General features: G+C 67.1%; 106 protein-coding genes, 3 tRNA genes and 1 pseudogene (2 of these 110 cut by a window edge). 40 read left to right on the forward strand and 70 right to left on the reverse strand.

The features are described 5' to 3' along the window. The 14 genes from rpsO to rlmE all read right to left on the reverse strand — a co-directional run. Nucleotides 1-84: the 5' end (the start) of a 30S ribosomal protein S15 gene (gene rpsO / locus LT948_RS07200; protein ID WP_003095184.1), read on the reverse strand. It extends 186 nt beyond the left edge of the window; 84 of the gene's 270 nt are visible here — the first part of the coding sequence; it begins with the start codon at nt 82-84; its stop codon lies beyond the left edge, outside the window. A gap of 95 nt (nt 85-179) precedes the next feature. After that, nucleotides 180-1,094, reverse strand: coding sequence for a tRNA pseudouridine(55) synthase TruB (gene truB / locus LT948_RS07205; protein ID WP_003100522.1), 915 nt, complete (start codon nt 1,092-1,094; stop codon nt 180-182). A 2-nt stretch (nt 1,095-1,096) separates the two neighbouring features. After that, a complete protein-coding gene (rbfA, locus tag LT948_RS07210; protein WP_003095188.1) occupies nt 1,097-1,486 on the reverse strand; it encodes a 30S ribosome-binding factor RbfA in 390 nt (129 codons plus the stop codon). 102 nt (nt 1,487-1,588) lie between these two features. Then, entirely contained in the window at nt 1,589-4,111 is a 2,523-nt protein-coding gene (gene infB, locus LT948_RS07215; protein ID WP_003100517.1) for a translation initiation factor IF-2, read from the reverse strand. Between the two features lie 27 nt (nt 4,112-4,138). Continuing rightward, on the reverse strand, nt 4,139-5,620 hold the full coding sequence (gene nusA, locus LT948_RS07220; RefSeq protein ID WP_003095192.1) for a transcription termination factor NusA: 1,482 nt from the start codon (nt 5,618-5,620) through the stop codon (nt 4,139-4,141). A gap of 44 nt (nt 5,621-5,664) precedes the next feature. Continuing rightward, a complete protein-coding gene (rimP, locus tag LT948_RS07225) occupies nt 5,665-6,123 on the reverse strand; it encodes a ribosome maturation factor RimP (protein ID WP_003095193.1) in 459 nt (152 codons plus the stop codon). 126 nt (nt 6,124-6,249) lie between these two features. After that, nucleotides 6,250-6,326, reverse strand: a tRNA-Met gene (locus tag LT948_RS07230). A gap of 90 nt (nt 6,327-6,416) precedes the next feature. After that, nucleotides 6,417-6,502 (reverse strand) — tRNA-Leu (locus LT948_RS07235). A 13-nt stretch (nt 6,503-6,515) separates the two neighbouring features. Further along, nucleotides 6,516-6,905, reverse strand: coding sequence for a preprotein translocase subunit SecG (gene secG / locus LT948_RS07240; RefSeq protein WP_003095194.1), 390 nt, complete (start codon nt 6,903-6,905; stop codon nt 6,516-6,518). 2 nt (nt 6,906-6,907) lie between these two features. Continuing rightward, nucleotides 6,908-7,663, reverse strand: coding sequence for a triose-phosphate isomerase (gene tpiA / locus LT948_RS07245; RefSeq protein ID WP_003100513.1), 756 nt, complete (start codon nt 7,661-7,663; stop codon nt 6,908-6,910). Between the two features lie 65 nt (nt 7,664-7,728). Then, a complete protein-coding gene (gene glmM, locus LT948_RS07250; RefSeq protein WP_003095196.1) occupies nt 7,729-9,066 on the reverse strand; it encodes a phosphoglucosamine mutase in 1,338 nt (445 codons plus the stop codon). Between the two features lie 16 nt (nt 9,067-9,082). Then, on the reverse strand, nt 9,083-9,934 hold the full coding sequence (gene folP / locus LT948_RS07255) for a dihydropteroate synthase (protein WP_003113907.1): 852 nt from the start codon (nt 9,932-9,934) through the stop codon (nt 9,083-9,085). A gap of 9 nt (nt 9,935-9,943) precedes the next feature. Then, complete coding sequence (gene ftsH, locus LT948_RS07260) at nt 9,944-11,863, reverse strand: ATP-dependent zinc metalloprotease FtsH (RefSeq protein WP_003095200.1); 1,920 nt, start codon at nt 11,861-11,863, stop codon at nt 9,944-9,946. Between the two features lie 198 nt (nt 11,864-12,061). Further along, nucleotides 12,062-12,685 (reverse strand): 23S rRNA (uridine(2552)-2'-O)-methyltransferase RlmE, encoded by a 624-nt coding sequence (rlmE, locus tag LT948_RS07265; RefSeq protein ID WP_003095202.1) that lies wholly within the window; start codon nt 12,683-12,685, stop codon nt 12,062-12,064. A 94-nt stretch (nt 12,686-12,779) separates the two neighbouring features. Here rlmE and yhbY point away from each other — a divergent pair, with 94 nt between their 5' ends. Then, nucleotides 12,780-13,094: a ribosome assembly RNA-binding protein YhbY gene (gene yhbY, locus LT948_RS07270; protein WP_003095204.1), complete on the forward strand. Its 315-nt coding sequence runs from the start codon at nt 12,780-12,782 to the stop codon at nt 13,092-13,094. A gap of 40 nt (nt 13,095-13,134) precedes the next feature. On the opposite strand, the gene LT948_RS07275 is transcribed toward yhbY, so the two are convergent. The 9 genes from LT948_RS07275 to grpE form a co-directional block, all read right to left on the reverse strand. After that, nucleotides 13,135-13,542 (reverse strand): DUF4149 domain-containing protein, encoded by a 408-nt coding sequence (locus tag LT948_RS07275; RefSeq protein ID WP_003109321.1) that lies wholly within the window; start codon nt 13,540-13,542, stop codon nt 13,135-13,137. A 10-nt stretch (nt 13,543-13,552) separates the two neighbouring features. Then, the gene (greA, locus tag LT948_RS07280; protein WP_003095206.1) at nt 13,553-14,029 is read right to left on the reverse strand and encodes a transcription elongation factor GreA; all 477 of its coding nucleotides are present in this window, start codon (nt 14,027-14,029) and stop codon (nt 13,553-13,555) included. Next, a complete protein-coding gene (gene carB / locus LT948_RS07285) occupies nt 14,026-17,247 on the reverse strand; it encodes a carbamoyl-phosphate synthase large subunit (protein ID WP_003095207.1) in 3,222 nt (1,073 codons plus the stop codon). The genes greA and carB overlap by 4 nt, the downstream gene beginning before the upstream one ends. Before the next feature lie 19 nt (nt 17,248-17,266). Then, a complete protein-coding gene (leuE, locus tag LT948_RS07290; protein WP_003095208.1) occupies nt 17,267-17,917 on the reverse strand; it encodes a leucine efflux protein LeuE in 651 nt (216 codons plus the stop codon). Between the two features lie 11 nt (nt 17,918-17,928). Then, nucleotides 17,929-19,065, reverse strand: a complete 1,137-nt coding sequence (gene carA / locus LT948_RS07295; RefSeq protein WP_073657200.1) for a glutamine-hydrolyzing carbamoyl-phosphate synthase small subunit — start codon at nt 19,063-19,065, stop codon at nt 17,929-17,931. A gap of 182 nt (nt 19,066-19,247) precedes the next feature. Then, nucleotides 19,248-20,054, reverse strand: coding sequence for a 4-hydroxy-tetrahydrodipicolinate reductase (gene dapB, locus LT948_RS07300; protein WP_003095210.1), 807 nt, complete (start codon nt 20,052-20,054; stop codon nt 19,248-19,250). Nucleotides 20,055-20,110: 56 nt separating this feature from the next. Continuing rightward, the gene (dnaJ, locus tag LT948_RS07305) at nt 20,111-21,244 is read right to left on the reverse strand and encodes a molecular chaperone DnaJ (protein WP_003095211.1); all 1,134 of its coding nucleotides are present in this window, start codon (nt 21,242-21,244) and stop codon (nt 20,111-20,113) included. Between the two features lie 115 nt (nt 21,245-21,359). Continuing rightward, complete coding sequence (gene dnaK, locus LT948_RS07310) at nt 21,360-23,273, reverse strand: molecular chaperone DnaK (protein WP_003095212.1); 1,914 nt, start codon at nt 23,271-23,273, stop codon at nt 21,360-21,362. Between the two features lie 89 nt (nt 23,274-23,362). Continuing rightward, the gene (grpE, locus tag LT948_RS07315) at nt 23,363-23,923 is read right to left on the reverse strand and encodes a nucleotide exchange factor GrpE (protein ID WP_003095213.1); all 561 of its coding nucleotides are present in this window, start codon (nt 23,921-23,923) and stop codon (nt 23,363-23,365) included. Nucleotides 23,924-24,090: 167 nt separating this feature from the next. Here grpE and recN point away from each other — a divergent pair, with 167 nt between their 5' ends. Continuing rightward, on the forward strand, nt 24,091-25,767 hold the full coding sequence (gene recN / locus LT948_RS07320) for a DNA repair protein RecN (RefSeq protein ID WP_004352627.1): 1,677 nt from the start codon (nt 24,091-24,093) through the stop codon (nt 25,765-25,767). A gap of 69 nt (nt 25,768-25,836) precedes the next feature. Here the strand turns inward: recN and fur are convergent, their stop codons facing one another. Beyond that, nucleotides 25,837-26,241: a ferric iron uptake transcriptional regulator gene (gene fur / locus LT948_RS07325; RefSeq protein WP_003095216.1), complete on the reverse strand. Its 405-nt coding sequence runs from the start codon at nt 26,239-26,241 to the stop codon at nt 25,837-25,839. 97 nt (nt 26,242-26,338) lie between these two features. Between fur and LT948_RS07330 the strand changes: the two genes are divergently transcribed. Then, complete coding sequence (locus tag LT948_RS07330) at nt 26,339-26,869, forward strand: outer membrane protein assembly factor BamE (RefSeq protein WP_003109323.1); 531 nt, start codon at nt 26,339-26,341, stop codon at nt 26,867-26,869. Between the two features lie 67 nt (nt 26,870-26,936). Here LT948_RS07330 and LT948_RS07335 read toward each other — a convergent pair whose 3' ends face one another. Together LT948_RS07335 and LT948_RS07340 are read right to left on the reverse strand one after the other, a co-directional pair. Beyond that, nucleotides 26,937-27,242, reverse strand: a complete 306-nt coding sequence (locus LT948_RS07335) for an RnfH family protein (protein WP_003095218.1) — start codon at nt 27,240-27,242, stop codon at nt 26,937-26,939. Beyond that, nucleotides 27,235-27,669 carry a type II toxin-antitoxin system RatA family toxin gene (locus LT948_RS07340; RefSeq protein ID WP_004365389.1) on the reverse strand — a complete coding sequence of 145 codons (435 nt, stop codon included), beginning with the start codon at nt 27,667-27,669 and terminating at the stop codon, nt 27,235-27,237. Before LT948_RS07340 ends, LT948_RS07335 begins: the two co-directional genes overlap by 8 nt. Nucleotides 27,670-27,943: 274 nt before the next feature. Here LT948_RS07340 and smpB point away from each other — a divergent pair, with 274 nt between their 5' ends. Continuing rightward, nucleotides 27,944-28,423, forward strand: coding sequence for an SsrA-binding protein SmpB (gene smpB, locus LT948_RS07345; protein ID WP_003100496.1), 480 nt, complete (start codon nt 27,944-27,946; stop codon nt 28,421-28,423). Between the two features lie 22 nt (nt 28,424-28,445). Here the strand turns inward: smpB and LT948_RS07350 are convergent, their stop codons facing one another. Further along, complete coding sequence (locus LT948_RS07350) at nt 28,446-29,219, reverse strand: FCD domain-containing protein (RefSeq protein ID WP_003095221.1); 774 nt, start codon at nt 29,217-29,219, stop codon at nt 28,446-28,448. 328 nt (nt 29,220-29,547) lie between these two features. Here LT948_RS07350 and LT948_RS07355 point away from each other — a divergent pair, with 328 nt between their 5' ends. From LT948_RS07355 to cueR, 9 genes are all read left to right on the forward strand, one after another. Continuing rightward, nucleotides 29,548-31,230 (forward strand): lactate permease LctP family transporter, encoded by a 1,683-nt coding sequence (locus LT948_RS07355; RefSeq protein ID WP_003100495.1) that lies wholly within the window; start codon nt 29,548-29,550, stop codon nt 31,228-31,230. 155 nt (nt 31,231-31,385) lie between these two features. Beyond that, nucleotides 31,386-32,531, forward strand: coding sequence for an FMN-dependent L-lactate dehydrogenase LldD (gene lldD / locus LT948_RS07360; protein ID WP_003095228.1), 1,146 nt, complete (start codon nt 31,386-31,388; stop codon nt 32,529-32,531). Nucleotides 32,532-32,597: 66 nt separating this feature from the next. Next, complete coding sequence (locus LT948_RS07365) at nt 32,598-35,414, forward strand: FAD-binding and (Fe-S)-binding domain-containing protein (RefSeq protein ID WP_033995258.1); 2,817 nt, start codon at nt 32,598-32,600, stop codon at nt 35,412-35,414. A gap of 227 nt (nt 35,415-35,641) precedes the next feature. Further along, on the forward strand, nt 35,642-36,124 hold the full coding sequence (speD, locus tag LT948_RS07370; RefSeq protein WP_003095236.1) for an adenosylmethionine decarboxylase: 483 nt from the start codon (nt 35,642-35,644) through the stop codon (nt 36,122-36,124). After that, nucleotides 36,124-37,251 (forward strand): fused MFS/spermidine synthase, encoded by a 1,128-nt coding sequence (locus LT948_RS07375; RefSeq protein WP_009314260.1) that lies wholly within the window; start codon nt 36,124-36,126, stop codon nt 37,249-37,251. Before speD ends, LT948_RS07375 begins: the two co-directional genes overlap by 1 nt. Nucleotides 37,252-37,253: 2 nt before the next feature. Continuing rightward, nucleotides 37,254-38,114 carry a hypothetical protein gene (locus LT948_RS07380; protein ID WP_009314262.1) on the forward strand — a complete coding sequence of 287 codons (861 nt, stop codon included), beginning with the start codon at nt 37,254-37,256 and terminating at the stop codon, nt 38,112-38,114. Nucleotides 38,115-38,126: 12 nt separating this feature from the next. Beyond that, nucleotides 38,127-38,792, forward strand: coding sequence for a two-component system response regulator PrmA (gene pmrA / locus LT948_RS07385; protein WP_003095244.1), 666 nt, complete (start codon nt 38,127-38,129; stop codon nt 38,790-38,792). A 23-nt stretch (nt 38,793-38,815) separates the two neighbouring features. Further along, nucleotides 38,816-40,249: a two-component system sensor histidine kinase PmrB gene (gene pmrB, locus LT948_RS07390; protein WP_003111296.1), complete on the forward strand. Its 1,434-nt coding sequence runs from the start codon at nt 38,816-38,818 to the stop codon at nt 40,247-40,249. A gap of 63 nt (nt 40,250-40,312) precedes the next feature. Continuing rightward, nucleotides 40,313-40,711 (forward strand): Cu(I)-responsive transcriptional regulator, encoded by a 399-nt coding sequence (gene cueR, locus LT948_RS07395; protein WP_003095248.1) that lies wholly within the window; start codon nt 40,313-40,315, stop codon nt 40,709-40,711. Here the strand turns inward: cueR and LT948_RS07400 are convergent. From LT948_RS07400 to yedA, 6 genes are all read right to left on the reverse strand, one after another. Beyond that, a complete protein-coding gene (locus tag LT948_RS07400) occupies nt 40,680-41,246 on the reverse strand; it encodes a nucleotidyltransferase family protein (protein ID WP_003111297.1) in 567 nt (188 codons plus the stop codon). The genes cueR and LT948_RS07400 overlap by 32 nt on opposite strands. Beyond that, on the reverse strand, nt 41,243-42,136 hold the full coding sequence (locus LT948_RS07405; RefSeq protein WP_003135252.1) for an EamA family transporter: 894 nt from the start codon (nt 42,134-42,136) through the stop codon (nt 41,243-41,245). Before LT948_RS07405 ends, LT948_RS07400 begins: the two co-directional genes overlap by 4 nt. Nucleotides 42,137-42,225: 89 nt before the next feature. Continuing rightward, nucleotides 42,226-43,119 carry a PA4780 family RIO1-like protein kinase gene (locus tag LT948_RS07410; protein WP_023087844.1) on the reverse strand — a complete coding sequence of 298 codons (894 nt, stop codon included), beginning with the start codon at nt 43,117-43,119 and terminating at the stop codon, nt 42,226-42,228. 123 nt (nt 43,120-43,242) lie between these two features. Beyond that, on the reverse strand, nt 43,243-44,424 hold the full coding sequence (locus LT948_RS07415) for a cyclic di-GMP phosphodiesterase (RefSeq protein ID WP_003095256.1): 1,182 nt from the start codon (nt 44,422-44,424) through the stop codon (nt 43,243-43,245). A 107-nt stretch (nt 44,425-44,531) separates the two neighbouring features. Further along, nucleotides 44,532-44,777: a hypothetical protein gene (locus tag LT948_RS07420; protein WP_003102243.1), complete on the reverse strand. Its 246-nt coding sequence runs from the start codon at nt 44,775-44,777 to the stop codon at nt 44,532-44,534. Nucleotides 44,778-44,809: 32 nt separating this feature from the next. Beyond that, nucleotides 44,810-45,700 (reverse strand): drug/metabolite exporter YedA, encoded by an 891-nt coding sequence (yedA, locus tag LT948_RS07425; RefSeq protein WP_033995261.1) that lies wholly within the window; start codon nt 45,698-45,700, stop codon nt 44,810-44,812. Between the two features lie 154 nt (nt 45,701-45,854). Here yedA and LT948_RS07430 point away from each other — a divergent pair, with 154 nt between their 5' ends. Further along, complete coding sequence (locus LT948_RS07430) at nt 45,855-46,322, forward strand: Lrp/AsnC family transcriptional regulator (protein WP_003095262.1); 468 nt, start codon at nt 45,855-45,857, stop codon at nt 46,320-46,322. A 286-nt stretch (nt 46,323-46,608) separates the two neighbouring features. Here LT948_RS07430 and LT948_RS07435 read toward each other — a convergent pair whose 3' ends face one another. Then, a complete protein-coding gene (locus LT948_RS07435) occupies nt 46,609-47,886 on the reverse strand; it encodes an acetyl-CoA C-acetyltransferase (RefSeq protein WP_023092644.1) in 1,278 nt (425 codons plus the stop codon). 254 nt (nt 47,887-48,140) lie between these two features. Between LT948_RS07435 and LT948_RS07440 the strand changes: the two genes are divergently transcribed. Then, entirely contained in the window at nt 48,141-49,496 is a 1,356-nt protein-coding gene (locus LT948_RS07440; RefSeq protein ID WP_003161349.1) for a 3-oxoacyl-ACP reductase, read from the forward strand. Nucleotides 49,497-49,606: 110 nt separating this feature from the next. Here LT948_RS07440 and LT948_RS07445 read toward each other — a convergent pair whose 3' ends face one another. Next, nucleotides 49,607-50,608 carry an AraC family transcriptional regulator gene (locus LT948_RS07445; RefSeq protein ID WP_003095270.1) on the reverse strand — a complete coding sequence of 334 codons (1,002 nt, stop codon included), beginning with the start codon at nt 50,606-50,608 and terminating at the stop codon, nt 49,607-49,609. 260 nt (nt 50,609-50,868) lie between these two features. Here LT948_RS07445 and LT948_RS07450 point away from each other — a divergent pair, with 260 nt between their 5' ends. The 4 genes from LT948_RS07450 to LT948_RS07465 all read left to right on the forward strand — a co-directional run bounded on the left by LT948_RS07450 (nt 50,869) and on the right by LT948_RS07465 (nt 53,545). Then, complete coding sequence (locus LT948_RS07450; RefSeq protein ID WP_004365398.1) at nt 50,869-51,726, forward strand: MaoC family dehydratase; 858 nt, start codon at nt 50,869-50,871, stop codon at nt 51,724-51,726. Between the two features lie 81 nt (nt 51,727-51,807). Beyond that, nucleotides 51,808-52,113, forward strand: a complete 306-nt coding sequence (locus LT948_RS07455; protein WP_003102255.1) for a nucleotide pyrophosphohydrolase — start codon at nt 51,808-51,810, stop codon at nt 52,111-52,113. Further along, nucleotides 52,110-52,859: a methyltransferase domain-containing protein gene (locus LT948_RS07460; RefSeq protein WP_003111303.1), complete on the forward strand. Its 750-nt coding sequence runs from the start codon at nt 52,110-52,112 to the stop codon at nt 52,857-52,859. Before LT948_RS07455 ends, LT948_RS07460 begins: the two co-directional genes overlap by 4 nt. Nucleotides 52,860-52,924: 65 nt before the next feature. Next, nucleotides 52,925-53,545 carry a DUF4136 domain-containing protein gene (locus LT948_RS07465; protein ID WP_004365399.1) on the forward strand — a complete coding sequence of 207 codons (621 nt, stop codon included), beginning with the start codon at nt 52,925-52,927 and terminating at the stop codon, nt 53,543-53,545. On the opposite strand, the gene LT948_RS07470 is transcribed toward LT948_RS07465, so the two are convergent. Continuing rightward, nucleotides 53,530-54,465 carry a glycerophosphodiester phosphodiesterase family protein gene (locus LT948_RS07470; protein WP_003102260.1) on the reverse strand — a complete coding sequence of 312 codons (936 nt, stop codon included), beginning with the start codon at nt 54,463-54,465 and terminating at the stop codon, nt 53,530-53,532. The two genes, LT948_RS07465 and LT948_RS07470, sit on opposite strands and share 16 nt — an antisense overlap. A 131-nt stretch (nt 54,466-54,596) precedes the next feature. On the opposite strand from LT948_RS07470, the gene LT948_RS07475 reads away from it, so the two are divergent. From LT948_RS07475 to LT948_RS07495, 5 genes are all read left to right on the forward strand, one after another. Beyond that, on the forward strand, nt 54,597-55,160 hold the full coding sequence (locus LT948_RS07475) for a DUF4136 domain-containing protein (protein WP_003095282.1): 564 nt from the start codon (nt 54,597-54,599) through the stop codon (nt 55,158-55,160). A gap of 1 nt (nt 55,161) precedes the next feature. Beyond that, complete coding sequence (locus LT948_RS07480) at nt 55,162-55,644, forward strand: GNAT family N-acetyltransferase (protein ID WP_003135262.1); 483 nt, start codon at nt 55,162-55,164, stop codon at nt 55,642-55,644. Beyond that, nucleotides 55,634-56,011: a DsrE family protein gene (locus tag LT948_RS07485; protein WP_003095286.1), complete on the forward strand. Its 378-nt coding sequence runs from the start codon at nt 55,634-55,636 to the stop codon at nt 56,009-56,011. Before LT948_RS07480 ends, LT948_RS07485 begins: the two co-directional genes overlap by 11 nt. Continuing rightward, on the forward strand, nt 56,008-56,475 hold the full coding sequence (locus tag LT948_RS07490) for a glycine cleavage system protein H (protein ID WP_003095288.1): 468 nt from the start codon (nt 56,008-56,010) through the stop codon (nt 56,473-56,475). The genes LT948_RS07485 and LT948_RS07490 overlap by 4 nt, the downstream gene beginning before the upstream one ends. A gap of 116 nt (nt 56,476-56,591) precedes the next feature. Next, nucleotides 56,592-57,320 carry a GrpB family protein gene (locus LT948_RS07495; RefSeq protein ID WP_004365400.1) on the forward strand — a complete coding sequence of 243 codons (729 nt, stop codon included), beginning with the start codon at nt 56,592-56,594 and terminating at the stop codon, nt 57,318-57,320. Between the two features lie 22 nt (nt 57,321-57,342). Here LT948_RS07495 and LT948_RS07500 read toward each other — a convergent pair whose 3' ends face one another. The 3 genes from LT948_RS07500 to LT948_RS07510 form a co-directional block, all read right to left on the reverse strand. Beyond that, nucleotides 57,343-57,921, reverse strand: coding sequence for an AAA family ATPase (locus LT948_RS07500; RefSeq protein WP_023108356.1), 579 nt, complete (start codon nt 57,919-57,921; stop codon nt 57,343-57,345). Continuing rightward, the gene (locus tag LT948_RS07505) at nt 57,918-58,718 is read right to left on the reverse strand and encodes a class I SAM-dependent methyltransferase (RefSeq protein WP_023435665.1); all 801 of its coding nucleotides are present in this window, start codon (nt 58,716-58,718) and stop codon (nt 57,918-57,920) included. The genes LT948_RS07500 and LT948_RS07505 overlap by 4 nt, the downstream gene beginning before the upstream one ends. A 295-nt stretch (nt 58,719-59,013) precedes the next feature. Beyond that, on the reverse strand, nt 59,014-59,382 hold the full coding sequence (locus LT948_RS07510; RefSeq protein ID WP_073657204.1) for a hypothetical protein: 369 nt from the start codon (nt 59,380-59,382) through the stop codon (nt 59,014-59,016). 168 nt (nt 59,383-59,550) lie between these two features. On the opposite strand from LT948_RS07510, the pseudogene LT948_RS07515 reads away from it, so the two are divergent. From LT948_RS07515 to LT948_RS07525, 3 genes and pseudogenes are all read left to right on the forward strand, one after another. After that, a pseudogene (locus LT948_RS07515) lies at nt 59,551-59,985 on the forward strand (tyrosine-type recombinase/integrase); the annotation flags it as partial. A 41-nt stretch (nt 59,986-60,026) separates the two neighbouring features. Continuing rightward, complete coding sequence (locus LT948_RS07520; RefSeq protein ID WP_016254381.1) at nt 60,027-60,263, forward strand: type II toxin-antitoxin system ParD family antitoxin; 237 nt, start codon at nt 60,027-60,029, stop codon at nt 60,261-60,263. After that, on the forward strand, nt 60,260-60,595 hold the full coding sequence (locus tag LT948_RS07525; protein WP_004365404.1) for a type II toxin-antitoxin system RelE/ParE family toxin: 336 nt from the start codon (nt 60,260-60,262) through the stop codon (nt 60,593-60,595). The genes LT948_RS07520 and LT948_RS07525 overlap by 4 nt, the downstream gene beginning before the upstream one ends. A gap of 92 nt (nt 60,596-60,687) precedes the next feature. Here the strand turns inward: LT948_RS07525 and LT948_RS07530 are convergent. The 4 genes from LT948_RS07530 to LT948_RS07545 all read right to left on the reverse strand — a co-directional run bounded on the left by LT948_RS07530 (nt 60,688) and on the right by LT948_RS07545 (nt 64,479). Further along, nucleotides 60,688-60,783, reverse strand: a tRNA-Sec gene (locus LT948_RS07530). Between the two features lie 131 nt (nt 60,784-60,914). Then, complete coding sequence (locus LT948_RS07535; RefSeq protein WP_003095305.1) at nt 60,915-61,532, reverse strand: class I SAM-dependent methyltransferase; 618 nt, start codon at nt 61,530-61,532, stop codon at nt 60,915-60,917. A 94-nt stretch (nt 61,533-61,626) separates the two neighbouring features. After that, a complete protein-coding gene (locus tag LT948_RS07540; RefSeq protein WP_003095306.1) occupies nt 61,627-63,024 on the reverse strand; it encodes an APC family permease in 1,398 nt (465 codons plus the stop codon). Nucleotides 63,025-63,072: 48 nt separating this feature from the next. Beyond that, nucleotides 63,073-64,479 (reverse strand): aminotransferase, encoded by a 1,407-nt coding sequence (locus LT948_RS07545; RefSeq protein ID WP_023092650.1) that lies wholly within the window; start codon nt 64,477-64,479, stop codon nt 63,073-63,075. 281 nt (nt 64,480-64,760) lie between these two features. Here LT948_RS07545 and LT948_RS07550 point away from each other — a divergent pair, with 281 nt between their 5' ends. Next, the gene (locus LT948_RS07550; protein ID WP_073650767.1) at nt 64,761-65,444 is read left to right on the forward strand and encodes a helix-turn-helix transcriptional regulator; all 684 of its coding nucleotides are present in this window, start codon (nt 64,761-64,763) and stop codon (nt 65,442-65,444) included. A gap of 3 nt (nt 65,445-65,447) precedes the next feature. On the opposite strand, the gene selB is transcribed toward LT948_RS07550, so the two are convergent. The 7 genes from selB to lipC all read right to left on the reverse strand — a co-directional run bounded on the left by selB (nt 65,448) and on the right by lipC (nt 75,870). Continuing rightward, nucleotides 65,448-67,373, reverse strand: a complete 1,926-nt coding sequence (gene selB, locus LT948_RS07555; RefSeq protein WP_023092651.1) for a selenocysteine-specific translation elongation factor — start codon at nt 67,371-67,373, stop codon at nt 65,448-65,450. Continuing rightward, nucleotides 67,370-68,776: an L-seryl-tRNA(Sec) selenium transferase gene (gene selA / locus LT948_RS07560; RefSeq protein ID WP_023092652.1), complete on the reverse strand. Its 1,407-nt coding sequence runs from the start codon at nt 68,774-68,776 to the stop codon at nt 67,370-67,372. The genes selB and selA overlap by 4 nt, the downstream gene beginning before the upstream one ends. A 78-nt stretch (nt 68,777-68,854) precedes the next feature. Continuing rightward, nucleotides 68,855-69,784 carry a formate dehydrogenase accessory protein FdhE gene (fdhE, locus tag LT948_RS07565; protein ID WP_023092653.1) on the reverse strand — a complete coding sequence of 310 codons (930 nt, stop codon included), beginning with the start codon at nt 69,782-69,784 and terminating at the stop codon, nt 68,855-68,857. A gap of 132 nt (nt 69,785-69,916) precedes the next feature. After that, nucleotides 69,917-70,543, reverse strand: a complete 627-nt coding sequence (locus LT948_RS07570) for a formate dehydrogenase subunit gamma (protein WP_003095316.1) — start codon at nt 70,541-70,543, stop codon at nt 69,917-69,919. Between the two features lie 71 nt (nt 70,544-70,614). Continuing rightward, a complete protein-coding gene (fdxH, locus tag LT948_RS07575) occupies nt 70,615-71,544 on the reverse strand; it encodes a formate dehydrogenase subunit beta (RefSeq protein WP_003106793.1) in 930 nt (309 codons plus the stop codon). A gap of 8 nt (nt 71,545-71,552) precedes the next feature. Then, nucleotides 71,553-74,633, reverse strand: coding sequence for a formate dehydrogenase-N subunit alpha (gene fdnG, locus LT948_RS07580; protein ID WP_023518136.1), 3,081 nt, complete (start codon nt 74,631-74,633; stop codon nt 71,553-71,555). A gap of 307 nt (nt 74,634-74,940) precedes the next feature. Continuing rightward, on the reverse strand, nt 74,941-75,870 hold the full coding sequence (gene lipC, locus LT948_RS07585) for a lipase LipC (protein WP_003095318.1): 930 nt from the start codon (nt 75,868-75,870) through the stop codon (nt 74,941-74,943). A gap of 359 nt (nt 75,871-76,229) precedes the next feature. Between lipC and LT948_RS07590 the strand changes: the two genes are divergently transcribed. The 4 genes from LT948_RS07590 (at nt 76,230) to LT948_RS07605 (ending at nt 80,795) form a co-directional block, all read left to right on the forward strand. After that, nucleotides 76,230-78,275: an NADPH-dependent 2,4-dienoyl-CoA reductase gene (locus tag LT948_RS07590; protein ID WP_023092654.1), complete on the forward strand. Its 2,046-nt coding sequence runs from the start codon at nt 76,230-76,232 to the stop codon at nt 78,273-78,275. Between the two features lie 208 nt (nt 78,276-78,483). After that, a complete protein-coding gene (locus LT948_RS07595) occupies nt 78,484-78,933 on the forward strand; it encodes a DMT family transporter (RefSeq protein WP_003095321.1) in 450 nt (149 codons plus the stop codon). 156 nt (nt 78,934-79,089) lie between these two features. After that, nucleotides 79,090-80,325 carry a DUF1835 domain-containing protein gene (locus tag LT948_RS07600; RefSeq protein ID WP_019485921.1) on the forward strand — a complete coding sequence of 412 codons (1,236 nt, stop codon included), beginning with the start codon at nt 79,090-79,092 and terminating at the stop codon, nt 80,323-80,325. After that, nucleotides 80,301-80,795 carry a YkgJ family cysteine cluster protein gene (locus tag LT948_RS07605; RefSeq protein WP_003135287.1) on the forward strand — a complete coding sequence of 165 codons (495 nt, stop codon included), beginning with the start codon at nt 80,301-80,303 and terminating at the stop codon, nt 80,793-80,795. Before LT948_RS07600 ends, LT948_RS07605 begins: the two co-directional genes overlap by 25 nt. 2 nt (nt 80,796-80,797) lie before the next feature. On the opposite strand, the gene LT948_RS07610 is transcribed toward LT948_RS07605, so the two are convergent. The 3 genes from LT948_RS07610 to LT948_RS07620 are packed head-to-tail and all read right to left on the reverse strand — an operon-like array spanning nt 80,798 to nt 83,564. Further along, nucleotides 80,798-82,234, reverse strand: a complete 1,437-nt coding sequence (locus tag LT948_RS07610) for an ArnT family glycosyltransferase (protein ID WP_004365413.1) — start codon at nt 82,232-82,234, stop codon at nt 80,798-80,800. Continuing rightward, nucleotides 82,231-83,205, reverse strand: coding sequence for a glycosyltransferase family 2 protein (locus tag LT948_RS07615; RefSeq protein WP_023092655.1), 975 nt, complete (start codon nt 83,203-83,205; stop codon nt 82,231-82,233). Before LT948_RS07615 ends, LT948_RS07610 begins: the two co-directional genes overlap by 4 nt. Next, nucleotides 83,202-83,564, reverse strand: a complete 363-nt coding sequence (locus LT948_RS07620) for a GtrA family protein (protein WP_003116095.1) — start codon at nt 83,562-83,564, stop codon at nt 83,202-83,204. The genes LT948_RS07615 and LT948_RS07620 overlap by 4 nt, the downstream gene beginning before the upstream one ends. A 236-nt stretch (nt 83,565-83,800) precedes the next feature. On the opposite strand from LT948_RS07620, the gene LT948_RS07625 reads away from it, so the two are divergent. Next, nucleotides 83,801-85,162, forward strand: a complete 1,362-nt coding sequence (locus LT948_RS07625) for an MATE family efflux transporter (RefSeq protein ID WP_073657202.1) — start codon at nt 83,801-83,803, stop codon at nt 85,160-85,162. Here LT948_RS07625 and LT948_RS07630 read toward each other — a convergent pair. The 7 genes from LT948_RS07630 to LT948_RS07660 all read right to left on the reverse strand — a co-directional run bounded on the left by LT948_RS07630 (nt 85,138) and on the right by LT948_RS07660 (nt 92,663). Beyond that, on the reverse strand, nt 85,138-85,506 hold the full coding sequence (locus tag LT948_RS07630) for an SLOG family protein (protein WP_009314301.1): 369 nt from the start codon (nt 85,504-85,506) through the stop codon (nt 85,138-85,140). The two genes, LT948_RS07625 and LT948_RS07630, sit on opposite strands and share 25 nt — an antisense overlap. Next, nucleotides 85,494-87,161, reverse strand: a complete 1,668-nt coding sequence (locus tag LT948_RS07635) for a Na/Pi cotransporter family protein (protein ID WP_023092656.1) — start codon at nt 87,159-87,161, stop codon at nt 85,494-85,496. Before LT948_RS07635 ends, LT948_RS07630 begins: the two co-directional genes overlap by 13 nt. Nucleotides 87,162-87,203: 42 nt before the next feature. Then, nucleotides 87,204-87,413, reverse strand: coding sequence for a hypothetical protein (locus tag LT948_RS07640; RefSeq protein WP_003111811.1), 210 nt, complete (start codon nt 87,411-87,413; stop codon nt 87,204-87,206). A gap of 50 nt (nt 87,414-87,463) precedes the next feature. Beyond that, nucleotides 87,464-88,240 (reverse strand): hypothetical protein, encoded by a 777-nt coding sequence (locus LT948_RS07645; RefSeq protein WP_003135296.1) that lies wholly within the window; start codon nt 88,238-88,240, stop codon nt 87,464-87,466. Nucleotides 88,241-88,337: 97 nt separating this feature from the next. After that, nucleotides 88,338-91,049, reverse strand: a complete 2,712-nt coding sequence (gene mgtA, locus LT948_RS07650; RefSeq protein WP_003095335.1) for a magnesium-translocating P-type ATPase — start codon at nt 91,047-91,049, stop codon at nt 88,338-88,340. A 226-nt stretch (nt 91,050-91,275) separates the two neighbouring features. Beyond that, on the reverse strand, nt 91,276-91,494 hold the full coding sequence (locus tag LT948_RS07655; RefSeq protein WP_003095337.1) for a hypothetical protein: 219 nt from the start codon (nt 91,492-91,494) through the stop codon (nt 91,276-91,278). 329 nt (nt 91,495-91,823) lie between these two features. Continuing rightward, a complete protein-coding gene (locus tag LT948_RS07660) occupies nt 91,824-92,663 on the reverse strand; it encodes an arylamine N-acetyltransferase family protein (RefSeq protein ID WP_003095340.1) in 840 nt (279 codons plus the stop codon). A 124-nt stretch (nt 92,664-92,787) separates the two neighbouring features. Between LT948_RS07660 and LT948_RS07665 the strand changes: the two genes are divergently transcribed. Further along, entirely contained in the window at nt 92,788-93,243 is a 456-nt protein-coding gene (locus tag LT948_RS07665) for a DUF2214 family protein (protein WP_014603340.1), read from the forward strand. A gap of 4 nt (nt 93,244-93,247) precedes the next feature. Here the strand turns inward: LT948_RS07665 and lpdA are convergent, their stop codons facing one another. Beyond that, a complete protein-coding gene (lpdA, locus tag LT948_RS07670) occupies nt 93,248-94,651 on the reverse strand; it encodes a dihydrolipoyl dehydrogenase (protein WP_031277449.1) in 1,404 nt (467 codons plus the stop codon). Between the two features lie 173 nt (nt 94,652-94,824). Here lpdA and LT948_RS07675 point away from each other — a divergent pair, with 173 nt between their 5' ends. Further along, the gene (locus LT948_RS07675) at nt 94,825-95,364 is read left to right on the forward strand and encodes a PaaI family thioesterase (protein WP_023092658.1); all 540 of its coding nucleotides are present in this window, start codon (nt 94,825-94,827) and stop codon (nt 95,362-95,364) included. Between the two features lie 67 nt (nt 95,365-95,431). Further along, nucleotides 95,432-95,992: a TetR/AcrR family transcriptional regulator gene (locus tag LT948_RS07680; protein WP_003110503.1), complete on the forward strand. Its 561-nt coding sequence runs from the start codon at nt 95,432-95,434 to the stop codon at nt 95,990-95,992. Nucleotides 95,993-95,996: 4 nt separating this feature from the next. On the opposite strand, the gene LT948_RS07685 is transcribed toward LT948_RS07680, so the two are convergent. After that, nucleotides 95,997-96,794, reverse strand: a complete 798-nt coding sequence (locus tag LT948_RS07685) for an SDR family NAD(P)-dependent oxidoreductase (RefSeq protein ID WP_004365417.1) — start codon at nt 96,792-96,794, stop codon at nt 95,997-95,999. A gap of 230 nt (nt 96,795-97,024) precedes the next feature. Here LT948_RS07685 and trhA point away from each other — a divergent pair, with 230 nt between their 5' ends. Next, nucleotides 97,025-97,642: a PAQR family membrane homeostasis protein TrhA gene (gene trhA / locus LT948_RS07690; RefSeq protein ID WP_003095352.1), complete on the forward strand. Its 618-nt coding sequence runs from the start codon at nt 97,025-97,027 to the stop codon at nt 97,640-97,642. A gap of 45 nt (nt 97,643-97,687) precedes the next feature. Here the strand turns inward: trhA and cntI are convergent, their stop codons facing one another. The 4 genes from cntI to cntO are packed head-to-tail and all read right to left on the reverse strand — an operon-like array spanning nt 97,688 to nt 102,769. Further along, nucleotides 97,688-98,542: a pseudopaline transport inner membrane protein CntI gene (gene cntI / locus LT948_RS07695; RefSeq protein WP_003104336.1), complete on the reverse strand. Its 855-nt coding sequence runs from the start codon at nt 98,540-98,542 to the stop codon at nt 97,688-97,690. Next, complete coding sequence (gene cntM, locus LT948_RS07700; RefSeq protein WP_003095356.1) at nt 98,524-99,825, reverse strand: pseudopaline biosynthesis dehydrogenase CntM; 1,302 nt, start codon at nt 99,823-99,825, stop codon at nt 98,524-98,526. The genes cntI and cntM overlap by 19 nt, the downstream gene beginning before the upstream one ends. Further along, nucleotides 99,822-100,613, reverse strand: a complete 792-nt coding sequence (gene cntL / locus LT948_RS07705; protein WP_003095359.1) for a pseudopaline biosynthesis protein CntL — start codon at nt 100,611-100,613, stop codon at nt 99,822-99,824. Before cntL ends, cntM begins: the two co-directional genes overlap by 4 nt. Nucleotides 100,614-100,642: 29 nt before the next feature. Continuing rightward, on the reverse strand, nt 100,643-102,769 hold the full coding sequence (gene cntO / locus LT948_RS07710) for a pseudopaline transport outer membrane protein CntO (RefSeq protein WP_023092659.1): 2,127 nt from the start codon (nt 102,767-102,769) through the stop codon (nt 100,643-100,645). Between the two features lie 141 nt (nt 102,770-102,910). Here cntO and LT948_RS07715 point away from each other — a divergent pair, with 141 nt between their 5' ends. Further along, on the forward strand, nt 102,911-104,065 hold the full coding sequence (locus tag LT948_RS07715) for a DUF1624 domain-containing protein (RefSeq protein ID WP_003112330.1): 1,155 nt from the start codon (nt 102,911-102,913) through the stop codon (nt 104,063-104,065). A gap of 252 nt (nt 104,066-104,317) precedes the next feature. Here the strand turns inward: LT948_RS07715 and speA are convergent, their stop codons facing one another. The 4 genes from speA to LT948_RS07735 form a co-directional block, all read right to left on the reverse strand. Then, on the reverse strand, nt 104,318-106,228 hold the full coding sequence (speA, locus tag LT948_RS07720) for an arginine decarboxylase (RefSeq protein WP_103119280.1): 1,911 nt from the start codon (nt 106,226-106,228) through the stop codon (nt 104,318-104,320). A gap of 250 nt (nt 106,229-106,478) precedes the next feature. Beyond that, the gene (locus LT948_RS07725) at nt 106,479-106,850 is read right to left on the reverse strand and encodes a translation initiation factor Sui1 (protein WP_003106225.1); all 372 of its coding nucleotides are present in this window, start codon (nt 106,848-106,850) and stop codon (nt 106,479-106,481) included. A 203-nt stretch (nt 106,851-107,053) separates the two neighbouring features. Continuing rightward, a complete protein-coding gene (locus tag LT948_RS07730; RefSeq protein WP_003095369.1) occupies nt 107,054-107,590 on the reverse strand; it encodes an NUDIX hydrolase in 537 nt (178 codons plus the stop codon). Nucleotides 107,591-107,593: 3 nt separating this feature from the next. Next, complete coding sequence (locus tag LT948_RS07735; RefSeq protein WP_003095371.1) at nt 107,594-108,664, reverse strand: DUF2333 family protein; 1,071 nt, start codon at nt 108,662-108,664, stop codon at nt 107,594-107,596. Nucleotides 108,665-109,016: 352 nt separating this feature from the next. Here LT948_RS07735 and gcbA point away from each other — a divergent pair, with 352 nt between their 5' ends. Both gcbA and ctpL read left to right on the forward strand, forming a co-directional pair. After that, entirely contained in the window at nt 109,017-110,645 is a 1,629-nt protein-coding gene (gene gcbA / locus LT948_RS07740) for a diguanylate cyclase GcbA (RefSeq protein WP_003106227.1), read from the forward strand. A 77-nt stretch (nt 110,646-110,722) separates the two neighbouring features. After that, nucleotides 110,723-111,671, forward strand: the 5' end (the start) of a protein-coding gene (gene ctpL, locus LT948_RS07745; protein ID WP_023092660.1) for a methyl-accepting chemotaxis protein CtpL. The gene runs 1,025 nt beyond the window's last position; the window shows 949 of its 1,974 coding nt (coding positions 1-949); its start codon is at nt 110,723-110,725; the stop codon falls past the right edge of the window.

Consider the following 111,671-nt stretch of genomic DNA (forward strand, 5'->3'; position numbering starts at 1 on the left):
CTGCACTTCCGGGGAACCGGTGTCGCCTTCAGCTTGCTTGTATTCGTTAACGATCTGCGCTTTTTCTTCAACGCTCAGTGCCATGATGGGCTTCCTCTGAGTGAACAGGCCGGGAATCGCTTCCCGTGTTTTAAAAGGAGGAATGACCGTGCCTGCTGACAGCCACCCTCGTATCGGTCTTATGACCGAATCAGTCGACGCGGGGCGATACGCCCGTCGTCGGTCACTTCACCGATACCGATGAAACGACCTGTGTGATCCTGCACCCGCAGCCAGCCGAACTTCGGCGCTTCCGGGGCCCGCACCGGCTGCCCGTGCAGCCAGTAGTACGCACTGTGCTCGGACAACTGCAATACCGGCCAATGCAACAGGCCGCTGTCTTCCGGCATCAGGAATTGGTCCAGCGCTTCCGGACCACCTTCGGCATGCACGCGTTCGAGCGTCTCGAGGGTGATCGCCTGGGCCAGGGCGAACGGCCCGGCCTGGGTCCGCCGCAGTGCCGCGACGTGCGCGCCGCAGCCCAGGACCTGGCCAAGATCTTCCACCAGCGTACGCACGTAGGTGCCTTTGCTGCAGGAAACGGCCAGGGTCGCACAGGGCGGCTCGAAGGAGAGCAAATCCAGGCGCGTAATAGTAACAGAACGCGCCTCGCGCTCCACTACCTCTCCTGCACGGGCGAGCTTGTACAGCGGCTGTCCGTCTTTCTTCAGCGCCGAGTACATCGGCGGCACCTGCTCTATGTCGCCACGGAAGCGCGGCAGGGCCTGTTCGAGATCGTCCCGACCGACGGTCACGTCCCGCTCGGCGAGCAGTTCGCCCTCGGCGTCGCCGGTGGTGGTGGTGATGCCCATGCGCATCACCGTCTCGTAACCCTTGTCGGCATCGAGAAGATACTGGGAGAACTTGGTCGCCTCGCCGAAGCACAGCGGCAGCACCCCGGTGGCCAGCGGGTCGAGGCTGCCGGTGTGGCCGGCCTTCTCGGCATTGAGCAGCCAGCGGACTTTCTGCAGTGCCTGGTTGGAACTCATGCCGCGAGGCTTGTCGAGCACCAGGATGCCGCTGATGGAGCGGCGGATACGCTTCACCTGGGCCACGCTCAGTCCTCGGTCTCGTCGCCGTGGCGGCGGCCGTCTTCGGCCACCGCACGTTCGATCAGCGCGGACAGCTCGGCGCCGCGGCGGATGCTTTCGTCGTAGTGGAAATGCAGTTGCGGCACGCTGCGCAGCTTCATCGACTTGCCCAGCAACATGCGCAGGTAGCCGGCGGCGTCGTTGAGGATTTCCATGTTCAGGGCGATCTTGCCGGCATCGTCCTGGCCCATGACGGTGATGAACACCTTGGCGTGCGCCACGTCGCGGCTGACCTCGACACCGGTGATGGTGACCAGGCCCAGGCGCGGGTCCTTGATCTCGCGCTGGATCAGTTGAGCCAGTTCGCGTTGCATCTGATCGCCGATACGCTGGGTACGGCTGTAGTCTTTTGCCATTTTTCAACCTGCCTCCAGCGACACCCGGCCACTGGAAAAAAAAGCGACAAACGCCCGGGACAGCTGGAAGCCGGCCCGGGCGCTGTGGTTACGCACTCGCCATCAAAGGCTGCGTGCGACTTCGACCTTCTCGAACACTTCGATCTTGTCGCCGACCTTGACGTCGTTGTAGCTCTTCACGCCGATGCCGCACTCCATGCCGGCACGCACTTCGGCGACGTCGTCCTTGAAGCGACGGAGAGACTCCAGCTCGCCTTCGAAGATGACCACGTCGTCGCGCAGCACGCGGATCGGACGGTTGCGGTGCACCATGCCCTCGGTGACCATGCAGCCGGCGATCGCGCCGAACTTCGGCGAGCGGAACACGTCGCGCACCTCGGCGATGCCCAGGATGTTCTCCCGCAGGTCGCTGCCGAGCATGCCGGTCAGGGCCTTCTTGACGTCCTCGATGATGTCGTAGATCACGTTGTAGTAACGCATATCCAGACCTTCGGCTTCGACGATCTTGCGCGCGCCGGCGTCGGCACGCACGTTGAAGCCGAACAGCACCGCGTTGGAAGCCAGCGCCAGGTTGGCGTCGGACTCGGTGATGCCACCGACGCCGCCACCGACCACGCGGACCTGCACTTCGTCGTTGCCCAGGCCGCTGAGCGAGCCTTGCAGAGCCTCGAGCGAACCGCGCACATCGGCCTTGAGGACGATGTTCAGGGTCTTCTTCTCTTCCTGGCCCATGTTCTCGAAGATGTTTTCCAGCTTGCCGGCATGGGCACGCGCCAGTTTCACCTCACGGAACTTGCCTTGACGGAACAGGGCGACTTCGCGGGCCTTCTTCTCGTCGGCGACCACGGTCATCTCGTCACCGGCATCCGGCGTACCGTCCAGGCCGAGGATCTCGACCGGGATCGACGGGCCGGCTTCCTTGATCGGCTTGCCGTTCTCGTCGAGCATGGCGCGGACACGACCGTAGTTGATACCGACCAGCACCATGTCGCCCTGGCGCAGGGTACCGTCCTGGACCAGCACGGTGGCCACCGGGCCACGTCCCTTGTCCAGGCGCGACTCGACCACCACGCCACGGCCCGGGGCCGACGGAGTGGCTTTCAGTTCGAGCACTTCCGCCTGCAGTAGGACCGCTTCGAGCAGTTCATCGACGCCAGTACCGAGCTTCGCCGAAACCGGGACGAAGGGAGCGTCGCCGCCCCACTCTTCCGGGATCACGTCGAGAGCGGCCAGGCCGTTCTTGATGTTGTCCGGGTTGGCCTCGGGCTTGTCGATCTTGTTCACCGCGACCACGATCGGCACGCCCGCCGCTTTCGCGTGCTGCACGGCTTCCTGGGTCTGCGGCATGACGCCGTCGTCGGCCGCGACCACCAGGATCACGATGTCGGTCGCCTGGGCGCCACGGGCACGCATCGCGGTGAACGCGGCGTGGCCGGGGGTATCCAGGAAGGTCACCATGCCACGCTCGGTTTCGACGTGGTAGGCACCGATATGCTGGGTGATGCCACCGGCCTCGCCCGCGGCGACCTTGGCGCGACGGATGTAGTCGAGCAGCGAGGTCTTGCCATGGTCGACGTGGCCCATGACGGTGACGACCGGCGCGCGGGTGACCGCCTCGCCTTCGAACTTCAGGGACTCGGCCAGTTGTTCTTCCAGCGCGTTCTCGCTGACCAGCTTGACCTTGTGGCCCAGCTCTTCGGCGACCAGTTGGGCGGTCTCCTGGTCCAGGACCTGGTTGATGGTCACCGGGGATCCCATCTTGAACATGAACTTGACGACTTCGGCACCCTTGACCGACATCTGGGCGGCCAACTCGGCTACGGTGATGGTCTCACCGATGTTCACTTCACGCACGATCGGTCCTGTCGGGTTCTGGAACCCGTGCTGGTTGCGCTTCTTCAGCTTCGACTTGCCACCACGACCGCCGCGACGGTAGCCATCGCTTTCCTCGTCGGTGCTGCGTGGAGCCACGCGCGGAGCAGGAACCTTTTCCTTCTCCTTGACCGAGGGACGGTGCTGGGTGTGCTTGCGGTCGCGGCGGTCATCGTCCTCGTCACGCTTGGGCGCGCGGCGCGGCTCTTCCTTCTTGCGTTCTTCCACGGCGGCAGGCTTGGCCACCGGTTCGGCAGCCGCGACATCCGCCACCACGGCAGGCTCGGCACCGGCAGTAGCCGCTGCTTCCTGGGCAGCCTTGGCACGCGCAGCTTCCTCGGCCTTGCGCGCTTCCTCTTCGGCACGCTGGCGGGCAGCGGCCTCTTCGGCCTTCAGACGCTCCGCCTCTTCCGCCGCGCGCTGCTCCTCGAGTTCGCGCTGGCGCTCGGCCTCGATCTCGTCGGGGCTGCGCTTGACATAGGTTTTCTTCTTGCGAACTTCGACGCTCACCGTCTTGCTGCCACCCACTTTCAGCGTGGTAGTGGTCTTGCGTTGCAGGGTGATCTTGCGCGGCTCGCTGGCGCGATCGCCATGGCTGCCTTTCAGGTGGGTCAGCAGGGCTTGTTTCTCGCTATCCGTTACAACTTGTTCGGCACTGGTGTGCGGCAGACCTGCGTCACGCATCTGCAGCAGCAGGCGCTCCACCGGTGTGTCGACCACCTGGGCCAGTTCTTTCACCGTGACTTGCGTCATGCACTTCTCTCCTCAGGCCGCGACTGCTTACTCGAACCAATGGGCCCGGGCGGCCATGATCAACTTGCCGGCACGCTCTTCGTCCATGCCGTCGATGTCGAGCAGATCGTCGATCGATTGCTCGGCCAGATCTTCACGGGTGGTTACGCCACGCAGCGCCAGGTCCAGGGCCAGCTCCTTGCTCATGCCATCGAGGCTGAGCAGGTCTTCTGCCGGTTGTGCGTCGGCGAGCTTCTCTTCGGTCGCAATGGCCTTGGTCAGCAGGCGATCCTTGGCACGGGAGCGCAGCTCGTTGACGATGTCTTCGTCGAAGCCATCGATGCTGAGCATCTCTTCCATCGGTACGTAGGCGATTTCCTCAAGAGTCGTGAAGCCCTCTTCCACCAGTACCTGGGCCAGTTCCTCGTCGACATCCAGCTCGTCGACGAAGCGCTGCAGGATATCCCCGGTCTCGGCCTGTTGCTTGGCCTGGATATCCGCCTCGGTCATCACATTCAGGGTCCAGCCGGTCAACTGGCTGGCCAGACGGACGTTCTGGCCACTGCGGCCGATAGCCTGCGCCAGATTGTCCTCGGCGACGGCGATATCCATGGTATGGGTATCCTCGTCGACGATGATCGCCGCCACCTCGGCCGGAGCCATGGCGTTGATCACGAATTGCGCCGGGTTGTCGTCCCACAGGACGATGTCCACCCGCTCTCCACCGATCTCGCCGGATACCGCCTGGACGCGCGAACCGCGCATGCCGATGCAGGCGCCCTGCGGGTCGATGCGCTTGTCCTTGGAACGAACGGCGATCTTGGCGCGCGAGCCCGGGTCACGGGCGGCGGCCATCACGTCGATCAACTGCTCGGCGATTTCCGGTACTTCGATGCGGAACAGCTCGATCAGCATTTCCGGCGCGGTACGCGACAGGACCAGCTGAGGACCGCGGTTCTCGGTACGGATCTCCTTCAGCAGGGCACGCACGCGGGTGCCAACGCGGAAGGTCTCGCGCGGAATGATCTGGTCGCGGGCCAGCAGCGCCTCGGCGTTGTTGCCGAGATCGACGATGACGTTGTCGCGGGTGACCTTCTTCACGGTACCGGAAATGATCTCGCCGACCTTCTCGCGGTAGGCATCGACCACCTGGGCGCGCTCGGCCTCGCGGACCTTCTGCACGATGACCTGCTTGGCAGTCTGCGCAGCGATGCGGCCGAACTCGATGGATTCGATCTTTTCTTCGATGACCTCGCCGACCTTCGCGCCCGGCTTCTGCTCCTGGACGTCCTCGACGGTGATCTCGGTGGCGGGGTCCTGGTAGTCCTCGTCGGCGACGACGTGCCAACGACGGAAAGTCTCGTAGCTGCCGTTATGACGATTGATCTCGACGCGCAGGTCGACCTCGTCCTCGAAACGTTTCTTGGTGGCGGTCGCCAGAGCCAGCTCCAGCGCCTCGAAAATCACGCCGGCCGGTACGCCCTTTTCGTTGGATACCGACTCAACAACCAGCAGTACTTCTTTGCTCATTGTACGCCTCGCCTTTCAATCCATTGGATCCGCGGATTCGCGTCTCAATCAAAACGGGGAATGATGTTGGCCTTGTCGATCGAATCGATCGGCAGCAGGTACTCGTGATCGTCCACCAGGACCACCACATCCTGCTCCTCCACACCACGGAGAATGCCTTGGTAGTTACGCCGCCCCTCATAGGGCGAACGCAGCCTGATCTTCACTTGCTCGCCGGCATGCTTGGCGAACTGTTCGAGGGTGAACAGCGGCCGATCCATGCCCGGAGAGGACACCTCCAGGGTGTACTCGCCGCTGATCGGGTCTTCGACGTCGAGAATACCGCTGACCTGCCGACTGACGGCTTCACAGTCATCGATGAGGATGCCTTCGGGGCGGTCGATATAGACGCGCAACACCGAATGACGACCCTGGGAAATGAACTCGACGCCCCAGCACTCATAGCCGAGCGCCTCGACCACAGGGGCCAGCAAGGCCTGCAACTGTTCTAGCTTGCTCGACACCTGATCGCCTCGCGTATGTCGTAGAAACAAAAAATGGGCGAAACGCCCATCCCTAAATTGCCACTCGGAACCGTGGCATGGACTGTCCAGCTAACAAAAAGCCCCTAAAAAGGGGCCCTGAAAAACTGGTTGCGGGGGCTGGATTTGAACCAACGACCTTCGGGTTATGAGCCCGACGAGCTACCAGACTGCTCCACCCCGCGTCAAAGCTGGTGCAAGATTATACGACCGACACCCTGGTGGGTCAACCGAACCTTGCGGAGACAAACCCCGCAGGACGGGGCTTGCTTATATGGTACCGAGGAGGGGACTCGAACCCCTACAGCCTATGGCCACTACCACCTCAAGGTAGCGTGTCTACCAATTCCACCACCTCGGCAGAAACCTTTCTCTTACTTCTGTTCAGGAGCCGCCGGTACATCGCCTGCACTTTCCGCAGGCTTGGACTGCTCCTGAAGAACCGGCACATCGTCAGCGGCCGGTGCTTTCTCTTGCTTCTGCTCCAGAACTGCCGGATCCGGCAGCCCGATGTGTTGCAGAGCATCAGACTTTTCTTTAGCGAAGTACGCTAAGCCAAGGCTGGTCAAGAAAAAAACCGCTGCCAGTATACCAGTAATCCGACTCAAAAAGGTAGCGGAACCTTGGCTTCCGAAAACAGTTGCCGAAGCACCTGCACCGAAAGAAGCCCCTGCATCCGCACCCTTGCCATGCTGAACGAGGATCAGGCCAACAAGACCCAATGCCATCAGCAGATGCACGACAATTACGACCTTTTCCAGCATCTTCAGCTTCCCGCGGCACGACAGATCGCGCCGAACTCATCCGCATTGAGGGAGGCTCCACCTACCAGCCCCCCATCGATATCCGGCATGCCGAACAACTCGGCTGCACTTGCCGCCTTTACACTGCCGCCGTAAAGGAGTCGCACACCTTTTGCGACCTCGGCATTTTCCGCTGCCAGTTGCGCGCGGATCGCCGCGTGCACTTCCTGGGCTTGCGCGGGGGACGCGGTCAACCCGGTCCCGATCGCCCAGACCGGCTCGTAAGCCACGACTGCGCGAGCAAAAGCTCCAACACCCAACTCGTCGATCACGCTTCCCAGCTGCCTTGCGACAACCTCCAGCGTCTTGCCCGCCTCGCGCTCCGCCCGGGTTTCCCCGACACACAGCACCGGCACCAGGCCGCACGACTGAGCCGCGGCAAACTTGCGACTCACAACCTCGTCACTCTCGCCGAGAATCAGGCGACGCTCCGAGTGGCCCACAAGGACCATGCTACAACCGACATCCGCCAACTGACTGGGAGCAGTCTCACCGGTCAGCGCGCCTTGCATCGGCTCTACGGCGCTGTTCTGCGCACCTACATCGATCGCCTTGCCGGCCAGGCCCTGGATGACCTGGCTGATGAACAAGCAAGGCGGCATCACAGCTACATCGACTCCGCTCGGCAACGCCAGCTGACGCAAGCCTTTGATCAACTCGGCCACACTGGAATGCGTACCGTGCATTTTCCAGTTACCGGCCACCAAGGGTCGACGCATGCTGTACCTCGCGGGGCAAAGTGGGCGCAGATGTTACTCAACAGTTTCCAGACTGGCAAGCAAAATCAAGCACATACCTCAGAAACAATTTTTGCCAGCTGTTCGGCGTGGGCACGAACGCTAGCTTCCTCGTCGCCCTCGACCATCACCCGGACCAACGGCTCCGTGCCGGATTTGCGCAGCAGGACACGACCGCGCCCGCCCATTTGCTCGGTGACGCGGACGCTGGCCTCCTTCACCGAGGGGTGCTCGAGCGGATCGTTTTCGCCCTTGAAGCGCACATTGATCAGCACCTGGGGGCACTTGCGAATCCCCTGGCGCGCCTCGGCCAGGGTCTGGCCGCGATGCTTGAGCGCCATCAGCACCTGTAGCGCCGCGATGATGGCATCGCCCGTCGTGGTGTTCTGGCAGCAGACGATATGCCCCGAATTCTCCCCTCCCAGCATCCAGTTCCGAGCCAGCAGTTCGGCCATCACATAGCGATCGCCGACCTTCGCCCGCACGAACGGGATATGCAGTTCCTGCAAAGCCAGCTCCAGGCCGAGGTTGCTCATCAGGGTGCCGACCACACCACCTTGCAGCCGCCCGCTTTCCTGCAGGTCGCGCGCGATGAGGAACAGCAGTTCGTCGCCATCCACGACCGCACCGGTATGGTCGACCATCATCACCCGGTCGCCGTCGCCGTCGAAGGCGATGCCGAGGTCGGCATGGTGCTCGACCACCGCAGCCTGCAGGCCATCCAGGTGAGTGGAGCCGCACTTGTCGTTGATGTTCAGGCCATTCGGGCTGGCCGCCAGCACCGTCACTTCCGCGCCCAGTTCCCGGAAGACGCTGGGAGCGATCTTGTAGGTAGCGCCGTTGGCGCAGTCGAGCACGACCTTGAGACCGTTGAAGTCGGTGCTGGTCGGCACGCTGCTCTTGCAGAATTCGATGTAGCGCCCCGCCGCGTCATTGATCCGCGAAACCTTGCCGAGACGGGCGGACTCCACCACGGTCATCGGCGCATCGAGCAGTTCCTCGATCATCAGCTCGACGTCGTCCGGCAGCTTGGTCCCCTGCCCGGAGAAGAACTTGATGCCGTTGTCGTCGTGGGGATTGTGCGAAGCGCTGATCACCACCCCGGCCTCGGCGTGGAAAGTCCGCGTCAGGTAGGCGATGCCGGGGGTAGGCATCGGTCCCAGCAACAGGGTATCGGCGCCGGAAGCGGAGAGCCCGGCCTCGAAGGCCGACTCGAACATGTAACCCGAGCTGCGCGTGTCCTTGCCGATCAGGACCCGGCAGTTGCCCTGCCGGCGGAAGGCCATGCCCACCGCCCAGCCCAGCTTGAGAACGAAGTCCGGAGTAATCGGAAACTCGCCAACACGACCACGGATACCGTCAGTCCCGAAGTATTTTCTGCTCATCTTTTGTCTTCCGTGCTCAATCCGCCATTTCAACGGCGGAGATCATTCGCATCACGTCGACGGTCGCCGCCACGTCATGCACTCGAATTATCCGTGCGCCCTTGGCCAGCGCCAGGGCCGCCAGCGCGAGACTGCCGTAGAGGCGTTCGTCCACCTCCCGCCCCAGTACCTTGCCGATCATGCTCTTGCGCGAAACGCCGACCAACAACGGCAGGCCCAGGCCATGGAGCGCCTGCAGATGCCTGAACAGCACCAGGTTGTGCTCCAGTGTCTTGGCAAAACCGAAACCCGGATCCAGTAACAGCCGCTCGCGGTCGATTCCGGCCGCCACGCAGGCATCCACACGCTCCTGCAGGAACGCGCCGACTTCCGCCACCACATCCTGGTAGGCAGGCGCATCCTGCATGGTCTGCGGTTCTCCGCGCATGTGCATGAGACAGACCGCCAGGCCGCTATCCACCGCAGCATCCAGCGCACCGTCGCGCTGCAGCGAACGGACGTCGTTGATCAGACCCGCTCCGAGACGCGCAGTTTCGCGCATGACCGCAGGCGTGGAGGTATCCACCGAAATCACGACGTCCAGTTCGCGGGCGATGCGTTCGACTACCGGAGCGACCCGCTCCAGCTCCTCCGTCGGAGAAACGCTGCGCGCACCGGGACGGGTCGACTCGCCGCCGACGTCGATGAGCGTTGCGCCTTCCAGCACCATGCGCTCGGCATGCCGCAGGGCATCGTCCAGCCGGTCGTAACGGCCGCCGTCGGAAAAGGAATCGGGGGTGACATTGAGGATGCCCATGACATGTGGGCGGGCCAAATCAAGAACCCGACTGCCGCAAGGCAGTCGGGTCGGGTATTGCGGATTGCTCATTCAGGGCTCTCAGTGCTCGCCGGCCGGCCCACCGATGGGAGGGGTGTTCTCGCGGCGGCCCGACTCTTCCAGGTTGGCCGGCGGGGTGCCGGTACCCGAACCACCCTGCCAGTCACGCGGCTCGCGCGGCACGCGACCGGCCATGATGTCGTCGATCTGGTCGGAGTCGATGGTCTCGTACTTCATCAGTGCGTCGGCCATCATCTCCAGCTTGTCGCGGTTCTCGTCGAGCAGTCGCTTGGCGGTACCGTAGCAGTCGTCGATGATGCGCCGGACTTCCTGGTCGATCATCTTGGCGGTCTCGCCCGACACATTGGCGTGCTGGCTGCCGGCGCTACGGCCGAGGAACACCTCGCCCTCCTCCTCCGCGTACATCAGCGGGCCGAGCTTCTCGGACAGACCCCACTTGGTCACCATGTTCCGCGCCAACTGGGTAGCACGCATGATGTCGTTGGAAGCGCCAGTGGTGACGCCTTCGAAGCCGAGGGTCATCTCTTCCGCGATACGGCCGCCGAACAGCGAGCAGATCTGGCTTTCCAGCGCGCGCTTGGACAGGCTGTAGCGATCTTCCTCGGGGAGGAACATGGTCACGCCCAGGGCGCGTCCGCGCGGAATGATGGACACCTTGTAGACCGGGTCATGCTCCGGCACCAGGCGACCGACGATGGCGTGGCCGGCCTCGTGGTAGGCGGTGTTGCGCTTCTCCTTCTCGGACATGACCATGGTCTTGCGCTCGGCGCCCATCATGATCTTGTCCTTGGCCAGTTCGAACTCACGCATGTCGACGATGCGCTTGTTGGAGCGCGCGGCGAACAGCGAGGCCTCGTTGACCAGGTTGGCCAGGTCGGCGCCGGAGAAACCGGGCGTGCCGCGGGCGATGACGGCAGGATCGACATGGTCGCCCAGCGGCACCTTGCGCATGTGCACCTTGAGGATCTGTTCGCGCCCGCGGATATCCGGCAAGCCGACCACCACCTGGCGGTCGAAGCGGCCCGGACGCAGCAGCGCCGGGTCCAGAACGTCCGGACGGTTGGTGGCAGCGATGACGATGATGCCATCGTTCATCTCGAAGCCATCCATCTCCACCAGCAACTGGTTGAGGGTCTGCTCGCGCTCGTCGTGACCGCCGCCCAGGCCGGCGCCGCGATGGCGGCCGACGGCGTCGATCTCGTCGATGAAGATGATGCACGGCGCGTGCTTCTTGGCCTGGTCGAACATGTCGCGGACACGGGAGGCGCCCACGCCGACGAACATCTCGACGAAGTCGGAACCGGAAATGGTGAAGAACGGCACCTTGGCTTCGCCGGCGATGGCCTTGGCCAGCAGGGTCTTGCCGGTGCCGGGCGGGCCGACCATCAGCACGCCACGCGGGATACGGCCGCCCAGGCGCTGGAACTTGCCCGGATCGCGAAGGAACTCGACCAGCTCGCTGACCTCCTCCTTGGCCTCGTCGCAGCCGGCGACGTCAGCGAAGGTGGTCTTGACCTGGTCCTCGGACAGCAGGCGCGCCTTGCTCTTGCCGAAGCTCATCGGGCCGCCGCGACCGCCGCCGCCGCCCTGCATCTGGCGCATGAAGAACATGAAGACGGCGATGATCACCAGGATCGGGAAGCTGGCGACCAGCAACTGGGTCCAGATGCTCTGCTGTTCGGGCTGCTTGCCCTCGACCACGACGTTGTTGTTGACCAGGTCGCCGATCAGGCCGTTGTCCTGGATCGCCGGGCGGATGGTCTTGAAGGTATCGCCGTCGCTACGCTTGCCGGTGATGACATAGCCATCCACGGTCACTCGCTCGACCTTGCCATCCTTGACCTGCTGGATGAAGTCCGAGTAGTTCAGCGTCTGTGGCTCGCTCGGGCTCGAGAAATTGTTCATCACGGTCACCAGTACCGCCGCGATGATCAGCCACAGAATCAGATTCTTTGCCATGTCGTTCAATTGACTACCCTCTGAAGCCGGCTCCGTCCTGGAAACCGCTTCACACGACGGCCAGACTCCTTCCGGCCAAAAGTACTACACAAGCGCCCGCGCACGCAGGCGTTGTCTGTAACCCTTTATGAACCCTCGCCCGTCCCGGCACAACAGGTCATCGACCAATAGACAGGCTATAGGGTCAATCATTCCAGTCTATTCCCCGCGAAAGCCGCGTGCGAGCAGATACTGTTCCCGCGAACGATCACGCGACGACAGGGGCTTGCGCATCTGTACCTTGTCGAACATTTCCCGGGCCTGCTTGTGGTACTGGTCGAAACCTTCGCCCTGGAAGATCTTGATCAGGAAATCGCCGCCCGGCCGCAGCACACGGCCGGCCAGGTCCAGCGCCAGTTCGCAGAGATACATGGCGCGCGGCTGGTCGGCGGCCCGCACTCCACTCATATTGGGGGCCATATCGGAAATCACAAGGTCTACCGGATGATCGCCGATCGCCTCGAGGATCCGCGCGAACACCGCGTCCTCGGTGAAGTCGCCCTGGATGAAGGTGACGTCGGGGATGCTGTCCATCTCGAGGATGTCCGAAGCGATCAGCCGGCCACGGTCGCCGATCACCCGGCTGGTGACCTGCGACCATCCGCCCGGCGCGGCGCCCAGGTCGACCACGGTCATGCCCGGACGCAGGATGCGGTCCTTCTCCTGGATCTCCAGCAGCTTGTAGCTGGCACGCGAGCGATAGCCATCGCGCTGGGCCATCTTCACGTAGGGATCGTCGAAATGTTCTTTCAGCCAACGCTGGCTGGTTTTGGAGCGGGCCACGGAATACCTCTTCGGGCACCCCCGGTCGGCGGGGGCAGCATCACTTGGACTAAAACTGGGGTAAAATAGACGACTTTTTCCCAGGGGTCTGATTATGGCGCTCACTCAAGAGCAGAAGAAACAGTTCAAATCTATCGGTCACCACCTGAAACCGGTATTGATCGTAGCCGAGAACGGCTTGACCGAAGGCGTTCTCGCCGAACTCGAGCGCGCACTCAACGATCACGAACTGATCAAGGTGAAACTGGCGCTGGCCGAGCGCGACGATCGCCGCGCCCTGCTCGACGAACTCTGCGCGCAGTCGCGCAGCGACCTGGTGCAAAGCATCGGCAAGATGGCGCTGGTCTATCGGAAGAACCCGAAGCCGAACAAGAATCTCTCGAACATCAGCCGTTTCGCCGGCATCTGATGCCCCATCCAACCAAGGTCGGGAAACTTCCCGACCTGGTTCAGACGCCTTCCTCGTCCCGCCCCGGTACCGGCTGCAACACCAGCAGCAGGCCACACATCGCCACCGCCAGGTAGTTGAACAGCAGCCAGCGCACCGCCTCGGGCGCCAGCCCACGCACCAGGAAATACACCAGGCAGAGCAGCGCGACGGCGAGCAACAACTGACCGCGAAGGTCTCGCCAGAGGCTCCTCGGCCCGTGGCTCGACACCAACACCAGCGCCTGCAGCACCGCACAGAATCCGGCGAAGCCGATCAGCAGCGGCGTCAACGCCGCGGCTACGGTTTCCACCAGCAGCGGCGCCAGTCCGGTCTTGGCCAACGCAGGCAGGACCACGAACTGCAGCAACCAGAGGCCGCCGACCCAGAACGTCTGGGCCAGCAGCCAACTGATCGCGCCTGCGCGCAACGGGGCGCGCTTAGATATGGCGAACCTCGACGATCTCGTACTCGACGTCGCCGCCCGGGGTTCTCACCAGCACGGCATCGCCTTCGGTCTTGCCAATCAGCGCACGGGCGATCGGCGAATTCACCGAGATCTTGCCACCCTTGATATCCGCCTCGTCGTCGCCGACGATCTGGTAGGTCACGGTCTCGTCGGTCTCGACGTTGGCGATGTCGACGGTGGTGCCGAAGATCACCTTGCCGCTGTGCGGGATGGCGGTGACATCGATGACCTGGGCGTTGGACAGCTTGGCCTCGATGTCGCGGATACGCGCCTCGACCATGCCCTGCTGTTCGCGCGCCGCATGGTACTCGGCGTTTTCCTTGAGGTCGCCCAGTTCACGCGCTTCGGCGATGGCCTGGCTGATCTGCGGGCGCAGCACGCCCTTCAGGTGTTTCACTTCTTCTTCCAGGGCGCGGGCGCCCTGGACGGTCATGGGGAACTTGCTCATGCCTTGATTCCTGCGTGGAGATCCTGCAGACGCCGAACGGTCTTCTCGGGACCGAACTTGAGCGCCTCACAGATCGCCTGCCCACCCGCAATGGTGGTGGTGCAGCAGATCTTGTGCTGCAGGGCGTTTCGACGAATGGAGTAGGAGTCAGCGATGGACTGCCGGCCCTCGGTGGTGTTGATGATCAGGGTGACCTCGTCGTTCTTGATCATGTCCACCACGTGCGGGCGACCTTCGGTCACCTTGTTCACGCGACGCACCGGCAGGCCTGCGGCTTCGATGACACGCGCGGTACCGGCGGTGGCTACCACTTCGAAGCCCAGCGCGACCAGGTCGCCAGCCACCTGGGCGGCGAACGGCTTGTCGTCTTCGCGGACGCTGATGAAGGCGCAACCGGCGGTCGGGAGGATCTCGCTGGCCCCCAACTGAGCCTTGGCAAAGGCTTCGGCAAAGCTATCACCGACGCCCATCACTTCACCAGTGGACTTCATTTCCGGGCCGAGGATCGGATCGACGCCGGGGAACTTGGCGAACGGGAACACCGCTTCCTTGACGCTGAAGAACGGCGGGATGATTTCCTGGGTGAAGCCGACCTCGGCCAGGGTCTTGCCGGCCATGACGCGGGCGGCGACCTTGGCCAGCGACTCGCCGACGCACTTGGAGACGAACGGCACGGTACGCGAGGCGCGCGGATTGACCTCGATGACGAAGATATCCTCGCCCTGCACCGCCATCTGCACGTTCATCAGGCCGACCACGCCAAGCTCCAGGGCCATTTTCTTGACCTGCTCGCGGATCTCGTCCTGGATGTGCTGCGGCAGCGAGTACGGCGGCAGCGAACAGGCGGAGTCGCCGGAGTGAACGCCAGCCTGCTCGATATGCTGCATGATCGCGCCGATCACCACGATCTCGCCGTCGCATACCGCGTCGATGTCGACTTCGATGGCGCAGTTGAGGAAGTGATCGAGCAGCACCGGGCTGTCGTTGGAAACCTGCACCGCCTCGCGCATGTAGCGCTTGAGTTCTTCTTCCTGGTAGACGATTTCCATCGCCCGCCCGCCCAGCACGTAGGACGGGCGTACCACCAGCGGATAACCGATGGCCTTGGACGCGGCCAGGGCCTCGTCTTCGCTGCGCGCGGTAGCGTTGGCCGGCTGGCGCAGGTTCAGGCGCTGGACCATCTGCTGGAAGCGCTCGCGGTCTTCGGCACGGTCGATGGCGTCCGGGCTGGTGCCGATGATCGGCACGCCGGCCTCTTCGAGGGCGCGGCAGAGCTTCAGCGGGGTCTGGCCGCCGTACTGGACGATCACGCCCTTGGGCTGCTCGACGCGGACGATCTCAAGGACGTCCTCGAGGGTCACCGGCTCGAAGTACAGGCGGTCGGAGGTGTCATAGTCGGTGGAGACGGTTTCCGGGTTGCAGTTGACCATGATGGTCTCGTAGCCGTCTTCGCGCATCGCCAGCGCCGCGTGCACGCAGCAGTAGTCGAACTCGATGCCCTGGCCGATGCGGTTCGGACCGCCGCCGAGGATCATGATCTTCTCGCGGCTCGACGGGTTGGCCTCGCACTCTTCCTCGTAGGTCGAATACATGTAGGCGGTGTCGGTGGCGAACTCGGCGGCGCAAGTATCGACACGCTTGTAGACCGGCAGCACCTTCAGCTTGTGGCGATGGCTGCGCAGGTTCTTCTCGGTGACGCCTAGCAGCTTGGCCAGGCGCGCGTCGGAGAAGCCCTTGCGCTTGAGCTTGTACATCAGCTCGCGATCGATGGAGGACAGGCCGAGGGTCTTGACCTTCTCCTCGTCCTTGACCAGGTCCTCGATCTGCACCAGGAACCATTCGTCGATGCGGGTCAGCTCGAACACTTCCTCGACGCTCTTGCCGGCGCGGAAGGCGTCGGCGACGTACCAGACACGCTCGGCGCTGGGCACGGTCAGCTCGCGCTTGAGGATGCTGTCGGCCTCCGGGTCGTTCAGGTCGAGCTTCGGATCGAAGCCGGTGGCGCCGACTTCCAGGCCGCGCAAGGCTTTCTGCACCGACTCCTGGAAGGTCCGGCCGATGGCCATGACTTCGCCGACCGACTTCATCTGGGTGGTCAGGCGGGCATCGGCTTTCGGGAACTTCTCGAAGGCGAAGCGCGGGATCTTGGTCACCACGTAGTCGATGGCCGGCTCGAACGACGCCGGGGTGCGACCGCCGGTGATGTCGTTCTGCAGTTCGTCGAGGGTGTAGCCGACCGCCAGCTTGGCGGCGATCTTGGCGATCGGGAAACCGGTGGCCTTGGAGGCCAGGGCCGAGGAGCGGGAAACCCGCGGGTTCATCTCGATCACCACCATGCGCCCGGTGTTCGGGCAGATGCCGAACTGCACGTTGGAACCGCCGGTTTCCACGCCGATCTCGCGCAATACCGCCAGCGAGGCGTTGCGCATGATCTGGTATTCCTTGTCGGTCAGGGTCTGCGCCGGTGCCACGGTGATCGAGTCACCGGTGTGCACGCCCATCGGGTCGAAGTTCTCGATGGAGCAGACGATGATGCAGTTGTCCTTCTTGTCGCGGACCACCTCCATCTCGTACTCCTTCCAGCCGATCAGCGACTCGTCGATCAGCAGCTCGTTGGTCGGCGACAGGTCGAGGCCACGGGCGCAGATCTCTTCGAACTCTTCACGGTTGTAGGCGATACCGCCGCCGGTGCCGCCCATGGTGAAGGACGGACGGATGATGCAGGGGAAGCCAACCTGCTCGAGCACGCCGTAGGCCTCCTCCATGCTGTGGGCGATGCCCGAGCGCGGACAGGCCAGGCCGATATCCTTCATCGCCTTGTCGAAGCGCGAGCGGTCCTCGGCCTTGTCGATGGTATCGGCATTGGCGCCGATCATCTCCACGCCGAACTTCTCCAGCACGCCGTGGCGCTCCAGGTCCAGGGCGCAGTTCAGCGCAGTCTGGCCGCCCATGGTCGGCAGCAGCGCGTCGGGGCGTTCCTTCTCGATGATCTTGGCCACGGTGGCCCACTTGATCGGCTCGATGTAGGTCGCGTCGGCCATCGCCGGGTCGGTCATGATGGTCGCGGGGTTGGAGTTCACCAGGATGACGCGGTAGCCCTCCTCGCGCAGGGCCTTGCAGGCCTGGGCGCCGGAGTAGTCGAATTCGCAGGCCTGGCCAATCACGATGGGGCCGGCACCGAGGATCAGGATGCTCTTTATGTCTGTACGTTTTGGCATGGGACTCTCGTTGCAATAATCAGGACAGGGTTGCGGTGGCCAGCTTCACACCAAAGCCGACGAACAGGGCGCCGACGCCCGAAGTGGCGCCGGCAGCCAACCGTTGCCGCCGGCGGAACCAGGCCGCCAGCCGCACACCGGTGAAAATCAGGAAGCTCAGGTAAAGGGCGCTGACCAGTTCCAGGATCACCGCCAGCACCAGGAACGACAGCCCCGGATAGGCATAGCCGGGATCGACGAACTGGATGAAGAAGGAGATGAAGAACAGGATCGCCTTGGGATTCGACAGGCTGAGCAGCAGCGCCTTGCGGAACGGCTGGTGGACATCCACCTGTTCGGCCTGCGCCGCCGTCGCCTCGGGATTGCGCAGCTTGCGCCAGGCGCCCCGCAGCATGCCGACGCCGAGATAGAACAGGTAGGCCGCACCGAGGTACTTCAGGCCGATGAACAGCATCGGCTCGGCCTTCAGCAGGGAGGCCACGCCAAGAGCCGACAGCAGCATCAGCACCGCGTCGCCGAGGAACACGCCGCAGGCGGCCCGGTAGCCGGTCGCCACGCCACGCTGGGCCGAAGTCGCGAGGACGAACAACGAGTTCGGTCCGGGCAACAGGATCACGAAAACCACACCCAGCACGTAGGTCCAGAAATCGGTTATCCCCAGGGTCGGCATGGCTCTGCTCCTCAGCGACGCTCGGCTATCGCCGAGATGAAGCGGTCGAACAGCGGGGCGACGTCATGCGGACCGGGGCTCGCCTCGGGGTGGCCCTGGAAGCTGAAAGCGACCTTGTCGGTGCGCTCGATACCCTGCAGGGTACCGTCGAACAGCGACTTGTGAGTGGCTCGCAGGTTGTCCGGCAGGGTGCTCTCGTCGACCGCGAAACCGTGGTTCTGGCTGGTGATCATCACCACGCCGCTGTCCAGGTCCTGCACCGGGTGGTTGGCGCCGTGGTGCCCGTGGCCCATCTTCAGGGTCTTGGCGCCAGAGGCCAGGGCCAGCAACTGATGGCCGAGGCAGATGCCGAACACCGGGATCTCGGTATCGAGGAATTCGCGGATCGCCTGGATCGCGTAGTCGCACGGTTCGGGGTCGCCGGGGCCGTTGGAAAGGAAGATGCCGTCAGGGTTCAGCGCCAGCACTTCGCTGGCCGGTGTCTGCGCCGGCACCACGGTCAGGCGGCAGCCGCGCGCCACCAGCATGCGTAGGATGTTCAGCTTCACGCCGTAGTCGTAGGCCACCACGTGATACGGCAGTTCACCGGCCGGGATCTCCGGATGACTGTCGCTTTCCAGGTTCCAGACGCTGGAGCGCCACTCGTAGCGCTCGGCGGTGGTGACCTCCTTGGCCAGGTCCATGCCCTTCAGGCCGGGGAAGGCGCGAGCCAGCTCCAGCGCGCGTTCCTCGGTAGCGTCGGCACCAGCCAGGATGCAGCCGTTCTGCGAACCCTTCTCGCGGAGGATACGGGTCAGGCGACGGGTATCGATGCCGGCGATGGCGACGGTGCCGTTGGCTTTCAGGTAGTCAGGCAGCGACTGCTTGCTGCGCCAGTTGCTGGCGATCAGCGGCAGGTCGCGGATGATCAGGCCGGCGGCCCAGACACGGTTGGCCTCGGCGTCTTCCGGGGTGGTACCGGTATTGCCGATGTGTGGGTAGGTCAGGGTGACGATCTGCTGGGCGTAGGAAGGATCGGTAAGGATTTCCTGGTAGCCGGTCATGGCGGTGTTGAACACCACCTCGCCAACGGTCTGGCCGTCGGCACCGATGGCTTCACCGCGAAAAATGCTGCCGTCGGCAAGTGCAAGTATGGCTGGCTTAGTCAAGAAGACCTCCCGTAAATCAAGCCTGACTGGTCGCGCAGGTGTAAAAAAGCGGGATGACACCGTGAAGAGTCATCCCGCTTTTTTTCGATTCATGCTGCGCTGCTTTTAGTGGACACACTAAAGCTGTAGTTTACAGAATCGCGACATTCCGGTCCACCAATAAGACGACGTGCGGCAGCGTCTCAGCGTAGACCGAGCACATCCTGCATGTCGTACAGGCCGTTCTCCTTGCCCTCCAGCCACAGTGCCGCACGCACCGCGCCACGGGCAAAGGTCATGCGGCTGGAAGCCTTGTGGGTGATCTCCACGCGCTCGCCCTCGGCGGCGAACAGCACGGTGTGGTCGCCCACCACGTCGCCGGCGCGCACGGTGGCGAAGCCGATGGTTTCCCGCGCCCGCGCGCCGGTCTGCCCCTCACGTCCGTAGACCGCCACTTCCTGGAGGTCCCGGCCGAGCGCCTGGGCTACCACCTCGCCCATGCGCAAGGCGGTGCCGGACGGTGCATCGACCTTGTGCCGGTGATGGGCCTCGATGATCTCGATATCCACTTCGTCGCCCAGCACCCGTGCCGCGGTATCCAGAAGCTTCAGGCAAAGGTTCACGCCGACGCTGAAGTTGGCAGCGAAGACGATCGGGATATCCTTCGCCGCTTCGGCCAGCAGCAGCTTCTCGTCGGCGCTGAAGCCGGTGGTGCCGATGACCATCGCGCGGCGCGCCTTGCGGCACTGCTCGATGTTCTTCAGGGTTACGGAGGGATGGGTGAAGTCGATCAGGACGTCGAACTCCTCGCAGACCTTGCCCAGGTCCCCGGACAGCGGCACGCCGATCCGGCCGAGACCGGCCAGCTCGCCGGCGTCCGCCCCCACCAGGGTGCTATCCGGACGATCCACCGCCGCCGTCAGCCCGGCGGCACCGCCGGTCTGCTGAACGGCCTCGATCAGGTTCTTGCCCATGCGCCCGGCGGCGCCCACTACGGCTATACGTCGCATAAAACCACTCCACGCGGAACCCGGACGCGGCGGTCAGGCCGCGCCCATGGCTTTGTTTATAGGTCGTCGAAGAAACGCTTCATGCCTTCGAACCAGCCACTGGCCTTGGGCGAATGCGAGGTGTCGCTCTGCAACGACTTGCGGAACTCCTCGAGCAGCTCGCGCTGGCGCTTGTCCAGGTTCACCGGGGTTTCCACTACCACCTTGCACATCAGGTCGCCGGCGCCGCCGCCGCGCACCGGGGCCACGCCCTTGCCGCGCAGGCGGAACAGCTTGCCGGTCTGGGTGCTTTCCGGAATCTTCAGCTTGACCCGGCCATCCAGGGTCGGCACTTCCAGCTCGCCACCCAACGCAGCGTCGGCGAAACTGATCGGCACTTCGCAGTACAGATGCTTGCCGTCGCGCTGGAAGATCGGGTGCTCGCGCACATTGACCACCACGTACAGGTCGCCCGCCGGACCACCCATGCTGCCGGCCTCGCCTTCGCCGGTGAGGCGGATGCGGTCGCCGGTGTCGACGCCGGCCGGCACCTTCACCGACAGAGTCTTCTGCTCTTCCACGCGCCCCTGCCCATGGCAGGAGCCACAGGGATCGGAAATCATCTTGCCGGTGCCGTGGCAGCGCGGGCAGGTCTGCTGGACCGAGAAGAAGCCCTGCTGCATGCGCACCTGACCGATACCGCCGCAAGTGGTGCAGGTGACCGGTGTGGTACCGGGCTTGGCGCCGCTGCCGTTGCAGGTCTTGCAACCGACCAGGGTCGGCACGCGGATGGTGACGGTGGTGCCGCGTACCGCCTCTTCCAAGTCGAGATCCAGGGTGTAGCGCAGGTCCGCGCCGCGCTGCGCGCCGCCGCGCGAGCCACCGCGGGCGCCGCCGCCACCGAAGAAATCGCTGAACACATCGCCGAAGATGTCGGAGAAGCTCGCCCCGCCGAAACCGGCGCCAGCGCCCCCACCCATGTTCGGATCGACGCCGGCATGGCCGTACTGGTCGTAGGCCGCCCGCTTGCTGGCATCGGAGAGGACCTCGTAGGCCTCGTTGGCCTCCTTGAACTTGTCCTCGGCTTCCTTGTCGCCAGGATTGCGGTCCGGGTGGTATTTCATCGCCAGGCGACGGTAGGCCTTCTTCAGGTCCGCCTCGCTGGCGCCACGCTCAACCCCCAGAACCTCGTAAAAGTCTCGTTTCGCCATAACCTTTCCGTCTCAATTAAGGACCCTCCAGACACGCCAACGCGGGAGCAGGCTCCCGCGTGGCGGATCATGCGTACCGGCCTGGCCGGCACGCGGGGCAGAAGCAAGCCGGGGCTTACTTGTTGTCCTTGACCTCTTCGAACTCGGCGTCCACCACGTCGTCAGCGGCTTTCGCCTGCTCGCCCTGGGGAGCGTCTTCGCCCTGCTGGGCCTGTTCGGCGTACATCTTCTGCGCCAGCGGGGTGGAAGCCTGGGACAGAGCGTTCATCTTGGCCTCGATCTCGGCCTTGTCGTCGCCCTTCACCGCCGCTTCCAGCTCGCCCAGCGCCTTCTCGATGGTCGCCTTGTCCTCGGCGGTGGCCTTGTCGCCCGCCTCGGTGATCATCTTGCGGGTCGCGTGGACCAGCGCGTCGCCCTGGTTGCGAGCGGCAGCCAGTTCCTCGAACTTGCGGTCCTCCTCGGCGTTCGCCTCGGCATCGCGGACCATCTGCTGGATCTCATCCTCGGACAGGCCGGAGGATGCCTTGATCACGATGGACTGCTGCTTGCCGGTGGCCTTGTCCTTCGCCGAGACGTGCAGGATGCCGTTGGCATCGATATCGAAGGTCACCTCGATCTGCGGCACGCCGCGCGGAGCCGGCGGAATGTCGGCCAGGTCGAACTTGCCCAGCGACTTGTTCTGCGCGGCCTGCTTGCGCTCGCCCTGCAGCACGTGGATGGTCACCGCGCCCTGGTTGTCGTCGGCGGTGGAGAACACCTGCGACTTCTTGGTCGGGATAGTGGTGTTCTTCTCGATCAGACCGGTCATCACGCCGCCCAGGGTCTCGATGCCGAGGGTCAGCGGGGTCACGTCGAGCAGCAGCACGTCCTTCACGTCGCCGGCCAGGACCGCGCCCTGGATGGCGGCACCGACAGCCACGGCTTCGTCCGGGTTGACGTCCTTGCGCGCTTCCTTGCCGAAGAACTCGGCAACGGTCTTCTGTACCAGCGGCATGCGGGTCTGGCCGCCGACCAGGATCACTTCATGGATATCGGAAACATCCAGGCCGGCATCCTTCAGCGCGGTGCGGCACGGTTCGATGGTGCGCTGCACCAGGTCTTCGACCAGGGACTCCAGCTTGGCGCGGGAAACCTTGACGTTCAGGTGCTTCGGACCGCTCGCGTCGGCAGTCACGTACGGCAGGTTGACGTCGGTCTGCTGGGTCGAGGACAGCTCGATCTTGGCTTTCTCGGCCGCTTCCTTCAGACGCTGCATGGCCAGCGGGTCGCCCTTCAGGTTGATGCCGCTTTCCTTCTTGAACTCGTCGACGAGGTAGTCGATCAGGCGGATGTCGAAGTCTTCGCCGCCGAGGAAGGTGTCGCCGTTGGTGGCCAGCACTTCGAACTGATGCTCGCCGTCGACTTCGGCGATCTCGATCACCGACACGTCGAAGGTACCGCCGCCCAGGTCATAGACGATCACGGTGTGGTCGCCCTTGGCCTTGTCCAGGCCGTAGGCCAGCGCCGCCGCGGTCGGCTCGTTGATGATCCGCTTGACGTCGAGGCCGGCGATACGGCCGGCGTCCTTGGTGGCCTGGCGCTGGCTGTCGTTGAAGTAGGCCGGAACGGTGATCACCGCTTCGGTGACCGGCTCGCCGAGGTAGTCTTCGGCGGTCTTCTTCATTTTCTTCAGCACTTCGGCGGAAATCTGCGGAGGCGCCATCTTCTGGCCCTTCACTTCCACCCAGGCGTCGCCGTTGTCGGCCTTGACGATGCTGTACGGCACCATCTGGATGTCTTTCTGTACCACGTTCTCTTCGAAGCGACGGCCGATCAGGCGCTTCACCGCATACAGGGTGTTCTGCGGGTTGGTGACCGCCTGGCGCTTGGCCGGCTGGCCCACCAGGGTTTCGCCATCGTTGGTGTAGGCGATGATCGAGGGGGTGGTACGCGCGCCCTCGGCGTTCTCGATGACCTTGACGTTACCGTTCTCCAGGATAGCCACGCAGGAGTTGGTGGTACCCAGGTCGATGCCAATGATTTTGCCCATATTCACTCTCCAGAAACTTTGATTCCGTGCGACCCGCCCGTGGGTCTCGTGCTCGGTTGACTACCCAGATGGGGTCGTCGCGTCGAATTTCAAGCCTGCTCGTCGATGGAAGGCGGGGTTTCCGCCGGCGCCTTGCTGACCACCACCATCGCCGGACGCAGCAGGCGGCCGTTGAGCAGGTAGCCTTTCTGGAACACCTTGAGGACACTGCCCGGCTCGGCCGAAGCGCTTTCCTGCATGGCCATCGCCTGGTGCTGCTCGGGGTTGAAAGGCTCGCCTTCCGGGTTCAGCGCCTCCACCTGGTAGCGGCGCAGGGTGTCGTCGAACATCTTCAGGGTCAGTTCCATCCCTTCGCGCATCGGCTTGATCGCCTCGTCGTTGGGATCGGACATCTCCAGGCCGCGCTCGAGGGTGTCGACCACCGCCAGCAGGTCGCCGGCGAATTTCTCCAGCGCGAACTTGTGCGCCTTCTCGACATCCTGCTCCGCACGCCGGCGTACGTTCTGCAGATCCGCGACCATGCGCAGCGCCTGGTCCTGGGCGGCAGCCAGCTGCTCCTCCAGTTCCTGCACGCGGGCGGTCAGGTCCTCGGCGGCGCCGGTGGGCTGCTCGGGGGTCTGTTGATCCAGGGTCTGCTGTTCGTCAGCCATGCCACTCTCCTTCAAAAATAAGCTGGCAAATACAAGGCGAACGCATAAGTTCGCAACGTTGCCGGCTATATGGGGACGGCTTTCCACGGTTCAAGGGGCGAGCGGCAATTGCCAGCCGGAAAAAATACTGTATAAATAACCAGACAAAACCCACGGAGCCGCCCGCCATGCTGGTTCACCTGTCCGTTCACAACTACGCCATCGTCGAGCACCTGGATCTCGAACTCGCTACCGGCATGAGCGTGATCACCGGCGAAACCGGCGCGGGCAAGTCGATCATGCTCGACGCCCTCGGCCTTACCCTCGGCGACCGCGCCGACAGCGGCGCGGTACGTCCCGGAGCGGACAAGGCCGACATTCTCGCCAGCTTCGACGTCAGCGCCATCGCCGAGGCCCGCGACTGGCTCGCCGAGCGCGACCTGGAACAGGACGGTCCGTGCATCCTGCGCCGGGTGATCACTGCCGAAGGTCGCTCGCGTGCCTACATCAACGGCACGCCCTGCCCTCTGGGCGACCTGAAGAGCCTGGGCGAACTGCTGATCGACATCCATAGCCAGCACGAGCACCAGTCGCTGCTGAAGAGCGAGACCCACCGTCGCCTGCTCGACGAGTACGCCGGCTGCCAGGAGCTGGCGCGCCAGGTGCAGCTCGCCGCGCAACGCTGGAAGCAGACCAGCCAGGAACTCGAACGCCTGTCGCGTAGCGGCGACGAACAACGCGCCCGCCACCAGTTGCTCAGCTACCAGCTGGAAGAACTGGAAAACCTGTCCCTCGGCGAAAACGAACTGGAAAGCCTGGAACAGGAGCAGAAGACCCTGAGCAACGCCGAAAGCCTACTCGCCGCCTGCCGCCAAGTCGTGGAAATGTGCAGCGAGAGCGATGCCGGCAACGTCCTTTCCGCGCTCAATGCCAGCCTCAGCCGCCTGACCTCGTTCAGCAGCCAGCCCGCCGCCCTAGGCGAAGCGGTCAACCTGTTGTCCAGCGCGCAGATCCAGGTCGAGGAGGCGATCGGCGAACTGAACCGCTTCGTCGACCACTTCGATGCCGATCCCAATCGCCAGCAGCAGGTCGAGGAGCGCCTGGACGTCATTTATTCCCTGGCGCGCAAGCACCGGGTCCAGCCCGCCGAACTGGCCGACCTGCAGCAGCGCCTGTTCGACGAACTGGAGGCGCTGAACGCCGACGACGAAGCGGTCGGACGCCTGGGCGACGAGCTGGCCGCCTACGCCCGGCATTACCAGGAAAAAGCCGACGAACTGAGCCGCCTGCGCCAGGCCGCGGCCGCACCTCTTGCCGCCAGCGTGGAGCAGGAAATGCAGCGCCTGGGCATGCCCGGAGGGCGCTTCGCCATCGTCCTGCATCCCGGCGACAGCGCCGAGCCGCAGGCCAACGGACTGGAAAGCGTGGAGTTCCTGGTCAGCGCCAACCCCGGGCAGCCGTTGAAAGGGCTGGCCAAGGTCGCCTCGGGCGGCGAACTGTCGCGGATCAGCCTGGCGATCCAGGTGATCACGGCACAGACCTCGCGCATCCCCACCCTGGTCTTCGACGAAGTCGACGTCGGCATCGGTGGCCCCACCGCCGAAGTGGTCGGACAGTTGCTGCGTCGCCTCGGCGAACGCGGCCAGGTCCTCACCGTGACCCACTTGCCGCAGGTCGCCGCCCAGGGCCACCAGCACCTGTTCGTGCACAAGGAACGCGGCAGCAGCGAAACCCGCACGGCGGTCGCCACCCTGAACAAGGCCCAGCGGATCGAGGAGATCGCCCGCATGCTCGGCGGCGTCGACCTGACCAAGGAATCCCTGGCCCACGCGAAGAAACTGGTCAACCTGGCCGCCCAGAACTGAACGTTCCTTCAATGGAAAATGAAAACGGCGACCCCAGGGTCGCCGTTTTCGCATGGAACCGTTGCGCGACTACTTCTTCTTGCGCACGTAGAGCACCAGATTGTGATCGACCAGCTCGAAGCCGCGCTCGCGGACGATTTCCTTCTGGCGCTTCTCGATTTCCGCGTCCATGAACTCGATCACCTCGCCGGTATCGACGCAGACCATGTGGTCGTGGTGGCCGCTATCGGCGAGCTCGAACACGGCATGGCCGCCATCGAAGTTGTGACGCACCACCAGGCCGGCGGCCTCGAACTGGGTCAGCACCCGATAGACGGTTGCCAGGCCCACGTCCTCGCCTGCTTCCATCAGCGCCTTGTACACGTCTTCGGCGCTCATGTGGCGTTGCTCGGCCGAGTCGAGCATCTGCAGGATCTTGACCCGCGGCAGGGTCACTTTAAGGCCGGCTTTTCGAAGTTCGCTATTTTCAACCATGTCTGCTTTCTCAGCGCGGGATGTTTCGCAGTATCCCGGAATACGGGTATGATCGGGCTTTTATTTGCCCAGCCAAGATAGTGGAAGTCGCTCACCGATGCAAAACGCCAAGCTCATGCTGACCTGTCTCGCTTTCGCGGGGCTTGCCGCACTCGCCGGTTGCTCGTTTCCTGGCGTCTATAAAATCGACATCCAGCAAGGCAACGTCGTAACGCAGGACATGATAGACCAGTTGCGTCCCGGAATGACCCGACGCCAAGTGCGGTTTATCATGGGCAACCCGCTGATCGTCGATACCTTCCACGCCAATCGTTGGGACTACCTCTACAGCATCCAGCCGGGCGGCGGTCGTCGCCAGCAGGAGCGCGTCAGCCTGTTCTTCAACGACAGCGACCAACTGGCCGGCCTGAACGGCGACTTCATGCCCGGCGTCAGCCGCGACGAAGCGATCCTCGGCAAGGAAGGCAGCACCACCGTCACCCAGCCGGCCGACCAGCAGAAACCGGAAGAGCAGAAGGAAGAGCCGCCGAAACCGGGCTCCACCCTGGAACAGCTCCAGCGCGAAGTGGACGAAGCCCAGCCGGTACCGGTTCCGACCCCCGAACCTTTGGACCCCAGCCCGCAATGACGGCTGGCGTTCCACGAAAAAGCCCGGCATTCGCCGGGCTTTTTCATTTCCGCAGGAAACCCCGCGGCTAACCGCCTTCGCGCTCGCTCCGGGCCCGTGCGGCACGCTGCTTGCGCACCTCCTTGGGATCGGCGATCAGCGGGCGGTAGATCTCCACCCGTTCGCCGGCCTCCAGCACCCGCTCCTCCGGGCGAGCCAGGAGCTTGCCGAAGATACCCAGCGGACAACCTTGCACATCCAGCCCTGGAAACGCCTCGGCGATGCCGGAGAGCAGCACGGCTTCGCGTGCGCTGGTACCTGCCGGCACGCTCAGGCGCAGTAAAGCCTGTCGCTCCGGCAGCGCGTAGACCACCTCGACGGCGATCTCAGCCATAGAGTTGCTTGGCGCGCTGGCAGAACGCGTCGACCATGGTGTTGGCGGCCTGGGTGAACAGCGGCCCGAGGGTCGCCTTGACCAGCGGCCCGGCGTAATCGAAGGTCAGGTCGAGAGTGATCTTGCAGGCCTTCTCGCCCAGCGCCTTGAACTGCCAGACACCATGCAGCTCGGTGAACGGTCCGTTTTCCAGGTTCATCTCGATGGAAGTTCCCGGCACCAGCACGTTGCGGGTGGTGAAGCGCTGGCTGAGGCTACCCTTGGCCACGGTCAGCTCGGCGCGCATCAGGCTTTCGCTCTCCTCCAGGACCTGGCTGGCCGAACACCAGGGCAGGAACTCCGGATAGCGCTTCACGTCGTTCACCAGATCGAACAGCGCACGGGCGGGATAAGGCAACAGCGCCGAACGCTGGATATGGGTGCTCATAGAACTCTCACTTCTGCTGTCGAGCGGGCGACTCCCCAAGCATAGCCGGCGGGACGGCGGCATCCGCCACGGCGGCGCGCTGCGCCCGCCGACCGGGGCCAGGGTTCGGCAGAAAAACGCTCAGCACAGCCTGACGCCACTTGAAGACTTTTCTTACAAAACCTTGGCCAGCGGCCAGGAAAAGAGTGGGCATTGTCCGAAATTCACCTCTATCCCTCAAGCGCGACGCCGCCCCATAGCGGTGAAGCCGGCGACTCCCTATAATGCGCCGCCTATGGCTAAGCAGAAGAAACACCCTTCGGGGACCATCGCGCAGAACAAGAAGGCTCTGCACGACTATTTCATCGAACAACGCTTTGAGGCGGGCGTCGCCCTGGCGGGCTGGGAAGTGAAAAGCCTGCGCGCCGGCAAGGCCCAACTGGTCGACAGCTACGTGCTGCTCAAGGATGGCGAGGCCTGGCTGCTCGGCAGCCACATCACGCCCCTGACCACCGCCAGCACGCACGTGATCGCCGACCCGGTGCGCACGCGCAAGCTGCTGCTGCACAAGCGCGAACTGGGCAAGCTGTTCGGCGCCGTGCAACAGAAAGGCTACGCCTGCGTCGCCCTGTCGATGTACTGGAAGAAGCACCTGGTCAAGTGCGAGATCGCCCTGGCCAAGGGCAAGAAGGACTTCGACAAGCGCCACACCGAGAAGGAGCGCGACTCCGATCGGGAGATCCAGCGCGCCATGCGCCACGGCAAGGACGACTGAGCGCGTCCCTGCCCGCGCCTCGCTAGTCCTCCTGCACGCTGCGCCGGCGCTGCGAGCGCTTCATCCTGCGCGCCTCTTCCTGGACCTCCGCCAGGACCTCCTGCACATAGTGGATGTGCTGGTTGGACACCTCCCGGGCCAGCTCCGCCTGACCGCTGATGATCGCGTCGTATAGGCGCTGGTGCTGCTCCATCAGTTGCGCGCGGGTTTCCGTGCGCTGCGCGTACATCCCGCCGATATTGGTCACCACGTTGCGCCGCAACAAGTCGAACAGGCCCTTGATGGTGTGCAGCAGCACGGTGTTGTGGCTGGCCTCGGCGATCGCCAGGTGGAAGCGCGCGTCGGCGGCGCCCTCTTCCGCGCTGACCTGGTCGTTGCGCGCATAGCAGGCCTGGAGCGCCTCGAAGGCCTCGGTCAGGCGCTGGTGATCGAGGGAGGTCGCACGCAGCGCCGCGTAGTAGGCACAGGACCCTTCCAGCGTGTGGCGAAACTCCAGCAGGTCGCGCTGGGCCTCCGGGTTACCCTCCAGCAGGTGCAGCAGCGGATCGCTGAAAGTCGCGCCCAGCGATTCGGTCACATAGTTGCCGCCACCCTGGCGGCTGACCAGCAGCCCCTTCGCCACCAGTTTCTGGATCGCCTCGCGCAGCGACGGCCGGGAAACCCCGAACTGCTCGGCAAGCACGCGCTCGGCGGGCAGCCGCTCGCCGGACTTCAGCGTGCCCTCCAGGATCATCGCCTCCAGTTGCGCAACGATGTCATCCGACAGACGGCGCTGCCTGACCTGACCAAATTCCATATCCCGACACCCTTACCCGAAGTTTCGTCGCAAAGCCTCTGCCATGCGCCCAGCGCGAAAAAGAGAGGAAGCGTACCGAGCCGCTCCCCGCACCACAAGCGAGGCGCCACGAGCCCCGCACGAGCATCCTTAGACAAAAGTCGTAGACGGGCAAATTGACACGCCGAACGCTCGACTCTTAACCTGAGCGCTCGCTTTTGTAAATTGGTCTTACCAATTATGCGAGCTTTGCCAGGTTCGGCTGCCCAGCGCCCTTGCACACACAGGTCTTGGCGCGTGTCCGATCTGGTCACAGGCAAACCCAACAACAATTAGGGAGCCAACCCCCATGCAAGCCTGGCAACAACTCTATACCCCCCTAGGCAGTCTCGGCCTGTCGGCCGCCGCGGCCGTCATCCCGATCGTGTTCTTCTTCCTCGCCCTGGCGGTATTCCGCCTCAAGGGCCACATCGCCGGCAGCATCACCCTGGCGCTGGCCATCGCGGTGGCCATCTTCGCCTTCCACATGCCCGCCGACATGGCCTTCGCCGCCGCCGGCTACGGCTTCCTCTACGGTCTCTGGCCGATCGCCTGGATCATCGTCGCGGCGGTCTTCCTCTACAAACTGACGGTGAAGAGCGGCCAGTTCGAGGTGATCCGCAGCTCGGTGCTGTCGATTACCGGCGACCAGCGCCTGCAGGTACTGCTGATCGGCTTCTCCTTCGGGGCCTTCCTCGAAGGCGCCGCCGGTTTCGGCGCGCCGGTGGCGATCACCGCCGCCCTGCTCGTCGGCCTCGGCTTCAATCCGCTCTACGCCGCCGGCCTGTGCCTGATCGCCAACACTGCGCCGGTGGCCTTCGGCGCACTGGGCATCCCGATCATCGTCGCCGGCCAGGTGACCGGCATCGACGCCTTCAAGATCGGCGCCATGACCGGCCGCCAACTACCGTTCCTGTCGATCCTGGTACCGTTCTGGCTGGTGTTCATGATGGACGGCTGGCGCGGCATCCGCGAAACCTGGCCGGCCGCCATCGTCGCCGGCGGCAGCTTCGCCATCACTCAGTACCTGACGTCCAACTTCATCGGCCCGGAGTTGCCGGACATCACCTCGGCGCTGGTCAGCCTGGTCTCCCTGACCCTGTTCCTCAAGGTCTGGCAGCCGCAGGGCGCCAGCGAAGCGCTCGCCGCCAGCGGCGGCGCGGCCGTGGCCGGTGGCGGCTACGGCGGGCAACGCAGCGTCGAACCGTCCGCCTACAGCTTCGGCGAGATCCTCAAGGCCTGGTCGCCGTTCCTGGTGCTCACCGTACTGGTGACCATCTGGACCCTGAAACCTTTCAAGGCCCTGTTCGCCCCGGGCGGCGAGCTCTACTGGCTGGTGTTCAACTTCGCCATCCCGCACCTCGACCAACTGGTGGTCAAGGGCGCGCCGATCGCCACCAGCGCCACGCCGATCGCCGCGGTATTCAAGTTCGACCCGATCTCCGCCACCGGCACGGCGATCTTCCTCTCGGCGCTGGTATCGATGTTCATCCTGCGCATCGGAGCGAAAATTGGTATTACCACTTTCAAGGAAGTCCTGGTGGAGCTGAAGTGGCCGATCCTGTCCATCGGCATGGTCCTGGCCTTCGCCTTCGTCACCAACTACTCGGGCATGTCCACCACCCTGGCCCTGGTCCTGGCCGGTACCGGCGCGGCGTTCCCGTTCTTCTCGCCGTTCCTCGGCTGGCTGGGGGTATTCCTGACCGGTTCGGATACGTCCTCCAACGCCCTGTTCAGCTCCCTGCAGTCGACCACCGCGCACCAGATCGGAGTCAGCGACACCCTGCTGGTGGCCGCCAATACCAGCGGCGGCGTGACCGGCAAGATGATCTCCCCGCAATCCATCGCCGTGGCCTGTGCCGCGACCGGGATGGTCGGCAAGGAATCCGACCTGTTCCGCTTCACCCTGAAGCACAGCCTGATCTTCGCCGCGCTGGTCGGACTGATCACCCTGGCCCAGGCATACCTATTCACCGGCATGCTGGTGCACTGACCGCGCCCTGATCGGCCGCGCGTCGGCGATACTGCGCAGGAAATGGCCCGGGGGAGACTCGCCTACGATCGTAGGCCCGGCTCCCTTGGCCATTTCCGCCGTGTCCCGCTCCACTGCGCTCGATGCAAAACCTTTCGACACAACGGAAGAGCCCAATGATCATTTCCGCTTCCACCGACTACCGCGCCGCCGCCCAACGCAAGCTGCCGCCGTTCCTCTTCCACTACATCGACGGCGGCGCCTACGCCGAGTACACCTTGCGTCGCAACGTCGAGGACCTGTCGGCCATCGCCCTGCGTCAGCGGGTGCTGAAGAACATGTCCGAGCTGAGCCTGGAAACCCGCCTGTTCAACGAGACCCTGGCGATGCCGGTGGCGCTCGCCCCGGTCGGTCTCACCGGCATGTACGCCCGCCGCGGCGAAGTCCAGGCGGCACGCGCGGCGGCGGCGAAGGGCGTGCCCTTCACCCTGTCGACGGTATCGGTGTGCCCGATCGAGGAGGTCGCCCCGGCCATCGACCGGCCGATGTGGTTCCAGCTCTACGTGCTGAAGGACCGCGGCTTCATGCGCAACGCCCTGGAGCGGGCCAAGGCCGCCGGCGTCACCACCCTGGTGTTCACCGTCGACATGCCGGTCCCCGGCGCCCGCTACCGCGACGCCCATTCCGGCATGAGCGGCCCCTACGCCGCGCCGCGCCGCATCCTGCAAGCCATGACCCACCCGGCCTGGGCCTGGGACGTCGGCCTGCTGGGCAAGCCCCACGACCTCGGCAACATTTCCGCCTACCGCGGCAACCCGACCGGACTGGAGGACTACATCGGCTGGCTGGGCGCCAACTTCGACCCGTCGATTTCCTGGAAGGACCTGGAGTGGATCCGCGAGTTCTGGGACGGCCCGATGGTGATCAAGGGCATCCTCGACCCCGAGGATGCCAGGGATGCGGTGAAGTTCGGCGCCGACGGCATCGTCGTCTCCAACCACGGCGGCCGCCAGCTCGATGGCGTGCTGTCCAGCGCCCGCGCGCTGCCGGCGATCGCCGACGCGGTGAAGGGCGAACTGGCGATCCTTGCCGACTCCGGCATCCGCACCGGTCTCGACGTGGTGCGGATGATCGCCCTCGGCGCCGACAGCGTGCTGCTCGGCCGCGCCTTCGTCTACGCCCTGGCCGCCGCCGGCGAGGCCGGGGTGCGCAACCTGCTCGAACTGATCGAAAAGGAAATGCGCGTGGCCATGGTCCTCACCGGGGCCAAGTCGATCGGCGAGATCAGCGCCGACTCGCTGGTCCGCGAACTGGGCGCCTGAGACGCCCGCCAGAAAAGCCTGAAAACGCCCGGGGCGTGACCGTCGTCCCAGGGCCGAGGAAAGCCGATGAGCCTGCCGATTCCCTTTCTCGAGACCGTCGAGCGGCTGATACCGCGCGAACGCCGCTTCGACGACCCGCTGTCGACCCTGGCCTTCGGCACCGACGCCAGTTTCTACCGGTTGATTCCCAAGCTGGTGCTGCGCGTCGAAAGCGAGGACGAGGTCGCCGCGATCCTATCCGTCGCCTACCGCGAGCAGGTCCCGGTGACCTTCCGCGCCGCCGGCACCAGCCTCTCCGGCCAGGCCATCAGCGACTCGGTGCTGCTCGTCCTCGGCGACAACTGGAACGGCCGGGAAATCCGCGCCGACGGCGCGCAGATCCGCCTGCAGCCGGGTGTCATCGGCGCCCAGGCGAACGCCTGGCTGGCGCCGTTCGGCCGCAAGATCGGTCCCGACCCGGCCTCGATCAACGCCTGCAAGATCGGCGGCATCGTCGCCAACAACGCCAGCGGCATGTGCTGCGGCACCGCGCAGAACAGCTACCACACCCTTGCCGGCCTGCGCCTGCTGCTGGCCGACGGCACCCGCCTGGACAGCGAGGACCCGGCCAGCGTCGCGGCCTTCCGCGCCAGCCACGGCGAGCTGCTGGAACGGCTCGCCGAACTCGGCCGCGAGACCCGCGCCAACGCCGAACTGGCCGCGAAGATCCGTCACAAGTACCGGCTGAAGAACACCACCGGCCTGTCGCTGAACGCGCTGGTCGACTACGACGAGCCGCTGGACATCCTCACCCACCTGATGGTCGGCTCCGAGGGCACCCTCGGCTTCATCAGCGCGGTGACCTACGACACCGTCCCGGAACACCCGCACAAGGCCTCGGCGCTGCTGGTTTTCCCCACGGTGGAAACCTGCTGCACGGCGGTCGCGGTGCTCAAGCGCCAGCCGGTCTCGGCGGTGGAACTGCTCGATCGGCGCAGCCTGCGCTCGGTGGAGAACATGCAGGGCATGCCGGAATGGGTGAAGAGCCTTTCCGCCGGTGCCTGCGCCCTGCTCATCGAGTCCCGCGCGGCGAGCCGCACGCTGCTGCACGAACAGCTCGGGCGGATCATGGCCTCCATCGCCGAATATCCGCTGGAGAAGCAGGTCGACTTCAGCGAAGACCCGGCGGTCTACAACCAGCTCTGGCGCATCCGCAAGGACACCTTCCCGGCTGTCGGCGCGGTGCGCGAGACCGGCACCACGGTGATCATCGAGGACGTCACCTTCCCCGTCGAACGACTGGCCGAGGGAGTCAACCGCCTGATCGAGCTGTTCGACAAGCACCGCTACGATGAGGCGATCCTCTTCGGCCACGCGCTGGAGGGCAACCTGCACTTCGTCTTCACCCAGGGCTTCGACTCGCCCGAGCAGATCGCCCGCTACTCGGCGTTCATGGACGACGTGGCGCACCTGGTGGCGGTGGAGTACGGCGGCTCGCTGAAGGCCGAGCATGGCACCGGGCGCAACATGGCGCCGTTCGTCGAACTGGAGTGGGGCGAGGACGCCTATCGCTTGATGTGGCAGCTCAAGCGCCTGCTCGACCCGCGCGGCATCCTCAACCCGGGCGTGGTCCTCAGCGACGACCCGCAGAGCCACCTGAAGAACCTCAAGCCGCTGCCGGCCGCCGACGAGATCGTCGACAAGTGCATCGAGTGCGGCTTCTGCGAACCGGTCTGCCCGTCGCGCGGACTGACCCTCACGCCACGCCAGCGCATCGTCCTGTGGCGCGACATCCAGGCGAAGAAGCGCGCCGGCGTCGACACCACGGCGCTGGAGCGCGACTACCGCTACCAGGGCATCGACACCTGCGCCGCCACCGGCCTATGCGCCCAGCGCTGTCCTGTGAACATCAACACCGGCGAGCTGATCCGCAAGCTGCGCGGCGCCGACGCCCGGCACGCCGAAGGCGCCACCTGGCTGGCGCGCAACTTTGCCGGCGCCATGCGTGCTGCGCGCTTCGCCCTGCTCGCTGCCGACGGCGCCCGGCGTCTGCTTGGCGCGCCCCTGCTGGCCAGGGCCAGCTGCGGCCTCAGCCAGGCCAGCGGCGGCCGCGTGCCGCAATGGACGCCGGCGCTGCCGCAGCCGGTACGCTTGGCGCCGCCACCCGCCCCGCTCGACGACGAGCGGCCACGGGTGGTCTATCTCGCCGCCTGCGTCTCGCGCGCCATGGGCCCGGCCTTCGGCGACGAAGAGCGCGAGCCGCTGCTGGACAAGACCCGCCGTCTGCTGGAAAAAGCCGGCTACCAGGTGGTGTTCCCGGATAACCTGGACAACCTCTGCTGCGGTCAGCCGTTCGCGTCCAAGGGGTATGCGAAGCAGGCCGACGACAAGCGCGACGAACTGCTCGCCGCCCTGCTCCAGGCCAGCCGCGGCGGCCTCGACCCGATCTACTGCGACACCAGCCCCTGCACCCTGCGCCTGGTCCAGGGTCTGGACGATCCGCGGCTGCAGATCCACGACCCGGTGAAGTTCATCCGCAGTCACCTGCTCGATCGCCTGGAGTTCATCCCGCAGGACAAACCGGTAGCGGTGCACGTCACCTGCAGCACCCAGCACCTCGGCGAGAGCCAGGCTCTGATCGACCTGGTCGGCCGCTGCACCCGCGAGGTGGTGATCCCGGAAGGCATTCACTGCTGCGGCTTCGCCGGCGACAAGGGCTTCACCACGCCGGAACTGAACGCTCACTCCCTGCGCAGCCTGAAGGATGCCGTGCAGTTCTGCGAGGAAGGCGTGTCCACCAGCCGTACCTGCGAGATCGGCCTCAGCGAGCACGGCGGGATCGACTACCGCGGGGTGGTCTACCTGGTGGACCGGGTGACGCAGGCGAAGGGCGCGCCTCGGTAGGGCGAATAACCGCCTCGCGGTTATCCGCCGGGCCATGCTCCGCAGAAGCGGCGAATAGCGCCGCTGGCGCTATTCGCCCTACGTCAGGCGAAATGGGTGCTCCGGCGTCGTCGGCCCGCGCCGGGGCGGGCAAAAAATCCGTCGTTAAGCACCTCTTAAGTCAGCCGCGCCTATCGTGCCTTCCACCGCGAGGACATCCCTCGCCGAAACGGAAGCAGGAGGCCTTCATGGCAATTCAACCGTTGCGACTCGATCCGATCACCGTGCTCGGCAAGCAACTGGTCATCGAGCTGTTCGACTGCGTCGACCAGCGCTTCGACGATATCCAGTGGATCGAGGAAAGCATGCTCGAGGCCGCCCGCCAGGCCAACGCCACCATCATCACCTCGGCGTTCCACAAGTTCAGCCCGATCGGCATCTCCGGCGTGGTGGTGATCGCCGAATCGCACCTGGCGATCCATACCTGGCCGGAGTACGGCTATGCCGCGGTCGACGTGTTCACCTGCGGCGACGTGCTCGATGGCGCCCAGGCCGTGCGCGTGCTCAGCGAACGCCTGGGCAGCCGTCGGCACCTGATCTCGAGCATGGACCGCGGCCTCGGCGGCCATCGCCTGGGGCTGCTCAGCCGCAGCCTGGCCGGCAATGGCCCGGTCGACGAAGACAGCCCGACCCTGCGCTGGGCGCTGGGCCAGGGCACGGGGGTGGCCTGATGGATACGCCGATCGAACGCGCCCCGCTGGCTCCCGACCTGAGCCAGGCCCGTTACGCCGTCGACCTCACCGGCCTGGTGCCGGCGGAGGTCGCCGCCGGGCTGCCGCCGCTGCCGCCGAACCACTTCTATTTCTATCCGCCGGACCCGCTGCTGGAAGGCGACGGCGCGATCACCGCGATCGAGGACAGCGACCCCTTCGACCAGTACGTCTACCGCCTGCGCCGGGTGCTCTACCAGGGCCGCACGCGCTGGCAGAACGTGCTGATCGCCGACACCTACAACTACGACCGCGTGCTGATGCTCGACGGCGCGATCCAGAGCGCCGAGAGCGATGAGTCGCTGTACCACGAGCTGCTGGTGCAGCCGGCCATGCTCGCCCACGACGAGCCGCGCGACGTACTGATCATCGGCGGCGGCGAAGGCGCCACCCTGCGCGAGGTGCTGTCCCATGCCAGCGTGCGGCGGGCGGTGATGGTCGATCTCGACCGGGAGCTGGTGGAACTGTGCCGTGAGCACCTGTTCCAGTGGCACCAGGGCGCCTTCGACGACCCGCGCTGCGAACTGCTCGCCGAGGACGGCCGGGCCTATCTCGAGCGCGACCCGTCGCTCTACGACGTGGTCATCATCGATGTCGTCGACATGCTCGACAACGGCCCGGCCCAGGCTCTCTATACCCGCCAGTTCTACGAACTGCTGCACTCGCGGCTGCGTCCGGGCGGGGTGATCGCGGTGCAGGGCCTGGAGTTCTCGCACAGCGACGACAAGCCCCACGCGGCCCTCGCCCGTACCCTGCGCAGTGTCTTCTCCCAGGTCCACAGCTACCGCGCCACGGTGCCCTCGTTCCTCTCCTCCTGGGGCTTCCTGCTGGCTTCCGACTGGCTCGACGCGAACCACTGGCAGGCCGAGGACATCGACCGACGCATCGAACGCAAGCTCGGCCCGCTGTGGCTCGACCACCTCGACGGCGACTACCTCAAGGCCTGCTTCGTGATGGACCGGGAAACCCGCTTCCTGCTCGCCCAGCCGGGACCGGTACTGGAAGACGGCGTACCCTTCGTCGCACCGCCGGATATCGAGGAGATCGAGTTCGGCCCGGCACAATTGCCGGCCCTGGCGAGGACCTGAAGATGTCCGCCGCTCCCCTGGCCAGCGTACCGCTGGCCGTCAACGGCGCGCCCTGCCTGCTGCACCGGGTACGCTTCCGCTCCGCCGCGGACAGCGGCGGCCTGCCGCTGCTGGCCACCCTGCGCGATCCGCAGCCGGTGCTGGCCGTCCTGGCGCAACGTATCGAGCTGAGCGAAGACGCGGAACTGCCGGAGACCGCCGTCGACGACGAGCTGCTGGTGATCTTCGCCAACGCCGGGCTACAGACCGGGCACGCCTGGCGCCAGCGCCTGGAAGCCTGGATGGCCGCCGGCGAGGACGAGCGCCAGCCGACCCTGGAAGCACCCTCGTTCGGCGAGCGAGTGCTGTGGCGCCCCGGCCGCGCGCTGGTCATCGGCAATCCCGAACGCTGCCGGGAGCTGCTCGAAGGCCTGGCCGTCTTCGCCTGGCACGAAGGTCACCTGCGGCGCCTGGAAGACGACACCGCGGCGGCCTGGGAGCCGGCCCAGGCCGATGTCGAACTGACCCAGCTACCGCGCCGTGCCGCCCTGCGGCGCCAGGAACATGTGAACCGGCAGGTACGACGCACTACACTCTGGCGCATGGCCTATGTCCGCCTGGAGTCGCACCTGGAGAAGCCGCCGCTGCAACTGAACGGCGCGGTGCGCCGGCTCTACAACGAACTGGCCATGCAGGCCGAAGTGCACGATCGCCTGGCGACCCTGGACGACCGCATCGAAGTGCTGCAGGACCTCTACGAACTGGCCGCCGACCGCCTCGGTGAATACCGTTACTTCCGGGGCGAACTGCGGGTCGAATGGCTGATCGTCGCCATCCTCCTGCTGGAGGCCGGCCTGAGCCTGTGGGAATTGTGGAATCACTGAAACGAGGCTGCCATGAGAATACTGCTGGCCGAGGACGACCTGCTGCTCGGCGACGGCATCCGCGCCGGGCTGCGCCTGGAAGGCGATACCGTGGAATGGGTGACCGACGGCGTGGCCGCGGAGAACGCGCTGGTCACCGACGAGTTCGACCTGCTGGTGCTCGACATCGGCCTGCCGCGCCGCAGCGGCCTGGACATCCTGCGCAACCTGCGCCACCAGGGCCGGCTCACCCCGGTGCTGCTACTCACCGCGCGGGACAAGGTGGCCGACCGGGTCGCCGGGCTCGACAGCGGTGCCGACGACTACCTGACCAAGCCCTTCGATCTCGACGAACTGCAGGCACGGGTGCGCGCCCTGACCCGCCGCACCACCGGTCGCGCCCTGCCGCAACTGGTGCACGGCGAGCTGCGCCTGGACCCGGCGACCCACCAGGTGACACTGTCCGGCCAGGCGGTGGAACTGGCGCCGCGCGAATACGCGCTGCTGCGCCTGCTGCTGGAGAACAGCGGCAAGGTGCTCTCGCGCAACCAACTGGAGCAGAGCCTCTACGGCTGGAGCGGCGACGTCGAGAGCAACGCCATCGAGGTCCATGTCCATCACCTGCGGCGCAAGCTCGGCAACCAGTTGATCCGCACCGTCCGCGGCATCGGCTACGGCATCGACCAGCCGGCGCCTTGAAAACCGCCTACCGGAGTCCTCCGATGCCGCGTACCGCCGTCCCCTCCGTCCGCCGGCGCCTGCTGATCAACCTGCTGGTCGGCTTCGTGCTGTGCTGGCTGAGCGTGGCGGCGCTGACCTACCACCTCTCGCTGAAGCAGGTGAACCGCCTGTTCGACGACGACATGGTGGACTTCGGCGAAGCCGCCCTGCGCCTGCTCGACCTTGCCACCGAAGACCAGGCCAGCGAGGACGGCTCGATCACCGAGATCATCGAACGCAGCCGCGAGGCGATCCAGGGCCTGCCCCTGCTGCGCCGCGAAAGCGCCCTCGGCTACGCCCTGTGGCGCGACGGCCAGCCGCTGCTGTCGAGCCTCAACCTGCCGCCGGAGATCACGGCCCAGGGCCCCGGCTTCAGCACCGTGGAAGCCCAGGGCACCCACTGGCGGGTGCTCCAGCTGAACATCGACGGCTTCCAGATCTGGATCAGCGAAAACCTGATCTACCGCCAGCACACCATGAACCTGCTGCTGTTCTATTCGCTGTTCCCGCTACTGCTGGCGCTGCCGTTGCTCGGCGGCCTGGTCTGGTTCGGCGTTGCCCGCGGCCTGGCGCCGCTACGCGAAGTGCAGGCCGAGGTCCAGCAGCGCTCCGCGCGACACCTGCAGCCGATCGCGGTGGAGGCGGTGCCGCTGGAGATCCGCGGCCTCATCGACGAACTCAACCTCCTGCTGGAGCGCCTGCGCACCGCCCTCGAGGCCGAACGCCGACTGACCAGCGACGCCGCCCATGAGATCCGCACGCCGCTGGCCAGCCTGCGCACCCATGCCCAGGTCGCGTTGCGTTCGGAAGACCCCAAGGCCCACGCCCGCGGCCTGCTGCAAGTCAGTCGCAGCGTCGAGCGGATCAGCACCTTGATGGAGCAGATCCTGCTTCTCGCCCGCCTCGACGGCGACGCCCTGCTGGAGCAATTCCACCCGGTCAACCTCGCCACCCTGGCCGAAGACGTACTCTCCGAACTGGCGCGCCAGGCCATCGACAAGGACATCGAGCTGTCGTTGCACCAGGAGACCGTGCACGTGATGGGCATCGACCTGTGGCTGAAGGCGATGGTCGGCAACCTGGTGGGCAACGCCCTGCGCTACACACCGGCTGGGGGCCAGGTCGAGATCCGCGTCGAGAATCGCGCCCAGCACGCCGTGCTGCGGGTGCGCGACAACGGCCCCGGGGTCGCCCTGGAAGAGCAGCAGGCGATCTTCACCCGCTTCTACCGCAGCCCCGCCACCAGCAGCGGCGAGGGCAGCGGCCTGGGCCTGCCGATCGTCAAGCGCATCGTCGAACTGCACTTCGGCAGTATCGGCCTGGGCAAGGGACTGGAGGGCAAAGGGCTGGAAGTACAGGTGTTCCTGCCGAAGACCCAGCCGGACGCGACGCGGCCGCCGGCCAGAGGTCCGGACAGCGGGCGGTCACATATCTGATAGCCTGCGCATTGGCCGGGAAAGGGATAGGCTAGCGGCTTCGCAACCTCCCAGGAGACCCGGATGAATATCGGTGAAGCGGCGAAGAAAAGCGGACTGACGCCGAAGATGATCCGTTACTACGAGTCCATCGAGTTGCTCCGCCCGGCCGGACGCAGCGCCAGCGGCTACCGCCACTACAACGAGAACGACCTGCATACCCTGGCGTTCATCCGCCGTTCGCGGGACCTCGGTTTCTCCCTCGACGAAGTCGGCAAGCTGCTCACCCTCTGGCAGGATCGCCAGCGCGCCAGTGCCGACGTCAAGGCCCTGGCGGCGCAGCACGTGCGCGAGCTGAACCGCAAGATCGAGGAACTCAGCACCCTGCGCGACACCCTGCAGGACCTGGTCGAGCACTGCCAGGGCGACCACCGCCCCGACTGCCCGATCCTCAAGGATCTGGCGTCTGGCTGCTGCCACTGATATCCAGCAGCGGCCAGCGCGCCGTCCAGTTCTTCTCCCGCAGGCGCCGCCGGTAGACCTCCGGCTTGCCGGCGAAATGCGCGGTGGGCCGCACCTTCAGCGCCAGCAGGTCGTCGACGCCCAGCGGCGCCAGTAGCTCCAGGCGTTCGCCGACGAGTCGCAGCGCCACCGCCGTGCACGTTTCCGCCCAGTGGCACAGCGCATCGGCGCAATCCCGGTAGGGCCGGTCGCCGTTGCGCAGGTGCATGCGCGCCTGGTTCTTCACCGACCAGGGCGCCTCGCAGCGACGGCGCAACGCGGCCTCGAAGTCGGCGTCGGCCTGCGGGTCGAGGGCCCGCGGGGCGAAATGAAGTACGTCGATGTCCGCCAGCGGCGTGGCTTCGCCGTAGCCATGCAGATGGTCCCATACCGCGTTGCGCACGAAGCCGGCGCCGATCCAGGCGCCCTCCGGGCCGACCTCGCGCAGCACGCGGAGCAGATGCAGGCGCGAGGAATCGGCGGCGATCAGCGCGAGGATGTCTTCCGCCGTTTTCATCCCACCCGCCGCACCGGCCAGGCGAAGCGTCGCAGCAGGCTGGCCGGCAACAGGGTGATGGCCAGCCCGACGAACACCAGCGCGCAGGCCAGCAGGCTGTCCAGGTCGAGGCGTTCGCCGAGCAGCAGCCAGCCGGCGAGCATGCCCGACACCGGCACCGCCAGGGCGAACGGCGTCACCAGGCTGGCCGGGTAGTGGCGCAGGAGGAAACTCCAGATGGCGAAGCCCACCGTGGTCGCGCCGAAGGCGATGTAGAGCAGCGCGCCGAAGCCGCCCCAGCTCATGTTCAGCACGGCGCGCTCGATGGCGTGCGGACCTTCGAATAGATAGGAAAGCGCCAGCAGCGGCAAAGGCGGGACCAGGCTGACCCAGCAGATCAGGCGCAGCATGTCGGTGGCCCCGGAACGCTTGGTGGCGATGTTGGCGAAGGACCAGGCCAGCGCCGCGGCAACCACCAGCAGGAATGCCAGCAGGCTGTCTCCCAGCGGCCGCTCCAGGCCGATCAGGACCAGCCCCGCCGCCGCCAGCAGGAGGCCGAACAACCCGCGCGGCGACGGCCGCTCGCCCAGCCACAGGGCGGCGATGAGGATGGTGAAGAATACCTGGCTCTGCAGCACCAGCGACGACAGCCCGGCCGGCATGCCCTGGGCCATGCCGACGAACAGCAGGCCGAACTTGACCACCCCGAGGAGCACGCCGATCAGCAGGATGCGTCCGAACGGCGCCGGCATCGGCCCGCGCAGGACCAGCAGCGGCAGCGCCGCCAGGGCGAAGCGCAGGGCGCAGAACAACAGCGGCGGGAAGTCGCCGAGGCCGACCTTGATCACGACGAAGTTCAGACCCCAGATCAGGGTCACCAGCAGGGCGAGCAGGATATGTGCAACAGGCATGGCGGCCTCCGGAAAACTTCAGGCCACGCTAGCAGTTGCGTGCGCAAGGGTCGCGATACAGTTGGCGGGAAAAAACATCCGCCAGCCGCTCACTGCAACCAGGGCGGCGGCGGTTCCTCGCGCTCGCCACGCGGCGCGTCGTCGGCCTGGCGCAGCGCCTGGCGACGCGCCTCCTCGCGCTGCGCGGCCTCGATCTCGCGGAGCACCGCGCGCACGTCGGCGGCCTCTTCGGCTTCGACGAAGGTGCCGCTGAGCGGGGTTTCCGCTGTCAGCTCGCCGGCTTCGTAGAGCGCCCACATTTCCTTGGCATAGCGGGTCTGCCTGAGTTCCGGGGCGAAGCGGCCGAAGTAGGCGGCCATGTTGCCGACGTCGCGTTCGAGCATGCTGAACGCATGGTTGTTGCCGGCCGCGTCGACCGCCTGCGGCAAGTCGATGATCACCGGGCCATCCGGACCGAGCAGGACGTTGAACTCGGAGAGGTCGCCGTGCACCAGGCCGGCGCAGAGCATGGCAACGATCTGGCGGATCAGGAAAGCGTGGTGGCGCCGTGCCTCGTCGGGCTCCAGCGTCACGTCGTTGAGACGCGGCGCAGCATCGCCGTCGGCGTCCGCCACCAGTTCCATCAGCAACACGCCATCGAGGAAATCATAGGGCTTCGGCACCCGCACACCGGCCCCGGCGAGACGGAACAGGGCCGACACTTCGGCATTCTGCCAGGCTTCCTCCTGTTCGCGGCGGCCATACTTCGAGCCCTTGGCCATGGCCCGCGCCTGGCGGCTGTTGCGGACCTTGCGGCCCTCCTGGTACTCGGCGGCCTGGCGGAAGCTGCGCTTGTTGGCCTCCTTGTAGACCTTGGCGCAACGCAGGCTGTCGCCGCAACGCACCACATAGACCGAGGCTTCCTTGCCGCTCATCAGCGGGCGCACGACCTCGTCGATCAGACCGTCTTCGATCAACGGTTCCAGGCGTCTGGGTGTCTTCATCGGTGCTACGCGGTTCCTCGGGGCCAATGTGGAAGGCAAAGGGTCTGACGTTATACGGCAAACGCCGTGCCGAGCACAGCCGGACGCGCCGGCTTTCCGCCGGACTGCGCACCGATCGGCGTACTAGGCCGGTGGCGCGGTGAGTTCGATGCTTTCCGCCACCGCCTGTTCCAGCCGCTGCATCTCCACGTCCAGCGCCTCGGCGCTGTCGGCGTAGCGCTGGGCAACCTCGGCGAAAGCGTCGGCCACGGCGACGAAGGCCTCCACCAGCCGTGGGTCGAATTCACTGTCGGCGCCGGCCTGGATCAACAGCACCGCCTCGGCGTGTGCCAGCGGCGGCCGGTAGGCGTGCCGGCTGGTCAGTTCATCATAGCGGTCGGCCAGGGCGACGATCCGCGCCGCCAGGGGAATCCGCTCGCCCGCCAGGCCCTCCGGAAAGCCCCGGCCATCCCAGCGTTCGTGATGGCTGTAGGCGATCTGCCGGGCGAAGCGGAGGAACCCGGAAGGCTGGCCGAGCCGCCGCTCGGCGCTGGCCAGGGCGTCGCGCCCGGCGCGGGTATGGCCCTGTAGCAGGGCGGTGTCGGCGGCGTCCAGTTGCCCGGGGTTGAGCAGGACCCGGTCGGGCACCGCGACCTTGCCGATGTCATGCAACAGCGCCGACTTGCTCAGCAGGTCGACAGCCTCCGGAGTCAGCTCGTCGGCGAACGCCCGCTGCGCCGCCAGGTGCTCGGCGAGCAGCCTGACATAGCGCTCGATACGCGGAAGATGGCGGCTACGCGGGTTGTCGCGAAGATCGCCAAGGGTCGCCAGGGCTTCGATGACGGCGTCCTGCAACTGTTGCAGTTGGCGCGTGCGACGGCGCACTTCGAGTTCCAGGTATTCGCTCTTGTCGCGCAGGAAATCGGCATTGGCCTTCAGTTGCAGGTGGGTGCGCACCCGCGCCAGGACGATCGGCGGGCTCACCGGCTTGCCCAGGTAATCCACCGCGCCCAGGGCCAGGCCCTGTTGCTCGTCGTCGCGATCGGCGCGGGCAGTGAGAAACATCAACGGGATGTCGCGGGTCAGCGGATCGGCCTTGAGCCGTCGGCAGACCTCGTAGCCGTCCATGCCCGGCATGTTCACGTCGAGCAGGATCAGGTCCGGGCGCGGCTCTTCGACGGCCGCCCGCAGCCCGGCCGGGCCGCTGCCGGCGGTGCGCACGCGGTACTGCTCCTCGAGCAGCTCGCGCATCAGCAGCAGGTTGTCCGGGGTGTCGTCCACCACCAGCACGAGTTCCTGCTCGGGCCTGTCCAGCATGCTCTCCATCGCCCCTCCGGCCTTCGCTACGGGGCCGCCTGGCGGCGACCGTCACTCCGTATTGAAGACGCTGGAGACGACTTCTGCACGCCCGGTCAGGCGCCCGGGGCGACCGTTCAGGGCGTCAGGCGGAAACGCAGTGGCGAATCCTCGGCCTCGGCGCCGTTCTCGCTCTCGCCGAAGGCCCGGCGCTCGATGGGGTCCTGGCCGAAATACTCCTTGATCGGCGACTCGATGGCCTTGCCGCCGGGGCTCACGTGACTGGCGCAACCGCCAAGGAACACCAGGACCACACCGATGACCAGCGCTTTCATCTTCGTACCCCCGTCAGCCCGGCCCATCCGGGCGCTGCGCCGCAGCATGGCGCAGCCCGCCTTAGGGATCGCTTAAGGCATCAGGCGGCGGCGCGGCTGGCGCGCCACTGGGGCAGGCCGATGAGCACCACGGCGCTGATGATCACCAGCATCGCCAGCCCCTCGATACCGCCGATCCGCTCGCCGGCGAACAGGGTGCCGAGCAACACCGCCACCGCCGGATTGACGTAGGCATAGCTGGTGGCCGCCGCCGGCCGCACGTTGCGCAGCAGGTACTGGTAGGCGCTGAAGGCGATGATCGAGCCGAACAGGACCAGGTACACCAGCGCCAGCCAGCCGCTGGTGCTCGGCCAATGCTCCAGGCGCTCGCCGCTGGCCAGACTGCCGACCAGCAGCACCGCGCCGCCGACCAGCATTTCCGCGGCGCTGGCCATCGGTCCGGCCGGCAGCGACAGGCGCCGGCTCCACACCGAGCCGAAGGCCCAGGACGCGGCGGCGAACAGGATCAGGCCGGCGCCGGCAGGGCTGGCCTGGAGGTTCGAACCGAGGTTGAGCAGGACGATGCCGAACAGCCCGAGCACGATGCCGCCCCATTCCAGGGTGGTGTTGCGCTGGCCGAACAACTGGCTGAACAGCAGGGTGAACAGCGGCACCGTAGCCACCGCGAGGGCCGCCACCCCGGAAGACACGCCCCAGTGCTCGGCCACCGTCACCCCGCCGTTGCCGCAACTGAGCAGGAGGATTCCGACAATCCCCGCGCCGCGCCACTCGCGCCAGGTCGGCAGCGGCGCGCCGCGCCAGCGCAACCAGGCGAACATCAGGCCGCCGGCGATGACGAAGCGCACCCCGGCCATCAGCATCGGTGGCCAGGACTCGACGCCGAAGCGGATCGCCAGGTAAGTGGAGCCCCAGATGAAGTACAGGGCGAAGAACGCACCGAAAAGCAACAGCGGAATGCGACGGGCAGGCATGGAAAGCACTCGACAGGGCAGGCGGGAGAAAGACTTCATTTTATGAGGTCGCCACCCGCCGGTTAAGGCACAGCCGCTGGTTATCGGGACGTAACACTTTTCTTTCCATGGAAATCGGCCATGCTTTCCGTCGATTCGACAACCGGGACCCATCATGGACAAATACGACCGTGCGCTCCTCGCCGCCCTGATCGACAACGGCCGCCTGACCTTCGCCGAACTGGCCCGGCGCATCAACCTGTCGCCCCCGGCGGTGGCCGACCGGGTGGCCAAGCTGGAGGCCGAAGGGGTGATCACCGGCTACCACGCCTCGGTGAACCTGGCCAAGCTCGGCCTGCCCATCGAGTGCGTGATCGAACTGCGGATCACCGAGAAGGATTGCCAGTCGGTGCTCGACGAACTGGCCCGGATCCCCCAACTGACCCTCTGCCACCGGATCACCGGCGACGCCTGCGTGCTGATGAAGGCCGCCGTGGCTTCGATGCCGGAGCTGCAGGACCTGATCGACCGGCTGATGAAGTTCGGCATCAGCAAGACCTCGATGATCCTCTCCACCCCCTTCGCCGACCGCCAGCCGGCAAGCCTGCGGGGGCAGGACGGCAATGGCGGATGTGCGGCGTGAGCCCTTCGCCGCCACGAACCCGAACCGAACCGTAGGGCGCATAACGCCAACGGCGTTATCCGCCGCAGCGGCACTCCCGGCCGATAGCGGAGCCGCCCTCACCCCAACTCTCTCCCTGAAGAGAGAGGGGATTCTCCGTACAAGCGTCGAATTCGCTGTCTCCAGCGCCGCCACGAACCCGAACCGTAGGGCACCGGCAAAAAAAAGGCGGTCCCGTTCGCACGGCACCGCCCAAGTCACGGAGTTGCTTACATCGTCGAGCGACAAGGCCGCTCGCCCTATTGGATTACCGCTCGATGATCGCGGTCACACCCTGCCCACCGGCGGCGCAGATGGAAATCAGCCCGCGTCCCTGCTCCGCCACCGAGAGCAGCTTGGCCAGGTTGGCGACGATCCGTCCTCCCGTGGCGGCGAACGGGTGGCCGGCGGCCAGCGAGCTGCCCTTGACGTTGAGCTTGCTGCGGTCGATGGAGCCCAGCGGCTGGTCGAGGCCGAGACGGGTCTTGCAGTAGTCGGGGTCTTCCCAGGCCTTCAGGGTGCAGAGCACCTGGGCGGCGAAGGCCTCGTGGATCTCGTAGTAGTCGAAGTCCTGCAGGCTCAGGCCGTTGCGTGCCAGCAGCCGCGGCACCGCGTAGACCGGCGCCATCAGCAGGCCCTCCTGGCGATCGACGAAGTTCACCGCCGCCGCCTCGCCGTCCTTGAAATAGGCCAGGATCGGCAGGCCGCGCGCCTTCGCCCACTCCTCGCTGGCCAGCAGTACCACCGAGGCGCCGTCGGTCAGCGGCGTCGAGTTGGCCGCCGTGAGGGTGCCGCGCGAGCCGCGCTCGAACACCGGCTTGAGGGTGCCGATCTTCTCCAGGTCGATATCCGGGCGCAGGTTCTGGTCGCGGGTCAGGCCGCGGAACGGCGTCATCAGGTCGTTCTGCCAGCCCTCCTCATAGGCCGCGGCCAGCTTGTGGTGGCTCTCGAAGGCCAGCCTGTCCTGCTCGTCGCGGGGAATCTGCCAGGTCTGCGCCATCAGTTCGCAGGACTCCCCCATCGATAGCCCGGTGCGCGGCTCGCCATTGCGCGGGATGGCCGGGACCACGTGGCGCGGGCGGATCTTCAGCAGGCTCTTGAGCTTGTCCAGGTTGCTCTTGCCACGGTTGGCCTCGAGGAGAATCTTGCGCAGACCCTCGTTGACCCCGATCGGCGCGTCGGAAGTGGTGTCGACGCCGCCGGCGATGCCGCTGTCGATCTGCCCGAGGGCGATCTTGTTGGCCACCAGGATCGCCGCCTCCAGGCCGGTACCGCAGGCCTGCTGGATATCGTAGGCCGGGGTTTCCGGGGCCAGGCGCGAACCGAGCACGCATTCGCGGGTCAGGTTGAAGTCGCGCGAATGCTTCAGCACGGCGCCGGCCACCACCTCGCCAAGGCGCTCGCCATGCAGGTTGTAGCGCTCCACCAGGCCTTCCAGGGCGGAAGTGAGCATCTCCTGGTTGCTCGCCGTGGCGTACACGGTGTTCGAGCGGGCGAAGGGAATACGGTTGCCGCCGACAATGGCGACCCGGCGCAGCTGGGTCATGGAAGAACTCCTTGCTGGAATCGTTTACGCCGAGCCGAGGCTCGACCCGTTAACTGAGCGGTCAGTGGCGCACAGGCTAACCTTAGCCGGTCGCGTCGCATTGGCCGCCCTGCCGTTATCCCGGTCAGCGCGGTCAATTGCGGCGAACAGGTGGCTGCGTAGAGTTGTCCACACTGTTACCCGCGTTCCCTCGGCATCGTTGGCCGGCGGAATCCACCTTCAGCCTTGGAGCCTTTCCACCGGGAGCCCGTTCCATGACCGATCGTTACATCGCCTTCGCCAACTCCCCCGTCGGCCGCCGCCTGGTTGGCGCCGTCGGCCTTCCCTCCCCGCTGCGCCTGGAGCGCTGGCAGGCCGGCCGGGTGCGGCCGGTGGACGGCCCGCTGGTGATCGGCGGGAGCGGCGCGCTGGCCGAGGCCGTGCTGCCCTTCGCCGGCAAGCTGACCGACGCGGTGTTCGCCGCCGTCGAGGGACAGTTCGAGCTGCCGCGCTGGACCGCCGAACACAGCCCGCGGGCCAAGGCGGTGCTGTTCGACGCCAGCGGCCTGACCCGCTTCGAGCAGTTGGTGGCGCTGCGCGACTTCTTCCAGCCGGTGCTCAAGGGCCTCGACACATGCCCGAAGGTGGTGGTCCTCGGACGCCCCCCCGAGTCTCTCAAGGACCCGGTCGCCGCCAGCGTGCAACGCAGCCTGGAAGGTTTCACCCGCTCCCTGGGCAAGGAAATCCGTCGCGGCGGCAACGTGCAGTTGCTGTACGTCGGCAAGGGCGCCGAGGACCAACTGGAAGGCGCACTGCGCTTCTTCCTCTCGCCGAAGAGCGCCTACGTCTCCGGCCAGGTGATCCGTCTTGCCGCCAACAGCGCCCAGGTCCACGACTGGAGCAAGCCGCTGGCCGGCCAGCGCGCGCTGGTCACCGGCGCCGCCCGCGGCATTGGCGCGGCCATCGCGGAAACCCTGGCGCGCGACGGCGCGGAAGTGGTGCTGCTCGACGTGCCGCCGGCCAGGGAGGCCCTCGAAGGCCTCGCCGCGCGCCTCGGCGGCCGTGCCGTGGCTCTCGACATCTGCGCCGCGGACGCCGGGCAGCAACTGGTGGACGCGCTGCCTGAGGGCGTCGATATCGTCGTGCACAACGCCGGGATCACTCGCGACAAGACCCTGGCGAAGATGAGCAGCGACTTCTGGAACTCGGTGATCAACGTCAACCTCAATGCCCCGCAGGTACTGACCCAGGCCCTGCTCGACGGCGGCAAGCTGCATGACAACGGCCGGGTGGTGTTGCTGGCGTCGATCAGCGGCATCGCCGGCAACCTCGGGCAGAGCAACTACGCGGTGAGCAAGGCCGGCCTGATCGGCCTGGCCCAGGCCTGGGCGCCGGCGCTGGGCAAGCGCGGCATCACCATCAACGCGGTGGCGCCGGGCTTCATCGAGACGCAGATGACCGCCGCCATTCCGCTGACCATCCGCGAGGCCGGCCGGCGGATGAACTCCATGAGCCAGGGCGGCCTGCCGCAGGACGTCGCCGAAACGGTGGCCTGGTTCGCCCAGCCGTCGTCCGGCGCGGTCAGCGGCCAGGTGCTGAGGGTGTGCGGGCAGAGCCTGCTGGGGGCCTGAGGCGGCCCCTGCCCCCCGGCGACAGGACGCCGACCCGGTAGGGCGGATAACGCCAACGGCGTTATCTGGCCCTGCACCGGGAAACCACCGGTAGCCCCTTCGGACAGGCCCTACCCGCGCCCCTGCTGCCCGCGCCGGCGGAACTCCACCGGCGTCTCGCCGACCCAGCGTTTGAACGCGCGATAGAAGGTGCTCGGCTCGGAAAACCCGGTGCGTTCGACGATCACTTCGATGCGCTCGTCGGTCTTCAGCAGCAGTTCCTTGGCCAGTCGGCAGCGGTAGTCGGTGACCAGGTCGTTGAAGCGCACTCCGGCCATCGCCAGGCGTTCGCGCAGACGTCGGGCCGGCATGCCGAGGCGCGCGGCGACCTGCTCCAGGGTGGCGCCTCCGTCCACCAGCAACTCGCCGATCAGTTCGCGGACCTGGCGCACCAGGTCCAGGCGCTCCACTTCGGCCAGTTGCCGGCGCGCCAGCGACTCGTGCATGCGCAGCAGTTCCGGGGCGGCGTGGCGCGAGGGTTTGTCCAGCACCGCGGCATCGAATACCAGCGCGTAGCGCGGCATGCCGAGGATCGTCGGGCAGCCGTAGACCGCACGGTAGCGCTCCATCGGCGCGCCGGTTTCGTTCATCAGTTGCACTTCCAGCGGCTTGAACTCACCCTCGGTGAGCGCGCCGAACAGGCGGATCACCGCGCCGGCGAGCATTTCCGGGAAGTGGCGGTTGATCGCCGGCGATTCGCCCAGCGACAGCACCGCGCGCTCGCCCTCCACCTCCAGTTGCGCCTGCAGGGTGTCGGACAGCAGGCGTACGTAGCGCAGGGAATGGCGCAGGCCGGCGCCGAAGGTATCGCTGGAGAGGAACAGGTATTCCAGGAGCAGGCCGTGGAACGCCGGCAGGTGCTCGGCCAGGTGCAGGCCGACATGCTCTTCGCCGCACTCGTCGGCGGCGGCCTTCCAGAACAGGTTCTGTGCGGAATGGGGGAAACGGCCGGCCGGCAGGCCACCCGGCGGCAGCCCGACACGGACCAGGACCCGGTCCGGATCGCAGCCGCTGGCGCGCAGGGCGTCGATCACCGGGCGCATCAGCGCTACATCGTCGGTCAGATCACGCATGGTGTTTTTTCTAGTTATCCATGGGGCGGGCCCATCTTAGGCAGCTTTGCCATCCCCTCTCAAGGAGAGGCCATAGAAATAACCCATCCCGCATGACGGAAAAACCCTCAGATCGACTAGCCGCCGGCGTGGTCGAAAATCTCGATGCAGACGCATTCCGGAGCCGATTGACCGCCCTGCCAGCGGCGTCGGCCAGGCGGCCAATGCCTGCTGCGGGTGCTCGACTAAGCTGACAGCCACCTATTTCGAGGAGATGTCCAATGCCCACCGCCTGGCTCGACCTGCCCGCCCCACCCGCCCTGCCCGGCCTGTTCCTGCGCGCCGCACTGCGCCGCGGCATCCGCGGCAAGGCCCTGCCCGAGCGCGGCCTGCGCAGCCAGGTCACGGTGGACCCGAAGCACCTCGAGCGCTACCGCCAGGTCTGCGGCTTCCGCGACGACGGCCTGCTGCCGCCGACCTACCCGCACATCCTCGCCTTCCCGCTGCAGATGGCGCTGCTCACCGACAAGCGCTTCCCCTTCCCGCTGCTCGGTCTGGTCCACCTGGAGAACCGCATCGACGTGCTGCGCGCGCTCGGCGGCCTCGGCCCGTTCACCGTGAGCGTCGCGGTGGAAAACCTGCAACCGCACGACAAGGGCGCCACCTTCAGCATCGTCACCCGCCTGGAAGACCAGCTTGGCCTGCTCTGGGTCGGCGACAGCAAGGTGCTCTGCCGCGGCGTCAAGCTGCCCGGCGAGATTCCGCCGAAAGCCGAGCAGGAGCCGCTGCCGCTGGAGCCGGCCGACAACTGGAAGGCGCCCGCCGACATCGGCCGGCGCTATGCCCGTGCCGCCGGCGACTACAACCCGATCCACCTGTCGGCGCCCAGCGCCAAGCTGTTCGGCTTTCCCCGCGCCATCGCCCACGGCCTGTGGAACAAGGCTCGCAGCCTGGCCGCCCTCGGCGAGCGGCTGCCGGCCTCGGGCTATCGGGTCGAGGTGCGCTTCCAGAAGCCGGTGCTGCTGCCGGCCAGCCTCACCCTGCTGGCCAGCGCGGCGGCGGCGGACGGCCAGTTCAGCCTGCGCGGCAAGGACGACCTGCCGCACATGGCCGGGCATTGGAGCCGGCTACAGGGCTGACGCCGGTCCGCCATGCCTTGAAGCTTCGGGCGCAAAGCCCGAAGCTATGCGGCTGCTTACCGCCACCGCGAAGAATCCCCCATGGACCTGCACGAACTCACCGCGCGCCTGCACGCCATCCGCGACCGCAACGACTGGCGCCAATTCCACAGCCCGAAGAACCTGGCCATGGCCGCCAGCGTCGAGATGGCCGAACTGGTGGAGATCTTCCAGTGGCTGACGGAAGACCAGTCGCGCACGCTGTCGGCCGAGCAGCTCGAACACGCTGGCCAGGAAGTTGGCGACATCGTCCTTTATCTGCTGCTGTTCTGCGGGGAAACCGGCCTCGACCTGGAACAGGTAGTGCGCGCCAAGCTGGCCGACTGCGAACGGCGCTTCCTGCCATGAGCGACCGCCACTTCGACGAACTGGCGACGCGCTTCGCCGAAAAGATCTACGGCGGCGCCAAGGGTGCGATCCGCCTCGCGGTACTCCAGGCCGACCTCGCCGAGGCCCTCCCGGAGCGACCTCTGCGGGTCCTCGACATCGGCGCCGGGCTCGGCCACATGTCGCTCTGGCTGGCCGCTCGCGGCCACCGCGTAACCCTCGCCGAGCCAGCGCAACCCATGCTCGACGGCGCCCGCCAGCGCTTCGCCGAAGCCGGGCAGGCCGCCGAATTCATCCAGGCGCCCTGGCAGGAACTGCTCGGCCAGCTCACCGAGCCCTACGACCTGGTGCTCTGCCACGCCGTGCTCGAGTGGCTGGCCGAACCCCATGCGATCCTGCCGGTGCTGCACCAACTCTGCGCACCCGGCGGCTGGCTGTCGCTGGCCTTCTACAACCGCGACGCGCTGATCTACCGCAACCTGCTCAAGGGCCACTTCCGCAAGCTGCGCAAGGAGCGCTTCGCCGGCGAGGGGCAGAGCCTGACCCCGCAGCGCCCGCTCGACCCGCGCGAGCTGGAACAGGCGCTGGCAGCGCGTTGGCGCATCGAGGCGCGCAGCGGCGTGCGGGTGTTCCACGACTACATGCCGAGCGAGTTCCAGGCCAAGGCCGAACGGCTCGACCTGGTGGAAATGGAACTGGCCTACCGCCGCCACCCGGCCTTTGCCGGGCTTGGCCGCTACCTGCACTGGCTGTGCCGCCCGCAATGAAAGGCGCAGAATGCAGTCTGAGCCTGCAAGGGCCGCCGACGTAGCGCGGCCACGGAGCGTCGAGCATGCAATCGCGACTGTTGATCCTGCCGTTACTCGCCAGCCTGGCCGCCCTCGGCGCCTGCCAGGGCGACAATCCCTACCGCGCCAGCTCCCTGCCCTACCCGCCGCAGCCGGCCGCCGCGGCCAATCCCGGCCTCGATCCCGGCACCTACCCGGCGGCGCCGCGCGACTACGCCCGCTACCGTAGCTGGAGCTGGGCCGCCGCCGGGGTCAGCGGCTTTCCCCAGGGCCTGGACGACAACCAGTTGCGCGACGCCGTCAGCCAGCAGCTCGACCAGCGCGGCCTGCGCCCGGCGCGGCCGGGCAGCGCGGCCGACCTGCAGGTCAGCGCGTTCCTGCGCAACGAACTGCGCACCCGCCAGGTCACCGACTACTACGGCGGCTACTACGGCAACTACGGCGGCTGGCGCGATCCCTGGTACGGCTATGGCGCCAGCTACCCGGTGACCCGCAGCTACACCGTGCAGGTCACCGTGGTCCGCGTCGAGCTGAACGACGCCCGCAGCGGCCAGCCGGTGTGGGGCAACAGCGCCGAGTTCGACTCCGGCGACTCCGTCAGCGAACAGGCCAAGGCCCTGCGCGAAGCGGTGAAACGGGCGCTGTCGAGCTACCCGCCGGGCTGATCGGCGAGCACCCGGCGGCGGATCGCCTCCATCTTCCTGGGCGAGTTGCTCATCACCGCGTCGGCGCCCAGGGCGCGCGCGGTGCGGTAGTCCTCGGCGGTCTCGATGCCGAACATCACCACCTTCACCGGCTCGCGGCGCACGCAGTCCATCGCTTTGCGCGTCCACAACTGCGCCGCCGGCACCTTGTAGGAGGACTCGCCAAGGGTGAAGCGCTCGGTCACCGTCAGTTCGCGGCGCAGCTCGATGCCCATCCAGGTGCCGCCGGCCGGCGGTGCCTCGCAGCGCTCGCCGAAGGCCAGGCCGACCAGGCGGTTGCGCGTCGCATCGCGGCTTTCGAACTGTCGCGCGCGGTCCGCGTAGCGCTGCGTCAGGTAGTCGTTGGCGGCCTTCTCGGTGGAATAGAAACGCACCCGCGACCAGGCCTTCTGCCGTTCCAGCTCGCCGGCCACGGCATCGACCAGCGGCTCCACCGGCAGCGACTTCATGTCGAGGAACACCGGCACCTGCGGCGGGATCGCCCGTAGCGCCTGGCGCAGCGTCGGAATCCGCAGCGGCTTCTGGCGGTAGGGATAGCTGCCGTCCTCGGCCTTGAACATATAGCCGGCGTTCAAGCGCGCCAGCTCGGCCAGGCTCGACTGGCCGACCGCGCCGGCGCCCTGGGTCAGGACCGCCAGGTCAGCGGGGCGATAGAGTACCGGATGGCCATCGGCGCTCAACTGCACCGACAGCCATAGCGCGTCGGCGCCGTTGTCCAGCGCCTTGCGGATCGCCAGCAGGGTATTCTCCGGGTAGTCCGCGGTGCCGGCGCGATGGGCCACCAGCAGCGGGCCCGGGCCATCCGCCGGTACCACCGAGCGTGCCTCGACGCAGCCGGTCAGCGACAGGCCCAGCAGCAGGATCGCAATACTTCGATTCATTTCATTCTCCCGTCGCGCCCTATAGGGCGGGTGCTCGCCAACGTTACTTGTGGAGACGCTTCAAACCCGCGTTTCCTCTTGCCTTTCATCCGGCACTGAGCTTGGATGTCAACTCTGACTGGAGAAAAACCATGATCCGCCGAATCCTGCTGCTCGGCCTGCTCCTCAGCCTCGCAGCCTGCGAAACCACCCAGCTCGACCGCGACTTCGACAGCTCCCGCGACTTCGCCGCCTACCGTAGCTGGAGCTGGTCGCAACCCGCCTTCGAATACCGCCCCGACGACCCACGCATCAAGAGCGACCTCACCGAGCAACGCATCCGCGAAGCCGTCGCCCAGCAGCTCGACCAGCGCGGCCTGCGTCCGGCCCAGGGCAACGCCAGGGGCGACGTCACGGTGCGCGCCTACCTGATCGTCGACGATCGCCAGGACCAGATCACCACCAACTACGGCGGCGGTTACTGGGGCGGCTACTGGGGAGGGTACTGGGGCGGCCCGGCGATGGCCGAGACGCGCACCGTGAATTACAAGGTTGCCACCCTCCAGGTCGACCTGTTCGACGGCAAGGACGGCAAGCTGGTCTGGCGCGGCAGCGGCGAGCAGATCATGCGCACCAGCCCGCCGAGCCCGGCCGAGCGCGAGCAGGCGATCCGCGAGACGGTGCAGAAAGTCATGTCGCAATACCCGCCGCGCTGACATGCAGCTCAGCCACCGCCCGGCGGAGACCGGCGACCTGGAGACGGTCGCCGGCTTCCCCCAGGACCGCGACGAACTCTTCTATTGCTACCCCAAGGCGATCTGGCCGTTCAGCGTCGCCCAACTGGCCGCCGCCATCGCCGAACGTCGCGGCAGCACCGTGGCCGTGCACGACGGACAGGTGGTCGGCTTCGCCAACTTCTACCAGTGGCAGCACGGCGACTTCTGCGCCCTCGGCAACATGATGGTGGCGCCCGCCGCGCGCGGCCTGGGCGTGGCCCGCTACCTGATCGGGGTCATGGAAAACCTCGCCCGCGAACAGTACAAAGCGCGCCTGATGAAAATTTCCTGCTTCAACGCCAACGCCGCCGGACTGCTGCTCTATACCCAGCTCGGCTACCAGCCGCGCGCCATCGCCGAACGCCACGATCCGGACGGCCGGCGCGTGGCGCTGATCCAGATGGACAAGCCCCTTGAACCCTGACACCCACGCCCAGCGCGTCCTCATCATCGTCTCCAGCGGCCCGAGCACCCCGGCCCGCTGCGCCGCGCCCTTCCACACCGCCACCCTGCTGGCCTGCATGGACGCCGAGGTGACCCTGTTCCTCAGCGGCGAAGGCGTGCAGTTGGCCCGCCGCGCCGTCGCCGACCAGTTGCGCGCGCTGGACGGCGGCGAGCCGCTGCGCCACTTCATCCGCCAGGCCCGCGAGGCCGGCGCGCGCCTGCTGATGTGCCGCCAACCCGGGGTGAACATCGACGAAAGCGAACTGATCGAGGAACTCGACGAAATCTCCAGCGGCGGCGAACTGGCACGGCTGATCCTCGAATCCGAGCGGGTGCTGACCCTATGAGCGCGAACCTGCACGGCCTGGAATTCCCCGACGGGCTGTTCTACGCCCCGGACTACAACCTGTGGCTGCGCGAGGAAGTCGACGGCAGCCTGACCCTGGGCCTGAGCGCCTACGGCTGCGCGTTGTATGGCGAAATCTTCGCCTTCACCCCCAAGCGCGACGGCTGGCACATCGAACGCGACCGCAGCTTCGGCGTGGTCGAGTTCGCCAAGGCTGCCTCCTCGGCCCGCAGCCCGTTGGCCGGGACCCTGCTGGCGAGCAACCCGGCGGTGGTCAAGCGCCCGGCGCTGATCAACCGGGATTGCTACGGCGAGGGCTGGATGGTGCGGCTGCAACCGGACGACTGGGCCTCGGCGCGGGGAGCGTTTCTCCAGGGAGACGCGGCGCGGGAGGCATTCGCCGAGCGCATGCGCCTGGATGGGTTCGATCCGCAGCATCCAGGGGTGCAGGCGCTGGACTTCTGAGACTCCCGGGTTTTACCCGCACCCCGCTCGCGGAAGGCGGATAACGCCGCTGGCGTTATTCGCCCTACCCCAGCTCCCCATCGCCGCCAATCTCCCGCATATCCCCGGAGTCCGCCATGTCCTCACCCCAACCGCCCCGCTTCGACGGCCAACGCTGGAGCAACGCCGACGACGACCGCATCGAGGTGCTGCCCGCCGACCCCGCCTGGCCACAACGCTTCGCCGCCGAAGCCGAGGCCATCCGCACGGCACTGGCGCTGCCCGGGCTGGGCATCGAGCATGTCGGCAGCACCGCGGTGCCCGGGCTCGACGCCAAGCCGATCATCGACATCCTCCTGCTGCCGCCGCCCGGCCACGATCCGCAGCGGCTGGTAGCCCCGCTGGAGGGCCTCGGCTACCAGTTCTGGCGCGAGAACCCGAACACCCAGCGGATGTTCTTCGTCAAAGGCATGCCGCCCTTCGGCCATGGCCGCACCCACCATGTCCATGTCATGCCCCTGGCCCAGGCCGACCGCTACCTGCTGTTCCGCGACTGGCTGCGCAACCACCCCGACGACGCCCACCTCTACGCCGAAACCAAGCACGCCCTGGCCCGCCGCTACCCCACCGACCGCGAGGCCTATACCCGTGGCAAGGACGAGGTCGTCGCAAGGATTCTCGGCCGGGCGCTGGCGGCGACGCGGCACCCAATGATACAGAGTGGCCTGGTAAGGGGAGAACGCGAAATGCACGCCAGGGAACTGCGTGAAACGCTGGTCGCCGGCGCGGAATCGACGCCAGGCGGCCCCGCCGATACAGCCTATTTCGAGTTGCTGCGCAGCCGGGTAAGCAAGCCCCAGGACTGAGGCGGATAGCGTGCTTCGCTCACTACTGCGACTGTGCGAGCACGGCTTCCACCAACCTCTCGATCACCTCCCCCACCCTCCCCGGCTCGCCAACCTCCACCCAGCGCAAATGCGCGAACCGCGGATCCTCGCGCAGGCCGGTGTATTTGCGGCGGTTGCCTGCGAAGGTGGTCCATGACCAGAGCAGGATCGAATCCCTGGAGCAGAACGCCATCCGCAGCGATTCACGATTGCCGTGGGACAGGCGGGTGCGCAGCAGGCTCCGGGCCAGGGTGCGGCGAAGGACCCGGGAGAACACCGTCCAGCGCCCGAAATTCAGCCATACCACGTGGGTGGCGCGGCCCCAGAGCAGCTCGCGGACGGCGCTGTAGTTGCCGTCGGCGACCCAGCGCGGCCCCGTCGTCGCCTGCTCCACGGCGTGCTCGAAGCGTTCGTGGGGCACGGCTTGCCAGCCGGGGCCCCAGTAGAGTCGGTCGAGTTCGACATGCGTACAACCCAGCCTGGCGGCCAGCGCGGCGGAGAAGGTCGACTTCCCGGCCCCGCTGGTGCCGACCACCACCACACGCAGCGGCGCGCCTCGCTCGGCCTCGACGCGAGTCATGCCTTGACCGCGACCAGCGTGTAGCACATCGGGATCGCCAACGGTCCGTCCTCGTAGAGGTCGTAGAGTTCCTCGCGGTTCGAGTGCGGGTACTCCTTGAAGTGACTCAGGCGCAGGCCGGCGCCGAGCAGCCCGCCGAGGATGTCGCCGAGCGGGTGGACGTACCAGTAGCTGGCGATGCCGGTATCGCTGCCGCTGCCTTCGTAGACGATGGCCTCCCGGGATACGTGGGGCGTGTCGGTGAAGTAGTCGTTGCGCAGTTCGAACGGTCGCTCCGACTCAGGTTCGAGCATCTCCAGGAACGGGTGGGTTTCATAGATCGCCAATTGCCCGCCCGGCTTCAGCAGGCCGCTCACCGAGGCGAAGAAGCGCGCGATGTCGGGCATCCAGTTGAGCACACCGATGGTGATCAGCAGCAGGTCGAACTGACCGTTCAGCTCGGCCGGCAGCTCGTAGGCATTGGCTTCGACGAAACGCGGCTGGTGCGGCGAGCGCTCGGCCAGGTGTCGCGCCTGGGCGAGGAAGGCGGCGGACTGGTCGATCCCCACCGCCCGCGCAACGCCGAAGGCGTACAGCGAAAGCACTTCCCGGCCGTTGTTGCAGCCGACCTGGATCGCCGCCTTGCCGGCCAGGTCCAGATTGCGCAGCACGCCAGCCAGGGTCTCGTCCAGGCAACTAAAGCCGGTTTCCTGTACCGCCAGCGACAATTCCTGCCAGCCGCTGCCACGCAGGTGACTGTCGGCGGACGCGTCCCAGGCGCGTCGGTTGCTTTCCACCGCGTGTTCAAGATCCGTCATGCGAAAACCTCAGAAGTGTTCCCAGGAAGGCCAGCCGAGTCGCGAACCCGCAGCCCACTCAATCACGGAATTGCAGCCCGATATGGGCTCGGCAGTCGCGTCGTTCCAGGCTGCCTTCCTGGAAAACGCCACAGGCGCGGTCCTTCAGAGGCAGCGTCTGTGCCACCACGGTCACCCGCACCTCGTTCGCCGGTTGGCGCTGCTCGGCGGGTCGCGGCGCCTGACGCCGGCCGTTCAGGTTGTCGGCCCCGCCTGGCGGGATGCGCCGGCGCGTCGCGGCGATCCGCCTGCATGCTCAATAGAGACCGGTGGCGCTGCCCCGCTCGAACAGCGGCACCTGGTTGGCCAGGATCATGTTGTAGCTGAGCATGAACGGCACCCCGCCGTCGCTTTCGGCGATCTGGCTTACCCAGCCGATGGGGTTGTTGAACAGCGATTCGTCGGGGCTGAGCACGCCGACGGCGGCGCTGTCCGGGTCGCCGTCCCAGGTCACGTCGCCCCAGTGCCAGCCGAGGCCACGCACGTACTGCGCCCCGATCAGAGCGCCGAGGGCGAAGACCGCCTCGTCGTCGAGGCTGCACCCCTGCTCCCTCGCATCGCGCACGTAGTCGGTGACGGCGGCGACGATCTGCGCCGGTGTCTCGTCCGCGGCGACGCCAAGCAAGGCGAGCCCCTGTGCCTGCAAGTCCGCCAGTTGCTGTTGCAGGTCCGTTGAAAGCGGATTGATCTCGGCCATCCCTGTTCTCCCGAGGCAAGGGTGCGCACCCGTTCGCCGGGCGCGCCATGAAGCGCGTTATCTTACGGCTTCGCGGCGACGAAAGCGCCACCCCCAGCCAAACGTAGCGAGGCGCAAGGGCTGACCCTGGATCGGGTCCGGGATGGTGCGGTGCAATTCGTCAACACGAAGTCAAAGCGTCGTCGCTCGGTCCCGATACCTCCAGAACTGGAACAACGCCTGTAGTCGCACCTGCGCCGCTACGGCAAGTTCTCCAACTGCCGCGACAGCTTCGACTTCGCCGTGAAAATGTCCGGTGTCGCCCTCCCTCGTGGGCAGAAATCGCATGTGCTCCGCCACACGTTCGCCTCGCACTTCATGATGAACGGCGGCAACATCCTGACCCTGCAAAAGATTCTCGGGCACTCGTCGCTGACCCTGACCATGCGGTATGCGCACCTCGCCCCGGACTTCCTGCAAGAGGTGATCAGACTCGGCCCGCTGAAAGACTTTCGTCACCTGCTCGATGCCGGGAAGGATCACGAGTGTTAGTATGCTTTGGCAAATTTTGCCATTCCAGAGAGACTGGTCCCATGAGCACGATGAACATTTCCCTGCCGGATACGCTCAAGAACTTCGTCGATGAGCAGGTCAGCCAGCGTGGTTACGGCACCAGCAGCGAGTACGTGCGCGAGCTGATTCGCAAGGATCAGGACCGTCAGCGTCTGCGGGGCCTGCTGATCGCCGGCGCGGAGTCGGTGCCTGCGGGACCTGCCGACGGTGACTACTTCGAATCGCTTCGCACACGGGTCCGTAAGGCTCGGGGATGAAGGCGAAGCCCGTCATACCACGCGTACTCGCCAATCAGGACGTTGAAGCGGCTGTCGATTACTACCTCAGCGAAGATGCCGAACAGGCTGCTCTGGGGTTCATCGATGCACTGGAAAAGGCATACGCCCATATTGCCCGTCACCCTGCCAGCGGCTCATCCCGCTACGCCCATGAGCTGGATTTGCCGGGGCTGCATTGCTGGCCACTCAAGCGCTATCCCTACCTGGTTTTCTATGTCGAGCGCGACGACCACATCGATGTGTGGCGCGTACTCCACGGCATGAACGATATCCCGTCCTGGATGCAGGCTGGCGAGAGCGCACCGCACTGAAAGTCCTTCGACACTTTTTCGACACTGAGTGTTTTGAGAGACTGGGGGATTTTCTGGAAGCCTAGAGCCGCAAGGGCTACAGGCTGGAGAATTGGCGGAAGGCAGTGGGAGTCGAACCCACCCAGGAACGGCTGCCGTCCCCCACCGGATTTGAAGTCCGGCCACGCCACCGGGCGTGATTGCCTTCCTCTTTGATTTGCAAGAGGTTTTCCTCGAGACGGGAGCTTATCAGGCCGGGGTCCGAAGAAGAAATGCCGGATGTCATGGAAAGTCGTTCGCATGGCCGGGCGAGCAGAGCGTAGCCCAGCCACGGAGCGCTTCACAGGCGTTTCAGGCAATGGCAGTAGACGAAGTGCTGGACCCGGCCGGCGGGAGTGACGTGGTGTTCGTCGCGGTGCTCGGTGAGCTGGAAGGCGGAGCCGAACTCGGCGTGCAGTTCGTCGGCGTCGTAGCGCATGACCGGCAGGCCGCTGCATTCGGTCGGGCCGTCGGCGGCGAAGGTGGCGACGATCACATGGCCGCCGTGGCGGACCGCCTTCATCACCTGGCGCACGTAGGCGCGGCGGGCTTCGGCAGTGGTAAGGAAGTGGAACACGGCGCGGTCGTGCCAGACATCGTAGGTGGCTTCCGGCAGGTCGACGCCGGTGATGTCGCCGGCGATCCAGCGCACCTCTTCGCCGCGCGCGCCGAGGCGGTTGCGGGCGACGCGCAGGGCGGCGTCGGAAAGGTCGAGCACCGTCAGGTCGCCGAAGCCTTCGGCGAGCAGGCCGTCGACCAGGGTCGAGGCGCCGCCGCCGACATCGATGATCGCCGCCTCGCGGGGCGCGCCGATGCGTCGGATCAGGTCGAGGGACAGCGTGGCCTCGGCCTGGAACCAGCTCACCGCGTCGGACGGCTTGCTCTCGTATACCCGTTGCCAGTGCTCTCGTTCGGACATGACGACCTTCTCCGTGTTGCGCTGCGACCCATTACCCACCAAGGGCGTTAACGGCACATTAACGCCATAGGCGCTGTTGCGACAGGGCCGCTCCTCAACCGTAGGCACCGCGCAGAGACATCACGCCGCGCCTTCGCGCCGCCTGGCGGATCAGCAGTTCGCCCACGGCCAGGGCCAGCGCCACGCCGCCGACGATCTTGCCGGCGTAGGCCCAGTCCATCGGCGCGCCTGGGGTGACGACGAACAGGCCGATGCCGGCCAGCACATGCAGCGCGACGAACAGCGCCCAGAGACTGGCCAGGCGGTCGCCCAGCGGCATCCGGTAGGGCCGTGGGCGCGGGTCGGCGCGGCGCAGGCGGACGAAGGCCAGGCACATCAGCACGTAGGGCATCATGAAGACCATGGCGAAGATCGACAGCAGGGTCCAGAACAGTTCCTCGGCAGTGTGCGCCACCAGGCCGTAGAGCAGCAGCAGGACGATGCTCACCGTCGAGGCCAGCACCGCCGAGCCGATCGGCGTGCCGTGGCGTGGATGGACCACACCGAACAGCGCCGGCAGCTCGCCGGCCTTGGCCGCTTCCACCGCGGCACGATTGGTGCCCATGCTCCAGGTGACCATGTTGGTGAAGAGGGTGAACAGGACGAAGGCGCCGACCAGGTCGGCGAGCATCCCGCCGGCGCCGTCGTGGCCGTAGATGTTGTAGAGGGTGTGGGCGAAGATCCGGGTGACGTCGGTTTCCTCGGCCGGTACCGCGGCCAGCACGCCGAGGGTGCCGAAGATATTGAAGGCGCCGACGATCAGCCCGGAGATCAGCACCGCGCACGGGATGTCGCGGCGCGCGTTGCGCATCTCCGCGGCGCTGCAACAGGCCAGCTCGGTCCCCATGATGCCGTAGACCATCACTCCCAGCGCGGCCATCTGGCCCGGCGAGGACGGGACGATGGAGTCCAGGCTGAAGTCGTTGGCGAAGCCATGGTTCCAGCCGTGGTGCAGGCCGCCGACGCCCAGGGCGAGCACCGCGAGCAGCTTGAGCAGCGCGCCGAGGTTCGGCAGCCATTTGCCCAGGCGCAGCGCGACCACGTTGAACGCCGCGGTGAGCAGCGCCAGGGCGATGCCGATGGCGATCTTGCCCCAGAGGCTCAGCTCGGGGAAATAGAAGGCGCCGAGCATGCTGCCGAACAAGGTGTAGACCGAAGGCATCCACAGTGCGTTGTTGACCCAGTACATCCATGACACCCGGGCCCCCCAGCGGAAGCCGAAGGCGCTACGCACCCAGTGGTAGACGCCGCCGTTGGCGGGGAAGGCGGTGCCCAGCTCGGAGGTCATCATGGCCATCGGCAGGAACAGCAGGAGCAGAACGTAGAGCCACCAGAACAGGCTCGACGGACCGAGGGAAGAAGCCAGGGCGATCTGGTCCATGAAGAGCATCGCCGAGACCGTGTAGAGCACCACATCGCGCAACCGCAGGACCTTGTTCTTGTTGTCGTCCATTGGGGTTCTCCTGAATGTTCGGGTGGGGCGCCGGCGGCGCCCCGGCGCTTACCGGTGACCGGCGCGGACAAGGTCCTCCACGGTTTCCTCGATGCTCTCGCGCAGCACCCGGACCACGGTATCGACCTGTTCGCGGGTGAGGATCAGCGGCGGCGACATCACGTTCAGGTGGACGATCGGACGAACCAGCAGGCCGCGCTTCTGCGCCCGCAGGTGGACCCACTCGCCGATGTTCAGGCTTTCCGGGAACAGCGCCTTGCTCGCCTTGTCGGCGACGAACTCGACACAGGCCATGAAGCGCATCCCGCGCACGTCGCCGACGATGGGCAGGTCGCGGAGGCTTTGCAGGCGCTCCTCGAAGTAGCGGCCGACCTCGTCGGCGTGGGCGAGCAGGCCCTCGCGCTCGATGATCTCGATGTTCTTCAGCGCCGCCGCGCAGGCCACCGGGTGGCCGGAGTAGGTGAAACCATGGCTGAAGCAGCGGCCCTTGTCCGGCTCGGCGATCACCTCCCAGATGCGCCGGGAGAAGATGCACGCGCCCAGCGGCTGGTAGCCGGAGGTGAGGCCCTTGGCGGTGAGGATGATGTCCGGCTGTACGCCGAACACCGCCTGGCTGGCGAAGAAGTGGCCGAGGCGGCCGAAGGAGGTCACCACTTCGTCGGAGATGTACAGCACGTCGTAGCGCTGGCACAGCTCCCACATCCGCCGGTGGTAGCCCGCGGGCGGGACGATCACGCCGCCGGAGCCGAACACCGGCTCGGAGATGAACGCCCCCACCCGGTCGGCGCCCAGTTCGAGGATCTTGCGTTCGAACTCCTCCACCAGGCCATCGAGGAACTCGGCCTCGCCCAGTCCTTCCGGAGCGCGGTAGTAGTAGGGACAGGCGAGGTGGTGGATGCGCTCGTCGAGGAAGTCGAACTCGGCCGGCCGATCGGCGCTCTTGCCGCCCAGCGACATGCCGAGGAAGGTCGAGCCGTGGTAGGCGTTGATCCGCGTGATGACGTGCTTCTTGGCGCGCTTGCCGCGGCAGTTCTGGTAGTAGTGCATGAGGCGGATCGCGGTGTCCACGGCGGTGGAACCGCCGGTGGTGAGGAACACGTGGTCGAGGTCGCCGGGGGCCAGCTCGGCGAGCTTGCGGCAGAGTTCGATGGCGCGCGGGTTGGCCATGTCGCAGAAGGGATTGGAATAGGCCAGCAGGCGGGTCTGCTCGGCCACGGTGCGAGCCATTTCCTCGCGCCCCAGGCCGATGTTGGTGCACCACATGCCGCCCACCGCGTCGAGGTAGCGGTTGCCGGCGGTGTCGTAGATATAGGCGCCGTCGCCGGCGGCGATGTTCAGCGAGCCGTTGACGCGGTGGTCGTCGAACACGTGGTAGCCGTGCATGTAGTGGGCCTGGTCGGCACGGACCAGGTCGGCGTCGCCGAGGGGGGACGTGGCGTGCAGTCTTGCGTTCATCGGGCTGTCGCTCTTCTCGGATGGATGCTCCGAGGGTGCAAGAGCACCGCGCGGCGGGCCATACCCCATTTTGGGGTAAGCGCTGGGTGCGGCCGACGCGGCTTGCTATCCTGCGGCGACAACGACAAGAACGAGCCGTACCGTCCATGCAGGCCATCGCCCCGAACGCCCTCGACCGCTGGCACGAACACCTGGCGCTGGCGATCCGGCGCCTGCGCCAACCCGACTTCCTCGCCGCGCTGGTCGACGCCATCCACCAACTGGTGCCGATCGAGTCGAGCATGATCAGCCTGGAACGCAAGGGCCACGCGCCCACCCTGCTCTACGAGCGCGGCATCGCCGAGCGCTTCCGCGAGGCGATCATCCGCCGCTACTTCTCCCGCGGCTACCTGCTCGACCCTTTCTGCCTGGCGGTGGAGGAAGGCCTTCCGGAAGGCTTCTACACCCTCGGCGAGATCGCCCCCGACGACTTCTTCCAGAGCGCCTACTACCAGACCTACTACCTCGGCGCCGGAGCGGTGGAGGACGTCTACTACATCCTCGACCTCGGCCCCACCGAGAAGCTCTCGATCTGTCTCTACAACGGCCTTTCGGCGAGCCGCTACAGCGACGCCCAGGTCGCCGCCCTCGCCGGCCTGGCGCCGCCGGTGCTGGAGCTGGCCCGGCAGTTCTGCGCCGGCCGCGCCAACCTCTCGCCGAACCCGCAGGCCGACCTCGCCCCGCGCCTTCAGGAAGTGCTGCGCGGCTTCGGTCGCGGCGTGCTCACCGACCGCGAACGCGAGGCCTGCCACCTGCTGCTCAGCGGCCACTCGGCGAAATCCAGCGCGCGGCTGATGGACATCTCCCCGGAGACCGTGCGCATGCACCGGAAGAATCTCTACACCAAGCTGGAAGTCGGCTCGCAGTCGGAACTGTTCGCGCTGTTCATCGAGTGCCTGAGCCAGGGGCAGCGCGTCGGCCCCTGAGACTCAGGGCGAGACGCCGCCGAGCAACTGTTCGGCCAGCGCCGAGCCCTCGCGCAGGCGACGGTCGTTGCCGATGCGGCGGGTCAGGCCGATGCGGTCGAAGTGCTCGAGGATCTGGATGCTGCGCTTGCGGCCGATGCCCAGGCGGTCGCGGAATTCCGCCGGGCGGATCAGCCCGGCGGGGTCGCGGACCTGCACGGCGATCTCGGCCAATTGACGCAGGGTGGCTTCCGGGTAGAACAGGTCGCGCACCACCTGCTGCAACTGGCCCAGGCGCGCCAGCTTGCGCAGCAGGTTGCGCATGGCGGCTTCGTCCTGGCGCAGCTCGCGGGCCAGGTCGCGAACCCAGGGCGGGTCGTAGCGGCCGGCTTCGAGCAGCGGCCAGAGGCGCGCGCGCAGTTGCTCCTCGCTATCGCTCAGGCGCACTTCGTGGCCGGGCAGGTGCAGCCAGGGCCCGCTGCTGTGCACGTCGCCGCCGGCCAGGGCGGCCTCGAGCAGGGCGATGAACACCGGCCGCTCCAGCTGCGGCAGGGCGTAGCGACGCAGGCGGTCGCGGTCGGGACCGAGTTCGTCCGGTAGCTCTTCGTGGAAGCGCCGCAGGCCGGCGAGCAGTTGCTCGACCAGGGCGAACCAGCGCTCCCCGGCGAACAACCGGGGGCCGAGGCGGGTCTGCACCTCGACCACCTCTTCCGGCAGCCGCCAGTGCTCGCGCGGGCGGTTGAAGGATTGCACCAGGCGTTGCGGGTCGAGGCCGTTCTCGGCCGCGCCGAGCAAGGTCGGCAGCGCCTCCTCCAGGCTTTCCTGGCGCAGCGCCTGGAGCTGTGCCAGACGTGCCGGCGTTCGTCGGTTGCGCGCCGGCGCGGCGCCGTCGAGCACCCGCCCACCGCCAAGGGTGCGCTGCGCCGACTGGTCGCGCAGCACCAGGCGGTCGCCGTGCAGGGCCTGGATCGGCGCGTTCAGCACCAGTTGGGCGAAGGCGCGGTGGCCAGGCTCCAGTTGTTCGCCTTCGAGCAGGGCCAGGCGTCCGGTGACGTCCTGGGTGCCCAGGTGCAGGTGCACCGGGGTCCAGTGGGTGAAGTCGCGGAGTTCGTCGGGCAACAGGCGGAAGTCGATGTCGACCCGCGTGGTCGGCGCGTGCAGCGCTGCCTGCAGCAGCCAGTCGCCGCGCTGGATCTGTTCCAGCGCAAGGCGCTCGCCGGCGATGTTCAAGGCCACGCGCTGGCCGGCCCAGGCCTGTTGCGCGGGCCGGTTCTGCGCGTGCAGGCCGCGCACCCGCACCGGCCGTCCGGCGTTGCCGAGGAGCAGTTCGTCGCCCAGCGCGACCTGTCCGGAGAAGGCCGTGCCGGTGACCACGATGCCGCTGCCGGCGACGCTGAAGGCCCGGTCCACCGCCAGGCGGAAGTATCCCTCGCGGCTACGCTCGCGGACTTCGCCGGCGAGCCCGCCGAGTGCTTCGCGCAACGCCGCGACGCCCTCCCCGGTGCTGCTGGAGAGCGGGAAGATCGGCGAGCGCGCCAGCGGGCCGGAGGCCAGCAGGTGTTCGACCTGGGTCCGCACCTGCTGCACCCGCTGCGGCTCGACCCGGTCGATCTTGGTCAGCGCCACCAGCGCCCGGCGGATACCGAGCAGTTCGACGATCGCCAGGTGCTCGCGGGTCTGCGGCATCAGGCCGTCGTCGGCGGCCACCACCAGCAGCACGCAATCGATGCCGCTGGCGCCGGCCAGCATGTTGTGGACGAAGCGCTCGTGACCGGGCACGTCGATGAAGCCGGTGGGGCTGCCGTCGCCAAGGTCGGCGTAGAGGTAGCCCAGGTCGATGGTGATCCCGCGTTGGCGCTCGGCCGGGCGGCGGTCGCCCTCGATGCCGGTGAGGGCACGCAGCAGCGAGGTCTTGCCGTGGTCGATGTGCCCGGCGGTGCCGACGATCACGACAGCTCGCTCCGCAGTCGCGGCAACTGGGCGAGGAACGCCGGCTCGTCGTCGAGCTGGCGCAGGTCGAGCCAGAGGGCGTCGTCGTCGAGCCGACCGATCACCGGCAGCGGCAGCCCGCGCAGGGCTTCCTCGAGGTTGCGCAGGGCGCGTCCGCGCAGGCGCCTGGGCTGCCGCGGACGCAGGCACAGCGCAGCGCTGGCCAGCCGCGCCACCGGCTGCGCGCCGCTGCCGATCATGCCCAGGGCGTCGACCGCGGCGACCTCCCAGCCCTCGCCGAGCGCCTCGCCCAGCGCCGGCGCCAGACGCTCGGCCTGGGCGCGGATCTCCGCCGCCGGGCGGCTGAGCAGGCGCAGGGTGGTCAGGCGTTCGGCGAGGCGGTCCGGATCGCGGTACAGGCCGAGCACCGCCTCGAGGGCGGCGAGGGTCAGCTTGTCGACGCGCAGGGCGCGCTTGAGCGGGTTCTTCTTGATCCGCCCGATCAGTTCGCGGTTGCCGAGGATCAGCCCGGCCTGGGGCCCGCCGAGCAATTTGTCGCCGCTGAAGGTAACGATGTCGGCGCCGTCGGCCAGGGCTTCCTGCACCGTCGGTTCCTTGGGCAGGCCCCAGCGGGTCAGGTCCACCAGGGTGCCGCTGCCGAGGTCTTCCAGCAGCGGCAGGCCGTGGCCATGGGCGATGGCCGCCAGTTGCGCGGTGGGCACGCTGGCGGTGAAGCCCTGGACGCTGTAGTTGCTGGTATGCACGCGCATCAGCAGGCCGCTGCGCGGGCCGATGGCGGCTTCGTAGTCCCTGGCGTGGGTGCGGTTGGTGGTGCCCACCTCGTGCAAGCGCACGCCGGCGCGGGCCATGATGTCGGGAATGCGGAAGGCGCCGCCGATCTCGATCAGCTCGCCGCGCGAGATGATCCCTTCCTTGCGCGCCCCCAGGCTGTTCAGCGCCAGCAGCACCGCTGCCGCGTTGTTGTTGACCACGGTGACCGCCTCGGCGCCAGTGAGTTCGCGGATCAGCCCGGCGATCAGGTCGTCGCGGTCGCCGCGCTTGCCGCTGGCCAGGTCGAACTCCAGGTTCAGCGGGTAGCGCGCGGCCAGGGTGATCGCCTCGATGGCTTCGTCCGGCAGCAGGGCGCGGCCGAGGTTGGTATGCAACACCGTGCCGGTCAGGTTGAACACCCGCCGTACGCGGCTGGCATGCTGCGCGGCGAGGCGTTCGCCGGCGCGCCCGGCGAGCACCGCCTCGCTCAGTTCGATCTCGGCGAGGGCACCGCGTCGGGCCGGCTCGCGCAGTTCGTCGAGCAGGTCGCGGAGGGTCGCCAGCAACGCCTCGCGGCCGTAGCGCTGGTGCAGGGGAGCGGCCGCCGCGCTGCGCAGCAGGCGGTCGACCGAAGGCAAGCGAACGGAACTCATGGAGAAACCTTATCCACAGGGTAGGGTCACCGACACGCCCATCATAGACGCGTCGGCGCATGCCCGCAGCGTCTTCGGCTATTCGCCGCCGGGGGCCAGCAACAGGTTCGGCGAACGCCGCAGGTAGCCGTCCTCGGCCAGGCGCATGTCCAGCGCCAGGCTGGCCAGGTCATCGGCAAGGGCATCGGCGTGGCGGTCGAACTCCAGGTAGAACTGCTTCAGGTAGCCCTGGCAACTGGGGCAGGTCTCGGCGCGCAGCACGGCCTTTTCCGCCGGCTGCCCGTCATGCTCCAGGGACAGGTAGGTCAGGTGCTTGCTTTCCTCGCAGTGGCTGCACTTGATTCGCACGTAGTGCCATTCGCAGGCGCACAGCGAGCAGCTCAGGTAGCGCAGACCGGTTTCCTTGCCGCCCTGGCGGATCATCCCGGCCATCGGCGGCGAGCCGCAGGCGGGGCACAAGGTCCGGCTCTCGGTCTCGACCACCGCGCCCTCCTCCAGTCCCAGCAGCCAATGGCTCCAGGCTACTTGCAGGGCGGCGCCGAGGAACGGCACCAGGGCCGCCGGCAGGAGGTCGAACTGACCGCTGAGCAAGGCGATGGCCCAGGCCTTGCGCTGGCCTTCGTCGGCTTCGCGCAATTGTTCGAGTGCCGCGCCGACGGCGGCGTTGGCCGGTGCCGGGTAGCCCGCGAGCAGGGCATCCAGCCAGGGCAGCCAGGCGCCTTCGCGCACCAGCAGGTCGTAGGCCAGCGGCGGCATGCCGTGCTCGCGGCTCTTGCGCAGGCGCTCGGGGTCGAGCGGGGCCAGCGCCGGCGGGTTGTCCAGCAGCGCCTGCTGGAGCCGGCAGAGACCGGCGACCAGGCGCAGGTAGTCGCCCATCGGGTGCCCCTCGGCCAGTTGCAGCAGGCGCTCGCCGCGGAGGGCGAACAGGTCGCGCGACGGCTGGTGCAGGTGCGGGGGAATGTTGGCGGCGGCTTCGATCTGCCCCGGCTGAAGAATGGTGCGTGACACGGGAACTCCTCGGGTCTGCGCCGGCGGGCCGGTGGGCCGCGCCGCAACGATCGGGCGCCCGGAGGGGCGCGGAATGAATGCAAAGGCCCCATCGCTGGGGCCTCCGGTCGGGCGATGGCGACACTATACGAGTCAGTGCTCCTCGCCCTTGCCGACTTCCTTCAGCCAGCCATTATGGTGCTTGCGCGCCCAGGCGCGGCTGACCTTGCCGTAGAGCATCGCGCCCATCGAGCCCTTGACCCAGATGCCGGCGTAGATGTGCACGATGATGCTGGCGATCAGGACGAAGGCGGCGAAGGCGTGCAGGAGCGCCGACAGGCGGATCGCCTCGATGCCGAACCAGGCGCTGAAGTACTGGCGCCAGATCACGATGCCAGTGACCAGCAGGGTCAACATGCTCAGCAGCAGCACCCAGAACAGCAGCTTCTGCCCGGCGTTGTAGCGGCCGACTTCCGGGAGGTTCTCCTCGCGGTTGCTGACCACGTCGCGCCACTGCTTGAGCCACTGGATATCGCTCTTCTGCACCCGGTTGTGGTGAGCGAAGCGCACCACCAGACCGAGGAAGAAGACGAACATCGCCAGCCCCAGGAAGGGGTGCAGGATACGCGTCCAGGGACCGCCGCCGAACAGGTTGGTCAGCCAGAACAGCGCCGGGTGGAACAGCGCCAGCCCGGACAGCCCGGCCATGAAGAACAGGATCGCCACGGCCCAGTGGTTGCTGCGCTCGTTGGCGTTGTAGCGCTGGATTTCATTTTTCATTTCCGACTCCTCGAGAGCGCCGCCGCTGCCGCCGGGTCGCGGAGGACCGGCGGCAACGCCCGCGCGCAGGCTCAACGACGCTCGTGCGGGTCAAAGGTGTGTACCGACGGATCGACCTGGTGCACCGGTGCCTCGGCTTGCCCGTGGTCTTCCTCGTCGTCCGCGCGGTTGGGACCGACGCGCACATAGTGGAAGAACCCGGCGAGCACCGTGGCGCCCATGGCCAACAGCGCCAGCGGCTTGGTCACGCCCTTCCACAGGCTGACCAGCGGGCTGACGCTCGGCTGGTCGGCCAGGCCGGCATAGAGCGACGGCTTGTCGGCGTGGTGCAGCACGTACATCACGTGGGTGCCGCCCACCCCTTCGGGGTCGTACAGGCCGGCGTTCTCGTAACCGCGGCTCTTCAGGTCGACGATGCGTTCGGCGGCGTGTTCCTTCATGTCCTCCTTGCTGCCGAAGACGATGGCGCCGGTCGGGCAGGTCTTCACGCAGGCCGGCTCCATGCCCACCGAGACGCGGTCGGAACACAGGCTGCACTTGTAGGCCTTGTGGTCCTTCTGCGAGATCCGTGGGATGTCGAACGGGCAACCGGTGATGCAGTAGCCACAACCGATGCACTTGTCCTGGTTGAAGTCGACGATGCCGTTGGCGTACTTCACGATCGCTCCCGGGCTCGGGCAGGCCTTCAGGCAGCCCGGCTCGGCACAGTGCATGCAACCATCCTTGCGGATCAGCCACTCGAGGTTGCCGGCCTCGTTCTCGTGCTCGGTGAAACGCATCACCGTCCACGAGTCGGCCGTCAGGTCCATGGGGTTGTCGTAGGTGCCGTGGTTGTGGCCGACCTCGTCGCGCAGCTCGTTCCATTCCGAGCAGGCGACCTGGCAGGCCTTGCAACCGATGCACTTGGACACATCGATCAGTTTCGCCACTTCCTCCTGGTTCCGCACCGAGGGCATCGGCGTGGTGGTCGCGGAGCGGGCGTGGATGTCCTGACTACTCATGTTTCACCTCACGCCTTTTCCACGTTGACCAGGAACGACTTGAACTCCGGCGTCTGGGTATTCCCGTCGCCCACGAAGGGGGTCAGGGTGTTGGCCAGGAAGCCGTTGCGCGCCATGCCGGCGAAGCCCCAGTGGATCGGGATGCCGACATGGTGCACGGTCTTGCCGTCCACCTGCAGCGGGCGGATGCGCTTGGTCACCACCGCCACCGCCTTGATGTAGCCGCGGTTGGAGGAGACCTTGACCTTGTCGCCGGCATTGATGCCCAGCTCCTTGGCCAGCGCCTCGCCGATCTCGACGAACTGCTCGGGCTGGGTGATCGCATTCAGCCGGCAGTGCTTGGTCCAGTAGTGGAAGTGCTCGGTGAGCCGGTAGGTGGTCGCCGCGTAGGGGAACTCGTCGGCCGTGCCGAACAGTTCCATGTCGTTCTTGAACACCCGTGCCGCCGGGTTGCTGATCGCCTTGCGGTTGTCGCGGTGCAAGGGGTTCACCCCGATCGGCGTCTCGAACGGCTCGTAGTGCTCGGGGAACGGGCCTTCGGCCATCTTGTCGACGGCGAACAGGCGGGCCACCCCTTCGGGGTTCATGATGAACGGGTTCATCCCGGCTTCCGGCGGTACGTCGGCCTTGTAGTCGGGCACGTCGGTGCCGCCCCAGGACTTGCCGTTCCACCACACCAGGCGCTTCTTCTCCGGGTCCCACGGCTTGCCGCTGACGTCGGCCGAGGCGCGGTTGTAGAGAATCCGCCGGTTCGCCGGCCAGGCCCAGGCCCAGCCGAGGGTCTGGCCCATGCCGTAGGGGTCGCTGTTGTCGCGGCGGCCCATCTGGTTGCCCTGCTGGGTCCAGGAGCCGGCGAAGATCCAGCAGCCGCTCGCCGTGCTGCCGTCGTCGCGCAGCAGGGCGAAGCCCGGCAACTGCTCGCCGGCCTTGGCCAGGATCATGCCGTTGGCCGGGTCGACCAGGTCGCTCAGGGCCTTGCCGTTGAACTCCCGGGCCAGTTCGTCCGGGCCCGGTTCGTCGGGCTTGAGGTAGGACCAGTCGAGGCCAAGGATCGGGTCGGGGAAGGCCCCGCCGTCCTTGCGGTACATCTCGCGCAGGCGGTGGAACAGCCCGGCCATGATGGCGATGTCCGGACGCGCCTGGCCCGGCGGCTCGGCGCCCTTCCAGTGCCACTGCAACCAGCGGCCGCTGTTGACGATCGAGCCGTCTTCCTCGGCGAAGCAGGAGGTGGGCAGGCGGAACACCGTGGTCTTGATGCTGGCGGTGTCGACGTCGTTGTACTCGCCGACGTTGCGCCAGAACTCCGAGGTCTCGGTCACCAGCGGGTCCATCACCACCATCCACTTCAGGCGCGCCAGCGCGGCGCCGACCTTGGCCTTGTTGGGGAACGAGGCGATGGGGTTGAAGCCCTGGCAGAAGTAACCGTTGACCTTGCCCTGGTACATCATGTCGAAGTAGCGCAGCACGTCGTAGCCGGCGCCCGGCATGTCGAGCTTGGGCAGCCAGTCGTAGCACCAGTTGTTTTCCTTGGTCGCCGACTTGCCGAACCAGGCCTTCATCAGGCTGACGTGGAACTTGCCGTAGTTCTGCCAGTAGGACAGTTGTCCCGGGCGCAGCGGCTTGGCCGTGCGCTTGGCGATGTAGGCGTCGTAGTCCTGCTCGGCGTCCATCGCCAGGGTCAGGTAGCCCGGCAGCGAGTTGGACAGCAGGCCGAGGTCGGTCAGGCCCTGGATGTTGGAGTGGCCGCGCAGGGCGTTCATGCCGCCGCCGGGCATGCCGATGTTGCCCAGCAGCAGCTGGACCATCGCGCCGGTGCGGATCATCTGCGCGCCTACCGAGTGCTGGGTCCAGCCCAGGGCGTACATGATGGTCATGACCTTGCCCGGCTTGGAGGTCTCGGCGATTTCCGCCCAGACCTTGAGCATCATGTCCTTCGGCGTACCGCAGATGTTGCTCACCACGTCCGGGGTGTAGCGGCTGTAGTGCTGCTTGAGCAGGTTGAACACGCAGCGCGGGTGGGTCAGGGTCGGGTCGACCTTGGCATAGCCGTCCTCACCGATCTCGTAGCCCCAGGAGGACTTGTCCGGGTAGGTCCGCTTCTCGGCGTCGTAGCCGTTGAACAGGCCGTCCTCGAAGCTGAAGCCTTCCTTCACGATGAACGAGACATCGGTGTAGTTGCGCACGTATTCGTGCTGGATCTTGTCGTTTTCCAGCAGATAGTTGATCAGGCCGCCGAGGAAGGCGATGTCGGTGCCGGTCCGGATCGGCGCGTAGTAGTCGGCGACCGAGGCGGAACGGGTGAAACGCGGATCGACCACCAGCAGCCGCGCCTTGTTGTGCGCCTTGGCTTCGGTGACCCATTTGAATCCGCATGGGTGGGCTTCGGCGGCGTTGCCGCCCATGATCAGCACCAGATCGGCATTCTTGATGTCGGTCCAGTGGTTGGTCATGGCTCCACGGCCAAACGTCGGGGCAAGACTTGCCACCGTCGGGCCGTGTCAGACACGCGCTTGGTTGTCGAATCCCAAAATGCCGAGGGAACGCACCACCTTGTGGGTGATGTAGCCGGCTTCGTTGGACGAGGCGGACGCGGCGAGGAAGCCGGTGGTCAACCAGCGGTTGACGGTCTGGCCCTGCTCGTTCTTCTCGACGAAGTTGGCGTCGCGGTCTTCCTTCATCAGCTTGGCGATGCGCTCGAGGGCTTCGTCCCACTCGATGCGCTTCCACTCGCTGGAGCCGGCCTCGCGCACTTCCGGATACTTCAGGCGGTTCGGGCTGTGGATGTAGTCCAGCAGGCCGGCACCTTTCGGGCAGAGGGTGCCGCGGTTGACCGGATGGTCGGCGTCGCCCTCGATGTGGATGATGTTCTGCGCGACGTTCTTGGCGCCGTCGCCCTGGCTGTACATGATCAGGCCGCAACCGACCGAACAGTAGGTACAGGTGTTGCGGGTCTCGACCGTGTGCGCCAGCTTGAAGTGGCGGACCTGGTCGGCGAAGGCCTCCGTGGGGGCCATCCCGAGCGCCGCAAGGCTCGATCCTCCAAGGCCTATACCGCAGACCTTGAAGAATTGCCGACGGTTCATATCCATCGTGCATCTCCTGCATCAGGCAAAGGACACCCGGGACATGGCCGGATGTCTCTGGTTAAAAGATAGCCAGCCTGGCGAGGTACGCCAGCCGGGCATGGCTACGGGGCAGCGAACCCTACACGAACGCTGGGTTTTTCTGCCTTGACCGGAGTCATTACACGGCGGCGCAAACCTTGTCCAGCAAGGTGCGCGGAATCGGGACGGGTCCGAACGCCGCGAGGCGCGCGAACAGGAGGTGATATCCAGGTGCCATTAGACCAAAGGCTAATGCCGGGTCGCCTACGGCTGCGGCGACCCGGCGAGCGGATCAGAGTCCGACGTTCCTGAGGCGATTGGCATGCTGCCGATAGACCTGGGTCGGGTCGCTCTCGAACAGGCTGACCAGGCCGAGCAACTGGTTGACTTCGTCCAGATGGTCCATCCGGTAGTTGTCCTTCACCACGCTGCCCAGGTGGCTGGAGCATTGGCCGACCAGACCGTCGTTGGCCTCGCCGAACAGCAGCCCGGTCACCGCCAGGCCGGCGGAGCTCGGGTCGAGCGCATTGGTCAGGGAGCCGGTGCCGCTCATCGAGTAGTAGCGCACCCCGGCTACCGTCTCCGCGCCCTGGCCACAGGCGCTGGCCGGGATCGCCTGCGGGAAGCGCTGGTTGAACCGCGCGGTGCCGGGAGTGTTGAGACTGTTCAGGGCAGCCAGCGCGTCGCCCTTGACCCACTCGCCGCCGTCGACGATGTCGACCACCGAGAACAGCGCCTCCACCGCCGAGGCGATCACCTCGGTGCCGATCGGCCCGAGGAACTCGCTGAAGCCGGTCACCGCGTCGGCTACCGGCGTGCCCTTGTGCGGCGTGCCCATGGTGGTGACCGAGGCCACCAGTTGCGGCGCCACCCCGGCGACGTAGCGCACGGTCATGCCGCCCTGGCTGTGGCCGATCAGGTTGACTTTCTCCGCGCCGGTCAGGGCCAGGACTTCCTCCACCTGCGCCAGTAGCTGTTCGCCGCGCACCTCGTTGCTGTTCACCGGCGACTGCGAGGTAGCGAAGACCTTCGCGCCGTCCTTCTCCAGGGCCGGCACGATAGCGTGCCAGTAGTCCACCGGGCCGACGCTCTTGAAGCCGAACAGACCGTGGGACAGCACGATGGGATAGCGCGTGCGGGTGTAGTCGGTCGCAGCGTGCACGGGAAGGCTGGCGGCCAGCGCTACCAGCGCCGCCGCGAGGAACGTCTTGTTCTTGTTCATCGTCGAGACTCCGTTCGGATTGGACAGGCAGTTGGCAAGGCACGTGCTGAGCGGGCCGGAACCCCAGCCTGACAGCGCCGCCAAAGGCGTCGAGCCGTGCTTAAGTTGGGCTCCCGGCGCACGCCATTACCCCGGGTAACAGCGCCGCCGTTCCCATTCCGCCCGCCGCGCCGCAAGTGCTGTCGGAGAGCTTTCGACGCCTGTCACCCGGGGCCACAGCGGTGCAGCGCAGCGAGCACCTATCCGATCAGCCAGTCCGCCGGCTTGACCGAAATGCCTGGCGGTTCCGGCAAGCGGGCCGCATTCGGCGGCGGCGCAACTTCCTATGGTGAAGCGTCCCTGGCTACCGGAACCGCGCCATGCGCAACCCCTACCCGCCGCTCGCCGCCGCTCCCTATCCGCACCTGCTGGCCCCGCTGGACCTGGGCTTCACCCGTCTGCGCAACCGCGTGGTGATGGGTTCGATGCACACCGGGCTGGAGGATCGCCTGTGGGACTTCGGCAAGCTCGCCGCCTACTATCGCGAGCGCGCCCGGGGCGGCGTCGGGCTGATCGTCACCGGCGGCTTCGCGCCCTGCCGCGAAGGTTGGCTGCTGCCCTTCGGCAGCAGCCTCACCAGCGCCCTGGAGGTGCCCGCCCATCGTCGCCTGACCCAGGCGGTGCATGCCGAGGGCGGCAAGATCCTGCTGCAGATCCTCCACGCCGGGCGCTATGGCTACCACCCGATGGCGGTGTCCGCCTCGCCGTTGAAGTCGCCGATCAGTTGGTTCACCCCGCGCGAACTCTCCGAGCGCGGCATCCGCAAGACCATCCGCGCCTTCGTCCGTTGCGCGCGGCTGGCCAAGGCCGCCGCCTACGACGGCGTGGAAGTGATGGGCAGCGAAGGCTACCTGCTCAACCAGTTCCTCTGCCCGCGCACCAACCGCCGCGACGACCAGTGGGGCGGCCCGCTGGAAAACCGCATGCGCCTGGCGCTGGAGATCGTCCGCGGCATCCGGCGGATCGTCGGCCAACGCTTCATCCTCTGCTATCGCCTGTCGCTGCTCGACCTGGTCGAGGGCGGCAATACCTGGGACGAAGTACGGCGCATCGCCCTGGCCCTGGAGGAAGCCGGCATCACCCTGCTCAACACCGGTATCGGCTGGCACGAGTCGCGCGTGCCGACCATCGTCACCTCGGTGCCGCGCGCGGCCTTCGCCGAGGTCAGCGCACGGCTGCGCCACGAACTGAAGGTGCCGGTGATCGCCAGCAACCGGATCAACACCCCGGAGGTCGCCGAATCCCTGCTCGCCGCCGGCAAGGCCGACCTGGTATCGATGGCCCGGCCGTTGCTGGCCGACCCGCAGTTCGTGGCCAAGGCCGGTGCCGGCCGGGCCGAGGAGATCAACACCTGCATCGCCTGCAACCAGGCCTGCCTCGATCATGCCTTCGCCAACCGCCGCGCCACCTGCCTGGTCAACCCGCGGGCGGCCTTCGAGACCGAGTTGCGCTACCGCAAGGCGCGCACGCAGAAGCGCATCGCGGTGATCGGCGCCGGCCCCGCCGGGCTCTCCGCCGCCTGCGTGGCCGCCGAGCGCGGGCATCGGGTCAGCCTGTTCGAGGCGAGCGGGGAAATCGGCGGGCAGTTCAACCTGGCCAAGCGGATTCCCGGCAAGGAAGAGTTCCGCGAAACCCTGCGCTACTTCCGCGTGCGCCTGGAACGCCTCGGCGTCGACCTGCGCCTCGGCCACCGGGTGCGCCAGGGCGAGCTGGACGGTCAGTTCGACGACGTGGTGGTGGCCACCGGCATCCAGCCACGCCGGCCAAGGATCGACGGCATCGGCGGACCGACCGTACTCAGCTACGTGGACGTGCTGCGCGGCGCGCCGGTGGGCGCGCGGGTCGCCATCGTCGGCGCCGGCGGCATCGGCTTCGACGTCGCCGCCTTCCTCGTCGCCGCGCCCAGCGACGGCCAGCCGCGGGCGCTCGGCGAATGGCTCGCGGAATGGGGCGTGGACCTCGACAACAGCCAGCCCGGCGGCCTCCGCGAACCCGCTCCGACGCAGCCGGCGCGCCAGGTCTGGCTGCTCCAGCGCAAGCCCGGCGCCCCCGGCGCGCAGCTCGGCAAGACCAGCGGCTGGGTGCACCGCGCGCACCTCAGGCACAACGCCGTGCGCATGCTCGGCGGGGTGGAGTACCTGAAGATCGACGAACGCGGCTTGTTGATCCGCGTCGACGGCGAGGAACGCTGGCTGGAGGTGGACAACGTGGTGATCTGCGCCGGCCAGGAGCCGCTGCGCGAGTTGCAGATCAGCCAGGCGGCGGAAAGCCTGCGCTTCCACCTGATCGGCGGGGCGCGGGTGGCAGGGGAACTGGATGCCAAGCGGGCGATTCGCGAGGGGGCCATGCTGGCGGCGCGCTTGTAGGGGGGTAACGCCGCTGGCGGCATGGCGGCCGTAGGGCGAACAACCGCTCGCGATTACCCGCCGGGCGGAATCCGAGGGCGAGCGATGGGGCCTCGCGTTTTCCTCCTCCGCCCCCGCCTGGTGCATACTGTGCGACTCCCCGTACCACTCCGGCCCGTCCCTCGCCATGCGCGGGGCGCGCTCGCCGTCATCGTTCCAGGAGTCTTCCATGCCCACTCCCCCCTGGTGGCTGTTCGTCCTGCCCCTGCTCGCCGGCGCCTGCCTGCCGCTGCAGGCGGGGATCAACGGCCAGTTGGCCAAGCAGGTGTCCAGCGTCCTCGCCGCGGCACTGATCTCGTTCTTCGTCGGCACCCTCGGGTTGCTCGCCCTGACCCTCTCGCAGCGCGAGTTTCCCGGCCTGGCGGCATTGCGCGGGCTGAGCTGGTGGCACTGGTGCGGCGGTTTCCTCGGCATGTTCTTCATCTTCATCGCCGCCTTCGCCGCACCGCGCATCGGCGCGCTGATGTTCATGGTGCTGGTGCTCGCCGGCCAGTTGGGCATGGCCATGAGCCTCGACCACTTCGGTTGGGCCGGCTTCCGCGAGGCACCGATCAGCGCGCTGAAGCTGGGCGGGTTGGCACTGATCGGCGCCGGCATCTGGATGATCCGCAAGGGCTGAGTGCGTCTTGCCGCGGACGCGTCGGCCGGCCTATAGTCGGCCTCGGCGTTCTCCACGCCTCCCGTCCGCGGAAAGGGCAGCGCCCAGGCGATCCACCCCACGCATCGCGCATGCGACTCCAGGCCTGATGGCGGACAAGGCTGCAGAGGAGATCGTATGTCCTTTTCCCGCACTCTCGGCGACGGCCGGATCAATCTCGAACAGCAACGCAAGCGCGCCAAGGAGTTGTTGCGCCAGTGGCGCCGCGACCCGGCCAGCCGTACAGGGCTTCCGGGGCAGGAGCCGCGCCTGGCCGACGCCCAGTGGCAGGTGGCGCGCGAGCTGGGCTTCGCCAGTTGGCCGCGACTCAAGGCGCATGTCGACGCCATCGCCTTCGCCAGCCGCCACCCCGACTTGGTCGGCGGCGACGAGGCCGCGACCCTGCACCTGCGCTGCGGCAACGATATCGCCCACGGCCTGAAGCTCGCCGGCTTTCGCGGCGACTTCCGGATGTTCGCCGACCCGCTGACCATGGGACCGGTGCCGAACCTGCCGTTGCCCGAGTTCCTCGCCCTGCGCAGCGACTACCTGAGCCGCGCCTTCGACCTCGACCCGGCCGACGCCCAGGCCCGCCAGCGCCAGGAATACGCCGGGCTCGAGCGGCTCGGCGAATACTCGCGGGTGGCGCTCTGGTGCGAGGCGGACGCCTACGACCAGTTGTTCCTGCTCCGGGTGCTGGCAGGAATGCAGACGCCGCCGGAGCATCTGGAACTGATCGAGATCGACCGCGTGCCAGGCGTCGAGCGCTTCGTCGGCATCGGCCAACTGGCGCCTGAGCTGCTCGCCTGGCTATGGACTCGGCGTCGCCCGCTGGACACCGAAGCCCTGGCGCTGGCCCGCGCGGCCTGGGACGCCTACCGCGATCCGGTGCCACTGCGCTGGGCGCAACTGGCCGCCGCGCCAACCCCGGCGCTACCGTTGCTGGGGCCGGCGCTGCGTCGGCAACTGCATGAACTGCCGGCCCTGCGCGACGGCCTGTCGCTGAGCGAACGGCTGACACTGGAGATCGTCCGCGACGGCGAGCGGCCGAGCGCCGGTCAGGTCTTCGCCGAGCTGACCGCACGGCGCGAGCCGCTGCCCTATCTCGGCGACCTGATGTTCCGCGTCCTGCTCCGCGCGCTGCTGGAAGAGCCCGGTGCGCTGCTGCGCACGCCGACGCCGGAACTGCCCTGGGAACGCCAGCCGCTGGCGCTGACCGCTGCGGGCCGCGAGGTCCTGGCCGGGCGGCGCTACCGCCTCGACCTCGGCGCCCCCGAACGCTGGGTCGGCGGCGTACGCCTGCGCGCCGGCACCGCGCACTGGGCTCTGGACGAGCAGGACCGGCCGGTATGGCGGGAGGACCCACGGCACTGACGCTCATCGCCCGGACGAGCGCAACGGGCGCGCAGCCACTATCATTGCGCGCCCGTTTCCCCCGCCCCCGCCCGCCGATGAAGAAGATCCCGCTCGCCGCCGCCGACCCCGACCGCCTGGATACCTGGGTGAAATACCGCGAAGGCCTATGCGGCGAGTGCAACGCGACCTGCTGCACGCTGCCGGTGGAAGTGCGCATCGACGACCTGATCCGCATGCGACTGGTCGACGAGTTCGAGCGCGAGGAACCGGCCAAGCGAATCGCCAAGCGACTGGAAAAGGATGGCGTGATCGAGCACTTCAACCACAAGCGCGAGATCTTCACCCTCACCCGCATGGCCAACGGCGACTGCCTGTACCTCGACCGCAAGACCCGCCTGTGCACCATCTATGCCCGCCGCCCGGACACCTGCCGCAACCACCCGCGCATCGGCCCGCGTCCCGGCCACTGCGCCTACCGGCCGAAGTAGCCTCAGCCAGGCGGCGCCACGCCCTGGCATAGCTGGTACTGTCCCACCGGCGGCCGGCAGCGCAAGCGCTGGCGCACCTCGTCGGGCAAGGCGCCGAACGAACGCGAGCGGATCGCCAGCAGGGCGTCGCGACGCAACCAGCCGGCCAGTTCGCTGTCCTCCGCCCGTTGTGCCCGCCCGCCGCTGTAGAACACTGCCGAGTACGGCCGCTTCGGCCAGAACACCAGCGGCCGCTCGCGCCAGCCGGCGTCGCTGGCCAGCAGCGCGGCGGTGGACTTCTGCTCGGCGCGCGAGCCCAGCAGCAGGGAGCCGAGGAACAGCGCGAACAGCAATGGGGTCAGCGCCAGGCAGGCCAGCCCGCCACGCCGCAGCCAGGCGCTGCGCGCCAGCGGCGCGCGCAGCAGGTCGGCGGCGAGCAACGCCAGGGCCGGCAGGCCGGGCAGCACGTAGGTCCAGAGGACGTTGCCGGCGAAGGTGAAGAACAGGCACGGCGCCAGTCCCCAGAACAGCCAGTAGCGCCTGCGCGAGGCGACGCCATCGACCACTTCCCCGCGCTGGCGCCAGCCCAGCCAGAGCAGCAGCGGCAGCCAGAGGCTCCAGGGAAACGCGGCGGCCAGCAGGAACAGCCAGACGCTGCCGTAGGGATAGGCGTGTGCATTGCCGTAGCGGTCGCCGTCCCAGCCGGCGGTGACGAAGCGCTGCCAATGCTCGCCGAGCAGGAAGTACTCGAGGAAGCCCGGCGTCTTCAACTCCGCCAGCAGGTACCAGGGCGCCGCCACCAGGAGCATCAGCAGGCTTCCGCGGATCCATGGCAGGCCCCGCCAGAGCGCGCGCCAGCGCCACTCCAGCAAGGCCCACAGGCCGATCGGCAGTCCGGCGAGGATCAGCGTCAGCGGCCCTTTCGCCAGCAGCCCGAGGCCGAGGCCGAGGAACATCAGCCAGCCCTCGCGGCGCCGGATTCCCTCCGCGCCATGCAGGCCCAGCCAGAAGCCGCGCATGGTCAGGACCAGGGCCAGGGCCAGGGCCATGTCGGTCATCACCGCCCCGGAGGCGACGAAGAACAGCGCCGAACTGCCCAGCAGGACGCAGGCGATCCGCGCCTGCCGACGATCTTCGCGAGCCTGCCAGTCCCATACCAGCCACAGCACCAGCACGCCCAGCAACCAGTGCGGCAGGCGGCTGGCGAACTCGTTGGCGCCGAGCAGAAGCTGGCCGCCGGCGCTGAGCCAGAAGGCCAGCGGCGGCTTGCCCCAGAACGGCACGCCGACGTCGTACCAGGGCGTGATCCAGTCGCCCAGTTCGGCCATCTTCCGCGCCACCTCGCCATAGCGGGCCTCAGTGGTGTCCATCAGCGGATAGCTGCCCAGGCTCAGCAGGCGGATGGCGAAGGCCAGGGCGAGCAGGAACCAGGCCAGCGGCCAGCCGCGCAGCGCCCTCACGGATTGGCCCCGCCGACCTGCGCCGGCAGGTAGCGGTCGATCAGGTAGAGCGGGCGGCGCCGCGCTTCCATGGTCATCCGCCCGAGGTATTCGCTGCATACGCCGATGGCCAGCAGTTGCAGGCCACCGATCAGGAACAGCGCGGCGATCACCGGCCAGTGCTCGTGGATCTCCTGTTGGCCGAAGATCCCGGCGAGCAGGGTCGCCAGGGCCGCCAGCAGGGTGAGCAGACCGAGGTAGCCGGCGACCTTCAGCGGCGCGGTGGAAAACCCGGTGATGCCCTCCAGGGCGAAGTTCCACAGCCGCCAGTAGCGCCACTTGCTGTGGCCGGCGACGCGAGCGGCGCGGCTATAGGCGATATCGACCTGGCGGAAACCGACCCAGGCGAACAGTCCCTTCATGAAGCGATTGCCTTCCGGCAGCTCGCAAAGGGCATCGACCACCCGCCGGTCGAGCAGGCGGAAGTCGCCGACGTCGCGCGGGATCGGCACCTCGCTGAGGCGGTTGATCAGCCGGTAGAAGGCGCTCGCCGAGGCGCGCTTCAGCCAGCTTTCACCGGCCCGGCTACGGCGGCGCATGTTGACCATTTCGGCGCCGCCGATCCAGGCGTCGAGCATCTGCGGGATCAGTTCCGGGGGATCCTGCAGGTCGGCATCGATGACGATCACCGCGGCGCCGCGCGACAGCTTGAGCCCGGCGCTCATCGCCTGTTCCTTGCCGAAGTTGCGGGTGAAGCGGGCCACGCCCACCCGGCGGTCGGCGGCCTGTAGCTGGGCGAGGATCGTCGCGCTGCGGTCGGTGCTGCCGTCGTCGACATAGAGCACCTCGCAATCGTCGCCAAGGTCGCCGAGCACGGCGCCGAGGCGCTGGTGGAAGGCCGGCAGCACCGCCTCCTCGTTGAACACCGGCACTACCACGCTGAGCAGGCAGGGGGCCTCGAGCTTCGACGCCAGGGAAGGTTCGATCATCATGAGAAGGTCCAGAGTCGATGAAGGTGATAGGTCGCCAACAGCAGTGCGCCGGTCGCGGCGAGCTGGGCCAGGCGGTAGTCGAGTCCGGCGAGGTCGCCGAGCAGCAACACCAGGACGGCGTTGCCGAGTACGCAAAGCAGGCTGACGGCGAAGAAGCGCGGCAGCGAACGGAACACCGGGCCACGGTGGCGGAAAGTCTTCCAGCGATGCCCCAGGTAGGCAGCCAGAGCCCCGCAGCCTGCTCCCGTCGCGGCGGCCACGGCGGCGCCGACGGCGAAGCCCTCGACCAGGAGGGTCAGCACCAGGTAATGAACGGCGGTGGCACCGGCGCCGACCGAGACGAAACGCCCCAGGAGCATGCATGGCTTCCTCTGGAAACAACCGACGCCGGCATTCTAGGAAGGTGCGCAAAGCCCCGCGGTTAGCGCTGCGCAAGCTTCCTGACAGGTTTTCGCAGGGTTCCCCGCGGCAGGCCTGGAAGCCGCGTCGGACAAGGAATACACGGCAGGCAGAGGTCTGTTACCGGATATGAAAAACGGGTTTTCCGCAGGCCTCGCCGCCGTCGCTATACTGCCCGGCCGATCCGGAGGACCCCATGAGCCTGTTGCGCGATGCCTGGCGCCACGCCCCGACCCACCACAGGGTCTGGGCGCTGGCCGGGCCGATGATTCTGTCGAACGTTTCCGTTCCCCTGGTGCACCTGGTGGACAGCACGGTGGTCGGCCACCTGCCGCACGCCTACCAGCTCAGCGCGGTAGCCGTGGGCGGCAGCCTGTACACCCTGATGGTCGGCGTGCTCGGCTTCCTGCGCATGGGCACCACCGGCTTCGCCGCCCAGGCCGCCGGCCGCGACGATGGCGGCGCGCTGCGCCTGATCCTCGCCCAGGGCCTGGGCATGGCGCTGCTCCTGGCCCTGCTGCTCGGCGCGCTGGCCCTGCCCCTGAGCGGCTGGGCCCTGCAACTGATGCAACCGTCGGCGGAACTGACCGGCGAGGCCCGCGCCTTCTTCCATACCCGCCTGCTCGGCCTGCCGGCGGCCCTGGCCAGCTACGCACTGGTCGGCTGGTTCCTCGGCACGCAGAACGCACGGGCGCCATTGGCGATCCTGTTGACCACCAACCTGAGCAACATCGCCCTGGTGCTCTGGTTCGTCCACGGCCTCGACTGGGGCGTGCAAGGCGCGGCCCGCGCCTCGGTGCTGGCGGAATGGAGCGGCGCCCTGCTCGGCCTGGCCCTGACCCGCCGCGACCTGGCCCGGCGCCCCGGGCGGGCGCAGTGGCAACGCCTGCGCCACTGGCTGTCCTGGCTACCGCTGCTGATGGTCAACCGGGATATCTTCATCCGCAGCCTGGCCCTGCAACTGGTGTTCTTCCTGCTCACCGTACAGGGCACCCGCCTCGGCGACGCCACGGTAGCCGCCAACGCCCTGCTGCTCAACGGCCTGCTCCTGACGTCCTACGCCCTCGACGGTCTCGCCCACGCGGTGGAGGCGCTCTGCGGCCACGCCATCGGCGCCCGCGACCGAACCGCCCTGCGCCGCGCGCTGGTGGTGGCCGGTGGTTGGTCGCTGCTGGCAAGCCTGGCGTTCGCCGCGCTGTTCGCTCTGTTCGGCCACCTGTTCATCGACCTGCAGAGCGACATCGCCGGCGTCCGCGAAGTCGCCTACGCCTATCTGCCGTACCTGGCCTGCCTGCCGCTGCTGGGGATGTGGAGCTATCTGCTCGACGGCCTGTTCATCGGCGCCACCCGCGCCCGCGAGATGCGTAACGCGATGCTCGTCGCGGTGGCCGCCAGCCTGCCCCTCGGCTGGCTGTTGCAGGGGCTGGGCAACCACGGGCTATGGCTGGCGTTCCTCGCCTTCATGCTGCTGCGCGGGCTGGTCCTGGCCGCCTACGGCTGGCGCCTGACCCGCCGCGATGGCTGGTTCGCCGCTCAGGGCGCCGACAGCGGACGATAGGCGAGCATCAGCGGGACGTAGGCAGCGTGCGCGACCTGTATCAGTTCGCTGGCCAGGCGCCCGCCGGGAAACACCAGCACCAGGTCCGGCGCGGCATCGCCGAGGACGGCCTCGCCATACTCGCGCAGGGCGTTGTCGCTGCCACTGCGCTCCGGATAATCGTAGGCGCGCGAATCCGCGCCACGCTCGCGGCACCAGCGCTCGGCCTCGTCCGGCAGGCCGCTGCCGGCATGCAGCAGGTGGCCGAGCAGCGCCACCGGTTGCAGGCCGTGGCACTGGTCGAGCGCCAGGCGCAGGCGTTCGGCGTCCTTGAAATGGCGTCCGGCGCAGATCAGGAGGCGCATGCCGATCCCTCCCCTTGCCCTGGCTCGTCCGGCCGCTTCGCCATCGGATCGATGCCGCTGCGTTCGAGCAGCGGATAGGCCAGGGCGGTGACATGATGGTGGATGCGTCGGTAGTCGCGGAGAATGCGCTGGAACACGTCACCGGACTCCACCCAGGCACCGCGATCGTCGCGCAGGCGACGGAAGCGCTCGCGACTGGCATCGGCCTCCAGTCGCTGCAACAACTTCTTGCGCGCCACCAGGCGGAGCGCGGCGTCCAGGTCTTCGCGAAGGAACGCGCTGATCGCCAGGTGCAGGCTCTCCTCGATCGCCGCCTGCAACGGCAGCATGCGGCCCAGCTCGAACTCGCTGCCGGCGCGACTGCGCCCGGCCCAACGCATCGCCAGGGGCAGCAGGCTGTTGGCGACGAGATCGCCGATGTGCTCGATGTTGATGGCGAACAGGAGAATTTCCTGGGCACGATCGGCGTCGCTGTCGCCGAGGCCGTCCTGGCCGAGGTCTGCCAGGTAGGCGCGGATCGCCGCACTCAACTGGTCGAGGGCCTGGTCCTGGCGACGGATTTCCGCCGCCACCTTCGCCTCCGGTCGCTGCAACAGGCCGCTGGTGGCGCGCAGCATCAGACTGGCCATGTCGGCCAGCCGCAGGACTTCGCGAGTAGCGTTGGCCAGGCCGATGTTGGCCACCTCCAGCCCGGCTTCGTCGAGGTAGCGCGGCATGCCCGGCTCGTCGGACTGTGCCTCTTCCGGCAACAGGCGCGCGAGCAGCGCCGCAAGCGGTCCGGTGAAGCCGATCGTCAGCAGTGCCAGGGCCAGGTTGAAAGCACTGTGGAACCAGACCGCCGCCGCACCGCCGAGTGCGTTGGCCGGTTGCGCCAGCGCCGTCAGCCAGGGCAGCACCAGCAGGCAACCGAGCAGGCGCACCAGCAGGTTGCCCAACGGCAAGCGCCGCGCCACCCGGCTACCGGCCACCCCTAGCGCCGGCAAGGCGCCGCCGAGGTTGGCACCGAGCACCAGGGCCAGGGCGATGGGCAACGAGACCAGTCCGGCCTGGGCCAGGGACGCCACCAGCAGTACCACCGCGACACTGGAATGACAGGCCCAGGTCAGCAGCGCGGCGAGCAGCAGGGCGATCAGCGGATCGCCTTCGAGGCCGTGGATCACCGCGACAAAGGCTGGCGAGGCCTCGATCTGCTGCAGGGAATGGCCGAGCAACGCCAGCGCCAGAAGCATCAGACCGAGTCCGATCAGGCACTGGCCAAGGCTCTCCAGGCGCGGACCGTCGCCCAGGCGGAACAGCAGCAGGCCGGACAGCAGGGCCAGCGGGGCCAGCAACGAGGTGTCGAAGCTGAGCAGTTGCACCACCAGAGTGGTGCCGACGTTGGCGCCGAGCATCACTGCCAGCGCCGGCGCCAGGCCCAGGGTGCCACTGGCGGTGAAGGACGCTGCCATCAGACTGGTGGCGGTGCTGCTCTGCAGCAGGCCGGTGATGCCGAACCCGGCGAGCAGGGCCAGCCAGCGGTTGCCCAGGTGGCGGCCGAGCCAGTTGCGCAGCGCAGTGCCGAAACCGCGCAGCACGCCGCTGGAGACCATGTGCGTGCCCCACAACAGAAGGGCCACGGCACCGGCCAGGTTGATCAGGAGGATGGTTCCCAGCATGGCGGAACTCCCGGTTCGGAATGGATCGTGAAGGGAACGGGCTCATTGACCCATGGCCAGCCTGAGCGAGGCACGGTTGAGCGCGCTCGAGCAGTCCAGCAGGTATTTCACTTCGACCTGGCTCAGGCGGCCGCTGGCGTATGCGCGCACGCTGATCACCATCAGCAGGTGCGCGGCCTTCGCCAGCAGCCGTGCTGCCAGGCCACAGAACGCGCGGCGAGACGCGCCCAGGCATTTGCGTACGACGTTCATGGCTGTTTCCTCGGTGGAGGAGCGTGCCGCAGCGCGGCACGCCCTTGGGCTCAGAAACGCAAGGTCGCTCCCGAGACCAGCCATCGCTCGCGCTCGCCGCGCAGGTGGCCGCCGACCAGCAGGTCGAGGTCCAGCCGTTCGCCCAGGTGCAGCCGCGGTCCGGCCTGCCAGCCGCTGTCGCCGGCCGACTCGCCGAAGCGTTCGGCGATCAGGGTCAACGGCTGGCCGACGCGGTATTCCATGCCCATGCCCCAGTTCCAGCGATGCCGGCGCTCGCCCTCGGCGTAGGCATGCCCCAGGCCGACCCCGGCGTTCAGGCGCAGGGCCTCGAACGGCTGGTAGCTCAGCGGCAGGTTGAAGCCGGCGCCTTCGAAGGCGTGCCGGCGGTCCAGGTAGAGATCCGCCGAGAGCGCCAGGGCCAACGCCAGGCCGAGGTCGTCGCGGGCCAGCAGCGGTGTCTTCAGCTCGGGGCTGAGGCGGCTGTGCCGATCGCCTGCGTCGCCCTCACGCACCAGCGCCGCGCCGAGCTGCACCGATGGTAGGGCGGAGAAGGTGCAGGCGGGCGACAGCACCGACTGGTAGCGGTTGCCGTGGTGGCGTTCGCGCTGGTGCCAGGCGTCCAGGTTGCATTCGCCGACGGGATCGATCTCGCCGTCGTCGACCCGGTAGGCGCCGCCCGCGGCGCGAGCCTCGGACAGCAGCGCCAGCAGCAGGACGCAGGCGAGCGCGGCGGCGACGAAGCCCAGGCGCCAGGACAGGGCGCGTCGCAGCGCGGCCGGCAGCGGTTGGAAAAGGGGCGCCCGCGGGCGCCGGTCGTGCAGGGTCATGATGCGTCTCTCCATGCGTGGGTCCGGTGTGCGTTGGGCGGCGCGGCGAGGCTTGCCGACGCGCCGGGAAAGGCCGGGACGAAGCCCGGCCGATCGCTCAGAACCACTGGCCGAAGCGGCGGATGTAGAGGGTCTTCATGGTCTGCGCGGTGACGCAGTAGCAGAGCAGCGTGCCCACCAGCCAGGGGAAGTACTCCCACGGCAGCGGCTGCAGGCCGACCATCGCTCCCAGCGGCGAGAACGGCACGTAGATGCCCAGCGCCATCACCAGCCCGGTCATCAGCATCACCGGCAGCGCCGCGGTGCTCTGGATGAAGGGAATCTTCTGGGTACGCAGCATGTGCACCACCAGGGTCTGCGAGAGCAGGCCCTCGATGAACCAGCCGGACTGGAACAGCGACTGCATTTCCGGGCTGTTGGCGGCGAACACGAACCACATCAGCGCGTAGGTGGTGATGTCGAAGATCGACGAGGTCGGGCCGATCCAGACCATGAAGCGGCCGATGTTCTTCGAGTCCCACTTGCGCGGCTTGGCGAGGAACTCCTTGTCCATCTTGTCCCACGGCAGCGACAGCTGGGAGATGTCGTACATCAGGTTCTGCAGCAGCAGGTGGATCGCCAGCATCGGCAGGAAGGGGATGAAGGCGCTGGCCACCAGTACCGAGAACACGTTGCCGAAGTTGGAGCTGGCAGTCATGTTCAGGTACTTCATGATGTTGCCGAAGGTCTCGCGGCCCTTGATAACGCCCTCCTCCAGGACCATCAGGCTTTTTTCCAGGAGGATGATGTCGGCCGATTCCTTGGCGATGTCGGTGCCGCTGTCCACCGAGATGCCGACATCGGCATCTCGCAGCGCGGGGGCGTCGTTGATGCCGTCGCCGAGGAAGCCGACGGTGTGTCCGTTGCCCTGCAGGGCCTTGAGCACCCGCGACTTCTGCAGCGGCGTCAGCTTGGCGAACACCGTGCGCTCCTCGGCCAGGCGTTGCAGGGTGGCATCGTCCATCAGGTCGATGTCGCGACCGAGCAGCGGCTCGCCGACGTCCAGGCCGACCTCGCGGCAGATCTTCGCGCTGACCACCGGGTTGTCACCGGTGAGCACCTTCACCGCCACGCCGTTCTCGCGCAACGCGGCGATGGCCGGGCCGGCGGTTTCCTTCGGCGGATCGAGGAAGGTCAGCAGGCCGGCGATCACCAGATCGCGCTCGTCGCTGGCGCCGTACTGGGCCTGGGACTCCGTGCGCGAGAGGCTGCGGGTGCCGAGCAGGAGCACGCGGAAGCCGTCGCGGTTGTATTGCTCGGCCAGCGCCAGCAGGGCCCGGCGGCGTTCCTCGTCGAGCGGCAGGTCGACGCCGTCCTGGTGCACGCGGGTGGCGATCTCGAGCATTTCCTCGACCGCGCCCTTGCACACCAGCAGGTGTTCGCCGTCCTTGCCCTCGAGGATCACCGAGAGACGCCGACGGACGAAATCGAAGGGCAGTTCGTCGACCTTGCGCCAGGCATCCGACGGCGTGATGCGCGGGTTCTGTTCGACGAAGGCGACCACCGCGCGGTCCATCAGGTTCTTCATCCCGGACTGGTGGAAGCTGTTCAGCCAGGCCATTTGCAGGACCCGGTCGCAGCGCCGGCCGGCAACGTCGACGTGATGCTCGAGGATGATCCGGTCCTGGGTCAGGGTGCCGGTCTTGTCGGTGCAGAGCACGTCCATGGCGCCGAAGTTCTGGATCGCGTTGAGGCGCTTGACCACCACCTTGCGCCGCGACATCGCCACCGCGCCCTTGGCCAGGTTGGCGCTGACGATCATCGGCAGCATTTCCGGGGTCAGGCCGACCGCCACGGCGAGAGCGAACATGAACGCCTCGGTCCAGTCGCCCTTGGTGAAGCCGTTGATCAGCAACACGATCGGCACCATCACCAGCATGAAGCGGATCAGCAGCCAACTGACGCTGTTCACCCCACGGTCGAAGGCGGTCTGCGCCCGCGAACCGACGATGGAACGGGCCAGCGAACCGAAATAGGTGCGCGCACCGGTGGCGACCACCACCGCGGTGGCCGTGCCGCTGACCACGTTGGTGCCCATGAAGCAGATGTTCGGCAGTTCGAGCAGGTCCTGCTGGTCGGCGGCGATCCGCTTGGCGGACTTCTCGCGGACCGCGCCGAGGGTGTCGTATTTCTCCACCGGTAGCGCCTCGCCGGTGAGTACGGCCTGGCTGATGAACAGGTCGCGCGATTCGATCAGGCGGATGTCGGCGGGGATCATGTCGCCGGCGGACAGGCGCACGATGTCGCCGACCACCAGTTCGCCCATGGGGATTTCCCGCAGCTCGCCGCGCATCCCGCGCTCGTCGCGGCGCAGCACGGTGGCGGTGTTCCGCACCATGGCCTTGAGCGCCTCGGCGGCCTTGCCCGAGCGGTATTCCTGCCAGAAGCGCATCAGGCCGCTGACCAGGACCATGCAGAGGACGATGATGACGCCAGTGAGATCGGTTTCCTCACCGTCCTGCAGCGGCAGCCAGAAGTCGGTGAAGAAGCTGATCGCAGAGAGCGTCATCAGCACGTAGATGAAGGGGTTGTTGAACGCCTGCAGCAGTTGCACCAGGACGTGTGGCGGACGGTCGTGGGCCACTTCGTTGGGGCCGTCGGCGTGCAGCCGGGCGGCGGCCTCGGCCTGGTCGAGGCCGTCCTGGCGACCGCGGACATTGGTGAGGGTGGTTTCCAGGCTGTTCTGCGCTTCGCGGGCGGCGCGCATGGACAGTCGGTCGTTGCGGCGCTCGGTGTCGAGCTGGGTATTGCGTTGGGTCGCTACGCTCATGACTCGGTCTCCTGTCGCGAGCTGCGCGACGGCGACACGAGTCGGTTGCCGGTCAGGTGACAGGCAAAGGCGTGCCGGGTCGCGATGTTCGCGATCGGTGGGAAGAATGTTCGGCTTGTCCGGGTGAGGCCCACTGCGCGCGGCCGCTCAGGCGGCACGCAGCAGGCCGACTTGGTGGTTCGTCCATGGCAGGCTCCTTGTGCGAAGGGTTAGGCAGGAGAAAGCGTCAGCCGCGCATCGGGCGGCGACCGCTCTCAGGGTTCTCTTCGACCTGCGTCTCCAGGCGGCGATACTCCAGGCGACCGCCGGCCGGGTCGACACGCCAGGCGAGGCTCGCAGGATGGCCGTGGCCGGGAAGGATCGCGCCGGGGGACTGCGCGGCGCGCACGCGCATCTTCGCCACGAAGGCGGATACGCCGGGGGATACCGAATTCTCGAAGTTCATGACTCACCTGTACCCGGCGTGCCGGACACGGGTGAGAAGCAGTGGGTCAGCCCAGGATGCCGCTCAACCGACCGACCCGTTGCGGGTTCCGTCGTGCGTTGGTTTGGGTCATCGCACCAGCCGGCATCTGCTGGGCCGGGCGACGACTACTGGGAATACTGTCCATGGCTCTCTTCGTAGGGGGAAAGAAAGTGCCCGGCTCTGCGGGCGGGGGTTTTATAGACCTCTTGCCAGACGAGGTCAACCGAAAAAGCCGTTTCGTTCAGGCTTCTATGGAACATCGGAAAATTCCCGCAGGAGTCCGGCGAAAAGACACCGGCCAAAAGCGCTCAGGCGGAGATCAGTCCCGCCAGCCGTCGCGCCAGCGCCGGCACTTCGGAGGCCGGGTCGAGGCGCAGGCGAAAACGGGTCTGCAGGATGTCCAGCAGTTCCTCGACGTCGCGCAGTTGGCGCTGCAGCGTCTCGCCGTTGCCGGCGCGCTGGCCGAACAGCCCGTCGGCCAGGGTCAGGCGCAGGTCGCCCTCGGTTATGGCGGCCTTCAGGCCCTGGCGGAACACGCTGTGCGGGTGGGTCGAGGTGTACCAGTTGCGCGGGATGTAATCGATCCACAACTGCGGGCGCAGGTCGAAGCGGTACAGCGGCAGCCAGCCGCTGCGACCGCGCACGGCGCTTTCGTAGAGACCGGCGTGCGGGTCGACCAGGCGCACGCAATGCACCTGTCCGGCGTCCGCCTCGTCGCCCGGCAAAGGCAGTGCTCGCGGCGGATTGGCCGAGCCGAAGCCGACATCCACCAGGAACTCGCCCTCCGCCAGGTACAGACGCAGCATCAGATGCGATTGCTGGGTCAGCGGCGCGTCCTCCGGGAGCCCCCAGCGTACCCGTGCCACCAGCAGTTCCAGTTCGTAGCCGAGGGCCAGCAGCAGGCGGGCGAACAGCGAGTTGAGTTCGAAGCAATAACCGCCGCGGCTGCCCTCGACGACCTTGGCGAAAACCTTGTCGGCGTCGATCTCGATGGGACGGTCGAGCAGCACGTCGAGGTTCTCGAAGGCGACCCGGCGCAGATGCGCGTCGATCAGTCGGTCGAGACTCGCCAGGCTCGGCGGACCGGGATCGTCGATGCCGATATGGTGCAGGTAGGCATGGGTCTGCTCGGGCGTCAGCGGGGTCATGGCGGGCTCCGGAAAATGGCCAGCTCGATTCTAGACGCATTCTCGGGGAATACCGGAAGCGCCGTCAGGCACATTGGCCCGGGGTCTGCTTGACTGTGCCCATCCCACCCCGAGGAGCGCCGCCATGGCCCAGGCAATCGTCGCCTACCTGCACTACCTGTCGATCTTCCTGCTGTTCGCCCTGCTGGTGTTGCAGCACCGCCTGCTGCGCCTGCCGCTGGACCTGGAGCGCGCCCGCAGCCTGGCGGCGATCGACCGCGGCTACGGCCTCTGCGCCCTGGCGGTACTGGCCAGCGGGCTGGCGCGGGTGCTGTGGTACGGCAAGGGCCTCGACTATTACCTGCACAATGGCCTGTTCCACGCCAAGGTCGGGCTATTCGTCCTCGCTGCCCTGGTCTCGCTGTTGCCGACCGTTACCTTCCTTGGCTGGCGCGGCGCCCTCAAGGCCGGCGAAGTGCCGGCGGTGACGCCGGCCCGGGGCCGGCGGGTGGTCATGGCGGTGCGCCTGCAACTGCTCCTGCTGCTGGTCATTCCGTTGCTGGCTACGCTGATGGCGCGCGGCTTCGGCATGCGCGGCTGAGCCCTCAGTTCTGCATGGCCCGGCCATGCACGTCCATCGCCGCCTGGCGCAGCGCCTCGGAGCGGGTCGGATGCGGATGGCAGGTCAGCGCGAAGTCCTCCGCCGAAGCGCTGAACTCCATGGCCACGCAGGCTTCGCCGATCATCTCGCTGACGCCCGGCCCGATCATGTGCACGCCGAGCACCTGGTCGCTGCGGGCATCGGAGAGGATCTTGATGAAGCCTTCGCTCTCGTGGTTGATCTTCGCCCGGCTGTTGGCGCTGAACGGGAAGCGTCCGACCTTGTACTCGCGCCTCGCCGCCTGCAGCTGCTCCTCGCCGAGGCCGACGCTGGCCACTTCCGGCTGGGTGTAGATGACCGACGGAATCACCTCGGCGTTCATCTCCGCCGCATGCCCGGCGATCCGCTCGATGCAGACGATCGCCTCTTCCTCGGCCTTGTGCGCCAGCATCGGTCCCGAGGTCACGTCGCCGATCACCCAGACGCCCGGCGCCGCACTGCGCTGTCCCTGGTTCTCCAGCATGCCACGACGATCGCTGGCCAGGCCGACCGTCTCCAGCCCCAGTCCTTCGGTATAGGGGCGCCGGCCGATGGCCACCAGCACGTAGTCCGCCTGCAGCGATTCCGTAGCGCCGCCGGCGGCCGGTTGCAGGTCGAGTTCGACGCCCTGCTCGCCACTGCGCGCGGCGACCACGCGGGTGCCGAGGCGAAACCGCATGCCCTGGCGGGTCAGGGCGCGCTGGAGGGTCCTTGCGGTTTCCCCATCCAGCCCCGGGCAGATCCGCTCGAGGTACTCCAGCACCGTGACCTGTGCGCCCAGCCGGCGCCAGACCGAACCAAGCTCCAGGCCGATCACGCCGGCGCCGATCACCACCAGGTGGCGAGGCACTTCGGCCAACTCCAGGGCGCCGGTGGAGTCGAGGATGCGCTGGTTGTCCACCGGCACGCCGGGCAGCGGCGCCGGTTCCGAACCGGTGGCGATGACGATATCGCGCGCCTCCAGTTGCGCGTGGCCGCCGTCGGCGAGGTCCACACTGACCCGGCCCTCGCCTTGCAAGCGCGCCCAGCCCTTGATCCACTGCACCTTGTGCTTGCGGAAGAGGAATTCGACGCCACGGGTCAGGGCGGCGACGCTCTCGTCCTTCTGCTTCATCATCTGCGCCAGGTCCAGTTCCGGGCTGACCCGGATGCCGAGCCGGGCGAACTCGCCGCCGCTCGCCGCGGCGTATAGCTCCGAGGCGTGCAGCAGGGCCTTGGACGGCATGCAGCCGACGTTCAGGCAAGTCCCGCCGAGGGTTTCGCGACCCTCCACGCAGGCCACCTTCAGGCCTAGCTGGCCGGCGCGAATGGCAGCGTTGTAGCCCCCCGGACCGGCGCCGATCACGATCACGTCATAGCTTTCCATCATCCTGCTCCTCGGTTGTCCCGCCACGGCCCCCCTCAGCGTAGGCGACGCCGGCGCAAATAGAGGAAACGCCGCGTAGAGGGACCGAAAGCGATTGTATTTCACTCTTCATACAAAGCTTATATGATGACCGTAATTTTCCTGCAACCCTTTCCCACCACGACAGGAGCACCACCATGGAACAGCCCGGCCGCGAAGACCGCCTGAACGCCTGGATCGCCACCGAGCGGGCCGCCCGCGCCCGCCTCGGCGCCAGCGGAACCCTGGAGCTGGCGCAAGTCGCCGCGCTCTCCCCGCAGGAGTTCTTCGACCGCATCGGCAGCGGCGAGCTGCCCTGCCCGCCCTACGGCGAACTGGTCGACTTCGTTCCCATCGAGTGGTCCGAAGGGCGCTTCCTGTTCCAGGGCATCCCGGACCGCCGCCACTACAATCCGCTGGGTAGCGTGCACGGCGGCTACGCCGCGTCGCTGCTGGATTCCTGCATGGGCTGCGCGATCCATACCCGGCTCCAGGCCGGCCAGGGCTATACCACCACCGACCTGCGGATCAGCTACCTGCGCGCGCTGACCGACAAGGTCGGCCCGGTGCGCGCCGAAGGCCGGGTGGTGCACCTCGGCCGCTCGACGGCGGTCGCCGAGGGCCGGTTGTACGATGTCGACGACCGTCTCTACGCCGTCGGCTCGACCACCTGCCTGGTCCTGCACATGGCCGGATGAACGCGGCTTCGCCAGGGAAGGCCGCCAGGCGTTAAGATGACGACCTGCATTCCAAGGTATCGAAACCATGCGTTATCCCGAAGACCACAAGCAGAAGACCCGCCGGCGTATCGTCGAGGAGGCTGCCCGGCTGTTCCGCCAGGACGGCGTCGGCGCCACCGGGCTGCAACCGCTGATGAAGGCCCTGGGCCTGACCCATGGCGGCTTCTACGCGCACTTCAAGTCCAAGGACGACCTGGTGGAAACCGCGTTGCGGCATGCCGCGGCGCAACTCGACGAAGTCACCGCGCCCCTGGCGGAGGCGGAACGACCGCTGGCGCTGCTGATAGAGCAGTACCTGTCGCCGCGTCACCGCGATAACCCCGGCGCCGGCTGCCCGTTGCCGACCCTGTCGGCGGAACTCGGCCAGCGCGGCACGCCGAGCCCGACCACCGACAGCATCGTGCGCAAGCGCCTGGCGATGATCGAAGCGGCCCTGGAGGGCGAGGACGCAGGCGAGCGCGCCGTGCTGCTGCTCGCTTCGCTGGTCGGCGCGCTGCAACTGTCGCGCAGCGTGCAGGATGAGGCGCTGTCGCAACGGATACTGGAAGCGACGCGCAAGAAGCTGCTGGAGCAGATGGAGCGCTAGGGCCTCAGCCGAGGTAGCGCTCGGCCGGCCGCTGCCGCGACAGATTGGGCGCGAGCCTGGCCCGCGCCGTCATCAGCGCCTGCCAATCGGCCGCATCCGGCAACGACGGGATGGTCACCGCTTCACGCCGATCGAAACCGACCAGCGCCGCCTCCACCAGGTCCTCGACCTCCATCACCATCTCCGCGGGAATCCCGGCGATTCCGGTGCCGCTGCGCTCCCAGATCTCGGTACGGGTGACGCCGGGCAGCACCGCCTGGACGTAAACGCCGCTGCCGGCCAGCTCGTGCTGCAGCGACTGGCTCAGGCTCAGCACGTAGGCCTTGGTCGCGCTATAGACGGCATTGAACAACTCCGGCGCCAGCGCCACCACCGAACCGAGATTGACGATGGCGCCGCCGCCACGCCGGCGGAACCCCTCCGCCGCACCGGCAGCCAGGCGGGTCAGGGCCACTACGTTGAGGGCGATCATCCGCTCCGCCCGGTCCATGTCGGCATCGGCCAGCGGACCGTTCATCGCCACGCCGGCGTTGTTCACCAGCAACGCGATCGAGGCGTCATCGCGCAACCGTCGCTCGACCCGCAACCTATCGTCGCGCTCGGACAGGTCGGCGCGCAGGATCTCCACCCTGACCCCGTGGGCTTGGCGAAGTCGATCCGCCAGGGCTTCCAGGCGTTGCCGGTCGCGCGCCACCAGCAACAGGTCGTGGCCACGGCGGGCCAAGTGCTCGGCGTAGGTCGCGCCGATTCCGGAAGAGGCGCCGGTGATCAGGGCGACGCCATTGCCAATCTGTTCGTTCATGTGGGTTCTCGCTGGAAAAAAGCCTGACCGCTGACAGCGGCTATTTATATTACACACTTAATATTATGATCGTAATTAAAACCGTCAAGCCTTTATCCGTTCCAACGAGCAGGGAAGGATGAGGAGAACCTTCATGCAACCGTCACGGAAAACGCCAATAAAAGGTCAGGACCCACGCCACCCCGACATGCCCTACCATGGCGTTGTCCATCGCGGGAGGATCATGCGTCATGTATCACGGTGAAAGACTCAATGCCTGGACCCACCTGATCGGTGCGGTCGCCGCCTGCACCGGCGCCGTCTGGCTGACGGTCCAGGCGAGCCTCAACGGCAGTCCGTGGAAGATCGTCGGGGTCGGCGTCTACGGCGTCACCCTGACGCTGCTCTACAGCATCTCGACCGCCTACCACAGCGTGCGCGGGCGAGCGAAGGTGGTGATGCGCAAGCTCGACCACCTGTCCATCTACCTGCTGATCGCCGGCAGCTACACGCCTTTCTGCCTGGTCACGCTGCGCGGTCCCTGGGGCTGGACGCTGTTCGGCATCGTCTGGGGCCTGGCCGTGCTCGGCATGCTCCAGGAGATCAAGCCACGCTCCGAGGCGCGGGTGCTGTCGGTGGTGATCTACGCGGTGATGGGCTGGATCGTGCTGATCGCGGTGAAACCGCTGCTCGCCGCCCTCGGCAGCGCCGGCTTCACCTGGCTGGCGGCCGGCGGCGTGCTCTATACCGTAGGGATCGTCTTCTATGCCTATGACCACCGCTTCCGCCACTGGCATGGCATCTGGCACCTGTTCGTGATCGCCGGCAGCCTCCTCCACTTCGTGGCGATCTGGCGCTACGTACTCTAGGCGCGGTCCGGCGCGAAGCAGCGGGGAGCCGGTCGCGCCGGAGGCTCAGCCCTTCTTCGTCCGCGACAGCGCGATGCACGCCACCACGATCAGCACGCCGCCGGCGATGGTCAGCGCGTCCGGCACCTCGCTCCAGAACAGCCAGCCCCAGCCGGCGTTGAAGACGATGCCGATATAGCGGGTCACCGCAACGATGGTCGCGCTCTCGTGACTGAAGGCGCGGGTTAGGAACACCTGGCCGAGCAGCGACACCACCCCGATGGCCAGCAGCAGCCCCCACTCGCGCAGCGTCGCCGGCACCACGAAGTCGTTCCACATCAGCGGGATGGCCACCAGGGTGGCCACCGCCAGGAAGTAGAAGACGATCTCGTAGGTATGGTGCCGCGCGCTCAGTTGGCGGATCGCCACCGAGGCACCGGCGGCGAACACCGCGCTGAGCAGGCCGACCACGGCGTATACCGAGTAGCTGGAATAGCTGAACGGCTTGACGATCATCAGCGCGCCGAGCACCACCACCAGCAACAGCCAATAGACCGCCCGGGGAATCCGCTCGCCGAGGAACAGCGCGGAGAAGAGGATGACGAAGAACGGCGACATGTGCGCCAGGATGCTCGCGTCCGCCAGCGGGATGTGGGCGATGGCGTAGAAATAGCAGACCAGGTACAGCGCCCCCATCACCCCGCGCACCAGCAGCATCGGCACGCCCTGGCGCGACAGGGCGACACCGGCCTGGCGCATCAGCAGGTAGATCAGCAGGGTACCGATGGCGCTGCGGAAGAACACGATCTCGGCAGCCGGCAGGGTGGCGCTGGCTTCCTTGACCAGGGCGTTCATCACGCTGAAGGTGAAGGACGCCAGCACCGCCAGCAGCACCCCGCTCTTCAGCAGGTCGAGCACCACTGGCGATAGATGGCGTCCGCCGCCGGACGGCTGTCGATCGGATACAGGCTTGGATGGCACTGGCTCGCTCCTTGGCAATCGATGAATCGGGACACGGCGTTCTCGTAGCTCGCCAGCAGGCTGCGCGCCTGCGGCATGGCCAGGTCGAAGTGGGCGGCCAGCGCGACGATCAGCGCCAGCTTGCGATAGTCCTCCAGCGGCACCCGCGGGAGCCGCCAGAGTCCATCCTCGTCGCGACTGACGCGGCGGAACGGCACGGCGGAAAAGTCGAAGTGGCGACCCTGCTCGTCGGCCGGAGAGAACGGATCGACCAGCAACGCCGCGTAGCGCACGAACAGCAGGTATTCCTGGCGCTCGGCGCCGGCCTCGGCGAAGCCGTCGATGGCCGCGCGCGGCAGCATCGTCTCGTGCACCGGGTAGTTGTCGTCGTTGAGGAACCGCAGCAGGTTCAACGGCTCGGCGCCCATCCGCCGCAACAGTTCGCTCAGCTCGCACCACAGCCGCCGCATGGCGCCGATGGCCCCGGGGGTGATAGGTCCCTCCGGGTAGAGCTTGTACATGAAACCGGGCGGCCCCTGCTCGGAAAGTATCCGGGCGAGGGCGAACTCGCCGAGAAAGAACGGACTGTGCACGTAGGTGGTGACGTTGCGGCCCTCCGCCGCTTCCGGCGTCGCCAGGGGTACTACCTCAACCCCGCTGCCGGCCAGGACTCGCCGCCAGGTCTCCCGCGCCGGGCAGTCCGGCCGGCTGGAGCCCAGGTAGACCCTGCGCTTGACCGCCTTGGTCAGGGCCCGCAGCGGTTGTGTCTCGTCGATCACCTTGGTCGCCGCGTAGTAGCTGGACAGACTCAGCACGGTCGCCTGGCACCCCGCCGGCAGGGCGCTGCGCACCAGCAGGTTGGCGCCGATGAAGGCGGACACCAGCAGCAGCGTGCGCACCCCGCCGAGTCGCTCCCAGGGCAACCCGCGGACCACGTCCAGGTAACTGTCGGCCGGCACGCAGAGCACCAGGGTCTGCCAATCGTCGCGAAGCTCAGCGGGGTCCTGGTGGAAGACGTCCAACGCGGCGTTGCCGGACAGCCAGCGATGCTGCCCCTGCCCTTCCAATTGCAGGCAGGCGCCGCGCGCCAGGGCCTCGGCGATCCGCTGGCTGCGCCGGCCGGGATGGTTCAGCGCGCCGAGGCGACCGGCACCGTGGCGGCGCAGGTCCAGCGCGACCTGGATCGCCACCGCGCCCAGACCGACCAGCAGGACGTTGCCCAGGCTCTCATCAGCGGCGTTCATCGACCGGCCTTCTCCAGGATCAGGGTGTCGTACAGCGGCTGGCTGACCCGCTCCGCGCAAACCTGCCAGCCCTCCAGTTCGGCCGGCTCAACCGGGTAGTTGAACAGTCCCTTGATGCCGCTGCCGTGACGCAGCAGGACCTTGGCGTCGGCGCGCATGACCTGGCGGATCTGCGCCAGTACCGCGCTTTTCTGCTGCACCAGCGAAGCGATCAGGAAATGCGTGGCATCGCGGGAAAACGCCAGTTCCGCCGGCGGCAGCGAGGAAAACTGCATGCGCGCCTCCAGCCCCTGGCAGCGGGCGATCTCGCGGGCATAGCCCAGGGCCTCCTCGTCGATGTCCAGGCAGCACAAATGTGCGCCGACCTCCCGCGCCAGCACCAGGGCCGAGGTCGGCAGGGCACCGGAGCCGACGAACAGGACCCGTGCATCGGCATCTATCCCGGCGCTGTCGAGTTCGCCGCGGATGGATTCCAGCAGGCTACCCAGGTAGCGGCCCATCTCGCCGGGTTCATGCAGCACGCCCTGGCAAAGGTGCTTCTCCAGTTCGCAGAGGGCCTGCACCGCCGCGTCGCGCAGGCGCAGGCCGAGCGCCTGCAATGCAGGGTCGTCCGAATCGGCCTGCCACTGTGCCCGGCTGCAATCCTCCCCGATCAGTCCGCTCAGACGGTCGAGCTTGCGCCTGAGGATCTCGTAGCAGCCGCAACACTCGCGGGCATAGACGGTGAGCAGGCGAATCTCGCATTCCAGTTCGCGGAGGGTTTCCAGCAGCGGTGTGCGTCCTTGCATGGCATGGCTTCCTGGCGGCGGTAGAGGGCTCAGTAGTTCAGGGTCAGGCTCATGGTCAGGTTGCGCGGCTCGCCGGGGGCGACCCAGACGTTGTTATAGGAACGCTCGTAGTAGCGACGATCGAAGAGGTTGTTGACGTTCACCCCGAGGGTCGCATTGCTCGCCAGCGGATAGTGCGCGAGCAAGTCGACGGTGGTGTAGGCCGGCAGTTCGAAGCCGCTGTCGCTGCTGTCGCCGGCGCGCTCGCCGACATAGTTGACCGCCGCGCCGGCGTCGGCGCCGTGCAGCCAGCCTTCGCGGAACTCGTAGACGCCCATCAGGCTGCCGCTGTGCTTCGGCACGTTGAGCAGGCGGCTGCCACGGGCGATGTTCTCGTCCTTGGTCACTTCGGCGTCGATATAGGCGTAGGCGCCGATCAGCCGCAACTGCTCGGTGAGTTGGCCGCTGAACTGCAGGTCGAAGCCCTGGCTGCGCGCCTCGCCGGCGGTCTGCTGGTAACCGGGATTGCTCGGGTCGGCGGTGAGCACGTTCTTCTTTTTCAGGTGGAACGCGGCGAGGGTCATGCCCAGCCGGCCATCGAGCAGGTCGAGCTTCACCCCCGCCTCGTAGCCGCGCCCCTCCTCCGGGTCGAAGGCCTTGCCGGCCATGTCGGTACCGCCATTGGGCTTGAAGGATTTCGAGGCGTTGGCGAACAGGCCGACCTCCGGGGTCGCCTGGTACAGCACGCCGATGCGCGGGGTGGCGGCACGCTGGGTCTGCTGCGAGCTGGTGTCGCGGAAGCGGCCATTGTTCAGGCGCGTGGCGTTCATGTCCTGGCGGTAGCGGTCGAAGCGCACGCCGAGCAGGCCGCGCCATTTCTCGCTGAACTCGATCTGGTCCTGCAGGTTGAGCGCCATCGCGTCGACTTCCTCGTGGTTGCGGTCGTCGCGTCCGAAGGGTGGTTTCGGCTGGCCGTAGACCGGCCGGCGGATGTCGATGGCATAGGGGTTGCGCGACGGGATGCTACGCAGGATCAGTTCGTCGTTGTGGTAGCGCTCGTACTCCAGGCCCATCAGCAACTGGTGGCGGATCGAGCCGGTATGGAGGTCGCCGAGCAGGTCGAGCTGGGTGATGCTGTCGTGCCACTCGAAGTCGCGGTAGCGGTACTCCCGGCGCAAGGTGTAGCCGTCGGCGGCGAGGCTGGAGTTCTCCGAGGCGTAGCCGTCCAGGTGACCATGCTTGTAGTGGCTGGCCAGGCGCAGGCTCCACTGCTCGTTGAAGTGATGGCGCAGGGTGGCCTGGAGGGTTTCGTTGTTGTTGTCGATCTTGCCGTCGTCCGGCTCGCCGAAGAACCGCGAGCGCGGCAGGCTGCCCAGGTGGTTGTGCGGCGCCACGGTGCCGCGGTCGAAGACCTGGCGGTTGCGCACCACCTCGGCTTCCACCAGCAACGAGGTGTCCGGGTCCAGTTGCCAGCTGAACGATGGCGCCACCAGCAGGCGCTGGCCCTCGGCGTAGTCGCGGAAGCCCTTGCTGTCCTCCACCGCCAGGTTCATCCGGTAGAGCAGGTCGCCCTCTTCGTCCAGCGGCGTGTTCAGGTCCAGGGTCGAGCGGTAGCGGTCCCAACTGCCGGCGCTGGCATGCAAGCGGGCGAAGCGCTCGGCCTGGGGCTTCTTGGTCACCAGGTTCACCGTGCCGCCGGGATCGCCGCGCCCGTACAGGCTGGAGGCCGGTCCCTTGAGGATTTCCACGCGCTCGATGGTGGCGCTGTCCGGGGCGTTCATATAGCCGCGGTTGGCGCTGAAGCCGTCGCGGTAGAACTCCGAAGTGGTGAAGCCACGGACGTTGTACTCGAACATCGTCAGGCCGCCGAAGTTGTTCTGCCGCGAGACCCCGCCGGCGAAGTCCAGCGCCCGTTCGATACGAGCGCTGTCAAGGTCGTCGAGCACCTGGCGCGGCACCACGCTGATGGCTTGCGGGATGTCCTCGATACGGGTGTCGGTGCGCGTCGCGCTGGCCGACCGATTGGCCCGGTAGCCCTGCACCGGGCCCTCCGCGCGCTCCGCTTCGGCGGTGACAGTGAGGACCTCCAGCTCCGCGGGACTTTCCGTTTCCGCCCAGAGCGCCGGACTGCTGCAACCGAGGCCGACACCGAGGACAAGCGACACACTGACTCTCATGGGAAATCGCACCAGAAAAGAAATGATATACTATAACGCTACCAGTTCGATTCCGGCCTCGCAATACAATGCCCGGCTCTATCTCGCTTCTCGCCGCCAGGCTGTGATACTCATCCCTCTTTTCCGACGACCAGCCCAGCCATGCCCAACTCCATCTCCAATTCCTCCCGCCTGCACAGCATCGACGCCCTGCGCGGCCTGGTGATGCTGTTCATGCTGCTCGACCATGTCCGCGAGACCTTTTTCCTGCACCGCCAGGTCGGCGACCCGATGGACGTCGCCAGCACCGAGCCGGCGCTGTTCCTCAGCCGCACCCTGGCGCACCTGTGCGCGCCGGTGTTCGTCTTCCTCACCGGCCTGTCGGCATTCCTCTACGGCGAGAAGCACCAGGGACGCCGGGCGGTCTCGGCGTTCCTGTTCAAGCGCGGGTTGTTCCTGGTGGCGCTGGAACTGACCCTGGTGAACTTCGCCTGGACCTTCCAGTTGCCGCCGACGGTGATCTACCTCCAGGTGATCTGGGCGATCGGCCTGAGCATGCTCGCCCTGGCCGCCCTGCTCTGGTTGCCGCGCCCTCTGCTCGCGGCGCTCGGCGTGCTGCTGGTGGCCGGCCACAACCTGCTCGATCCGCTGCATTTCGCTCCCGGCTCGGCCTGGCACCTGCCGTGGGCGGTGCTCCACGACCGCGGCTGGATCGAAGCGGGCGACGCCCTGCGCCTGCGCACCTCCTACCCCCTGCTGCCGTGGATCGGTGTGATCGCCCTGGGCTATGCCGCAGGCAACTGGTTCAGCGGCGCCACGCCGGCGACCACGCGCCGACGCTACCTGCTGGCGGGCGGTGGCGGGCTGCTGCTCGGCTTCATCCTGCTGCGCCTGCTCAACGGCTATGGCGAGAAACCCTGGGCCTTCGGCGAGACGCCGGCGATCACCCTGATGGGCTTCTTCAACGTCACCAAGTATCCGCCGTCGCTGCTGTTCCTCGCCCTCACCCTGGGAATCGGCCTGCTGCTCCTGGCCTGGTTCGAACGCCTGGACTGGAGCGGTCGCGGCAAGGCCCTGGTGGCGTTCGGCGGAGCGCCGATGTTCTTCTACCTGCTGCATCTCTACCTACTGAAGCTGCTGTACCTGCTGGCGCTGGCGATCTGGGGCGCCAACCGGGGCGACTACTTCGGTTTCTCCTCGGTGCCGGCGCTATGGCTGTGCAGCATCCTGCTGGCCGTGGCGCTGTACCCGGCGGTGCACTGGTTCGCCGGTTTCAAGGCGCGGCGGCGGGATATCGCCTGGTTGAAGTACTTCTGAGGCGCGGAGCATCCAGGAGCCGCTGAAAAAGTCCGGCCCTTCCCCCCACGGGTAGGACGAATGACGCGAAGCGTTATCCGCCGGACACAGCAGGCAACCACGCCGACGTCCACCGCCGGCAGGGAAGCGGAAATGAAGGGGTTGCGCGGAATTCCCACATAACGAGCAGGATCTGAAACGAAATGGCCGGCGGGCGCCTCGCGCCAGCCGGCCATTGCCTGGTTCGCTTCCCGTCGCCGACGGGCTAGCCAGTCAGGACAGGTACGCCGAGCGGGTCAGCCCCAGGCGCAACGCATCCAGGTACTGGTTGCGCTCGCGGGCGGTGAGCTTGGCCCCGGCGACCTTGTCGCGGTAGAGGGTCATCAGTTCCTCCGGCGACAGGTGCACGTAGCGCAGCATGTCCTCGATGGTGTCGTGGGTCTCGATGCCGGCGTGATAGATGCCGCCGTCTGTGCGCTGGTAGACGTTCACCGAGTCGGTGTCGCCGAACAGGTTGTGCATGTCGCCGAGGATCTCCTGGTAGGCGCCGACCAGGAACACCCCGATCAGGTAGTCTTCGCCCTCCTTCACCTCGTGCACCGGCAGGCTGGTCTCGATGCTCTGCTCGTCGACGTACTGGGTGATCTTGCCGTCGGAGTCGCAGGTCAGGTCCTGCAGTACCGCGCGCCGATCCGGCTCCTCGCCCAGGCGGTGCAGCGGCAGGATCGGCAGCACCTGGCCGATGGCCCAGGTATCCGGCAGGCTCTGGAACACCGAGAAGTTGCAGATGTACTTGTCGGCGAGCTTGTCGTTGAGTTCGTCGAGGACCTGCCGGTGGGAGCGCTGGCGGGCCTTGAGCTGGTTGTGCAGGCGCCGGCAGATAGCGAAGTAGCACTGCTCGGCGAGGGCTTTCTGCGCCAGGCTGATCTTGCCGTCGGCATACTGCGCGGCGGCGTCGCCGATGTAGTGGGTGGCGCGCCAGTAGGTCTCGGTGACCATCTCGGCATCGGTCGGGCCGAGCAGTTCGGCCAGCCAGCGGACGATCTCCGGCTGCTCGTCGAGATCGACGATCTTCGGCACGTCGTCGTTGTGCCGCTCGACGTCGGTGACCTGGGTGATCAGCACCGCATGGTGCGCGGTCAGCGCCCGGCCGCTCTCCGAGAAGATGTGCGGATGCGGCAGGCCCTGGGCGTCGCAGAACTCCTTGAGCATGCCGACCACCACGCCGGCATAGTCATCGATGTCGTAGTTGATCGAGCTGGCGTTGCGCGAATGGGTGCCGTCGTAGTCGACGCCGAGGCCACCGCCGACGTCGATATGATCCACCGGCAGGCCGAGCGCGCGCAGCTCGCCGTAGTAGCGGATGGCTTCCTTGAAGCCGTGCTGGTAGTCGGCCAGGTTGGCGATCTGCGAGCCCATGTGGAAATGCAGCAGGCGCACGCCCTGGTCGAGACCGGCCTGGCGGAAGCGCTCGACCACCGACAGCAGCTGGGCGGCGGAAAGGCCGAACTTGGCCTTCTCGCCACCGGTATCTGCCCACTTCGACGAAGCCAGCGAGGACAGCCGCACGCGCAGGCCGACCTGGGGCTGCACGCCGACGTTGGCGGCCTCCTCGATCACCAGCTGCACCTCGGATTCCTTCTCGATCACGATGAACACGTTGTGCCCGAGCTTCTGCCCCATCAGCGCCAGCTTGATGAACTCGCGGTCCTTGTAGCCGTTGCAGACGATGGTGCCGCCCTTCGGGGCCAGCGCCAGCACCGCCATGAGTTCCGGCTTGGAGCCTGCCTCCAGGCCGATGGAGACGTTCTCGGTGGCGATGATGTTCTCCACCACCGCTTCCTGCTGGTTGACCTTGATCGGATACAGCGCGGTATAGCGGCTCTGGTATTCGAGGCGCTCGATGTTCGCGTCGAAGGCGCCGGTGAGCTTGCGCACGCGGTCCTGCAGGATATCCGGGAAGCGCACCAGCAGCGGCAGGCTCAGGCCCGCCTCGCGCAACTGGCCGACCAGCTCGTAGAGATCGATGGGCGTCGAGTCGGCGCCCTGCGGACGCACTTCGACATTGCCGCCATCGTTGATGGCGAAATAACCCGCACCCCAGTGGCGGATGCCGTATACGCCGCGGCTGTCGGCCACGGTCCAGTTGCTGCCATCGTCTTTGCGAGTCCGTCGAGCGGCCATGCGCGGTGATCTCCTCAATGTTCGGGGTCGGGCGGGCGCCGGGATCTCCGGATGGCCCTGGGCCGGCACGCCTGTGGTGGAGGCTAGCCGGAGGATGTGACGTTGCCGTGTTGACCGCCACACTGGGCGGTAGTTTAGGAAAGCCGAGGAAATCCGCTCATGCGGGTATCCGCAGTCTCCCATCTAGGGAAAGGGCTGGTGCGGCCTTCGCGGTGCCGGACCTGCCCGCTCTCTGCAGGGGAGAACGCGGTCAGCCGCCGGACTTCTTCGCCTTGAAACCGCGCTTGAGGAGTTCGTCGATCAGCAGTTCGACATGCTCGCCCTGGATCTCCACCACGCCGTCCTTGAGACTGCCGCCGGTGCCGCAGCGCCGCTTCAGCGCGCTGGCCAGCTCCTTGAGCGCATCGCCGGCGAGCGGCAGGCCACTGATGGTGGTCACCGTCTTGCCGCCGCGGCCCTTGGTCTCGCGGCGCACGCGCGCGATCCCGTCGCCGACAGGCGCTACGGCCTGCCCGCAGATGCAGGCGTCTTTGGGTTGCTGGCAGTCCGGGCAATGCCGGCCGCCATCCGTGGAATACACCAGCCCGCCGAGGGCGGACAGGGACGAAGCTTTTTTGACCACCGGGCGTTTCCCCCAGAATGGCCTCGACGGGCCAGGTCAATAACGATGGCCGGCGGGAGCCGACCGCGACGCCCCACTCAGGCAGGGGCTGCGCAGGGGCGGCATGGGGACCGCCCGAAAAGGTCGCGCAATTTAGCAGCATTGCGAGCAAATGCTAAGAGCGAAAATGCGCCATTGATCGGTGAAATGGCGACATCCGCGGCTCAGGCATCCAGGTACAGGCGCAACGCCTGCAGGGAATCGGGGCAGTACGGCAGGCTGCGAGCCTCTTCCAGCGCCAGTTCGGGACGGATGAAGCGTGCTTCGGAGATTTCCTCCGCCTGCAGACGCAAGGGCGCATCGGAGACGGCGGAAAACACCGCGCACCAAAGCCGGTTGCCCGGTTCGTCGAAGAAGAAGCGGCCATGTTCGCGTAGGACCGCGTCGCGAATTCCCAGCTCTTCCTCCAGTTCGCGGGCGGCGGAGTCGGCGTAGGGCTCGCCGGCCTGGACCATGCCGCCGGCGGCGAGGTCCCAGTACCCCGGATAGACCGCCTTGCTCAGGGTCCGGCGCTGCACGCACAGCTCGCCGGCGGAGTTGAACAGCAGGATGAAGGTGCCGCGACCGATCAGCCCGCGCTCGCGCAGCTCCGCGCGCGGCAGGCTACCGAGCGGGCGGTCCTGCTCGTCGACCCAGGCGATGAGTTCGGCGTCGGAGGCGGCCCGGTGGGCCACCTCTTCGGCGCTGATCGGCGCGGCCATGGGTCAGCCCTGGGAAAGCAGCTGGCGCAGGTCGATCACCGCGGCGTTGGCGCGGGAAATGTAGTTGGCCATCACCAGCGAGTGGTTGGCCAGGATGCCGTAGCCGCTGCCGTTCAGCACCATCGGGCTCCACAGCGGCTCCTGCGCGGCCTCCAGCTCGCGGATGATCTGCCGCACGCTGACCGTGGCGTTCTTCTTCGCCAGCACGTCGGCGAAGTCGACCTCGATGGCGCGCAGCAGGTGCGACAGCGCCCAGGCCTGGCCACGGGCCTCGTAGAAGACGTTGTCGATCTGCAGCCAGGGGGTTTCCTGGACCACTTCCTCGACCTTGGGCGCCTCGCCCGGCTGTACTTCTTCGGGGTTCTTGATGTTGGTGTTCAGCTTGACCCGGCCGACGCTCGCCGACAGGCGCTGGGACAGCGAGCCCAGGCGGGTGGCGACGTCGCCCAGCCAGTTGTTCAGGTTGTCGGCGCGGGCATAGAACTGCGCGTTGGGCTGGTTCGGGTCGGACAGGCGGGCCAGGTAGCGGTCCAGCGACTTGATGCCTTCCTGGTACTCCGACTCGGACGCCGGCAGCGCCCAGCTCTTGTTGTCGAAGTTGAAGCGCGGCTCGGCGCGAGCCAGGTCGGCGTCCTCGGTGGACTGCGACTGCGAACGGGCGAAGTCCTTGCGCAGCGCCCGGCTGATGTCGCGCACCTGGACCAGCACGCCATACTCCCAGCTGGGCATGTTGTCCATCCAGATGCCCGGCGGGAAGATGTCGTTGGAGATGTAGCCGCCCGGCTTGGTCAGCAGGGTGTCGACCACTTCCTTGAGGGTCTCCACCGTGGTGTAGCCGGTGACCATCTGCCGCCCGGCGCGCTCGGCGGCGGCCTGGGCGTCCTGCTGCACGGGGAACAGGTCGGGTTCCTGGCTCCAGTACCAGCCGACCAGCATCGCCACCAGCAGGTAGACGCCCAGCAGGCCTCCCACCACGCGCACCAGCCAGGGGCCGCCGAAGTAGGTACGCACATCATCCACGGAATTGTCCACGCGATCGCGCATGGTCCCACGACGCTTCTTCCAGTCCAGCATGGCAAGGGTCCTTAAAACAGCTCGATAGATGGGGGATTGGACCATGGCGAACGCGTTCCGTGCCAAGCGCCAACCCTTCCAGGACGCCGAAAACCTCGGCATCGTCGGCTTTCAGCGTAGTGGAAGCCGGTTTTGTGCCGGAATGCTCAGTGAGAATTTTCCGAAACAGGCATAAGCATGCCGTAGTCCGTCGCACAAAGGCACCCACCAACAGGTGGGGATGACATTTGGAAAAGAAAAGGCTCCTCTCGTCAGCCGCCCAACGGCCGCTGGCTTTCATGGCGATAGGTGATAGCATAGAGCCATCATTCGCAGCGACGCTCTGCCGCGAAGACCACGAAAGAAGCGCGTCATGATGACCGAGCACGATGACCCGACCCTGGACCGCCTGAAGCACCACTTCGCCCAGCGAGTGATCAACCAGGCGCGCCAGGTTCTGGAGGTCTGGCAACGCCTGACCCGCGCGGAGTGGAACAGCGACGGCATGGAAGAACTGGCCGACGCCACCCTGCGCCTGCAGCGCTACGCCGAACGCTTCGAGCAAGCCGAGCATGCCCAGCTGGCCGGTGCCATCGACCGTACCCTGGACGTCGTCGAGGCCAACCGCGGCCGGCTTTCCAGCGAGTCGATCAGCGAACTCAACCAGTTGATGCAGCGCCTGTCGCGCACCGGCCTGCGGCATGGCGACCAGCTCGAGCACACCGTCCTGCCGCCATTGCGCAAACCGGTCTACCTGGCACTGAAGGACCGCGAACGCGCCGAGCGCCTGGCCCAGCAACTGGAGTTCTTCGGTCTGCAGGCGCTGAGCTGCGAGACCGCCGACGCCTTCCGCGCCAGCATGCGCGAACGCTACCCGGCGGCGATCGTCATGGAAGTCGACTTCGCCGGCCCCGACATGGGCCTGCGACTGGCCAGCGAGGCCCAGGCCGGCCTCGAACACAAGCTGCCGGTGCTGTTCTTCAGCGACAGCGAGACCGACACCCCGACCCGCCTGGCCGCAGCCCGCGCCGGCGGCCAGGAATTCTTCACCGGCACCCTGGACGCCTCCAGCGTGCTGGAAAAGATCGAGACCCTCAGCCGCCTGAGCTTCTACGAACCCTACCGGGTACTGATCGTCGACGACTCCCGGGCCCAGGCGCTGCACACCGAGATGGTCCTCAACAGCGCCGGGATCATCACCCGCGCGCTCACCGAGCCGCTGTCGGTGATGGCTGAGCTGAGCGACTTCCAGCCCGACCTGATCATCCTCGACATGTACATGCCCGAGTGCCTGGGCACCGAGTTGGCCAAGGTGATCCGCCAGCACGAACGCCACGTCAGCGTGCCGATCATCTACCTGTCCGCCGAGGACGACCTGGACAAGCAGCTGGACGCCATGAGCGAAGGCGGCGACGACTTCCTCACCAAGCCGATCCGCCCGCGCCACCTGATCGCCACCGTGCGCACCCGCGCCAGCCGCGCGCGCAGCCTGAAGGCGCGGATGGTGCGCGACAGCCTGACCGGCCTGTACAACCACACCCATACCCTGCAACTGCTCGAGGACGCCCGCCTGCGCGCGCGTCGCGATGGCCGTCCGCTGAGCTTCGCGATGCTCGACATCGACCACTTCAAGCAGGTCAACGACCGTTTCGGCCACCCCATGGGCGACCGGGTGATCAAGGGCCTGGCGCTGTTTCTCAAGCAGCGCCTGCGCAAGACCGACCACATCGGCCGCTATGGCGGCGAGGAGTTCGCCGTGGTCCTTCCGGACACCGATCTGGACGCCGCGCGCCTGGTGCTCGACGAGATTCGCCAGCGCTTCGCCGAGATCCACTACCCGGCGCAACCGACCGACCTGCGCTGCACCTTCAGTTGCGGCATCGCCGAGCTGACCCCGGACCTCGATATCAAGAGCATGGCCAAGCAGGCCGACGAAGCGCTGTACCGGGCCAAGCACGGCGGACGCAACCGGATCGAGGTATATCGTCCCGACGCCCGGTAATGGCTCTTTGTCATCACCCGGTAACCAAACGGAAATAACCTGCGGTCTCGCCGCTCCGTAGTCGGACGAGACCCGCCATGCGCCTCAAGCAACTCACCAATCTCAACACCCTGCTCCTGCTCACCGTCTGCCTCGCCCTGGGAATCACCCTGTGGTGGTCGCAACGCGCCATGGAGCGCCCGTTCCAGTTGCTCGACCAGTACCTGGAGCTGTCGCAGCGCTTCGACGAACAGGTCGCGCGCAACGTCCGCCAGTACCTCGGCAGCGGCGACGCCGTGCGCCAGCAGGCCGCGCTGCAGGCCCTGGAAAGCCTCGCCGAGGCCTTGCCGGAGCTACCACCGGACCTCGCCCGGACCCTCGCGCCAAGCCTCGTGGAGTTGCACGAATTCAGCGCCGGCGACCTGCTCGCCGCCGGCAAGCTCGCCGGCGACCCGCAGGGCCTGCTGCTACAGGCCGAGCGCGACCTCGCCGGCAACCTGGAACAATGGTCCGCCTACCTGGACGCCGCGGCGGGGCAGCCCCAGTCCGGCGCCTACCGCACCCCGCTGCTGCTCGCCAGCCTGCACCTGACCCGCCTCAGCCTGGCCCGCGCCAAGCTGGTGGAAAGCGCCAACCCGGCCCTGGCCGGCGACGTCGAGCGCGAACTGGCCAACCTGCGCGAGCAGGCCGGGCGGATCGAGGCCTTGCCGCTGCTCGGCGTGCTCGACGAACAGCGCTCGGCCAGCGACGACTTCGCCGCCATGATGGGGCTGGCCGGCGACGCCGAGGCTGGCGCCGGCAATGCCGAAGACCGCGGCGTGGCGCTGCGGCGCGAACTCGCCAGCCTGCTGCAACGCTATCCGGACGAGTTGCGCCGCACCCGCGACCTGATCGAGCGTCGCCAGCAACTGTCCGCCGACACCGGCGCCAAACTGGACGCGGTGCGCCAGGCCCTGGCCACCCTGGAGCCGCAGGTGCGCGGCGAGCGCCAGCGTCTGCAAGGCCAGGTACGCCTGATCCAGGGTGGGATGATCGCCCTGATCCTGC

This window comes from Pseudomonas sp. CP-1, assembly GCF_021213715.1.
Classification (GTDB): domain Bacteria; phylum Pseudomonadota; class Gammaproteobacteria; order Pseudomonadales; family Pseudomonadaceae; genus Pseudomonas; species Pseudomonas aeruginosa.

Excerpts from the sequence above, each read along its gene's own strand:
- smpB (WP_003100496.1), top strand. The coding sequence starts at position 27,944 with ATGGCTAAGCAGAAGAAACACCCTTCGGGGACCATCGCGCAGAACAAG.
- LT948_RS07680 (WP_003110503.1), top strand. The coding sequence starts at position 95,432 with ATGCGTTATCCCGAAGACCACAAGCAGAAGACCCGCCGGCGTATCGTC.
- recN (WP_004352627.1), top strand. The coding sequence starts at position 24,091 with ATGCTGGTTCACCTGTCCGTTCACAACTACGCCATCGTCGAGCACCTG.
- cntL (WP_003095359.1), bottom strand. The coding sequence starts at position 100,613 with ATGCAAGGACGCACACCGCTGCTGGAAACCCTCCGCGAACTGGAATGC.
- LT948_RS07645 (WP_003135296.1), bottom strand. The coding sequence starts at position 88,240 with ATGACCCTGCACGACCGGCGCCCGCGGGCGCCCCTTTTCCAACCGCTG.
- LT948_RS07570 (WP_003095316.1), bottom strand. The coding sequence starts at position 70,543 with ATGAAAAATGAAATCCAGCGCTACAACGCCAACGAGCGCAGCAACCAC.
- LT948_RS07340 (WP_004365389.1), bottom strand. The coding sequence starts at position 27,669 with ATGAGCACCCATATCCAGCGTTCGGCGCTGTTGCCTTATCCCGCCCGT.
- LT948_RS07640 (WP_003111811.1), bottom strand. The coding sequence starts at position 87,413 with ATGAACGTCGTACGCAAATGCCTGGGCGCGTCTCGCCGCGCGTTCTGT.
- LT948_RS07410 (WP_023087844.1), bottom strand. The coding sequence starts at position 43,119 with ATGAAGACACCCAGACGCCTGGAACCGTTGATCGAAGACGGTCTGATC.
- dapB (WP_003095210.1), bottom strand. The coding sequence starts at position 20,054 with ATGCGACGTATAGCCGTAGTGGGCGCCGCCGGGCGCATGGGCAAGAAC.
- selA (WP_023092652.1), bottom strand. The coding sequence starts at position 68,776 with ATGAGTTCCGTTCGCTTGCCTTCGGTCGACCGCCTGCTGCGCAGCGCG.
- LT948_RS07730 (WP_003095369.1), bottom strand. The coding sequence starts at position 107,590 with ATGGCCGCGCCGATCAGCGCCGAAGAGGTGGCCCACCGGGCCGCCTCC.
- LT948_RS07625 (WP_073657202.1), top strand. The coding sequence starts at position 83,801 with ATGAGCCTGTTGCGCGATGCCTGGCGCCACGCCCCGACCCACCACAGG.
- LT948_RS07595 (WP_003095321.1), top strand. The coding sequence starts at position 78,484 with ATGCCCACTCCCCCCTGGTGGCTGTTCGTCCTGCCCCTGCTCGCCGGC.
- mgtA (WP_003095335.1), bottom strand. The coding sequence starts at position 91,049 with ATGAGCGTAGCGACCCAACGCAATACCCAGCTCGACACCGAGCGCCGC.
- fdxH (WP_003106793.1), bottom strand. The coding sequence starts at position 71,544 with ATGAGTAGTCAGGACATCCACGCCCGCTCCGCGACCACCACGCCGATG.
- LT948_RS07665 (WP_014603340.1), top strand. The coding sequence starts at position 92,788 with ATGGCCCAGGCAATCGTCGCCTACCTGCACTACCTGTCGATCTTCCTG.
- speA (WP_103119280.1), bottom strand. The coding sequence starts at position 106,228 with ATGGCCGCTCGACGGACTCGCAAAGACGATGGCAGCAACTGGACCGTG.
- nusA (WP_003095192.1), bottom strand. The coding sequence starts at position 5,620 with ATGAGCAAAGAAGTACTGCTGGTTGTTGAGTCGGTATCCAACGAAAAG.
- LT948_RS07365 (WP_033995258.1), top strand. The coding sequence starts at position 32,598 with ATGAGCCTGCCGATTCCCTTTCTCGAGACCGTCGAGCGGCTGATACCG.
- LT948_RS07460 (WP_003111303.1), top strand. The coding sequence starts at position 52,110 with ATGAGCGACCGCCACTTCGACGAACTGGCGACGCGCTTCGCCGAAAAG.
- gcbA (WP_003106227.1), top strand. The coding sequence starts at position 109,017 with ATGATGACCGAGCACGATGACCCGACCCTGGACCGCCTGAAGCACCAC.
- LT948_RS07550 (WP_073650767.1), top strand. The coding sequence starts at position 64,761 with ATGATCAGCCTGGAACGCAAGGGCCACGCGCCCACCCTGCTCTACGAG.
- LT948_RS07440 (WP_003161349.1), top strand. The coding sequence starts at position 48,141 with ATGACCGATCGTTACATCGCCTTCGCCAACTCCCCCGTCGGCCGCCGC.
- lldD (WP_003095228.1), top strand. The coding sequence starts at position 31,386 with ATGATCATTTCCGCTTCCACCGACTACCGCGCCGCCGCCCAACGCAAG.
- LT948_RS07465 (WP_004365399.1), top strand. The coding sequence starts at position 52,925 with ATGCAATCGCGACTGTTGATCCTGCCGTTACTCGCCAGCCTGGCCGCC.
- LT948_RS07590 (WP_023092654.1), top strand. The coding sequence starts at position 76,230 with ATGCGCAACCCCTACCCGCCGCTCGCCGCCGCTCCCTATCCGCACCTG.
- cntM (WP_003095356.1), bottom strand. The coding sequence starts at position 99,825 with ATGAACGCCGCTGATGAGAGCCTGGGCAACGTCCTGCTGGTCGGTCTG.
- LT948_RS07495 (WP_004365400.1), top strand. The coding sequence starts at position 56,592 with ATGTCCTCACCCCAACCGCCCCGCTTCGACGGCCAACGCTGGAGCAAC.
- pmrA (WP_003095244.1), top strand. The coding sequence starts at position 38,127 with ATGAGAATACTGCTGGCCGAGGACGACCTGCTGCTCGGCGACGGCATC.
- LT948_RS07540 (WP_003095306.1), bottom strand. The coding sequence starts at position 63,024 with ATGGACGACAACAAGAACAAGGTCCTGCGGTTGCGCGATGTGGTGCTC.
- LT948_RS07420 (WP_003102243.1), bottom strand. The coding sequence starts at position 44,777 with ATGCTGCGGCGCAGCGCCCGGATGGGCCGGGCTGACGGGGGTACGAAG.
- LT948_RS07335 (WP_003095218.1), bottom strand. The coding sequence starts at position 27,242 with ATGGCTGAGATCGCCGTCGAGGTGGTCTACGCGCTGCCGGAGCGACAG.
- LT948_RS07445 (WP_003095270.1), bottom strand. The coding sequence starts at position 50,608 with ATGCGTGATCTGACCGACGATGTAGCGCTGATGCGCCCGGTGATCGAC.
- LT948_RS07350 (WP_003095221.1), bottom strand. The coding sequence starts at position 29,219 with ATGGAATTTGGTCAGGTCAGGCAGCGCCGTCTGTCGGATGACATCGTT.
- LT948_RS07415 (WP_003095256.1), bottom strand. The coding sequence starts at position 44,424 with ATGGAGAGCATGCTGGACAGGCCCGAGCAGGAACTCGTGCTGGTGGTG.
- LT948_RS07455 (WP_003102255.1), top strand. The coding sequence starts at position 51,808 with ATGGACCTGCACGAACTCACCGCGCGCCTGCACGCCATCCGCGACCGC.
- LT948_RS07505 (WP_023435665.1), bottom strand. The coding sequence starts at position 58,718 with ATGACGGATCTTGAACACGCGGTGGAAAGCAACCGACGCGCCTGGGAC.
- LT948_RS07520 (WP_016254381.1), top strand. The coding sequence starts at position 60,027 with ATGAGCACGATGAACATTTCCCTGCCGGATACGCTCAAGAACTTCGTC.
- LT948_RS07675 (WP_023092658.1), top strand. The coding sequence starts at position 94,825 with ATGGAACAGCCCGGCCGCGAAGACCGCCTGAACGCCTGGATCGCCACC.
- LT948_RS07470 (WP_003102260.1), bottom strand. The coding sequence starts at position 54,465 with ATGAATCGAAGTATTGCGATCCTGCTGCTGGGCCTGTCGCTGACCGGC.
- LT948_RS07330 (WP_003109323.1), top strand. The coding sequence starts at position 26,339 with ATGCAAAACGCCAAGCTCATGCTGACCTGTCTCGCTTTCGCGGGGCTT.
- cueR (WP_003095248.1), top strand. The coding sequence starts at position 40,313 with ATGAATATCGGTGAAGCGGCGAAGAAAAGCGGACTGACGCCGAAGATG.
- dnaJ (WP_003095211.1), bottom strand. The coding sequence starts at position 21,244 with ATGGCGAAACGAGACTTTTACGAGGTTCTGGGGGTTGAGCGTGGCGCC.
- ftsH (WP_003095200.1), bottom strand. The coding sequence starts at position 11,863 with ATGGCAAAGAATCTGATTCTGTGGCTGATCATCGCGGCGGTACTGGTG.
- grpE (WP_003095213.1), bottom strand. The coding sequence starts at position 23,923 with ATGGCTGACGAACAGCAGACCCTGGATCAACAGACCCCCGAGCAGCCC.
- LT948_RS07490 (WP_003095288.1), top strand. The coding sequence starts at position 56,008 with ATGAGCGCGAACCTGCACGGCCTGGAATTCCCCGACGGGCTGTTCTAC.
- LT948_RS07635 (WP_023092656.1), bottom strand. The coding sequence starts at position 87,161 with ATGCTGGGAACCATCCTCCTGATCAACCTGGCCGGTGCCGTGGCCCTT.
- folP (WP_003113907.1), bottom strand. The coding sequence starts at position 9,934 with ATGAGCAATCCGCAATACCCGACCCGACTGCCTTGCGGCAGTCGGGTT.
- LT948_RS07450 (WP_004365398.1), top strand. The coding sequence starts at position 50,869 with ATGCCCACCGCCTGGCTCGACCTGCCCGCCCCACCCGCCCTGCCCGGC.
- dnaK (WP_003095212.1), bottom strand. The coding sequence starts at position 23,273 with ATGGGCAAAATCATTGGCATCGACCTGGGTACCACCAACTCCTGCGTG.
- LT948_RS07655 (WP_003095337.1), bottom strand. The coding sequence starts at position 91,494 with ATGAACTTCGAGAATTCGGTATCCCCCGGCGTATCCGCCTTCGTGGCG.
- LT948_RS07620 (WP_003116095.1), bottom strand. The coding sequence starts at position 83,564 with ATGCTCCTGGGGCGTTTCGTCTCGGTCGGCGCCGGTGCCACCGCCGTT.
- pmrB (WP_003111296.1), top strand. The coding sequence starts at position 38,816 with ATGCCGCGTACCGCCGTCCCCTCCGTCCGCCGGCGCCTGCTGATCAAC.
- LT948_RS07435 (WP_023092644.1), bottom strand. The coding sequence starts at position 47,886 with ATGACCCAGCTGCGCCGGGTCGCCATTGTCGGCGGCAACCGTATTCCC.
- LT948_RS07355 (WP_003100495.1), top strand. The coding sequence starts at position 29,548 with ATGCAAGCCTGGCAACAACTCTATACCCCCCTAGGCAGTCTCGGCCTG.
- infB (WP_003100517.1), bottom strand. The coding sequence starts at position 4,111 with ATGACGCAAGTCACGGTGAAAGAACTGGCCCAGGTGGTCGACACACCG.
- LT948_RS07685 (WP_004365417.1), bottom strand. The coding sequence starts at position 96,794 with ATGAACGAACAGATTGGCAATGGCGTCGCCCTGATCACCGGCGCCTCT.
- LT948_RS07735 (WP_003095371.1), bottom strand. The coding sequence starts at position 108,664 with ATGCTGGACTGGAAGAAGCGTCGTGGGACCATGCGCGATCGCGTGGAC.
- LT948_RS07525 (WP_004365404.1), top strand. The coding sequence starts at position 60,260 with ATGAAGGCGAAGCCCGTCATACCACGCGTACTCGCCAATCAGGACGTT.
- LT948_RS07605 (WP_003135287.1), top strand. The coding sequence starts at position 80,301 with ATGGCGGGAGGACCCACGGCACTGACGCTCATCGCCCGGACGAGCGCA.
- LT948_RS07400 (WP_003111297.1), bottom strand. The coding sequence starts at position 41,246 with ATGAAAACGGCGGAAGACATCCTCGCGCTGATCGCCGCCGATTCCTCG.
- LT948_RS07405 (WP_003135252.1), bottom strand. The coding sequence starts at position 42,136 with ATGCCTGTTGCACATATCCTGCTCGCCCTGCTGGTGACCCTGATCTGG.
- LT948_RS07480 (WP_003135262.1), top strand. The coding sequence starts at position 55,162 with ATGCAGCTCAGCCACCGCCCGGCGGAGACCGGCGACCTGGAGACGGTC.
- LT948_RS07615 (WP_023092655.1), bottom strand. The coding sequence starts at position 83,205 with ATGATGATCGAACCTTCCCTGGCGTCGAAGCTCGAGGCCCCCTGCCTG.
- lpdA (WP_031277449.1), bottom strand. The coding sequence starts at position 94,651 with ATGATGGAAAGCTATGACGTGATCGTGATCGGCGCCGGTCCGGGGGGC.
- LT948_RS07535 (WP_003095305.1), bottom strand. The coding sequence starts at position 61,532 with ATGTCCGAACGAGAGCACTGGCAACGGGTATACGAGAGCAAGCCGTCC.
- LT948_RS07380 (WP_009314262.1), top strand. The coding sequence starts at position 37,254 with ATGTCCGCCGCTCCCCTGGCCAGCGTACCGCTGGCCGTCAACGGCGCG.
- rbfA (WP_003095188.1), bottom strand. The coding sequence starts at position 1,486 with ATGGCAAAAGACTACAGCCGTACCCAGCGTATCGGCGATCAGATGCAA.
- lipC (WP_003095318.1), bottom strand. The coding sequence starts at position 75,870 with ATGAACAAGAACAAGACGTTCCTCGCGGCGGCGCTGGTAGCGCTGGCC.
- yedA (WP_033995261.1), bottom strand. The coding sequence starts at position 45,700 with ATGCCTGCCCGTCGCATTCCGCTGTTGCTTTTCGGTGCGTTCTTCGCC.
- LT948_RS07600 (WP_019485921.1), top strand. The coding sequence starts at position 79,090 with ATGTCCTTTTCCCGCACTCTCGGCGACGGCCGGATCAATCTCGAACAG.
- speD (WP_003095236.1), top strand. The coding sequence starts at position 35,642 with ATGGCAATTCAACCGTTGCGACTCGATCCGATCACCGTGCTCGGCAAG.
- cntO (WP_023092659.1), bottom strand. The coding sequence starts at position 102,769 with ATGAGAGTCAGTGTGTCGCTTGTCCTCGGTGTCGGCCTCGGTTGCAGC.
- trhA (WP_003095352.1), top strand. The coding sequence starts at position 97,025 with ATGTATCACGGTGAAAGACTCAATGCCTGGACCCACCTGATCGGTGCG.
- greA (WP_003095206.1), bottom strand. The coding sequence starts at position 14,029 with ATGAGCAAGTTCCCCATGACCGTCCAGGGCGCCCGCGCCCTGGAAGAA.
- secG (WP_003095194.1), bottom strand. The coding sequence starts at position 6,905 with ATGCTGGAAAAGGTCGTAATTGTCGTGCATCTGCTGATGGCATTGGGT.
- LT948_RS07715 (WP_003112330.1), top strand. The coding sequence starts at position 102,911 with ATGCCCAACTCCATCTCCAATTCCTCCCGCCTGCACAGCATCGACGCC.
- fur (WP_003095216.1), bottom strand. The coding sequence starts at position 26,241 with ATGGTTGAAAATAGCGAACTTCGAAAAGCCGGCCTTAAAGTGACCCTG.
- glmM (WP_003095196.1), bottom strand. The coding sequence starts at position 9,066 with ATGAGCAGAAAATACTTCGGGACTGACGGTATCCGTGGTCGTGTTGGC.
- LT948_RS07475 (WP_003095282.1), top strand. The coding sequence starts at position 54,597 with ATGATCCGCCGAATCCTGCTGCTCGGCCTGCTCCTCAGCCTCGCAGCC.
- yhbY (WP_003095204.1), top strand. The coding sequence starts at position 12,780 with ATGGCGCTCACTCAAGAGCAGAAGAAACAGTTCAAATCTATCGGTCAC.
- LT948_RS07500 (WP_023108356.1), bottom strand. The coding sequence starts at position 57,921 with ATGACTCGCGTCGAGGCCGAGCGAGGCGCGCCGCTGCGTGTGGTGGTG.
- LT948_RS07375 (WP_009314260.1), top strand. The coding sequence starts at position 36,124 with ATGGATACGCCGATCGAACGCGCCCCGCTGGCTCCCGACCTGAGCCAG.
- tpiA (WP_003100513.1), bottom strand. The coding sequence starts at position 7,663 with ATGCGTCGACCCTTGGTGGCCGGTAACTGGAAAATGCACGGTACGCAT.
- carB (WP_003095207.1), bottom strand. The coding sequence starts at position 17,247 with ATGCCAAAACGTACAGACATAAAGAGCATCCTGATCCTCGGTGCCGGC.
- LT948_RS07430 (WP_003095262.1), top strand. The coding sequence starts at position 45,855 with ATGGACAAATACGACCGTGCGCTCCTCGCCGCCCTGATCGACAACGGC.
- LT948_RS07630 (WP_009314301.1), bottom strand. The coding sequence starts at position 85,506 with ATGCGCCTCCTGATCTGCGCCGGACGCCATTTCAAGGACGCCGAACGC.
- leuE (WP_003095208.1), bottom strand. The coding sequence starts at position 17,917 with ATGCCGACCCTGGGGATAACCGATTTCTGGACCTACGTGCTGGGTGTG.
- LT948_RS07545 (WP_023092650.1), bottom strand. The coding sequence starts at position 64,479 with ATGAACGCAAGACTGCACGCCACGTCCCCCCTCGGCGACGCCGACCTG.
- LT948_RS07660 (WP_003095340.1), bottom strand. The coding sequence starts at position 92,663 with ATGACCCCGCTGACGCCCGAGCAGACCCATGCCTACCTGCACCATATC.